The sequence below is a fragment of the Pseudomonas sp. LB1P83 genome (assembly GCF_054897885.1).
The window spans coordinates 3866832-3978222 of record NZ_CM142709.1 but is presented as its reverse complement, the minus strand read 5'-3'; the positions used below and the strand labels follow the sequence as shown (position 1 = coordinate 3978222).

At 59.7% G+C, this 111391-nt stretch carries 105 protein-coding genes, 5 tRNA genes and 3 pseudogenes (2 of these 113 only partly in view); 63 read left to right on the top strand and 50 right to left on the bottom strand.

The features are described 5' to 3' along the window. Positions 1–1500, bottom strand: the 5' portion of a protein-coding gene (locus ACYZTY_RS18390; protein WP_461954902.1) for a methyl-accepting chemotaxis protein. 648 nt of this gene lie to the left of the window's left edge; 1500 of the gene's 2148 nt are visible here — the first part of the coding sequence; its start codon is at positions 1498–1500; its stop codon lies off the left edge, out of view. A gap of 372 nt (positions 1501–1872) precedes the next feature. Between ACYZTY_RS18390 and ACYZTY_RS18385 the strand changes: the two genes are divergently transcribed. From ACYZTY_RS18385 to ACYZTY_RS18375, 3 genes and pseudogenes are all read left to right on the top strand, one after another. Further along, complete coding sequence (locus tag ACYZTY_RS18385) at positions 1873–3189, top strand: Na+/H+ antiporter family protein (protein WP_461959351.1); 1317 nt, start codon at positions 1873–1875, stop codon at positions 3187–3189. Positions 3190–3413: 224 nt separating this feature from the next. Next, a pseudogene (locus ACYZTY_RS18380) lies at positions 3414–4190 on the top strand (cache domain-containing protein); the annotation flags it as partial. 84 nt (positions 4191–4274) lie between these two features. Continuing rightward, complete coding sequence (locus ACYZTY_RS18375) at positions 4275–5096, top strand: methyl-accepting chemotaxis protein (protein WP_461959350.1); 822 nt, start codon at positions 4275–4277, stop codon at positions 5094–5096. Between the two features lie 125 nt (positions 5097–5221). Here the strand turns inward: ACYZTY_RS18375 and ACYZTY_RS18370 are convergent, their stop codons facing one another. Continuing rightward, positions 5222–6157: a LysR family transcriptional regulator gene (locus ACYZTY_RS18370; RefSeq protein WP_461954901.1), complete on the bottom strand. Its 936-nt coding sequence runs from the start codon at positions 6155–6157 to the stop codon at positions 5222–5224. A 227-nt stretch (positions 6158–6384) separates the two neighbouring features. On the opposite strand from ACYZTY_RS18370, the gene ACYZTY_RS18365 reads away from it, so the two are divergent. From ACYZTY_RS18365 to ACYZTY_RS18355, 3 genes are all read left to right on the top strand, one after another. Then, positions 6385–6870, top strand: a complete 486-nt coding sequence (locus tag ACYZTY_RS18365) for a DMT family transporter (RefSeq protein WP_461954900.1) — start codon at positions 6385–6387, stop codon at positions 6868–6870. Next, entirely contained in the window at positions 6870–7325 is a 456-nt protein-coding gene (locus ACYZTY_RS18360) for a DMT family transporter (protein ID WP_461954899.1), read from the top strand. The genes ACYZTY_RS18365 and ACYZTY_RS18360 overlap by 1 nt, the downstream gene beginning before the upstream one ends. A 238-nt stretch (positions 7326–7563) precedes the next feature. Continuing rightward, entirely contained in the window at positions 7564–7731 is a 168-nt protein-coding gene (locus ACYZTY_RS18355) for a metallothionein (RefSeq protein WP_461954898.1), read from the top strand. Between the two features lie 61 nt (positions 7732–7792). Here the strand turns inward: ACYZTY_RS18355 and ACYZTY_RS18350 are convergent, their stop codons facing one another. Continuing rightward, positions 7793–8020 (bottom strand): DUF6555 family protein, encoded by a 228-nt coding sequence (locus tag ACYZTY_RS18350; RefSeq protein WP_010458578.1) that lies wholly within the window; start codon positions 8018–8020, stop codon positions 7793–7795. Positions 8021–8165: 145 nt separating this feature from the next. Between ACYZTY_RS18350 and ACYZTY_RS18345 the strand changes: the two genes are divergently transcribed. The 3 genes from ACYZTY_RS18345 to ACYZTY_RS18335 all read left to right on the top strand — a co-directional run bounded on the left by ACYZTY_RS18345 (position 8166) and on the right by ACYZTY_RS18335 (position 10369). Further along, positions 8166–8951, top strand: coding sequence for an AraC family transcriptional regulator (locus ACYZTY_RS18345; protein ID WP_461954897.1), 786 nt, complete (start codon positions 8166–8168; stop codon positions 8949–8951). A 257-nt stretch (positions 8952–9208) separates the two neighbouring features. After that, positions 9209–9382 (top strand): DUF1427 family protein, encoded by a 174-nt coding sequence (locus ACYZTY_RS18340; protein WP_010458583.1) that lies wholly within the window; start codon positions 9209–9211, stop codon positions 9380–9382. 30 nt (positions 9383–9412) lie between these two features. Continuing rightward, the gene (locus tag ACYZTY_RS18335; protein ID WP_461954896.1) at positions 9413–10369 is read left to right on the top strand and encodes a quinone oxidoreductase family protein; all 957 of its coding nucleotides are present in this window, start codon (positions 9413–9415) and stop codon (positions 10367–10369) included. A gap of 113 nt (positions 10370–10482) precedes the next feature. Here ACYZTY_RS18335 and ACYZTY_RS18330 read toward each other — a convergent pair whose 3' ends face one another. After that, on the bottom strand, positions 10483–11469 hold the full coding sequence (locus ACYZTY_RS18330) for a purine-nucleoside phosphorylase (protein WP_461954895.1): 987 nt from the start codon (positions 11467–11469) through the stop codon (positions 10483–10485). A gap of 24 nt (positions 11470–11493) precedes the next feature. After that, on the bottom strand, positions 11494–12450 hold the full coding sequence (locus tag ACYZTY_RS18325; protein ID WP_461954894.1) for a nucleoside-specific channel-forming protein Tsx: 957 nt from the start codon (positions 12448–12450) through the stop codon (positions 11494–11496). A gap of 409 nt (positions 12451–12859) precedes the next feature. Between ACYZTY_RS18325 and selD the strand changes: the two genes are divergently transcribed. Next, positions 12860–13894: a selenide, water dikinase SelD gene (gene selD, locus ACYZTY_RS18320; RefSeq protein WP_131059893.1), complete on the top strand. Its 1035-nt coding sequence runs from the start codon at positions 12860–12862 to the stop codon at positions 13892–13894. Continuing rightward, on the top strand, positions 13894–14997 hold the full coding sequence (gene mnmH / locus ACYZTY_RS18315) for a tRNA 2-selenouridine(34) synthase MnmH (RefSeq protein WP_461954893.1): 1104 nt from the start codon (positions 13894–13896) through the stop codon (positions 14995–14997). Before selD ends, mnmH begins: the two co-directional genes overlap by 1 nt. 143 nt (positions 14998–15140) lie before the next feature. Here mnmH and ACYZTY_RS18310 read toward each other — a convergent pair whose 3' ends face one another. Further along, on the bottom strand, positions 15141–15815 hold the full coding sequence (locus ACYZTY_RS18310; protein WP_131059895.1) for a histidine phosphatase family protein: 675 nt from the start codon (positions 15813–15815) through the stop codon (positions 15141–15143). Between the two features lie 373 nt (positions 15816–16188). Here ACYZTY_RS18310 and ACYZTY_RS18305 point away from each other — a divergent pair, with 373 nt between their 5' ends. The 3 genes from ACYZTY_RS18305 (at position 16189) to hemB (ending at position 18973) form a co-directional block, all read left to right on the top strand. Further along, positions 16189–16887, top strand: coding sequence for a glutathione binding-like protein (locus tag ACYZTY_RS18305; protein WP_461954892.1), 699 nt, complete (start codon positions 16189–16191; stop codon positions 16885–16887). Between the two features lie 33 nt (positions 16888–16920). Next, entirely contained in the window at positions 16921–17763 is an 843-nt protein-coding gene (locus ACYZTY_RS18300) for a PhzF family phenazine biosynthesis protein (RefSeq protein WP_461954891.1), read from the top strand. Between the two features lie 235 nt (positions 17764–17998). Then, positions 17999–18973, top strand: coding sequence for a porphobilinogen synthase (gene hemB / locus ACYZTY_RS18295; RefSeq protein WP_461954890.1), 975 nt, complete (start codon positions 17999–18001; stop codon positions 18971–18973). A 124-nt stretch (positions 18974–19097) separates the two neighbouring features. On the opposite strand, the gene ACYZTY_RS18290 is transcribed toward hemB, so the two are convergent. Together ACYZTY_RS18290 and ACYZTY_RS18285 are read right to left on the bottom strand one after the other, a co-directional pair. Beyond that, positions 19098–20633, bottom strand: coding sequence for an FAD-dependent oxidoreductase (locus ACYZTY_RS18290; RefSeq protein ID WP_461954889.1), 1536 nt, complete (start codon positions 20631–20633; stop codon positions 19098–19100). A 126-nt stretch (positions 20634–20759) separates the two neighbouring features. Beyond that, a complete protein-coding gene (locus ACYZTY_RS18285; protein WP_461954888.1) occupies positions 20760–22982 on the bottom strand; it encodes a TonB-dependent receptor in 2223 nt (740 codons plus the stop codon). Between the two features lie 383 nt (positions 22983–23365). Here ACYZTY_RS18285 and ACYZTY_RS18280 point away from each other — a divergent pair, with 383 nt between their 5' ends. Then, the gene (locus ACYZTY_RS18280) at positions 23366–24457 is read left to right on the top strand and encodes a DUF1615 domain-containing protein (protein WP_461954887.1); all 1092 of its coding nucleotides are present in this window, start codon (positions 23366–23368) and stop codon (positions 24455–24457) included. 200 nt (positions 24458–24657) lie between these two features. On the opposite strand, the gene ACYZTY_RS18275 is transcribed toward ACYZTY_RS18280, so the two are convergent. Then, complete coding sequence (locus tag ACYZTY_RS18275; protein WP_461954886.1) at positions 24658–25020, bottom strand: hypothetical protein; 363 nt, start codon at positions 25018–25020, stop codon at positions 24658–24660. 225 nt (positions 25021–25245) lie between these two features. Between ACYZTY_RS18275 and ACYZTY_RS18270 the strand changes: the two genes are divergently transcribed. Continuing rightward, positions 25246–25866 carry a cysteine hydrolase family protein gene (locus tag ACYZTY_RS18270; protein ID WP_461954885.1) on the top strand — a complete coding sequence of 207 codons (621 nt, stop codon included), beginning with the start codon at positions 25246–25248 and terminating at the stop codon, positions 25864–25866. Between the two features lie 95 nt (positions 25867–25961). After that, entirely contained in the window at positions 25962–26585 is a 624-nt protein-coding gene (locus tag ACYZTY_RS18265) for a glutathione S-transferase N-terminal domain-containing protein (protein WP_461954884.1), read from the top strand. Between the two features lie 212 nt (positions 26586–26797). On the opposite strand, the gene ACYZTY_RS18260 is transcribed toward ACYZTY_RS18265, so the two are convergent. Continuing rightward, on the bottom strand, positions 26798–27238 hold the full coding sequence (locus ACYZTY_RS18260; protein ID WP_461954883.1) for a CBS domain-containing protein: 441 nt from the start codon (positions 27236–27238) through the stop codon (positions 26798–26800). 343 nt (positions 27239–27581) lie between these two features. Here ACYZTY_RS18260 and ACYZTY_RS18255 point away from each other — a divergent pair, with 343 nt between their 5' ends. Further along, on the top strand, positions 27582–29942 hold the full coding sequence (locus ACYZTY_RS18255) for a DNA polymerase II (RefSeq protein ID WP_461954882.1): 2361 nt from the start codon (positions 27582–27584) through the stop codon (positions 29940–29942). Here the strand turns inward: ACYZTY_RS18255 and ACYZTY_RS18250 are convergent. From ACYZTY_RS18250 to ACYZTY_RS18240, 3 genes are all read right to left on the bottom strand, one after another. Beyond that, positions 29907–30377 (bottom strand): DUF1810 domain-containing protein, encoded by a 471-nt coding sequence (locus ACYZTY_RS18250; RefSeq protein ID WP_461954881.1) that lies wholly within the window; start codon positions 30375–30377, stop codon positions 29907–29909. The two genes, ACYZTY_RS18255 and ACYZTY_RS18250, sit on opposite strands and share 36 nt — an antisense overlap. Positions 30378–30407: 30 nt before the next feature. Continuing rightward, the gene (locus tag ACYZTY_RS18245) at positions 30408–31229 is read right to left on the bottom strand and encodes an aldo/keto reductase (RefSeq protein WP_461954880.1); all 822 of its coding nucleotides are present in this window, start codon (positions 31227–31229) and stop codon (positions 30408–30410) included. 244 nt (positions 31230–31473) lie between these two features. Then, positions 31474–32622, bottom strand: coding sequence for an aldose epimerase family protein (locus tag ACYZTY_RS18240; protein WP_461954879.1), 1149 nt, complete (start codon positions 32620–32622; stop codon positions 31474–31476). A 228-nt stretch (positions 32623–32850) separates the two neighbouring features. On the opposite strand from ACYZTY_RS18240, the gene ACYZTY_RS18235 reads away from it, so the two are divergent. Further along, complete coding sequence (locus ACYZTY_RS18235) at positions 32851–33600, top strand: hypothetical protein (protein ID WP_461954878.1); 750 nt, start codon at positions 32851–32853, stop codon at positions 33598–33600. Between the two features lie 257 nt (positions 33601–33857). After that, on the top strand, positions 33858–34643 hold the full coding sequence (locus ACYZTY_RS18230) for a sulfite exporter TauE/SafE family protein (RefSeq protein WP_461954877.1): 786 nt from the start codon (positions 33858–33860) through the stop codon (positions 34641–34643). Positions 34644–34662: 19 nt separating this feature from the next. Here ACYZTY_RS18230 and ACYZTY_RS18225 read toward each other — a convergent pair whose 3' ends face one another. Beyond that, on the bottom strand, positions 34663–35031 hold the full coding sequence (locus ACYZTY_RS18225) for a VOC family protein (RefSeq protein ID WP_461954876.1): 369 nt from the start codon (positions 35029–35031) through the stop codon (positions 34663–34665). 179 nt (positions 35032–35210) lie between these two features. On the opposite strand from ACYZTY_RS18225, the gene ACYZTY_RS18220 reads away from it, so the two are divergent. Beyond that, positions 35211–35774: a DUF4174 domain-containing protein gene (locus tag ACYZTY_RS18220; protein WP_461954875.1), complete on the top strand. Its 564-nt coding sequence runs from the start codon at positions 35211–35213 to the stop codon at positions 35772–35774. A 356-nt stretch (positions 35775–36130) separates the two neighbouring features. Then, entirely contained in the window at positions 36131–36508 is a 378-nt protein-coding gene (locus ACYZTY_RS18215) for a DUF6124 family protein (protein WP_461954874.1), read from the top strand. 265 nt (positions 36509–36773) lie between these two features. Here the strand turns inward: ACYZTY_RS18215 and ampC are convergent, their stop codons facing one another. After that, entirely contained in the window at positions 36774–37940 is a 1167-nt protein-coding gene (gene ampC, locus ACYZTY_RS18210; protein WP_461954873.1) for a class C beta-lactamase, read from the bottom strand. Between the two features lie 160 nt (positions 37941–38100). Between ampC and ACYZTY_RS18205 the strand changes: the two genes are divergently transcribed. After that, positions 38101–38973 (top strand): LysR family transcriptional regulator, encoded by an 873-nt coding sequence (locus ACYZTY_RS18205; RefSeq protein ID WP_461954872.1) that lies wholly within the window; start codon positions 38101–38103, stop codon positions 38971–38973. A gap of 121 nt (positions 38974–39094) precedes the next feature. Here the strand turns inward: ACYZTY_RS18205 and gudD are convergent, their stop codons facing one another. Together gudD and ACYZTY_RS18195 are read right to left on the bottom strand one after the other, a co-directional pair. Continuing rightward, positions 39095–40438, bottom strand: a complete 1344-nt coding sequence (gene gudD / locus ACYZTY_RS18200) for a glucarate dehydratase (RefSeq protein ID WP_461954871.1) — start codon at positions 40436–40438, stop codon at positions 39095–39097. Between the two features lie 24 nt (positions 40439–40462). Then, complete coding sequence (locus ACYZTY_RS18195; protein ID WP_461954870.1) at positions 40463–41809, bottom strand: MFS transporter; 1347 nt, start codon at positions 41807–41809, stop codon at positions 40463–40465. Between the two features lie 281 nt (positions 41810–42090). Here ACYZTY_RS18195 and ACYZTY_RS18190 point away from each other — a divergent pair, with 281 nt between their 5' ends. Continuing rightward, positions 42091–42804 carry a FadR/GntR family transcriptional regulator gene (locus ACYZTY_RS18190; protein ID WP_461954869.1) on the top strand — a complete coding sequence of 238 codons (714 nt, stop codon included), beginning with the start codon at positions 42091–42093 and terminating at the stop codon, positions 42802–42804. 144 nt (positions 42805–42948) lie between these two features. Here the strand turns inward: ACYZTY_RS18190 and ACYZTY_RS18185 are convergent, their stop codons facing one another. Next, complete coding sequence (locus ACYZTY_RS18185; RefSeq protein ID WP_461954868.1) at positions 42949–44286, bottom strand: hypothetical protein; 1338 nt, start codon at positions 44284–44286, stop codon at positions 42949–42951. 191 nt (positions 44287–44477) lie between these two features. After that, positions 44478–45383, bottom strand: coding sequence for a DMT family transporter (locus ACYZTY_RS18180; protein ID WP_461954867.1), 906 nt, complete (start codon positions 45381–45383; stop codon positions 44478–44480). A gap of 96 nt (positions 45384–45479) precedes the next feature. Here ACYZTY_RS18180 and ACYZTY_RS18175 point away from each other — a divergent pair, with 96 nt between their 5' ends. Next, the gene (locus ACYZTY_RS18175; protein ID WP_461954866.1) at positions 45480–46343 is read left to right on the top strand and encodes a LysR substrate-binding domain-containing protein; all 864 of its coding nucleotides are present in this window, start codon (positions 45480–45482) and stop codon (positions 46341–46343) included. Between the two features lie 108 nt (positions 46344–46451). On the opposite strand, the gene trhP is transcribed toward ACYZTY_RS18175, so the two are convergent. Continuing rightward, positions 46452–47780 carry a prephenate-dependent tRNA uridine(34) hydroxylase TrhP gene (gene trhP / locus ACYZTY_RS18170; RefSeq protein WP_461954865.1) on the bottom strand — a complete coding sequence of 443 codons (1329 nt, stop codon included), beginning with the start codon at positions 47778–47780 and terminating at the stop codon, positions 46452–46454. Positions 47781–47955: 175 nt separating this feature from the next. Here trhP and ACYZTY_RS18165 point away from each other — a divergent pair, with 175 nt between their 5' ends. Beyond that, on the top strand, positions 47956–49017 hold the full coding sequence (locus tag ACYZTY_RS18165; protein WP_461954864.1) for an AI-2E family transporter: 1062 nt from the start codon (positions 47956–47958) through the stop codon (positions 49015–49017). On the opposite strand, the gene ACYZTY_RS18160 is transcribed toward ACYZTY_RS18165, so the two are convergent. The 3 genes from ACYZTY_RS18160 to ACYZTY_RS18150 all read right to left on the bottom strand — a co-directional run bounded on the left by ACYZTY_RS18160 (position 49014) and on the right by ACYZTY_RS18150 (position 50092). Continuing rightward, positions 49014–49196 (bottom strand): hypothetical protein, encoded by a 183-nt coding sequence (locus tag ACYZTY_RS18160; protein ID WP_461954863.1) that lies wholly within the window; start codon positions 49194–49196, stop codon positions 49014–49016. The genes ACYZTY_RS18165 and ACYZTY_RS18160 overlap by 4 nt on opposite strands. 100 nt (positions 49197–49296) lie before the next feature. Continuing rightward, positions 49297–49491 carry a hypothetical protein gene (locus tag ACYZTY_RS18155; RefSeq protein WP_003179723.1) on the bottom strand — a complete coding sequence of 65 codons (195 nt, stop codon included), beginning with the start codon at positions 49489–49491 and terminating at the stop codon, positions 49297–49299. A gap of 235 nt (positions 49492–49726) precedes the next feature. Next, a complete protein-coding gene (locus ACYZTY_RS18150; RefSeq protein WP_461954862.1) occupies positions 49727–50092 on the bottom strand; it encodes a hypothetical protein in 366 nt (121 codons plus the stop codon). Between the two features lie 246 nt (positions 50093–50338). On the opposite strand from ACYZTY_RS18150, the gene ACYZTY_RS18145 reads away from it, so the two are divergent. Next, positions 50339–51157, top strand: a complete 819-nt coding sequence (locus tag ACYZTY_RS18145; RefSeq protein WP_461954861.1) for a shikimate 5-dehydrogenase — start codon at positions 50339–50341, stop codon at positions 51155–51157. Positions 51158–51416: 259 nt separating this feature from the next. Then, positions 51417–51935, top strand: a complete 519-nt coding sequence (locus ACYZTY_RS18140; RefSeq protein ID WP_461954860.1) for a cupin domain-containing protein — start codon at positions 51417–51419, stop codon at positions 51933–51935. A gap of 172 nt (positions 51936–52107) precedes the next feature. Here ACYZTY_RS18140 and ACYZTY_RS18135 read toward each other — a convergent pair whose 3' ends face one another. After that, entirely contained in the window at positions 52108–52755 is a 648-nt protein-coding gene (locus tag ACYZTY_RS18135; protein WP_461954859.1) for a YceH family protein, read from the bottom strand. Positions 52756–52894: 139 nt separating this feature from the next. On the opposite strand from ACYZTY_RS18135, the gene ACYZTY_RS18130 reads away from it, so the two are divergent. Further along, the gene (locus tag ACYZTY_RS18130) at positions 52895–53404 is read left to right on the top strand and encodes a DUF1993 domain-containing protein (RefSeq protein ID WP_461954858.1); all 510 of its coding nucleotides are present in this window, start codon (positions 52895–52897) and stop codon (positions 53402–53404) included. A gap of 186 nt (positions 53405–53590) precedes the next feature. On the opposite strand, the gene sstT is transcribed toward ACYZTY_RS18130, so the two are convergent. Beyond that, positions 53591–54823, bottom strand: a complete 1233-nt coding sequence (sstT, locus tag ACYZTY_RS18125; RefSeq protein WP_461954857.1) for a serine/threonine transporter SstT — start codon at positions 54821–54823, stop codon at positions 53591–53593. Positions 54824–55103: 280 nt separating this feature from the next. Here sstT and ACYZTY_RS18120 point away from each other — a divergent pair, with 280 nt between their 5' ends. Next, entirely contained in the window at positions 55104–56258 is a 1155-nt protein-coding gene (locus tag ACYZTY_RS18120; RefSeq protein WP_461954856.1) for an MFS transporter, read from the top strand. A gap of 4 nt (positions 56259–56262) precedes the next feature. On the opposite strand, the gene nhaR is transcribed toward ACYZTY_RS18120, so the two are convergent. Then, positions 56263–57162 carry a transcriptional activator NhaR gene (gene nhaR / locus ACYZTY_RS18115; protein WP_461954855.1) on the bottom strand — a complete coding sequence of 300 codons (900 nt, stop codon included), beginning with the start codon at positions 57160–57162 and terminating at the stop codon, positions 56263–56265. A gap of 241 nt (positions 57163–57403) precedes the next feature. Between nhaR and ACYZTY_RS18110 the strand changes: the two genes are divergently transcribed. Both ACYZTY_RS18110 and ACYZTY_RS18105 read left to right on the top strand, forming a co-directional pair. After that, entirely contained in the window at positions 57404–57646 is a 243-nt protein-coding gene (locus ACYZTY_RS18110) for a hypothetical protein (protein WP_461954854.1), read from the top strand. A gap of 26 nt (positions 57647–57672) precedes the next feature. Beyond that, the gene (locus ACYZTY_RS18105) at positions 57673–58425 is read left to right on the top strand and encodes a TerC family protein (RefSeq protein ID WP_461954853.1); all 753 of its coding nucleotides are present in this window, start codon (positions 57673–57675) and stop codon (positions 58423–58425) included. 75 nt (positions 58426–58500) lie between these two features. Here ACYZTY_RS18105 and ACYZTY_RS18100 read toward each other — a convergent pair whose 3' ends face one another. Beyond that, positions 58501–58671 carry a hypothetical protein gene (locus ACYZTY_RS18100; protein WP_461954852.1) on the bottom strand — a complete coding sequence of 57 codons (171 nt, stop codon included), beginning with the start codon at positions 58669–58671 and terminating at the stop codon, positions 58501–58503. A 167-nt stretch (positions 58672–58838) separates the two neighbouring features. Here ACYZTY_RS18100 and ACYZTY_RS18095 point away from each other — a divergent pair. The 3 genes and pseudogenes from ACYZTY_RS18095 (at position 58839) to ACYZTY_RS18085 (ending at position 60100) form a co-directional block, all read left to right on the top strand. Then, positions 58839–59566, top strand: a pseudogene (locus tag ACYZTY_RS18095) (cysteine peptidase family C39 domain-containing protein). A 94-nt stretch (positions 59567–59660) separates the two neighbouring features. Then, complete coding sequence (locus ACYZTY_RS18090; protein ID WP_461954851.1) at positions 59661–59867, top strand: DUF6021 family protein; 207 nt, start codon at positions 59661–59663, stop codon at positions 59865–59867. Between the two features lie 17 nt (positions 59868–59884). After that, positions 59885–60100 carry a hypothetical protein gene (locus tag ACYZTY_RS18085; protein WP_461954850.1) on the top strand — a complete coding sequence of 72 codons (216 nt, stop codon included), beginning with the start codon at positions 59885–59887 and terminating at the stop codon, positions 60098–60100. A gap of 58 nt (positions 60101–60158) precedes the next feature. Here the strand turns inward: ACYZTY_RS18085 and pbpG are convergent, their stop codons facing one another. Then, the gene (gene pbpG, locus ACYZTY_RS18080) at positions 60159–61097 is read right to left on the bottom strand and encodes a D-alanyl-D-alanine endopeptidase (RefSeq protein ID WP_461954849.1); all 939 of its coding nucleotides are present in this window, start codon (positions 61095–61097) and stop codon (positions 60159–60161) included. Positions 61098–61333: 236 nt separating this feature from the next. Continuing rightward, positions 61334–62188, bottom strand: coding sequence for a bifunctional methylenetetrahydrofolate dehydrogenase/methenyltetrahydrofolate cyclohydrolase FolD (gene folD / locus ACYZTY_RS18075; protein ID WP_403104728.1), 855 nt, complete (start codon positions 62186–62188; stop codon positions 61334–61336). A 275-nt stretch (positions 62189–62463) separates the two neighbouring features. Here folD and ACYZTY_RS18070 point away from each other — a divergent pair. From ACYZTY_RS18070 to ACYZTY_RS18015, 12 genes are all read left to right on the top strand, one after another. Further along, positions 62464–62540, top strand: a tRNA-Arg gene (locus ACYZTY_RS18070). 32 nt (positions 62541–62572) lie between these two features. Further along, positions 62573–62648: transfer RNA gene (locus ACYZTY_RS18065), tRNA-His, on the top strand. 56 nt (positions 62649–62704) lie between these two features. Further along, positions 62705–62789 (top strand) — tRNA-Leu (locus tag ACYZTY_RS18060). An 80-nt stretch (positions 62790–62869) separates the two neighbouring features. Next, positions 62870–62945: transfer RNA gene (locus ACYZTY_RS18055), tRNA-His, on the top strand. A gap of 401 nt (positions 62946–63346) precedes the next feature. Further along, complete coding sequence (tig, locus tag ACYZTY_RS18050; RefSeq protein WP_461954848.1) at positions 63347–64657, top strand: trigger factor; 1311 nt, start codon at positions 63347–63349, stop codon at positions 64655–64657. Positions 64658–64751: 94 nt separating this feature from the next. Beyond that, a complete protein-coding gene (gene clpP, locus ACYZTY_RS18045) occupies positions 64752–65387 on the top strand; it encodes an ATP-dependent Clp endopeptidase proteolytic subunit ClpP (protein ID WP_046047575.1) in 636 nt (211 codons plus the stop codon). 112 nt (positions 65388–65499) lie between these two features. Continuing rightward, a complete protein-coding gene (clpX, locus tag ACYZTY_RS18040; RefSeq protein ID WP_007946893.1) occupies positions 65500–66783 on the top strand; it encodes an ATP-dependent Clp protease ATP-binding subunit ClpX in 1284 nt (427 codons plus the stop codon). Between the two features lie 162 nt (positions 66784–66945). Further along, complete coding sequence (gene lon / locus ACYZTY_RS18035; protein ID WP_010458711.1) at positions 66946–69342, top strand: endopeptidase La; 2397 nt, start codon at positions 66946–66948, stop codon at positions 69340–69342. A gap of 147 nt (positions 69343–69489) precedes the next feature. Beyond that, positions 69490–69762 (top strand): HU family DNA-binding protein, encoded by a 273-nt coding sequence (locus ACYZTY_RS18030; RefSeq protein ID WP_222587686.1) that lies wholly within the window; start codon positions 69490–69492, stop codon positions 69760–69762. Between the two features lie 53 nt (positions 69763–69815). After that, a tRNA-Leu gene (locus ACYZTY_RS18025) sits at positions 69816–69893 on the top strand. A 102-nt stretch (positions 69894–69995) separates the two neighbouring features. Further along, entirely contained in the window at positions 69996–71867 is a 1872-nt protein-coding gene (locus ACYZTY_RS18020) for a SurA N-terminal domain-containing protein (protein WP_461954847.1), read from the top strand. A 232-nt stretch (positions 71868–72099) separates the two neighbouring features. Beyond that, positions 72100–72921 (top strand): DUF2242 domain-containing protein, encoded by an 822-nt coding sequence (locus tag ACYZTY_RS18015; protein ID WP_461954846.1) that lies wholly within the window; start codon positions 72100–72102, stop codon positions 72919–72921. A gap of 345 nt (positions 72922–73266) precedes the next feature. Here ACYZTY_RS18015 and ACYZTY_RS18010 read toward each other — a convergent pair whose 3' ends face one another. Together ACYZTY_RS18010 and ACYZTY_RS18005 are read right to left on the bottom strand one after the other, a co-directional pair. Further along, positions 73267–74307 (bottom strand): AraC family transcriptional regulator, encoded by a 1041-nt coding sequence (locus ACYZTY_RS18010; protein WP_461954845.1) that lies wholly within the window; start codon positions 74305–74307, stop codon positions 73267–73269. A 3-nt stretch (positions 74308–74310) separates the two neighbouring features. Further along, positions 74311–75441 (bottom strand): carbon-nitrogen hydrolase family protein, encoded by a 1131-nt coding sequence (locus tag ACYZTY_RS18005; protein ID WP_461954844.1) that lies wholly within the window; start codon positions 75439–75441, stop codon positions 74311–74313. Positions 75442–75650: 209 nt separating this feature from the next. Here ACYZTY_RS18005 and ACYZTY_RS18000 point away from each other — a divergent pair, with 209 nt between their 5' ends. Next, on the top strand, positions 75651–77690 hold the full coding sequence (locus ACYZTY_RS18000) for an oxidoreductase (RefSeq protein ID WP_461954843.1): 2040 nt from the start codon (positions 75651–75653) through the stop codon (positions 77688–77690). A gap of 142 nt (positions 77691–77832) precedes the next feature. Next, positions 77833–78750, top strand: coding sequence for a 1-aminocyclopropane-1-carboxylate deaminase/D-cysteine desulfhydrase (locus ACYZTY_RS17995; RefSeq protein ID WP_461959349.1), 918 nt, complete (start codon positions 77833–77835; stop codon positions 78748–78750). Positions 78751–78906: 156 nt separating this feature from the next. On the opposite strand, the gene ACYZTY_RS17990 is transcribed toward ACYZTY_RS17995, so the two are convergent. The 3 genes from ACYZTY_RS17990 to ACYZTY_RS17980 all read right to left on the bottom strand — a co-directional run bounded on the left by ACYZTY_RS17990 (position 78907) and on the right by ACYZTY_RS17980 (position 81863). Next, positions 78907–79455, bottom strand: a complete 549-nt coding sequence (locus tag ACYZTY_RS17990) for a cytochrome b (RefSeq protein ID WP_461954842.1) — start codon at positions 79453–79455, stop codon at positions 78907–78909. 259 nt (positions 79456–79714) lie between these two features. Then, complete coding sequence (phnX, locus tag ACYZTY_RS17985) at positions 79715–80542, bottom strand: phosphonoacetaldehyde hydrolase (protein ID WP_461954841.1); 828 nt, start codon at positions 80540–80542, stop codon at positions 79715–79717. A gap of 211 nt (positions 80543–80753) precedes the next feature. Further along, positions 80754–81863: a 2-aminoethylphosphonate--pyruvate transaminase gene (locus ACYZTY_RS17980; protein WP_461954840.1), complete on the bottom strand. Its 1110-nt coding sequence runs from the start codon at positions 81861–81863 to the stop codon at positions 80754–80756. 115 nt (positions 81864–81978) lie between these two features. Between ACYZTY_RS17980 and ACYZTY_RS17975 the strand changes: the two genes are divergently transcribed. Both ACYZTY_RS17975 and ACYZTY_RS17970 read left to right on the top strand, forming a co-directional pair. Further along, positions 81979–82842 carry a LysR substrate-binding domain-containing protein gene (locus tag ACYZTY_RS17975; protein WP_461954839.1) on the top strand — a complete coding sequence of 288 codons (864 nt, stop codon included), beginning with the start codon at positions 81979–81981 and terminating at the stop codon, positions 82840–82842. Between the two features lie 171 nt (positions 82843–83013). Next, positions 83014–83118, top strand: a pseudogene (locus ACYZTY_RS17970) (hypothetical protein); the annotation flags it as partial. Between the two features lie 24 nt (positions 83119–83142). Here ACYZTY_RS17970 and ACYZTY_RS17965 read toward each other — a convergent pair. Next, on the bottom strand, positions 83143–84471 hold the full coding sequence (locus ACYZTY_RS17965; protein WP_461959348.1) for a type VI secretion system Vgr family protein: 1329 nt from the start codon (positions 84469–84471) through the stop codon (positions 83143–83145). 231 nt (positions 84472–84702) lie between these two features. Here ACYZTY_RS17965 and ACYZTY_RS17960 point away from each other — a divergent pair, with 231 nt between their 5' ends. Continuing rightward, the gene (locus ACYZTY_RS17960; RefSeq protein WP_007946909.1) at positions 84703–85410 is read left to right on the top strand and encodes a YebC/PmpR family DNA-binding transcriptional regulator; all 708 of its coding nucleotides are present in this window, start codon (positions 84703–84705) and stop codon (positions 85408–85410) included. 127 nt (positions 85411–85537) lie between these two features. Here ACYZTY_RS17960 and ACYZTY_RS17955 read toward each other — a convergent pair whose 3' ends face one another. Next, a complete protein-coding gene (locus tag ACYZTY_RS17955) occupies positions 85538–86842 on the bottom strand; it encodes a leucine-rich repeat-containing protein kinase family protein (protein ID WP_461954838.1) in 1305 nt (434 codons plus the stop codon). Between the two features lie 196 nt (positions 86843–87038). Next, complete coding sequence (gene zapE, locus ACYZTY_RS17950) at positions 87039–88160, bottom strand: cell division protein ZapE (RefSeq protein ID WP_461954837.1); 1122 nt, start codon at positions 88158–88160, stop codon at positions 87039–87041. Positions 88161–88443: 283 nt separating this feature from the next. On the opposite strand from zapE, the gene ACYZTY_RS17945 reads away from it, so the two are divergent. From ACYZTY_RS17945 to ACYZTY_RS17915, 7 genes are all read left to right on the top strand, one after another. Then, positions 88444–88956, top strand: a complete 513-nt coding sequence (locus ACYZTY_RS17945) for a Csu type fimbrial protein (protein ID WP_461959347.1) — start codon at positions 88444–88446, stop codon at positions 88954–88956. A 22-nt stretch (positions 88957–88978) separates the two neighbouring features. Next, the gene (locus tag ACYZTY_RS17940) at positions 88979–89512 is read left to right on the top strand and encodes a Csu type fimbrial protein (RefSeq protein WP_461954836.1); all 534 of its coding nucleotides are present in this window, start codon (positions 88979–88981) and stop codon (positions 89510–89512) included. Between the two features lie 19 nt (positions 89513–89531). Further along, entirely contained in the window at positions 89532–90068 is a 537-nt protein-coding gene (locus ACYZTY_RS17935; protein WP_461954835.1) for a Csu type fimbrial protein, read from the top strand. Positions 90069–90072: 4 nt separating this feature from the next. Continuing rightward, on the top strand, positions 90073–90576 hold the full coding sequence (locus tag ACYZTY_RS17930; protein ID WP_461954834.1) for a Csu type fimbrial protein: 504 nt from the start codon (positions 90073–90075) through the stop codon (positions 90574–90576). A gap of 28 nt (positions 90577–90604) precedes the next feature. After that, positions 90605–91393 carry a fimbrial biogenesis chaperone gene (locus ACYZTY_RS17925; protein WP_461954833.1) on the top strand — a complete coding sequence of 263 codons (789 nt, stop codon included), beginning with the start codon at positions 90605–90607 and terminating at the stop codon, positions 91391–91393. 233 nt (positions 91394–91626) lie between these two features. Further along, positions 91627–93984 (top strand): fimbria/pilus outer membrane usher protein, encoded by a 2358-nt coding sequence (locus ACYZTY_RS17920; RefSeq protein WP_461954832.1) that lies wholly within the window; start codon positions 91627–91629, stop codon positions 93982–93984. Beyond that, positions 93981–94943 (top strand): Csu type fimbrial protein, encoded by a 963-nt coding sequence (locus tag ACYZTY_RS17915; RefSeq protein WP_461959346.1) that lies wholly within the window; start codon positions 93981–93983, stop codon positions 94941–94943. Before ACYZTY_RS17920 ends, ACYZTY_RS17915 begins: the two co-directional genes overlap by 4 nt. Before the next feature lie 202 nt (positions 94944–95145). On the opposite strand, the gene ACYZTY_RS17910 is transcribed toward ACYZTY_RS17915, so the two are convergent. The 7 genes from ACYZTY_RS17910 to ACYZTY_RS17880 form a co-directional block, all read right to left on the bottom strand. Beyond that, entirely contained in the window at positions 95146–96192 is a 1047-nt protein-coding gene (locus ACYZTY_RS17910) for an ABC transporter substrate-binding protein (RefSeq protein WP_461954831.1), read from the bottom strand. Between the two features lie 18 nt (positions 96193–96210). After that, on the bottom strand, positions 96211–97326 hold the full coding sequence (locus ACYZTY_RS17905; protein WP_461954830.1) for an NAD(P)/FAD-dependent oxidoreductase: 1116 nt from the start codon (positions 97324–97326) through the stop codon (positions 96211–96213). Then, positions 97323–98678 carry an FAD/NAD(P)-dependent oxidoreductase gene (locus tag ACYZTY_RS17900; RefSeq protein ID WP_461954829.1) on the bottom strand — a complete coding sequence of 452 codons (1356 nt, stop codon included), beginning with the start codon at positions 98676–98678 and terminating at the stop codon, positions 97323–97325. Before ACYZTY_RS17900 ends, ACYZTY_RS17905 begins: the two co-directional genes overlap by 4 nt. Positions 98679–99102: 424 nt before the next feature. After that, entirely contained in the window at positions 99103–99393 is a 291-nt protein-coding gene (locus ACYZTY_RS17895) for a (2Fe-2S)-binding protein (protein WP_461954828.1), read from the bottom strand. 7 nt (positions 99394–99400) lie between these two features. Further along, positions 99401–100195, bottom strand: coding sequence for an ABC transporter permease (locus ACYZTY_RS17890; protein WP_077749753.1), 795 nt, complete (start codon positions 100193–100195; stop codon positions 99401–99403). Positions 100196–100201: 6 nt separating this feature from the next. Next, a complete protein-coding gene (locus ACYZTY_RS17885; protein WP_461954827.1) occupies positions 100202–101071 on the bottom strand; it encodes an ABC transporter permease in 870 nt (289 codons plus the stop codon). Further along, positions 101068–102087, bottom strand: a complete 1020-nt coding sequence (locus ACYZTY_RS17880; RefSeq protein WP_461954826.1) for an ABC transporter ATP-binding protein — start codon at positions 102085–102087, stop codon at positions 101068–101070. Before ACYZTY_RS17880 ends, ACYZTY_RS17885 begins: the two co-directional genes overlap by 4 nt. A gap of 243 nt (positions 102088–102330) precedes the next feature. On the opposite strand from ACYZTY_RS17880, the gene ACYZTY_RS17875 reads away from it, so the two are divergent. Next, entirely contained in the window at positions 102331–103167 is an 837-nt protein-coding gene (locus ACYZTY_RS17875) for an IclR family transcriptional regulator (RefSeq protein WP_461954825.1), read from the top strand. A gap of 136 nt (positions 103168–103303) precedes the next feature. Here ACYZTY_RS17875 and ACYZTY_RS17870 read toward each other — a convergent pair whose 3' ends face one another. Next, on the bottom strand, positions 103304–104056 hold the full coding sequence (locus ACYZTY_RS17870; RefSeq protein WP_461954824.1) for an anti-sigma factor family protein: 753 nt from the start codon (positions 104054–104056) through the stop codon (positions 103304–103306). Beyond that, on the bottom strand, positions 104053–104559 hold the full coding sequence (locus ACYZTY_RS17865) for an RNA polymerase sigma factor (RefSeq protein ID WP_461954823.1): 507 nt from the start codon (positions 104557–104559) through the stop codon (positions 104053–104055). Before ACYZTY_RS17865 ends, ACYZTY_RS17870 begins: the two co-directional genes overlap by 4 nt. Before the next feature lie 158 nt (positions 104560–104717). On the opposite strand from ACYZTY_RS17865, the gene ACYZTY_RS17860 reads away from it, so the two are divergent. Continuing rightward, the gene (locus ACYZTY_RS17860) at positions 104718–105809 is read left to right on the top strand and encodes a catalase family peroxidase (protein ID WP_461954822.1); all 1092 of its coding nucleotides are present in this window, start codon (positions 104718–104720) and stop codon (positions 105807–105809) included. Beyond that, a complete protein-coding gene (locus ACYZTY_RS17855) occupies positions 105806–106351 on the top strand; it encodes a cytochrome b (RefSeq protein WP_461954821.1) in 546 nt (181 codons plus the stop codon). Before ACYZTY_RS17860 ends, ACYZTY_RS17855 begins: the two co-directional genes overlap by 4 nt. 148 nt (positions 106352–106499) lie before the next feature. Here the strand turns inward: ACYZTY_RS17855 and ACYZTY_RS17850 are convergent, their stop codons facing one another. Beyond that, complete coding sequence (locus ACYZTY_RS17850; RefSeq protein ID WP_461954820.1) at positions 106500–107651, bottom strand: M14 family metallopeptidase; 1152 nt, start codon at positions 107649–107651, stop codon at positions 106500–106502. Between the two features lie 487 nt (positions 107652–108138). After that, positions 108139–108477 (bottom strand): DUF6124 family protein, encoded by a 339-nt coding sequence (locus ACYZTY_RS17845; RefSeq protein WP_461954819.1) that lies wholly within the window; start codon positions 108475–108477, stop codon positions 108139–108141. A 129-nt stretch (positions 108478–108606) separates the two neighbouring features. On the opposite strand from ACYZTY_RS17845, the gene ACYZTY_RS17840 reads away from it, so the two are divergent. Further along, positions 108607–109254: a LexA family protein gene (locus tag ACYZTY_RS17840; protein ID WP_461954818.1), complete on the top strand. Its 648-nt coding sequence runs from the start codon at positions 108607–108609 to the stop codon at positions 109252–109254. 39 nt (positions 109255–109293) lie between these two features. Here ACYZTY_RS17840 and ACYZTY_RS17835 read toward each other — a convergent pair whose 3' ends face one another. Both ACYZTY_RS17835 and ACYZTY_RS17830 read right to left on the bottom strand, forming a co-directional pair. Then, a complete protein-coding gene (locus ACYZTY_RS17835; RefSeq protein ID WP_461954817.1) occupies positions 109294–111249 on the bottom strand; it encodes an acetyl/propionyl/methylcrotonyl-CoA carboxylase subunit alpha in 1956 nt (651 codons plus the stop codon). Next, positions 111249–111391, bottom strand: partial view of a gamma-carboxygeranoyl-CoA hydratase gene (locus ACYZTY_RS17830; protein WP_461954816.1) — the end only. It continues 673 nt past the right edge of the window; 143 of the gene's 816 nt are visible here — the last part of the coding sequence; the start codon falls outside the window, past its right edge; it ends in the stop codon at positions 111249–111251. Before ACYZTY_RS17830 ends, ACYZTY_RS17835 begins: the two co-directional genes overlap by 1 nt.

Sequence of the window (111391 nt, the reverse complement as noted above, 5' to 3'; positions counted from 1 at the left end):
CGCGGCCTGGGCGGCTTGCGCGGCACTGCGGGCGACGTCCTGGGCGGTGGCGCTCATTTCGTGTGACGCGGTGGCGACCTGATCGACCTGACGGTATTGCTGCTCCATTCCGGCGCTGGTCTGCGTGGCGATGGCGGAGGATTGGTCCGCCGTGCTGCGGGCGTCCTGCACTGAGCGTTTCACTTCGGCGATGATCGGTTGCAGTTTATCGAGGAAACGGTTGAACCAGCCGGCCAACTGGCCCAGTTCATCCTGCTTGTCGTAAGCCAGGCGCCGGGTCAGGTCACCTTCGCCGCTGGCGATGTCTTCGAGCATGTGCGCCACGCCGAGGATCGGTTTGGTCACGCTGCGCGCCATCAGCCACACCAGCAGCAAACCGATCAACGCGGCCAGCACGCCGAGGCCAAGTTCAACCAGAGTGCCGCTTCTGTTGCTGTCATCGAGCTGGTTTTTCAGAGCTTCGGCAGGGCCGACCAGGACTTTTTCCGGCACGTCGAGCAACACGCCCCAGGATTTTCCGCCGGGAATCGGCTGGAACGGCGACAGCACTTTCAGTTGCTGATTGCTGTGCAGGCTTTCGGTCTTGCTGCTGGTCGCGAGCATGCGAATCAGCTCGGCACCGTTGGTTTTGTCGACGGCGTCGAGGCGCTGGCTGAGTTTGCTGGCGTCCGGGCTGTAACCGGCCAGCAAGCCGACCGGACTGATAATGCTGACGCTGGTCTGGCCGTCATAGAGCTTTTTGCTCGCGCCCTGACTCATGGCCTGCAGGCTGTTGAGGTTGATGTCTACCGACAGCGAGGCGATGACTTTGCCGTTGACCATCAGCGGGAACACGATGCTGGTCATCAGCACGTTCTGGCCGTCGATCACATAGAAGTATGGTTCGATCACGCACGGTTTTAGCGTGGTGCGCGGGCAGGTGAACCAGGCGTTGGCCGGTTCGCCGCTGGGTCCGGCACTGGTGTCGGCCATGTCGCTTTCCGGCAGAGCCATCGACGTCACTTTACCTGGCGTCGGTTGCGACCAGTACAGGGCAAAGCGGCCCTTGTCATTGCTGCCCAGCTCAGCCTGGCCGGCGAACAGATCGTCCTTGCCGTCCAGCGCGTTGGCTTCGAACACCAGGGACAGACCAAGCAACTCCGGGTTGGCTTGCAGCGCCGACTTGACCTGACGGGTCAGGTCCTCACGCAGGTCGAAGGCATCCAGAAAACGCTTTTCCGCCTGATCGCGGAGGAACAGCACCTGACGCGAAAAGCCGTGGCCGTATTGATAGGCGTCCATGAACTGCTGACGAATCACCAGTGCCTGGTTTTCACCCTGGGATTCGATCCGGGCCTGAGCGGCTTCGGTCAGCATCTCCATGCTTGAGGCTTTCACCATCTCGGAGCTGTGCTCCATGCGATACAACGAAAGACCCACCAGCAGGGTCACGATGCCCGCCAGGCACAGCCCGGCCAGCAGGGTGATTTTCCATTGGATGGAAAGTTGTCTGAGCGACATGGAGAGACGTCCTTATTCGATATTTATCTGAGACTTTGCACTGTAACGGCTGCGAATTGGCTTTCTTTATCCGTACGCCCAAATAAGACATCACACAAAATCTGTAGCAGCTGCCGAAGGCTGCGTTCGGCTGCGTAGCAGTCGTAATCCCGGGCTGCACGGTGTATCTGACGGACCGCATTGCCTGATTTCACGACTGCTGCGCAGCCGAACGCAGCCTTCGGCAGCTGCTACAAGGGTCGAGTTCGCTTTGACAAGGCATTGATGCTGCGGCACAGTGCGCGCCCTCTAATAAAACCCATTCTTCAATCCGCTGGCGGCTCTTCGCAGACTGCCGGCTGAGCTCATTTCGCTTGCCCTGAGGTAACGATGATTAATGCTGTAATTGCCGCGGTCGGCGTCATGCTGGTTCTCAGCCTGTCCCGCGTGCACGTAGTGATCGCGCTGATTGTCGGCGCCCTGGTCGGCGGTTTGACTGGTGGCCTGGGCATCGACGCCACCCTGAAAGCGTTTAATAGCGGCCTCGGTGGCGGGGCGACGGTCGCGTTGTCTTACGCCTTGCTCGGCGCGTTCGCCGTGGCGATTGCCAAGTCCGGCCTGGCCCATGCGCTGGCGGATAAGGCGCTGCTGATGGTTGATCGCCAACACGCCAGCGGTGGCCGTCAGGTCAAGTGGCTGCTGATCGGTTTGCTCTGGGTGGTGGCCATCGCTTCGCAGAACATACTGCCGATACATATCGCCTTTATTCCGCTGCTGGTGCCGCCGCTTTTATATGTGCTGACCAAGCTGCAACTGGATCGGCGCTTGATCGCCTGCGTCATGACCTTCGGTCTGATCACGCCGTACATGTTCTTGCCAGTGGGCTTCGGCAACATTTTCTTGAATGAAATCCTGCTGGCCAACGTTGCCCGCAGCGGCGTCGACATCAGCGGCATCAACGTCACCCATGCCATGGGCATTCCGGCGTTGGGCATGGTCGTCGGCCTCGCGGCAGCGTTTATCAGCTACCGCAAGAAACGCGTCTACGACCTGGAAAAGATCGAGAAGGTCGAACAAGTCGCCGTGGAGTACAACCCGCTCAGCCTGATGGTCGCCGGCGTGGCCATCGCGGCGGCGTTCATCATTCAGCTGCTGCTGGACTCGATGATCATTGGTGCACTGGCGGGTTTCCTGATCTTCTCGGTGTCGGGCATTGTGAAGTGGCGCGACACCGACGACCTGTTCACCGAAGGCATGAAGATGATGGCGATGATCGGCTTCATCATGATCGCCGCTTCCGGGTTCGGCGAAGTGATCAAAGCCACCGGGCAGGTGCAAACGCTGGTGGAAACCTCCGCCTCGTGGATCGGCCACAGCAAAGCCATTGGCGCGTTGTTGATGCTGTTGGTGGGCCTATTGGTGACCATGGGCATCGGCTCGTCGTTTTCCACCGTACCGATTCTGGCGGTGATTTTCGTGCCGTTGTGCGTGCAGCTGGGTTTCAGCCCGATCGCGATCGTGTGCATCGTCGGCACGGCGGGCGCTCTGGGTGACGCCGGTTCTCCGGCTTCGGATTCGACACTGGGCCCGACCTCCGGCCTGAACGTCGACGGCCAGCACCACCACATCTGGGACACCGTGGTCCCGACCTTCCTGCACTACAACCTGCCGCTGCTGGCGTTCGGCTGGGTCGCCGCGATGGTCCTGTAACCCATTTCCCCCTGTGGGAGCGAGCCTTTGTGGTGAGGGGATTTATCCCCGTTGGACTGCGCAGCAGTCCCATTTTTGGGGCCGCTTCGCAGTCCAACGGGGATAAATCCCCTCGCCACAGGCCGCCCCCACAAGGGGACTCGTTGGTCCTGCGATTCAACTTTTGAGCTGGCGTGCCGTTAAAGCCTTTAACCACGCCAACAAAATCAAAAGAGTGAACCGTCATGCGCATGAGCCTGAAGGCTAAAGTCCTGTCCCTTGCCGTCCTCCCGGTGTTGCTCTTTGCGCTGGTCATCAGCCTGACCACGCTGTTCATTCTGCAGGAGCAGGCCCGCAAGGAAGTCGAGGAAACCCGCCAGCGCCTGCTCAGCGATGCAAAGGCCACCCTGCAAAGTTACGTCGCTGTGGCCATGACCACGATCAAACCGCTCTACGAGGCGGCCGCCCCTGGCGATGACGCGGCGCGGGCGCAGGTGATCAAGCTGCTGTCGAGCATCACCTACGGCAAGGACGGCTACTTCTTCGGCTACGACTCCAACACCGTGCGCCTGTTCAAGGCCAACAGTCCCGATGGCGTGGGCCAGAGCTTCAAGGACAACCGTGACCCGAACGGCGTCTACGTCAACCGCGACCTGGTGAAAGTCGCCAAAGACGGCACCCACTACCTGCAATACAGCTCGACACTGCCCGGCAATACCCAAGTGCTGGTGCCGAAACTGGGCTACACCGAATACCTGTCGAAGTGGGACATGGCGGTCGGTACGTCGGTGAACCTCGACGGTATCGAAGCGCAAGTCGCGCTGGTCGAGGCCAAGGTGCAGGAGCGGATGGAAGGCGTGGTGCTGACCATTGCCGGCCTCGCGGTGGTGATGTTGCTGGTGATTGCGGCGGTCGGGCTGCTGCTGGCCAATACCATTCTGCGTCCTCTGAACCTGATGAAAGCCAACCTCGATGACATCGCGGCGGGCGAGGGCGACCTGACCCGTCGCCTGACCATCAACAGCCAGGACGAACTCGGCGAACTGGCCGGCTCGTTCAACCGCTTCGTCGACAAGATCCACAGCCTGGTGCGCCAGATCACCGAAATGACTTCGCAATTGACCGGCCTGGTGAATCAGGTTTCCGATCAGGCCCAGCGCTCGGATCAGGCCATGGAGCGTCAGCGTCACGAGACCGATCAGGTCGCCACGGCGATCAACGAAATGTCGGCGGCCGCTCAGGAAGTGGCGAAAAGTGCGCAAAACGCGGCGGTCGCAGCCCAGCAAACCGACGAAGAAGGCCAGGCCGCCAAGCGTGTGGTGGCCGGCAGCATCGTGAAGATTCATGCGTTGGTGGACGACATTCGCAGCAGCGGCGTGTCCCTCGACAGCCTGCAAAAAGACGTGTCGTCGATTGTCAGCGTGCTGGGGGTGATCCGTTCGATTGCCGAACAGACCAACCTGTTGGCCCTGAACGCCGCGATCGAAGCCGCGCGCGCCGGTGAAGCGGGTCGCGGTTTTGCGGTGGTGGCTGACGAAGTGCGGGCGTTGGCCAGTCGCACGCAGATCAGTACTCAGGAAATCCAGGGCATGATCGACCGCTTGCAGGCCGGGACCCAATCGGCGGTGGAAGCGATGCGCCGTTCCAGCGAGGCGGGCGATGGCACGTCGGCCCAGGCCAATGAGGCCGGTGCATCGCTGGACACCATGGCCCAGTTGATCGGCACCATCAACTCGATGAACGCGCAAATCGCCAGCGCCGCTGAAGAGCAGACAGCCGTGGCCGAAGAGATCAACCGCAGCGTGCATCAAATCGCTGTGGCGGTGGACAACGTTGCTGACGAAACCCAACTCGGCGCGCAAACCTCACGCAGCCTCGCCGACCTCGGTCAGCGCCTGGGCAAACTGGTCGGACAGTTCCGAATCTGACACCCCGCAAACCCTGTAGGAGCGAGCCTGCTCGCGATAGCGGTCTGTCAATTACACAGATGTAACCTGTACCGCCGCTATCGCGAGCAGGCTCACTCCTACAAGGATTGCGGTGTTGACAGGTATTACGGTCTATCCCAGTAAGGCACCGCACCAAAGCATTCGACGAAGAAATCAATCACCGTCCGCACCTTTACCGACAACCGTCGGCTACCCGGCCACAGCACCGCAATCTGTTGCGGCTCAAGGCTGTTGGACACCTGATACGCCCCAAGCACCGGCACCAGCGTGCCGTTGCGCACCGCCTCCCCAATCAGCCACGACGGAAACATCACCAGCCCCAGGCCTTGTTCGGCGGCTTGAGTGAGTGTGTCGGCGTGGTTGCCGGTGATCGGCCCTTTGACTGAATAGGGCGTCCAGTCCTGCGGGTCCTTGCGGAAAAACCAGCGCTGCTGCCCGGTCACACCCTTGTAAGCCAGGCATTGATGCACCGCCAGCTCTTCGGGATGTTGCGGTGTGCCATGGCGTTTGAGGTAGGCCGGGCTGGCGGCCACCTGAAACCGGTGCGGCGCCAGAATTCGCGCCTGCATGCTCGAATCGTGCAGCGGGCCGATGCGAAACAGCAAGTCGGCGCCTTCCTGCAACGGGTCGACGTAGCTGTCGGTTTGCTGGATATCCAGTTGCAGTTTCGGATAGCGCTCGCATAGCTGGCCAAGCCACGGCGTCAGATGCCGTTGCCCGAAGACCACCGGCGCGTTGATCCGGACCAGCCCGCTGGGTTCGCTTTGCTGTTCCTGCAAGGCCTGCTCGGCTTCCTCCAGTTGCACCAGCACCAGCCGCGCGTGATGGCCGAGCATGCGTCCCGCTTCGGTGGGCGTGACGGCGCGCGTGTGTCGGTAAAGCAATTGCTGGTTCAGGGCCTGTTCCATCAACTGGATTTGCCGGGAAATCGAAGAGGGCGCCAGTCCCTCGCGGCGGGCGACTTCGGAAAAACTGCCATGGTCGAGCACCGCGACAAACAGCCGAAGTGCCTTGAATCCCAGCTCGTTGAGGCCGTGCATGATCCATCCTGCTGTGCGAATTACGCAAAAGTGTTGTCCGGATGCTCCCATTTATCGCAAAGGATCGCCAGCCGATAATGCGGCATACGTCCCCTGTAGGAGCGAAGCTTGCTCGCGAAGGCGTCGTACCAGTCGACATCTTCGTCGTCTGACACGCCGCCTTCGCGAGCAAGCTTCGCTCCTACGGGGGGGGCCGTGTTTCACCTGATAAATGGCAGGTTTTCCTTATGCAATCTCCTTCAATCGACATCGCTGCAGCGCCGGCGACCAAACCAGGACTGCGGCTGTTGCTGCTGCCACTGGTGATTCTCGCCGGCATGGGTCTTTCCGTGGAGGCCGGTTTGCTCGGGCCGCTCGGGGTTCAGGTCGGGCACCTATGGGCGACGTTGAGCATCTTCGGCGTCGGCTCGGCGATTCTGTTTTTACTGCTGTTGTTCAGCGGCAAGCAACAAGGTCCGGCGTTGAACACCTTGCCGCGCTGGCAGTTGATCGGTGGCTTTCTCGGGCCGATCTACGTGGTGGTGCTGACCCTGGCCACGCCGCACATCGGGATCGCGATGACGATGATCGCGATCCTCTCCGGGCAGGTCGGCAAAAGCGTGCTGATCGACCACTTCGGCTGGTTCGGCGCTACCCGCAAAAAGGTCAACGGTGAGCGTTGGCTGGCGTTGTTGCTGATTGTCGCGGCACTTGTTCTGATTGCTCGGGGTTGATGATGAATCTGATTATTTTGTTGGCCATGGTCGTGGCTGCCGGCGCGGTGTTGAGTGTCCAGGCGGCGATCAATGGGCGTCTGGGGGAAACCGTCGGGGTGTTGCGCAGCAGTTTGCTGACCTTCGCGGTGGGCGCAGTGGTTACCGGGTTGTTGATCCTGTTTTTCGAACCGGCCCATGCCGTGAGCCTGCTGGATGTGCCGAAATGGCAGCTCAGCGGCGCCTTGTTCGGCGTGGTCTACATGATGGTCATGGTCGGCGCGGTGCCGCGGGTCGGCACGGCGGTGGCGACCGTGGCCGTGATCGTCGGGCAGTTGGGGATGGGGATGTTGATCGACAACTTCGGCTGGCTGGGCAACCCGGCGATCGAGTTGTCGAGCAGCCGGATGCTGGCGATGGTGTGCCTGGCGCTGGCATTGCTGTTCATGTATCGCAGCAGCACACGGAGCGAGTAACGAGTCCCTGACTCGCCCTTGTAGCAGCTGCCGAGCAGCGCGAGGCTGCGTCCGAGGACAAAGTCCTCGCAAATCCTGTGCACGCGGTTTGCCTGAAACACCGCGGTGCTTGATTTTACGACTGCTTCGCAGCCGGACGCAGCCTCGCTAGCTCGGCAGCTGCTACAAGGGGTCCTACACTGGTGAGTGAGGTGCGAATTTTGTCGCACGCGACGACCACACCCATGGAGTCAGACTCATGATCGACAGTGAAAGTAAATGCGAATGCCCCAAATGCTCCTGCAAACTCGGCGAACACCCGATAGCGCGCCACGGCAAACACTATTGCTGCGAAGCGTGCGCCAAGCACCACGAAAATGGCGAAGAGTGTGCGGGCAAGGGCTGCAAGTGCGCGCATGCCAAGTAGTTCATCAATAAAGTGGAGCCACTCGGGCTCCACTTTTAATGTCTGGTCCCCCCTTGAATCCTCAGCCCGCCGGCCGCCAGGTCACGTTTTCGATACCGAATTTTTCCGCCAGCGGCTTGCTGGTTTTTTGCACCTTCTCTCGGCCAAAGCGAGGGATTCGTCCGACCCCCGCATCACAACTGGCCCAGTGCCAAGCCTCCGCGTTGTCCATTTTGTCCAGGCGGATAATGAAAGACTTTGGCGCGCCATGAAGGGTGTATTCAATGACGAAAAGTTTTGCGTTGTTCATAAAGCCCGTATTCCTCCCTGTGGTAATACAAGGATCGTCGGGGTTACGGAAAATTCATTCCGATTGTCAGACGGCGGCCGCCAGTGGCGACAAGGCCCGTGCGCCGTTACCATGCAATACCTGAAAACCCCAATGATCATTGCCCATGGCCCTTGCCGCCCCTCCAGACCTGAGTGACACCGATGTGCCCGTGCAACCACTGGCGCGTACGTACCCGCGCGGCATGTACGTCGAGCCGCACGAACATGTCTGGGGCCAATTGCTGTACGCGATGAGCGGGGTCATGTGGGTTGAAACGCCCCATGAGGCGCTGGTGGTGCCGCCGCAACGGGCGGTGTGGCTGCCGCCGGGCGTGCTGCACGGCATTCGTGTGGTCTCGGACCTGCAGATGCGCAACATCTACCTGCGGCCCTCATTGGCGGCCACCCTGGATGACAGCGTCCAGGTGATCGAAGTCGGCGGGCTGCTGCGTGAGCTGATCGTCGGGCTGGTGGAGCAGGGCGACGATGGGGCGCCCGAGTATTACGACGCGTTGGTCAGCCTGGCGCTGTTGGAGCTTAGGCGAGCCCGGCGTTCGCTGTTGAAAATCCCGTTGCCGGATGATTCCGACCGACGCCTGATGAACCTGTGTCAGGCGGTCATGGCCGCGCCCTCGCTGGACATTCCCTTCGAGCAACACGCGGAAAACGCCGGTGCCAGCGTGCGCACCCTGGCGCGGCTGTTCAAGGACGGCTTGGGCATGGGCTTCGCCGAATGGCGGCGGCAGGTGCAACTGGCGACTGCGGCGGCGGAGTTGATTCAGGGTGTGCCGGTCAGCACGATTGCCCGGGAACTGGGCTATTCGCCGAGCAGCTTCAGCGACATGTTCCGCCGGGAACTGGGTGTCGCGCCTTCGCAGTTTTGCGCGAGCCAACACCCTGTCCAGCCATAACGCAGACTTGTAGCAGCTGGCGAAGCCTGCGTTCGGCTGCGAAGCAGTCGTAAAACCTGCTTGCACGGTGTTCCTGATGGACCGCGTTGTCTGATTTCACGACTGCTGCGCAGCCGAACGCAGGCTTCGCCAGCTGCTACACAGCTCGCATTGCATCGTGCATCAGCGCCTTGGCCGATATTCAGAAGCACTTGGCCGATGCCCTTCGCCACCGCTCTCTAGACTTCAGGCATACCTAATTGCCCACGGAGTCTGCCATGAGCTACCTCATCTCGCTGGTCATCGGTCTGGGCGTCGGCTTGCTCTACGGCGCACTGGATTTTCGTTCTCCCGCACCACCGGCCATTGCCCTGGTGGGCCTGCTGGGCATGCTCGCCGGCGAAAAGTTGTGGCCCATGGGCCGGCAACTGGTGGCTGGCTGGGTCTCCTGAAACCCCTTCCTTGATGCGATGGAAACTCCCATGAAAGCACTGCAATTCGACAAGACCGGCGACCTTTCGGCCTTGCGCTATGTCGATGTTCCGACCCCCGTTCCCGGCGCCGATGAAGTGCTGGTCCAGATCAAGGCGGCGGGACTTAATCCCAGCGATGTGAAGAACGTGCTGGGGCGTTTTCCCTACACCACATTGCCGCGGATTCCCGGTCGGGATTTCGCGGGTGTGGTAGTTGGAGGGCCGCAAGCGTTGATCGGTCAGGAGGTCTGGGGCACCGGCCGTGAATTGGGTTTCTTTGCCGACGGTTCCCACGCGCAGTTCGTCAAACTGCCGGCCAATGGTGTGGCGCTCAAACCCACCCATCTGAGTTTCGCCCAGGCCGCCAGCCTCGGTGTGCCGTACACCACGGCGTGGGACGCGCTGGAGCGCAGCCTGGTGACGGCCGGAACGCGGCTGTTGGTGATCGGCGGCGGGGCGGTCGGCAGTGCCGCGTTGGCGTTGGCCAAGGTGCGTGGCGCTCAAGTACTGGCGGCGGCGCGGCGGCCCGAGCAGGTCAAGGATTTGCAGGCGCAGGGGTATCAGACGCTGCAACTGGATAAACCGGACGACTTGGGTGCGCAGGTGAATGCCGTGTATGCCGGCGGCGCCGACGTGATCTTCGACACCACCGGCTTCTGGCTACCGGCCTCGGTCCCGGCGCTGGCGACGTTCGGTCGCATCGCGATCATCGCTGCACCGGTAGACGGCATGGTGCAATTGCCGGCGCTGGCGTTGTATCGCAAGGGTGGCTCGGTGGTGGGGATCAATTCGTTGTTGTATGGCGTCCAGGCGTGTGCGGCGATGCTTGATCAGTTCGGCAAGTTCTTTGATCAGGGGTTGTTGCCGTTGCCGGAAGGGTTGTTTGAATCGCCGTTGGCAGACGGGTTGGAGCGGTATGCGGAGGTGAATCAGGGGGCTGGTGACAAGGTGATTTTGTTGCCGTAATCAATATTGATGTTGGATGTTCTGGCCTCTTCGCGGGCAAGCCTCGCTCCTACAGGGATTGCGCTTAACCTGTAGGAGCGAGGCTTGCCCGCGAAGGCGTCCTCAAGCCGGACTCAAGCCTCGGGAACACCGTTCTCCCACGCCGACCAGTTCTTCAAAATCTCCTGCACCAATGGATTCCCCGTCCGGTACAGGTTCTCCAGCGCCGGCACAAACCCGCCCTGATCCGCATACTTGAGCAGGTTATCCACTTCGCTCTGGCCCGGTGCCGGTCGATCAAAATCGGAGCCCGCGCGAACCACCGCCAGACGCTGCACATCCACCAACCCCTCGCGACTCGCCCGCAGCAGGGCTTCGTAGGTGGAGTTGTCTTCCTGTTGCGTCGTGCAGTACTCGCCTTTGTCGTCGGTCAGCAGCTTGGTCCAGACCTCCGCACGCTCACTTAATCGCGTCCCGGAAAACCAGGTGTTGCCCGCCAGCGTATCGCACTGGGTCACCACCGGCGGCTGATTGGCCGGGGCCGACGGGTACTTCTTGCGCCACGCCGCCGATTCCTTGCTCTCGCTCAGTTCAACGTTGCGAGTCAGGGCAAAAGCCTTGGCCTGCAACTTCGGATTGAGCTCGAAGACTTCGGTCTTGTAATCCAGCGGCGGCTTTTCGTTCGGCCCTTTGGTGTTGATGCCGATGTACCCGGTCGGCCAATCTTTCGGCGCGTCTCGCGAATCCAGTTCCCACTGGGTGCCGAATTCCACAAGGTAGTGCGCCCACGCGGCGATCCCGGCGATCAGGAAATAGCTTCTACGCAGGTCGAATGTTGGCGACAGGGCCAGGGCCAGTGTCGAAGCCGCGGCGTTGGTCTGGCCCATGCCGGTGACCATCAGGCACACCTGCGCCGTGTTGCAGCGAATGGTCGGGTACTCGGCGGACAGGCCCGGCACTCGAACTTCCTGCTTGAGTTCCAGGCGATCGATCCAGTTCTGTGCCTCGGGGGCGAACATGGTGATCAACATCACTTTTGGCTGGATCGGCGCTTCACTCGCCCAGGCAGTGGAAGAGAGCAGGGCGAAGCAGGTTAGGGAAATACGCGTCAATGCATTCATAAAACCTCCAGGTTCAAACATGCTTTAAAACTGATAACCGATGCCGGCGTAGTAACCCCAGCCATTGGAACGGGCGCGGAAGTTGCCGTCGCCGAAATTCAACTCGCTGCCATCCTCCCAGTTGCCGCCGTTGTGGAAGTAACGGCCGACCAATGTGAAACGCAAGTGGGTGAACGAGTACAGCAACACGTTGGTGGCGACGGTGGCGTTGGCGGTGCGGGCCGGGTTCTCCTTGTGCAGGTCCGAGCCGAAATCGAAGTTGGTGAAGCCGATGTAGGTCAGTGATGCGCCGTTCTGGAAGCTGCTGATCGGCACGATGTATTTGAGCTGGGCACGGTATCCGTCCCACGAATACTCGTTGCTGGCGCCGTAGTTTTCCCACTGATAACGGCCGTAGAAGTTTGCCGACAAGTTGACTCGCGAGTGGGTGTCAATGTCGGTGCCCAGGCCGCTGTACAGCGTATTGGCGCGGTTGGCGCTGTTGCTGCCGTGGTCGTAGATCCAGTCGAACGCCACGTACCACTCTTTGAACGGCCCGATGGCCAGGCTGCGTCCGGCCAGATAGTCGATGGAGATCCGTGGTTCGTGTTCCATGAACACGGGAGAGCCGTGGTCCCACACGCCTTTGTCATGACTGTTGCCGATGTCGAAGATCTTCGGAATGTCGATGTAGCCGTACAGCTCGAACGGCCCCTTGCGCCCGAAGTACTCGTATTCCAGGTAAATATCGTCGGCCGGTTGCGGGCCAAAACTGATGTCTTTGCTGCCGATGACGGTCAGGTCCTGGTTGAACCAGTCCGACAGGTACGCGCCTTTTTTCGGCGGGCTGGCTTCGGGGCTGAGGGTTTCGCCCTGGGCGGATTCTTCGGCGGGGGCCGATTGCGCTAAAACGGTGCTGCTGAGTAATCCTGTAACGCTGGCCAGCAGCAAGGAAACAGCAACAGTGCGCGAGCAAGTCACGCGGCTGGACGTGCGGTGCATTAAAAGTCCCTTTTCGTGCGAATCAAAAGCCCGATTCTTCGGGCTTGCGCGGTTATGTCGAGAAAACGTCGGTATTGGCGACTAGCAAACGTTTGCACATCGCGTACCAATTATTTCAATTCCATGAAAAATCGACAAAATCCGGATTTTTATTGTCGTTTCGGTCAGGTGCGTGAGCTAACGCTTTTGTAGCAGCTGCCGAGCAGCGCGAGGCTGCGTTCGGCTGCGAAGCAGTCGTCAATTCAGTTACTGCGGTCTATCAGGTAAACCGCGTGCGCAGGATTTACGACTGCTTCGCAGCCGAACGCAGCCTCGCAGGCTCGGCAGCTGCTACACGGTGTGTGTTACGCCTTACATTGGTCGCCAATGCTAGACTCGCCCCCATTGTCTTTACGAGGTATTTCCCCCCATGAGCGAGCCGATTCGTCTGACCCAATACAGCCACGGTGCAGGGTGCGGCTGCAAGATTTCGCCCCAGGTGCTGGAGGTGATTCTGGCCGGCAGTGGCGCGCAGAACCTCGACCCCAAACTCTGGGTGGGTAACGCCTCGCGCGATGACGCGGCGGTGTACGCGATCGACGAAGAGCGCGGCGTGGTGTCGACCACCGACTTCTTTATGCCAATCGTCGACGACCCGTTCGATTTCGGCCGCATCGCCGCCACCAATGCGATCAGCGATATCTACGCCATGGGCGGTGATCCGTTGATGGCGATTGCGATCCTTGGCTGGCCGGTGAACGTGCTTGCCCCGGAGATTGCCCGGGAAGTGATTCGCGGCGGACGGTCGGTGTGTGACGAGGCGGGCATTCCGTTGGCCGGTGGGCATTCCATCGACGCGCCGGAGCCGATCTTCGGCCTGGCGGTGACCGGGCTGGTGGAAAAACGCCATATGAAGCGCAACGACACCGCCACCGCCGGCTGCCTGCTTTACCTCACCAAACCACTGGGCATCGGCATCCTCACCACCGCCGAGAAGAAGGGCAAGTTGCGCACGGCCGACATCGGCCTGGCCCGCGACTGGATGTGCACTCTGAACAAACCCGGCAGCCGCTTCGGCAAGCTCGACGGCGTGACGGCGATGACCGACGTCACCGGTTTCGGCTTGCTGGGGCACCTGGTGGAAATGGCCGATGGCAGCAATGTGACCGCGCGGATCGAATACAACCGTGTGCCGCGTCTGCCGGGTGTTGAGTACTACCTCGATCAGGGCTGCGTGCCGGGCGGCACCTTGCGCAATTTCGACAGCTACGCCAGCAAGGTCGGGCGCGTGCAGGAACTGCATAAACGGGTGCTGTGTGATCCGCAAACCAGTGGTGGCCTGCTGGTTGCGGTCACGCCCGAAGGCAACGAGCAGTTCCTCAAAGTGGCCGCCGAACTGGGCCTGGCCCTTGAGCCAATCGGCGAACTGGTCGAGCGACAGACCAACGCGGTCGAGGTGTTTTGATGTCAATCGACTTCACCGATTACCGCGACATCTTTCTCAACGACCGGCCGATGATGGACGCCCGCGCGCCGGTCGAATTCCACAAAGGGGCTTTCCCCAGTGTGGTCAATTTGCCGCTGATGAATGACCACGAGCGGCAACGGGTCGGCACCTGTTACAAGCAACACGGCCAGCAAGCGGCAATTACGCTGGGGCATCAATTGGTGTCCGGCGAGATCAAGGCCGAACGCATCCAGGCCTGGGCCGATTTTGCCAGGGCGCATCCTGATGGTTATTTGTATTGTTTTCGCGGCGGCTTGCGTTCGCAGATCGTCCAGCAGTGGCTCAAGGACGAGGCCGGCATTGACTATCCGCGCGTCGGTGGCGGCTACAAGGCCATGCGCAGCTTCTTGCTCGACACGGTCGATCAGGCCGTTGCCCAGTGCGATTTCGTGTTGCTGGGCGGCATGACCGGCACCGGCAAGACCGAGGTGCTCACGCAGCTACACAACGGTCTGGACCTTGAAGGTCACGCCAATCATCGCGGTTCCAGCTTCGGCAAACGTGCCACTGGCCAACCTTCCAATATCGACTTTGAAAACCGCCTGGCGGTGGACGTGCTGAAGAAGCGCGCCCATGGCATCGAGCAGTTTGTGCTGGAAGACGAGAGCCGCGCGATCGGCAGTTGCGCGTTGCCGCTGCCGCTCTATCAGGGCATGCAGCAGTTTCCGATGGTCTGGCTGGAAGACAGCCTGGAAGGACGGGTCGAACGGATCTTGCGCGATTACGTCGTGGACTTGTGTGCCGAGTTCATCAACGTGCATGGCAATGAGGGTTTTGCGCTGTTTTCCGAGCGTTTGCTGGAGAGCTTGAACAACGTACAGAAACGTCTGGGCGGTGAACGGCACCGGCGAATGTTGATCTTGATGGAGGACGCGCTGGCGGAGCAGGCGAGCAGCGGGGCGGTGGATTTACACCGAGGCTGGATCGAAGGGTTGCTGCGAGAGTATTACGATCCGATGTATGCGTTTCAGCGGGAAAAGAAGGGGGCGCGGATTGAGTTTGCGGGGGAGAAGGGTGCGGTTCTTGAGTACCTGCGTGAGCGGCAGATCAGCCGGCAGTAATGTGTTGGTTTTTCTGGCCCCATCGCGAGCAGGCTCACTCCCACATTAGATCTTCAGTGCGACACAGATCCAGTGTAGGAGCGAGCCTGCTCGCGATGAGGCCCTGACAGACACCATAAACCTTGATACCTGCAAGGTTTTCATTATGTCGGACACGTCTCCCGCCCATTATCCAGCCCTTGCTTATAACTGTGGCTCACCAGACTCGCCTTGCCGTTATGCCAGGTCAGGGTGAGCACAAACAGCGAGTCGTAATCGCTGGACTCCCAGTCTTCGGTGATCTTCTGTTTCTTGCCAACCGCATCTCCCGCGACCTTGTTGATCAGCTCAGGCAGGTATCCGTGGGACCAGGCCGTGTAGATGACCGAGTTGTGATACTTGTCGTGGAGCAATTCATCCGCCAGGTCGCTGGTGTCGTTGGCCGAAAAGTTGATGTTCACCGGCAAACCGAGCTTGATGGCGCTGGGGCTGATGGTCATCAGGGGACGGATGTAGCTGTAGGAATTGTCCAGTTCGCCTTCCTCGACATTACGCGTCGGGTTGGCGGCAAATACGTAATTGGCCTTGCCGAATTTTTCCGGCAGCAAAGTGGCCAGATCGATGGCGCGGTTCAGGCCCTGGCAGTTGAGCTGACCCAGGCCGCCTTCGGGTTTTTCCGCGTGACGCAGGAAGACCAGGGTCTGGGTGCCGTCGGCCGGTTGGGCGCGGCTTTCGCTGGACTCCAGCGACAAAAACAACGCGCTTGCCGCCAGCAGGGAGGGCAGGACGACATACGCGCGTTGCTTGAAGTGATTGACGAGTTTCAAAAGGTTCATCATTTGAATAGGTGATCTTCAGCGCATTCGGTTAAGGCTGACAAACCTTTACACCGCGAGCTCCCAGCATCGGGTGTTTTCCATGTCGTTGGGCCGGTCCGTTTCCGAAAGGGCACAGCTCAGAGTCCTCTGAAGCCCATTTGGTTCGATTCCGGCGAGTGCGCCGCAATGTACCGGTAACCTTGCATGGGTTGCAGCAGAGGTTATCGACAGCATGTTGCGGATTTATGGACACGGTACACGGGGAGGCGCCGGCGATAGACTGGAATCGTTTGATCTTGCTCATCAGCCAGATTGATAGCATCAAAAGATCTCAACCATTCGGCGGTGATCCTGGATTATGCTCAACCCCTTTCCTTGTCCATGGATGCTTGCGATGACCGATCTGTCTGCGTTCCCGATCACTCAAAAATGGCCGGCCCAATACCCTGAGTGGATCCAGCTGTACTCCTTGCCGACCCCCAACGGCGTCAAGGTTTCGATCATGCTGGAAGAGACCGGGCTGCCCTACGAGGCTCATCGCGTCGGCTTCGACACCAACGATCAGATGTCCCCCGCGTTTCTGTCGCTGAACCCCAACAACAAGATCCCGGCGATCCTCGACCCCCACGGTCCCGATGACAAACCCCTGCCGTTGTTCGAATCAGGGGCAATCCTGATTTACCTCGCCGACAAGAGTGGCCAGTTGCTGGCGCAGGAATCGGCGGCGCGTTACGAGACGATCCAGTGGTTGATGTTCCAGATGGGCGGCATCGGGCCGATGTTTGGCCAGCTCGGTTTCTTTAACAAATTCGCCGGCAAGGACTACGAGGACAAGCGTCCGCGCGATCGTTACGTCGACGAAAGCAAACGCCTGCTGAAAGTGCTGGATGGGCGACTGGAAGGGCGCGACTGGATCATGGGCGAACGCTACACCATCGCCGACATCGCGACGTTCCCGTGGGTGCGCAACCTGATCGGCTTCTATGAAGCGGGCGATCTGGTGGGCATCAAGGATTTCCCCAACGTCACTCGCGTGCTGGAGCGCTTTCTGGCGCGGCCGGCGGTGATCCGCGGGCTGGAAATTCCCAAGTAAACCTCTTCGATTTCATCAAGACCAAGGCAGGCAATGAGTTCATTCGATTTCAAGCAAGTGGATGTCTTCAGCCGGGTTGCGCTCAAGGGCAATCCGTTGGCGGTCGTGTTCGGCGCAGACAAACTCAGTGATGAACGCATGGCAGCGTTCGCGACCTGGACCAACCTCAGCGAAACCACGTTCATCCTCGAACCGCGCGACCCACGCGCGGACTATCGGGTACGGATCTTCACCACCCTCAACGAGTTGCCGTTCGCCGGTCACCCGACGCTGGGCACCTGCCACGCATGGCTTGAGGCCGGTGGCGTGCCCAAGGGCGAGGAGATCATTCAGGAGTGCGGCGTCGGTCTGGTACGGGTCCGCAGGCAAGGTGCGGAGCTGGCCTTTCTCGCGCCGCCGCTGATCAAGACAGGGCCGCTGGAAGCCGAGGTGGTCGAGCGCGTGCGTCGCGGATTGCGCTTGGAGCCTGGAGCGATTGTCCGGGCCCAGTGGGTCGATAACGGTGCCGGCTGGCTGGCGGTGATGGTCGAGGACCGCCGGCAGGTGCTGGATTTGCAACCGGATCATTCACAGATGCTTGGCCTGGCCGTGGGTGTGATCGCGCCGTGGCACCCTGAGCGTGATGGCGATGACGCGCAATTTGAAGTGCGCGCGTTCATCTCCGGCGACGGCATGCCGGAAGACCCTGCCACCGGAAGCCTGAACGCCGGGATCGCGCAGTGGTTGCTCGCCGAAGGTCTGGCGCCGGCGTCTTACGTGGTCAGCCAGGGCCTGACCATGGGCCGCGCCGGGCGCATTCAGGTGGAGCAGGTGGGGGATGAAATCTGGATTGGCGGTGCTGTGGTGACCTGCATAAGCGGCACCCTGAACATCTAAACCTGTAGGAGTGAGCCTGCTCGCGATAGCGGTGTGTCAGTCAATACATGTATCGACTGACACACCGCTATCGCGAGCAGGCTCACTCCCACAGGGTTTTGTGGTGGATGCGGGGGATTATTGCTACCTCGGTAACGCAGTCTTGAGCGATCGAGGTTTGTGCCCCGCGCCTTTCAGGGCATAAGCTTCGCCCCCTACGACTTTCGTCTCGTCCTCCGCTTTTCAGGACCCCCTCATGTCCAGTCAGTTCCCCGAAGCACGTCCACGCCGTCTGCGCCGCAATGCGAGCCTGCGCAGCCTGTTCCAGGAAACCGAGTTCAGCTTGAACGACCTGGTGCTGCCGATTTTCGTCGAGGAAGAAATCGACGACTTCGTGCCGATCAAGAGCATGCCGGGCGTGATGCGCATTCCGGAGTCGAAACTGGCCGGTGAGATTGAGCGCTACGCCCGGGCCGGGATCAAGTCGGTGATGACGTTCGGCGTGTCCCATCATCTGGACAGCAGCGGCAGCGACACCTGGAGCGACAACGGCCTGGTGTCGCGCATGTCGCGCATTGCCAAGGATGCGGTGCCGGACATGATCGTGATGTCCGACACCTGCTTCTGCGAATACACCGATCACGGCCATTGTGGCGTAATGCACAACCACGAAGTCGACAACGACCAGACCCTGATCAACCTCGGCAAACAGGCCGTGGCGGCGGCCCGGGCGGGTGCTGATGTGATTGCCCCGTCAGCCGCCATGGACGGGCAGGTCCAGGCCATTCGCCGGGCGCTCGACGAAGCCGGTTTCACCCAGACCGCGATCATGGCGTATTCGACCAAATTCGCTTCCGCGCTTTACGGCCCTTTCCGCGAAGCTGGCGGCAGCGCGCTCAAAGGCGACCGCAAAAGCTACCAGATGAACCCGATGAACCGCCGCGAAGCGGTGCGCGAATCACTGATGGACGAGCAGGAGGGCGCCGACGCGCTGATGGTCAAGCCGGCCGGCGCGTACCTGGACATCATCCGCGACATCCGCGAGGTTTCACGTTTGCCGCTGTCGGCGTATCAGGTCAGCGGCGAGTACGCGATGATCAAATTCGCCGCGCAGGCCGGGGCGATTGATGAGGATCGCGTGGTGCGCGAAAGCCTTGGCGCGATCAAGCGGGCGGGGGCGGATCTGATCTTCACTTACTTCGCGATGGACCTGGCCTTGGCCGGGATCTAACAAACACCACAGAACCCCTGTGGGAGTGAGCCTGCTCGCGATAGCGGTGACACATTCAACATCAATGTGACTGACAGACCGCCATCGCGAGCAGGCTCGCTCCTACAGTTGATTTGTGGGGTTCTCAGGGGCTGCCGAAAAACGGCCGAATCCCATGCTCCTTGAAGTACCGCTCGATCACCTTGGGATCGGCCGAGTTGTCGGCAATCGCCACATACGTATCCGGTCGCAACAGATAAAAGCCGCTATGCACCAATCCCGCCGCTTCAAACGCCGGCCGCCAATCGAATACGTGCAACGGCAGGTGATGCTCAATGCACCAGGCGATCATTTCGTCGCTGGTGTCGCCATACACATGTACCTGCCAGGACAGACACTTCAGCGATTCGAAATTGTCTCCCTCACCGTCGTGAGCCCAGGGTAGGCGGTCGCCGCCATGAACGTGCCCCGCGACACCGGTGCTCAATTCTGTCCAACGATAGTTGAGGGTGATTTGCGACACGGTACGAAACAGAAACTCGCGGGACGCCTCGAACGAGGCCATTTTGGGGATCAGGAAAGGCGCCAGTCGGGTGCGTAGCAAATCGGCCATGCGCCCTTCGGCGGTGGCGAAGCTGAACACTCGGTCGGTGGTGGCCACCAGCTTGCGGGCAAAGGCGATGCGTTCGGTTTCGTACGTGTCGAGCAGCGTGGCCGTGGCGCCGCCGCTCAAGACCGCCGCCAGTTTCCAGGCCAGGTTGATGGCATCGCCGATCCCGGTGTTCATGCCCTGGCCACCCGCCGGGCTGTGGACATGCGCGGCATCGCCCAATAGAAACGCGCGACCGCTGCGAAAGTGATCCGCCACGCGGTGATGCACGCGATACGTCGAGAACCAGTTCACCTGATCAATCTGCACCTTCAGATGTTCGATGGCCTGGCTGCTGACGTCGGCAAACCCGAGGGTTTCAGCACGGTCGGCGCGCTCGTCGCGCACGGTGCCGATCAAGCGGGCGCGGCCTTCACCGGCTAACGGAAACACGGCGAGAAAGTCCGCTTCATCGAGGTCCAGGTGCAGTTCGCCGTTGAACGTCGGCCCGCGCGCCTGCACGTCGGCCACATAGAAAATCTGCTGGTAGGTGCCACCGGGAAAACCGGTGTCCAGGGTCTTGCGCACGACTGACCGAGCCCCGTCGCAACCGGCCAGGTAACATGCCTGGCAGATTTCCTGCTGGCCATCGGGCAAGCGCAGCCTTGCGCTGATGCCATCGCCGGTTTCCTCAAAGCCTTCCAGTTCGGTGTTGCGTTCGACCTTGATGCCGAACCCTTCGAGGCGTTCTATCAGCAGCTGTTCGTGTTCGTCTTGAGGAAATATCTCGAGGAACGCGTAAGGCGTCAGCCCCTCGCCGATGCGGGTCAACGGCAAGCGCGCCACGGGCTCGCCCTTGACCCAGAAATTCGCTGCGGCCACCCGATGACCTTTCTTCACCACGGCATCGCTGAGGTCGAGTTGGCGGTAAAGCTCCAGCGTCCGCGCCTGGACGGCCAGCGCCCGCGACGTGGTGCCGGGGGCCGACGTCTTGTCGATAATCCGTACCCGAATCCCCAGTTTGCTCAGCCACAGCGCCAGTACCAGCCCGGTCGGGCCAGCGCCGACGATCAGTACGTCGCTACGGTTCATGGGCCTTTCCTCCTCGGTGTGTGGCTCAAGTATGGTCCAGCCCGGGGATATGAAAAGGCTGGCCGCCCAACGGAAAAAGGCCCCGCAACCGTGAAGTTGCAGGGCCTTTTCGTTAAGCACCGGTGATCAGAAGTCGATGGTGCCGGACAACTTCGCCACCCGTGGCTCGCCCTGGGTCAGGTAACCGCCCAGTGCCGATTCCCAGTATTTTTCGTTGGTCAGGTTGTCGACGCCCAGACGCACGGTCACATCCTTTTGCGAGACTTTGAAGGCATAACGGGCGCCGGCATCGAAGCGGTTCCAGGTCGGCAGGCTGAGGTTGTTTGCGGCGTCGGCGTATTGACCGCCGGTGCGCAGCATCCGTGCATCCAGCGCGACCCCTTGCAGGCCCGGTACATCCCAATCCACGCCGGCGTTGAACTGGAAGGTCGGCACGCCGATGGCGCGATTGCCGTCGTTCAGACCGCCTGCGGTTTTCTTCAGTTCGGTGTCCATCACGGTCAGGCCGCTGATCAGGCGCAGGCCTTCGATCGGCTCGCCGAAGACGTTCAGCTCGACGCCTTTGTTGACCTGTTCGCCTTCACGCACAAAGACTGCTGTGGTGGCATCGACGACTTGAGTAAAACCGTCGGCCGGTTGCTCGATCCGGTACACACCGAGGCTGGCGCCGTAGGTGCCCATGTCGACTTTCACACCCGCTTCGATTTGCTTCGAACGCGCTGGAGCGAAGGCTTCATTGCCATTGATGACCACACGACCACCCGCCGATGTTGGCGCCGTCGGGCCTTTCGCCAGGCCTTCGATGCGGTTGGCGTAGAGCGACACGTGGTCCCACGGTTTGAACACGATGCCGTAGACCGGCGTGGTGATCGATTCGTCATAGGACGAAGTGCGGCTGCCGGAACCGTAGTCGGCATAGCCATAGCCTTGAACCACCATCTGCTGGCGACGCACGCCAACGGTCAGCAGCAGGCGATCATCGAAGAAGCCCAGGGTGTCGGACACCGCGCCGCTGCGCACGAAGGTTTTGCCGGTGATGCCCGGGTCGTGCAGGTCGCCGCCGTCGAAACCGCCCTGTGGCGCGGGCGTTTCAACCGGGTGGTAGATGTTGTTCGGGTAGCGGGTCAGGTCGAAGTCGAAGGCGCTGCGCTGCTCGGTCCAGATCCCGGCCAGGCCGAAGTTCAGTTTGTGGCTGACAGGGCCCGTCTGGAAGCGCCCGTTCAGGCCCGCCATGACGCTTTTGTTGTCTTCGTCATGGGGAATGAACGAGCCGGTGGTGGTGGCGGTGCCGTCGTTGCCCACGAGGGTGGTCGAATTGTAGCGGCCGGTTTCACGGGTGTGCTTGGCGCCGCCAGCGGCGTAGGCAGTCCAGTTGTCGTTCAGGTCGTATTCGGCGCGCAGCATGCCGAAGGTGTCTTCGATCTCGGTGAAGCCCCATTTCGGCGCGTAGTTGGTGTCGGCCGAAGGCGCGTCCGGGATGTGCGTCGCGGTGCCGAGGAACACCGAGTTGCGGCCACCGTTGATGCGTTGCTTCTGGTACGCGAAATCGCCGGAGAGGCGCAGCGCGTCGCCGCGATAATCCAGGCCGATCGCGAACAGTTTGGAGCGCTGGTTCTCGTCGTCGACGGCGGTGTCGCCTTCGCGCTGGGCGAGGTTGATCCGGGCGCCGAAGCGGTTGTCTTCGCCGAAACGCTGGCCGATGTCCAGGTGCTCGCCGACCCGACCGTCATTGCTGATGTCGGTGGTAAAGCGGCGCAACGGCACGTCGCCAGCGCGCTTGGGTTGCAGGTTCACGCCGCCACCAATGCCGGAGCCGGTCGGGGTCACGCCGTTGATGAACGCGTTCGGGCCTTTGAACACTTCGACGCGTTCCAGCGCATCGGTGGAAATGATCTGCCGCGGCAGTACGCCGTACAGGCCGTTATAGGAAATGTCATCGCCGTTGAGCGGCAGGCCGCGAATCACGAACACCTGCGCCTGGTTGGCAAAACCGGTGGCCTGGCGCACCGATGAATCGTTGAGCAGCACGTCGCCGACGGTTTCGGCTTGCTGATCCTGAATCAGCTGCTCGGTGTAGGACGACACGCTGAACGGCACGTCCATGATGTCCTGATTACCCAACACACCCAATTGCCCGCCGCGCGCCACTTGGCCGCCGGCAAACACCGGGGGCAGGGCAGAAGGGGATGGGGCCTGGGCGTTGATGTTGACCTCGTCCAGCACCAGCGACTTGCCTTCATTTTCGGGGGCGGTGGCCGGCGTTGCGGCGTAGGCAGTCACGGACAGGGAGCAAAACAAGGCGAGGAATGTCGGGCGAAAAGGGGCGCCGAGTCGGGCTGGAGTGGTCATGTTTCATTCCTGACGGCACGCCGCCGGTGAGAAAAAAGAAAGTGACGGCGCGGGAACTCCTTGCACAAATGCGACTCCAGGCGCGAATGATAGGCTTTCTCAGTAACGGTGTGCAATCAGTTTGTCATTACACAGGATGAGGCGGGACCTGTAGCAGCTGTCGAGCAGCGCGAGGCTGCGTTCGGCTGCGAAGCAGTCGTCCATGCAAGCACTGCGGTTTATCAGGTAAACCGCGTACGCAGGATTGGCGACTGCTGCGCAGCCGAACGCAGCCTCGCAGGCTCGACAGCTGCTACGGAACGGGGCGTTTCCGCCGCAGTCATAGCCTGCGCCATGCCATTGATCGTATGGTTAACCCGGTTCAGCAGATTTGATGGAGCACCATGCAAGCCAATCGATTGATCATGAGTGTCGCGGCATTGCTGGTTCTGGCCGGTTGCGGCTCCCAGCGCACTCAGGAGTTGCCGGCCCGCAAACCCGCCGAGGTCAAGGCTGAGATCGTGCGCCTGTTGCCAGCCAAAACCGTTGACCGCCAAGGCTGGGCGACGGACATTTACGCCGCATTTGCCGCGCAGAACATCTATCCCTCCACGCAAAACCTGTGTTCGGTACTTGCGGTCACGGAGCAGGAGTCGACCTTCCAGGTCGACCCACCCGTGCCGGGCCTGGGCAAGATCGCCCGTGAAGAGATCGACCGTCGTGCCGCCAAAGTCCACATCCCCAGCCTGCTGGTGAGCGGTGCACTGCAGGTCAGTTCATCCAACGGTAAAAGCTACAGCGACCGGTTGAATGCGGCGCGCAGCGAAAAAGAACTCAGCGCGATTTTCGATGACTTCATCGGCATTGTGCCCATGGGGCGGACCTTGTTTGGAGGGCTCAACCCAGTGCACACCGGTGGGCCGATGCAGGTCAGCATCGACTTCGCCGAGCAACAGGCGCGGGATTATCCGTATCCGGTAAACGGCTCGATCCGTCGTGAGGTGTTCAGCCGTCGTGGCGGCATGTACTTCGGCATCGCCCACTTGCTCGGGTACCCGGTGAGCTACAAACAGCCGCTGTATCGCTTCGCCGATTTCAACGCCGGCTGGTACGCCAGCCGCAATGCGGCGTTTCAGAACGCGGTAAGTCGTGTTTCAGGCATTCCGTTGGCGCTGGACGGTGATCTGGTCCGCTATGACGCGATCATGCCGGGCACCACGGAGTTGGCGGTGCGCACCCTTGGCAAGCAACTGGGCATGCGCAACACGACCATTCGGGATCAACTGGAGGAGGGCAAAAACCTCCAGTTCGAGGACACCCAGCTCTATTCGCGGGTGTTTGACCTGGCCGACCAGGCGGAAGGTCGTCGGTTGCCTCGGGCGGTGTTGCCGGGGATCGTGCTGCAAAGCCCGAAAATCACCCGCAAACTCACGACAGCGTGGTTCGCCAAGCGGGTCGATGAGCGTTATCAGCGATGCATGGCCAAGGGGAATTGAAGATCAAAAGAACGCAGCCTCGTTTCACTCGACAGCTGCTACAAAGGCTTTGCATTCCCCTGTAGCAGCTGTCGAGTGAAACGAGGCTGCGTTCTTGGCGCATTAAAAGACACCGCATGAGTTTCCGATGATTGCAGGCGTAAAAAAACCCGGCTGATAAGGCCGGGTCTTTCATTGAGTACCGCGGTAAAACCATTCATTTATACAGCGCGGCTTTCGATCAGACGATCCGAACCACCTTCAGCGACGCGGTTTTCGATCAGACGATCCGAACCACCTTCAGCGACGCGATTCTCGATCAGACGATCCGAACCACCTTCAGCGACGCGGTTCTCGATCAGACGATCCGAACCACCTTCAGCGACGCGGTTTTCGATCAGACGATCCGAACCACCTTCGGCAACGCGATTCTCGATCAGACGATCCGAACCACCCTCAGCCACACGACTTTCAATCAGACGATCCGAGCCGCCTTCAGCGACAACCGGGTGAGCAGAGGTAGCGGCGAAAGCGTTAACTGCAAAGACCGAGAAAGCGATGCTGAGAAGGATTTGGCGTTTCATGAGGGTGTGCTCCGGGGTGTAGTTGTTTGGTATGGAGCCGATCTTACGCCGCGGATTTTTTATGAGAACTTCATTGAGGTGATGGTAAACATCGACGGCAATGATAGGTAGAACGATGCACCCCACGTGGGCGTGATGGTTCAGTCGTCGGATGGCCACGGTCGGGGCGATCGACGCTTCTACACTGGTTAGCTGGTGCGTGCCTTTGCCCTTGAGGAGTCGATCATGAATGCCAGTTCCTATGTTCCCGCCCACACCGGCCTGCTGTTGGTGGATCCTTACAACGACTTCCTCAGCGAGGGCGGCAAACTCCACGGCCAGGCTCAACCGGTGGCTGACAGCGTCGGCACGCTGGCCAACCTGAAGACCGTGGTGGCGGCCATTCGCAAGGCCGGCATCCAGGTTTTCTACGTTCCGCATCACCGCGCCGAACCCGATGAGCTGGCACGCTGGAAACACCCCAGCCCCTATCAACAAGGCGCCAGCCATGCGCAGGTGTTTGCTGCTGGAACCTGGGGCGGGGAATGGCACCCGGACTTCCTGCCCGAGGCCGGTGACGTGATCGTCAAGGAACACTGGGGTGGCAGCGGTTTCGCCAACACCGATCTGGACTACCTGCTCAAACAACACGGGATCGACAAGGTCGTGGTGGTGGGGATGCTCGCCAATACCTGCATCGAAAGCACCTCCAGGTTCGCCGCCGAACTGGGTTATCACGTCACGCTGGTGCGCGACGCCACGGCGGCTTTCAGTGCAGAGGCGATGCACGCTGCGCATGAGATCAACGGGCCGACCTATGCCCACTCGATTGTCACGACGGCAGAGCTGATCGCAGCACTGGGTTAGGGCGCTCAGCATCGCGATATTTGCAGTGGCACGGAACGAGGCCGGCAAGCGGCGCCTCTACTGACTATATTCTTGTCTCGCCAGGGGGGCGCATCATGTATCAGCTCTACGGACACCAGAACTCCGGCGCCGCAGCGATAGAGGCCGCACTCGAGCTCTGTGAAATCCCTTATCGCTTCATCGACGTTGAATCGTCTCCCGAGGCCGCCACAGCCCTGGAGAAGCTCAACCCGCTCAAGCAAATTCCCACGCTGCAACTGCCCGACGGCAGCATTCTGACCGAGAGCGCGGCGATCCTGATCCATCTGGGGTTTGCGTTTCCTGAGTCGAACTTGCTGTCGAGCACGCCCGCCGAGCGCGATCAGGCCATTCGCGGCCTGGTGTACATCGTCAGCAATTGCTACACGGCCATCGGCATCATCGATTACCCCGAGCGCTGGTTGATCAACGCGGATGCGGCGTCCATGGAAAACCTCATGGCCGGCGCCCGCCGACGGTTGCACTGGAGTTGGGAGGTGTTTGCCGATCAGTTCTCGGGCGAGTTGTATCTGGACGACGAGACACCCGGCGCACTGGATGTGCTGGCAGCGGTAGTGACTCGGTGGGCGGGCAGTCGCGAGCATCTGCGCAATGCCCGACCGGGTTTTTACGCATGGCTGACGCGAATCGACCACCACCCCACATTGGCCCCGGTCTTCGCCCGGCATTGGCCAACCTGAAGAACACCCCCCATCTAAATGTGGGAGCGGCTGTGGCGAGGGGATTTAGCGAACCGTCGCACCGCCCCGTTGGGCTGCGAAGCGGCCCCGAATCGAAAACTGCGGTGCATCAGATACACCGCGAACAATGGTTTTACGACTGCTTCGCAGCCGAACGGGGATAAATCCCCTCGCCACAGCCGCTCCCACAGGGGATATGTGTTGCGTCGGAATCAATCGCCGCGAATGTACTGCTCCAACTGGCGAATCAACTCAGCCTGTTCGGCGATCGCTTCCTTGACCAGGTCGCCGATCGACAGCAAACCGATCAACTGCCCGTTTTCCACCACCGGCAAGTGCCGCAGGCGTTTGTCGGACATGATGCCCATGCAGGTTTCGACGGTTTGATGGGTATCCACGGTAATGACCGGCGACACCATGATGTCTTCGACCGGCGTACCGACCGAGGAGCGGCCCTTGAGCACGAGTTTGCGTGCGTAATCACGTTCGCTGATGATGCCGACGACCTCGCCATTCTTCACGACCGGCAAGGCGCCGACGTTTTTCGCGGCCATGACCATCAACGCTTCCAGCACCATTTGATGAGGCGCGATGATGTGGACTTCATGATTCTGTTCAGCCTTTAACTTCAGCAGTTGGGCGACGGTTTTCATGGCAATTTCTCAGGTGTTGTCGTTGTTATTGAAGAATCGTAGACCCGGGCGCTGAGGGCAAGGCGCAAAGCGGCAGATAACGCTCAAAAAACGTCATTGGGCGGTTTTTCTTCCGAAAACCAGGAGTATTCCACAGTTATCCACTGATCCAGAGGCTCACTCAATCCCTGTAGGAGCGAGCCTGCTCGCGATAGCGGATTCACAGCCAACATCATTGTTGAATGTTAAACCGCTATCGCGAGCAGGCTCACTCCTACAGGGAATGCATCCACCTTGCGGTGAGGGCTATCCCCCGCAATGACGCGTAGAATTGCCGCCTGAATCAAATCTTGAGGTTGCAGTGGTGGATTTACAGCAGGGTTTCGTCCTGACCCGGCATTGGCGCGACACCCCGGCCGGTACCCAAGTCGAGTTCTGGCTGGCGACCGACACCGGTCCCCAGCGTATCCGTCTGCCTCATCAACCGTCGGTGGCGTTCATCCCGGCGGCCCAGCGCGAGCAAGCCGATGCTGTTTTGCGCGGCGAAAAAAATGTCGAACTAAAGCCCTTGGCCCTTCAGGATTTCGAGCACCGCCCGGTGCTCGGTCTGTATTGCCAGCAACACGGTCAGTTGATGCGCCTGGAAACAGCGCTACGCAAATCAGGCGTCGAAATGTTCGAAGCCGACGTGCGCCCGCCGGAACGCTACATGATGGAGCGCTTCATCACTGCGCCCGTCCTGTTCGGCGGCACGCCAGGTGCCGAAGGCCTGCTGCTCGACGCACAAATGAAACCGGCCCCCGACTACCGGCCCAACCTCAGACTGGTCTCGCTGGACATCGAAACCACCGCTCAGGGCGAGTTGTATTCCATCGCCCTGGAAGGCTGCGGCGAGCGCCAGGTCTATATGCTTGGCCCGCCGAATGGCGACGACAGCGAGGTGGATTTCCAGCTCGAATACTGCGACTCCAGAACCGTGCTGCTGAAAAAGCTCAACGAATGGTTCGCCCGCCATGACCCCGACGCGATCATCGGCTGGAACGTCGTGCAGTTCGACCTGCGCGTGTTGCATCAACACGCCCGGCAGCTGGGCGTCCCGCTGAAACTGGGGCGTGGCGGCGAAGAAATGCAGTGGCGCGAACACGGCAGCCGCAACCATTACTTCGCCTCCGCCGCCGGCCGGTTGATCATCGACGGCATCGAATCCCTGCGCTCGGCGACCTGGAGCTTCCCCTCATTCAGCCTGGAAAACGTCGCGCAAACCTTGCTCGGCGAGGGCAAGGCGATCAGCACGCCGTACCAGCGCATGGACGAAATCAACCGCATGTTCGCCGAGGACAAACCGGCGCTCGCCAAGTACAACCTCAAGGACTGCGAACTGGTGACGCGGATTTTCGCCAAAACCGAACTGCTGACCTTCCTGCTGGAACGCGCCAGCGTCACCGGTTTGCCGGCAGACCGCAGCGGCGGTTCGGTGGCCGCGTTCACGCACCTTTACATGCCGCTGATGCACCGCCAGGGCTTCGTGGCGCCGAACCTTGGGAACAAGCCCGCGCAGGCCAGCCCCGGCGGTTTTGTCATGGACTCGCAACCGGGTCTGTACGAATCGGTGCTGGTGCTCGACTACAAAAGTCTCTATCCGTCGATTATCCGCACCTTCCTGATCGACCCGGTCGGGCTGATCGAAGGCTTGCAGCATCCCGACGACAGCGAGTCCGTGCCGGGTTTCCGTGGCGCGCGTTTTTCCAGGACCCGGCATTGCCTGCCGGCGATCGTCGCCCGGGTTGCCGAAGGCCGCGAGACCGCCAAGCGCGAACACAATGCGCCGCTGTCACAAGCGCTGAAAATCATCATGAATGCCTTCTATGGCGTGCTCGGTTCCAGCGGCTGTCGCTTCTTCGATACGCGCCTGGCCTCGTCCATTACCTTGCGCGGCCACGAGATCATGCTGCGCACCCGGCAGTTGATCGAAGCCCAGGGGCACACGGTGATTTACGGCGACACCGACTCGACGTTCGTCTGGCTCCGTCGCGCCCACGGCCAGGAAGAAGCCGCGCAAATCGGCCGCGCGCTGGTGGACCACGTCAACCAGTGGTGGCGCGAGCATGTGCAGCAGGAATACGGGCTGAAAAGCGCCCTGGAATTGCAGTTCGAGACTCACTACAAACGCTTTCTGATGCCGACCATTCGCGGTGCCGAGGAGGGCAGCAAGAAGCGTTACGCCGGGCTGGTCACCCGCGCCGATGGCAGCGACGAAATGGTCTACAAGGGCCTCGAAACCGTGCGCACCGACTGGTCGCCGCTGGCCCGGCAATTTCAGCAGGAGCTGTACTCGCGGATTTTCCATCGCAAGCCGTATCAGGATTACGTGCGCGACTACGTGCGCAAAACCCTGGCCGGTGAGTTCGATGATCGCCTGATCTACCGCAAGCGCCTGCGCCGTACCCTTGATGACTATGAACGCAACGTGCCGCCCCATGTCCGTGCGGCGCGGATCGCCGATGAATACAACGACCAGCAGGGCCGCCCCCGGCAGTATCAGAACGGTGGCTGGATCAGCTACGTGATCAGCGTCGCCGGGCCCGAGCCGCTGGAGATTCGTAGTGCGCCCATCGACTACGACCATTACGTCACCCGGCAACTACAGCCGGTGGCGGATGCGATTCTGCCCTTCGTGGACGACGACTTCTCAACCTTGATTGGTGGGCAACTGGGCCTGTTTTGAGTCCAGCAACACCAGCGTCCAGTCATCCAGGATGCCGTGGAAGTACTGATCCAGTGCCTGATTGAAGAGGTTATCTGCGGGGGCCACCTGGGCGAACAACGTCATGGAGGAGTGAAACTTGAGATCGTCGGGATGGCCGAATATGCCTGCAATCGAGCGCTGTTCGATGTTCAGCACCAGTTGCGTGCAGGTGCGCAAGCGAGAACCCAGTAGCGGATGATTCAGATAAGCCAGGGCTTCCTCGACGGAGCGAATGGCAAAGTGTCGGGACATCTCGCTCCCGCCCAACCCGGCGAACTGCGGGAAGATGAACCACATCCAGTGACTGCGTTTGTGGCCAGCGCGCAGTTCTTCTTGAACCCGGTTGTACACAGGGTCTTGAGCCTGGATAAAACGCGGCAAATTAAAGGCGTCGAGCTGATCAGTGCTTCTCATGCAGAAGCCCTCTGACAGTACCGCGATGGCTCAGACCATGGCCAACCGGTGCTTGCGTTGTGGCGCGTGATACGCGTGGTCCAGCGCCTTCAGATCCTCGTCGTCGAGCCGCAATTGCGCGGCCTGCGCATTCAGTTGCACATGTTCAGGTTTGACCGCTTTGGGGATGGCGATCACGCCCGTCTGTCGCAGAATCCATGCCAGTGCTACCTGAGCCGGCGTCACCGCGTGACGGGCGGCAATCTGTTTGAGCGCCGGATGGGCCAGCATCGTTCCTCCCTGACCGATGGGACAGTATGCCATCAACGGCTGATGACGCTGTTGGCACCACGGCAGCAGATCAAATTCGATGCCGCGCTCTTCCAGGTTGTACAGCACCTGATTGGTGGCGCAGGCCGGTGAGTTCAATTCCTCCAGATCCTCGACGTCGAAGTTGGACACGCCCCAACGGCCGATCTTGCCGTCTTCACGCAGGCGTTCGAAGGCTTCGACGGTTTCTTCAAGCGGATACTGGCCGCGCCAATGCAGCAGGTATAAATCGATGTAATCGGTATTCAGACGCTGCAGGCTGCGTTCGCAGGCCTGGGGGATGCCTTTGTGGCTGGCGTTATGCGGGTAGACCTTGCTGACCAGGAAAACCTTGTCGCGCAGACCGGCGATGGCTTCACCCACCACTTGCTCCGCGCCGCCTTCGGCGTACATCTCGGCGGTGTCGATCAGGGTCATGCCCAACTCCACGCCCAGGCGCAGCGCGGCGACTTCTTTGCGGTGTTGCGAGGGATCTTCGCCCATGCGCCAGGTGCCTTGGCCGATGACTGGGACGTTGACGCCGGCCAATTCGAGGGTCCGCATGAAAACCTCCTTTTTAGAATCGATAAGTGCTCATTAGTTGGCAGCAGAATATCCCGGTGGTTCCGTAGGTGTGTAGCAGCTGCCGAGCAGCGCGAGGCTGCGTTCGGCTGCGGAGCAGTCGTAAAATCAGGCAACCGGTTCTTTCAGGAAAACCGCGTAAAGCGGGTTTACGACTGCTCCGCAGCCGAACGCAGCCTCGCGCTGCTCGGCAGCTGCTACACGGATTGTGTCGTGGCCGGGATGTTTAGTTGGCCGAAAACTTCAGCACTGTGCTCTGGGTATAGGTCTTGCCCGGGTCGAGTCGGGTGGACGGGAAGTTCGGCTGGTTCGGCGAGTCCGGGTAGTGCTGAGTCTCCAGCGTAAACGCGCCCCAATGTGGATAAACCTTGCCGCCCTTGCCCTTGACCGTGCCGTCGAGGAAGTTGCTGGTGTAAAACTGCACGCCGGGTTCGGTGGTGTAGAGCTGCAAGCGGCGCCCGGAGAGTGGGTCGCTGACATCGGCGGCGAGTTTGCCCACGTCGCCCTTGGCGTCCAGTGCCCAGTTGAAATCGAAGCCACCCTGTTTCGGCTCGGCGAATTTCAGTTGTGGGTGATCGGCCTTGATGTTTTTGCCGATAGCGGTGGGCTGCGTGAAGTCCATCGGCGTACCGGCGACCGGGGCCAGTTCGCCGGTCGGGATCAGCTTGGCGGTGACCGGTGTGTAGTGGGTCGAATGCAGCGTCACGAGCTGTTTCAGCACATCGCCATTACCTGCGCCGGCGAGGTTGAAATAGCTGTGGTTGGTCAGGTTCAGCACGGTCGGTTTATCGGTGCTGGCCTTGTACTCGATGCGCAACTCATTGTTCTCGGTGAGGCTGTAGGTGACCTCGGTTTTGAGGTTGCCGGGGAAGCCCATTTCACCGTCCGCCGACAGGTAAGTCAGGGTCACGCCCACCGAATCCTTGCCTTTGCTCGGCTGGGCTTGCCACACGTGTTTGTCAAAACCCTGCGGGCCGCCGTGCAGCGAGTTGGTCCCGTCATTGAGCGGCACCTGATAGCGTTTGCCGTCCAGTTCGAACGCGCCGTTGGCCAGGCGATTGCCGAAACGCCCGATGGTCGCGCCAAAGTACGCCGTGCCGCTCTGATAGCCCTGAACATCGTCAAAACCCAGCACCACGTCGTCGAGCTTGCCGTTTTTGTCCGGCACCTTGAGCGACTGCAAAATGCCGCCGTAAGTAATGATTGTGGCTTGCAGGCCGTGGCTGTTGCGCAAGACGTATTGCTCGACGGGTGTGCCGTCGTTGGTCTTGCCGAACGCTTTGTGTTCGCTGGACAGGCCAGCTGCTTGAGTGGGGAGGGTGGCGATCATCAGGGACAGTCCGAGGCCGGAGAGCAGGTGTCGGGATGGCAGCATGGTAAACCTTCCTTATTGTTGTTTTCATAGGACAGTAAAAGATCTAGTAGTCATACTAAATGTTCGACTGGAGAAGATTTATAGCTTGTTACTCAATAAAATCCATTAAAAGTATGACTAAATAACCCGATGATCAGTCGGCACTGCACTTTTTCAGCTTTGGCGGCTCTATCCTTGGCCAGCCTGCGGCGATCCCCACCGTCGGCCAATGCCCAAGTTCAAGCACCCATGGCTCGAGTTTTACCCGTCTTCACGTCATCAATACGTCGCCAATGCCTGCTGCTGGCCAGCCTGTCGATGCTCTTCGCCAGCGGTTGCAGCCAGCAACAGGGCAGCGACATCGTCAGCCAGTTTCGTGAAGGCACGCCCCAGGAATTCCTCCAGACCAGCGTCGATCGCATGGCGACCCTGGCGATGCGCGACAACCTCGACAGCCTCTACTTGCTGATGAACAAGCTCTACCTGCGCAACCCGGACGAGTTGAAAAAGTCCGGCTTCCTCGACGCCCGCACCGCCGGAAAGCAAGTGCGCCTGGCCATCGAACAGCAACAGCCGCTGCCCACTCTTGGTGGCAAGAAAGACCTCGCGGCACTGAGCTATGCCATGAGCCCGGAGTTTCTCGGCGACCGGGTCGGCGCTTTCATCTATGCCATCGGCAGCATGCTGGTCACCGCCCACGGCAATCGCCTCGAGTTCTACATGACCGATGCGATCAACCCGACCTTCGTCAGTAACGCCGCCCGCAACATCGAGAAAGCCACCTGGATCCTGAGTCAGCGGCAAAACAGGAACGGCGAGCCCTTGCTGTTCTCCAACGAAATTTCAGAGGAGGGCAGCAACCTGAGTTTTGCCGTGGAGTTCGGCAAGATCGTCGCGCGGCTGGATTTGCTGACGCAGATGCTGGACGAGCGTTATCGGCGGATTGGCCTGAACTATGCGCAGAGTTTGCTGTTTCTGAATTTCTTGCCGGTGCAGTAGACCAACCTCACCACACTCACTGACACAGCAAATCCCCCTGTAGGAGCGAGCCTGCTCGCGATAGCGGTGGATCAGTCGACATCAATGTTGCCTGTTAGTCCGTCATCGCGAGCAGGCTCACTCCCACAGGGGAATTGGGTACACAGGGGTGAATGGTGTGTTGAGGAATAACGATAGTTCTTATCGATATAAGTGGTTATAAGAAAAATCGCTATGCTGCGGGCCAGTTTTTTCATGTGTTTTGTGCGGGCGTGTTAATGGATTTCGTTAACTTCGGGTTGGTGGTGGCAGGATTGGTAGTAGGCTTCATCGTCGGTATGACCGGCGTGGGCGGTGGTTCGTTGATGACCCCGATTCTGCTCTGGTTTGGTATCAACCCCGCCACGGCGGTGGGCACCGACTTGCTGTACGCGGCCATTACCAAATCCAGCGGGGTGCTGGTTCATCGCAAGAACAACAACATCGACTGGGCGATTACTGGCTGGCTGACCCTCGGCAGTGTGCCGGCGGTAGCGCTGACGCTGTGGTTTCTGAGCAGTTTGCAGGCCTCACCCGATGCGATGAACGCCGTCATCAAGCAGGCGCTGGGCTTCGTACTGTTTGCCACGGCGCTGGCGATTTTCTTCAAGAAACGCCTGCTCGACTTCGCCCACAAACGGGCGGGCGGCCAGTACAACCCCAGCGGTTCGCGCCTGAATGCATTGACGGTCATCACGGGTCTGGTGCTGGGCACCATGGTCGCGCTGACCTCCATTGGTGCCGGCGCCCTCGGCACCGTGGCGTTGTTCATCCTCTATCCGCTGCTGCCGACGCGCCGCCTCGTCGGCACGGAAATCGCCCACGCCGTTCCCCTGACCCTGGTCGCCGGCCTGGGCCATGCGAGCATGGGCAACATGGATTGGCAGGTGCTGGGTTATTTGCTGATCGGTTCGCTGCCGGGGATTTACCTGGGCAGCCATTTGACCGGTCGCATCTCCGACGAAGTGCTGCGTCCGTGCCTGGCCACGATGCTGGTGCTGATCGGCTACAAACTGGCGTTCTGAACCAGCACGGCTTCCAGCCTCAGGGGCGCGTGAGAATCTCCAGCAGATGCCCGTCCGGGTCATCGAAATAAACCCGCCGGCCACCGCCGTAATCGTTGATCTCGTTGGGCCGTTGCTTGCCGGGGTCAGCCCACCAGGGCTGCTTGCGCGCTTGCAGGCGAGCAAACGCGGCATCGAAATCATCCTCACCGATCAAAAACGCATAGTGCTGGGAGGCGATCGGCGGGTCGTTGTCGTAGAAATCCAGCGACACGCCATTGTCGAGCTTGACGATCAGCATCGGTCCGAACGGCTCGGGACGAGGCAGGCCGAGGATCTCGGCGAGGTAATGGGCGGAGATCTGTTTGTCTCGGCACCAGACGATGGTGTGGTTCAGTTGAGCGCTCATGGCGGGTCCTCACGGCGGATCTGGCGGCTCGTTATGAGCGATGAGATTAGCTCAACCTGTTGCGCAATGACCGCCCTGACCTAAGCTTGGGTCAAGGCGGAACACAATTGCGGTGCGTCACCCGGAACGATCGCCGCGATGCGCAATCATTAGAGCGTGGATATCAAAAGGAGATGCGCATGCTCATCAGGTCTTTGACCCTGACTACCTTGCTGGTTTTCGCCGGCCCCTTGCTCGCCGCCGAAGACGGCTCACCTTTGGACATCGACAAGGGCAGGGCCCGGCCACTGATTGTGATTGCTCCGAACACCGCTAACCCGGTCTGGGTGGGCCTGAAAAATTCGCTGAACGATCCGGCCAACAAGGAAGGTATCGCCCAGCGCAATATCAGGGTGTACACGGTGCTGAACATGTCCGGTCAGCTCGACGGCAAGGACCTCGGTCCACAGGACACCATGGCATTGATCCGCTCGCTGAAACTCGGCGCGGGGGCGTTGCCCAAAGTCATCCTGGTGGGCAAGGACGGCGAGAAAAAGTTCGAGAGTTCGGGGGAAGAATCAAAGTCGGTCGATTTGAAAAAAATCTTCGACACCATTGACGCCCTGCCAGCGACCGAGAAAGAAGCCGCACCACCGACGGTCGTAACGCCCGTTGTCGCCGAACCGGCCGCCAACGGCGCCAAGGGTGCAAAACCGGGTAAACCGGTGAAACCCACCAAACCTCCGGAAATGCCGGACGATTGAAGATCCCCGTGCAGCTGGCGCAGTCTGCGTCCGGCTGCGCAGCAGTCGTAAAACCTGCAACTGCTTGCTTTCAGGCAAACCTCATTTGCTGAATTGCGACCGCTGCGCGCTCGAACGCAGCCTCGCGCTGCTCGACAGCTGCTACAAAAAAACCGGGAGTACCGTGGGGTGATGTACTGATTTCATTGGTCTCGGAAATTTCCTGCAAGTTCTGTCGGATTTCATGAACTGGTTTCTGTCAGAGCGCACCGTTAGCCTTTGTCAGCCACCGCAACATTCGCGGTCGGACGTGGGAGTCCGCAACACTGAGGGATCCAGGGACGAACAATACCAATGGCCAGAAAGGAGCCTCGTCTATGAAGAAGTTCGGCAAAAATGATGCGCAACCCCCAACCGATGCCAGTCATCTGAAGCTCGTTCGGCTAGGCGAAACGACCGGGCACGACACCAGCATCCGCGTGCGCAAACCCAGGCTTTCCGTCCCGATCAGCCAGATCCTGACCGTCGCCCCCGGCGTCGACACCATCACCCTCTTGCACCAGGCCAGCGAAACCCTGGCTTCCCTGAATGCAGTGATTGTGACTTTTGCCGGCAAGCTGGATGGCTCGAACCGGGTTGTGCTGGGGGCGATTCAGCAGTTGGCGGGGATTGCGGAGTTGCTGGTGAATCAGGCTCGGGACAATCTTGATCCGGGAAACGATGGGCCTCACGCCCAGCCGCCGACTCGGCATTGAGCTGACGTAATAACGAAAATGGGCGACCTCAAAGGAGGCCGCCCATTCTTATTGCCCGAACGATATTTGTAGCAGCTGTCGAGCCTGCGAGGCTGCGTTCGGCTCGGTCCGCGCTCGGGCGAAGCAGTCGTGAAATCAGGTAGTGCGGTCTAACAGGTATACCGCGTGCGCAGGATTTACGACTGCTGCGCAGCCGAACGCAGCCTCGCGCTGCTCGGCAGCTGCTACAGGGGATCGTGTTTACCGAGGAACGAGTTGCTCCGGGTTATTCAGTCAGGGCGCTCAAGATGTTGTGCGCAATCTTGATCCGCTCCGGATTCGGGTAATTTTTGTTCGCCAGGATTACGATGCCGATGTCTTTCGAAGGCACGAACGCGACATAAGCGCCGAAACCACCCGTCGACCCGGTCTTGTTGAACCATGCCGTGTCCTTTGCAGGTTGCGGCGGGTTCAGCCACTGGACCTTATGAGCCTCCATCGCCATTTCCGTCGAGTTGCCACTCAGCAACGTATCGAGGCTGGCCGGATAGTTGTAGAGCTCCCAACCCAATCCCTGTGTCATCTCGCCGACTGTGTAGTAACCGGTGTGAGTGAGGGCAATCGCCTGCGGCAATGGCTTTTCCAGCGCCGCCGGTTTGAGGTTGGCTTCAACATAACGAAGCAAATCCGCAGCGCTGGTTTTCACCCCATACGCCTCCGAATCCAGCGCCCCCGGGCTCACCCGCACCGGTTTGCCATCCTTGCCGTAACCCTGGGCGTAAAATCCCATCTGGTCCTGCGGCACCTTGAGGTAGGTGTGCTTGAGCCCAAGTTTCGGCAGCAGGGTCTTTTCCATCAACTCATCGAACGGGTGGCCCATGCTTTGGGCCGCCAGATAACCGGACAGCCCAAGGCTGGGGTTCGAATACTGGCGGTGGGTACCCGCGGCATAAACCGGTTTCCACTGTTTGAAGTAGGCGAGCATTTTGTCTGGATGATCGGACTCGTCGGGGAACTGCAGCGGCAGCCCGCCGGCGGTGTAAGTGGCGAGCTGCAACACGCTGATGGTGTCGAACGCACTGCCTTTCAACTCAGGCCAAACCTGGCTGGCCCGGTCAGACAAAGACAGTTTGCCGCTGGCCTCGGCGTAGGCCGTCAGCGTGGTGGCGAAGGTTTTACTCACTGAGCCGATTTCAAAAAGCGTGTCCTTGCTGACCGCTTTGCCGTCCTCTTTCGAGGCCACACCGTAGTTAAAGTAATGCTGCTGGCCGTTCAGGGTGATCGCGACCGCGATGCCAGGGATATTTTGTTCCTGCATCACCGGCCCGATGGCGGCTTTCACCAAGGCGTCGAGTTGATCGTCAGACTTTGTTGCGGCCATACAGTGGCTTGCGCCAAGCAACAGTGCGAAAGCGCTGAAGGACGCAAGTCTTGGCAGATTAAATTTGTACATGATTGGAACCACTCTCCATGAGTTGCCATTACTTTAACCGCTACACTCCGAACGGATCTGAAACCGGACGGCTGACGGGCGTGCCAAATCTAGGTAGTCGGGCGACAATCGACAAACGACGATATTTCGGGTTAGCCATTAGAAAAATTTGGGAGTGGGCATGATTCGTCCTCATCTGCCGCTGAATGCATTACGCGCCTTCGAGGCTTCTGCGCGCCATTTGAGCTTCACTCGGGCGGCGGTGGAGTTGTTCGTCACGCCGGCGGCGGTCAGTCATCAAGTCAAAAGCCTTGAAGCCCAGCTTAACGTGACGCTGTTCAAACGCTTGCCCCGCGGCTTGATGCTGACCAGTGAAGGCGAAACCTTGCTGCCGGTATTGCGCGAGTCCTTCGACCGGATTGCTGAAACCCTTGAGCGATTCGAGGGTGGGCATTTTCGTGAAGTGGTCACCGTGGGTGCCGTGGGGACGTTTGCGGTGGGTTGGCTGTTGCCACGACTGGCGGACTTCCAGTCGAAACATCCGTACATAGATTTGCGCCTGTCGACCAACAACAACCGGGTGGACGTGGCCGCAGAAGGGCTGGATTACGCCATCCGGTTTGGCGCCGGCGCCTGGCACGGAATCGAGGCTTTAAAGCTGATTGAAGCGCCGTTGTCGGTGCTCTGCGTTCCTCCAATAGCGGCGCAGCTGCAAGAACCCGCCGACCTGCTCAAGCAGACGCTGCTGCGATCCTACCGCACGGATGAGTGGCCCGAGTGGTTTCTGGCCGCCGGGTTGCCGGCCAATACGCCGCCGCCCAAGAGCATCGTCTTCGACTCCTCGCTCGCCATGATGGAGGCTGCGTTACAGGGCGCCGGTATTGCCTTGGCGCCGCCGTTGATGTTCGCCCGGCAATTGGCGGCGGGTGCGATCGAGCAACCATTCGACATCGGCATCACCACCGGCAGCTATTGGCTGACCCGCTTGCAGTCGCGCCCCGAAACGTCGGCGATGACGATGTTCAAGGAGTGGCTGCTGCAAGCTTCGGGCTGATACAAAACCCTGTGGGAGTGAGCCTGCTCGCGATGGCGGTGTAACATTCAACGTTGATGTTGAATGTTATGGCCTCATCGCGAGCGGGCTCACTCCTACAGAGGGTCGGTGTTGCGAGGGACTAGCGCACCAGACACGGCCGCTTGTTATCAAACGTCCACCCCGGAATCAGAAACTGCATCGCCACGCTGTCATCCCGCGCGCCCAATCCCATGCCTTTATACAACTCATGAGCCTTGGCCAACTGATCCAGATCCAGTTCAACCCCTAGCCCCGGTTTCTTCGGCACCTGCACGCAACCACCGACGATTTGCAGCGGAGCCTTGGTCAGGCGCTGGCCGTCCTGCCAGATCCAGTGCGTATCGATTGCAGTGATTTCACCCGGTGCGGCTGCCGCAACATGGGTGAACATCGCCAGGGAAATATCGAAGTGATTGTTGGAGTGCGAGCCCCAGGTCAGGCCCCATTCGTGGCACATCTGCGCCACACGAACCGAGCCTTGCATGGTCCAGAAATGCGGGTCGGCCAAGGGGATATCCACCGATTGCAACTGGATCGCGTGGCCCATTTCCCGCCAGTCGGTGGCGATCATGTTGGTCGCGGTTTTCAGGCCCGTGGCGCGTCGGAACTCAGCCATGACTTCACGGCCCGAATAACCGTTTTCCGCCCCGCACGGGTCTTCGGCGTAAGCGAGCACGTGATGCTGATCGCGGCACAGTCGAATGGCTTCCTTGAGTGACCACGCGCCATTCGGATCGAGGGTAATTCGTGCGTCAGGGAAGCGTTCAGCCAACGCGGTGACCGCTTCGATTTCTTCGTCGCCGCTGAGCACGCCGCCCTTGAGTTTGAAGTCCTTGAAGCCGTAACGGGCGTGCGCCGCCTCGGCCAGGCGCACCACGGCGTCGGCGGTCATGGCTTTCTCGTGACGTGCACGGAACCAGTCGTTATCGGCGTCTGGTTCGCTGCGATAGGCCAGATCGGTTTCATTGCGATCACCGACATAAAACAGATAACCGAGCATCTTCACTTCGTCGCGCTGCTGGCCTTCGCCGAGCAGGGCCGCGACCGGCACGTCCAGATGCTGACCGAGCAAGTCGAGGAGGGCGGCTTCCAGGCCCGTGACCGCGTGAATGGTGATGCGCAGGTCGAACGTCTGCAAACCGCGACCGCCGGCATCACGCTCGGCGAAGGTCTGGCGCACCTGGTTGAGGATCTTCTGATACGTGCCAATCGGACTGCCGACCACCAGCGAGCGTGCGTCTTCCAGCGTCTGGCGAATGCGCTCACCACCTGGTACTTCGCCGACCCCCGTGTGACCGGCGTTGTCCTTGAGGATCACAATGTTGCGGGTGAAGAACGGGCCGTGGGCGCCGCTCAGATTGAGCAGCATGCCGTCGTGACCGGCCACCGGAACCACCTGCAGGCTGGTGATGATCGGGGCTTTTGCGGTGTCTTGTGGGTTCATTTTCTTGTCCTTCAAAACAGAGGTTCAGGCGTGATTGGGCGCTGGTTTGCCCAGTGCAACGGCCGGTGCGGTTTTCGGTGTATTGCGCGCGGCGAAGACGATGATCGCGGCGATGATCGATGTCGCCGCCAGGCCATACAGGCCGCCCTGAATGGAACCGGTGTGTTCTTCGAGCAGGCCGAACGTGGTCGGTGCAACGAAGCCGCCAAGGTTGCCCACTGAGTTGATCAGAGCGATCACGCCCGCCGCGATCCGCGCATCCAGATAAGCCTGAGGGATCGGCCAGAACAGCGACGACGCGGACTTGAAACCCAGCGCCGCGAAGCAGATGGCAACGAAGGCAAAGACCGGTCCGCCAGTGGTGGACATGAACATCCCGGCCGCCGCGATCAGCAGGGCAGCGGCGACCCAGGCTTGCTGGTTTTTCCATTTGGCCGACAGCGACGCGAAGGCGTACATACCGACGATCGACAACAACCACGGGATCGAGTTGAACAGCCCGACCTGAATGTCGCTCAGATCGCCCATCTTCTTGATGATGCTCGGCAGCCAGAAGGTCGCGGCGTAAATAGTCAGCTGGATGAAGAAGTAGATCAGGCAGAACAGGATGATCTGGCGATCCTTGAGCAGCTTGCTCAATGATGGCTTGATCGGTGTCGCTGCTTCGCGGGCCAGTTGTTCGTCATCAATGGCTTTGACCAGCGCATCTTGCTCGGCGCGGGTCAGCCATTTGGCGTCGTGGGGTTTGGAGTCCAGCCAGAACCACACGAACACGCACAGCCCGACTGAAAACATCCCCTCAATGAAATACATCCATTGCCAGCCGTGCATTCCGAATCCGCTGATCTGCAACAGCAACCCGGACAGCGGGCCGGAGATCAACGAGGCAATGGCAGATCCGCTTAGGAAAATCGCAATCGCCTTGCCGCGCTCAACGCCTGGCAGCCAGCGCGTGAAGTAATAAATCACCCCGGGAAAGAACCCGGCTTCAGCCACGCCCAGCAGAAATCGCAGGATGTAGAAGTGGGTTTCGTTCTGGATGAAGGCCATGCACGCGGCGACCAGACCCCAGGTCAGCATGATGCGGGTCAGCCAGATGCGTGCGCCGACTTTTTGCAGAAGCATGTTGGAGGGGACTTCGAACAGCGCGTAACCGATAAAGAACAGGCCGGCGCCAAGGCCGTAGGCGGCCGCGCCAATCCCAAGGTCCTGCTCCATGTGGGCACGGACGAAGCCGATGTTCACGCGGTCAATGTAATTGACGATGAACATGATGACGAACAGCGGCAAGACATGGCGTTTCACTTTCGAGATGGCGGACTTCAGGACTGAATCGGCGCCATCGTGCATCCCGGATATGGATGTATTCACTTGGTTTTCTCCCACTGATTATTTTTATGCGGGGTGTGGCTGAGTGTTGCGTTGTTGATAGACATCATACAACTAGGTTTTTTAGACCTGCAAGCGTTCTCGTCCAATAAAATGGCGCTAGTTCCATGGGTTGTTATTCTTTTTACGGTTTTGTGCGATGTGAGTGACGGCCGTTTCACTGAAAATGTTGAGTGTTGTCATACAAGTAGGTCGTTGTTTTCTTGAGATTCCAACCGAGCGTGGTGCTACGATCCCGTCAGCACTGCTTTTGGATGATCGCCATGCAAGAAGACCTCGACGCGCCTCCCCGCAAGCGCACCCACAACCTGGCTCATGACCTCGTGGCCAAGCTGAGCCAGAGCATTTTGCTCGGGCAAATGTTGCCGGGAGACAAGCTGCCGTCGGAGAACACGATTGTTCAGGAGCACGGGGTCAGCCGCACGGTGGTGCGTGAGGCAATCTCGAAATTGCAGGCTTCAGGCCTGGTGGAAACCCGACACGGTATCGGCACTTTTGTGCTGGAGCGCGCACCGGAGCAGGGACTGCGATTGAATGTCGATACCGCGCTGGGGGTGCGCAGCATCCTGGAGTTGCGCATGGGCCTGGAAACCCAGGCCGCGGCGCTGGCGGCAAGTCGTCGCACCGATCATCAGTTACTGCAGATGCGCGAAGCGCTCGATGACTATCAAAGCCTGCTCGCCAACAACGACAGCTGCGTCGAGGCCGACAAGCGCTTCCATCTGCTGATTGCCGAAGCCACCGGCAACGTGTGCTTCACTGAAATCATGCAGCACCTGGGCAACGCCATGATTCCGAGGACCCGGGTCAATGCCGCCGAGCGTGGCGCGGCGGATTTGAGCAAGTTGGGGCAACTGGCCAATCTCGAGCACGAGGCGATACTCAACGCGATCAAGCGGCAAGACCCGGACGCCGCGCGCGCCGCCATGTGGCTGCACCTGACCAACAGCCGTGACCGGTTTTCGGCCGGTGGCTGACGACCGTTTGTCTTGTCGACCCTTTATCCGAGACAGGCGATAAAAAGAACCCGGGCAGATAACACATTGTGTGCGTCCACTCACTCTTTGTAATTGCGTCATCGCTTAGTTCATTGGCACTGGCCAATGTGCCGGGCATTTTATTTATTCCTCGGCCTTGATCATCGTTACAACACTCGATGTGCCCCCTCGCCCGGACGAAGACTGAAAGAAGTAAGCGTAGTCTTCAAGGTAGTAAAACTTGCTGTCGAGTTCGAGTTTCTGGCCGAGGTCAAACTGGCAGCGCAATTCTTTGGCCATGCCTTTCAACTCGCTGTTGACCTGGGCGGCGTCGAGCACACGCTGCACGGTGCAGCGCACACTTTCCAGTTTCATTTTTTCGCCGTCGATGTTGCTTCGTTCCCGCTTGTTGGCGCGCATTTCCAGCGACGCACCGACCGGCATGCGCTGCCAGTCTCCGGTGAAGCTCAATTGCTGAGTGTCGATGACTCTGGATAACGGTGGCCCGCGCTTGCTGTCTGTCTGCGGGTTGTGCGGGTATTGCTGTGCCAGAGGCAATAAGCCTCTGAAACTGACGCTGTACCAGTCCGGTGGTGCCTGTTCCCGATGCTCGCGTAATTGTCCGCTCTGCGCGTCGGTGTCGAACACCAGCGTAGTTTCCGCGCTTGATTTCGACAGATAAAGGAGCGTGAAACTGAGTTTCGAAACCGTGCGCTTGAGTGTCCGGGTGGGCGGCGCAAGCTTCAAATCGGTGATGGCTTTCAGGGCCGAAGCAGGGAAAGGTTCTATCTGATAGCTCAACGCACGTTTGTCGCGGGCGGCGTACACCGGCAGCGTCGAGCGCTGTGATGGCGCGCTGCACGCAGCGTTCAGCAAAGTCTGGGTGTCTGCGAGGCCTTGGGCGAAGGCCTGTTGTGGCGGGTCTTTGAGTACCCCGCCCATGGACACCCGATTGTTCGGGCCGTGCTGGAATGAGCTCAGCACCCGATAGGTCTTGCGTGCGCAATCGACTTCATAGCGCTCGCGAGTCTGTCCGAACAGTTGCAGGCCGGGCTTGTCGTTAAGCAGTGCAGGGTCGTCGAATCCACCCCAGAACCGGCTGACGTTGCCCTCGGTCTTCAGGCTATTGACGTCGATCATCACCCAGCGTGCTGCATCCGTGCGATGGACAACACGCCAGTCCGACGGTGCGGTGCGAGCACAGGCTTGGACAAACTCAGGCTTGCTGGCCAGCGTGGCTGCCAGTTCTTTGGGGATCGGGAGGGTCAGCGGCGTATGGTCGCGGCTGCCATGGGGTGCCATGACCGGGAAGTTGTCGAGGAACAGCAGTTTGACATCGGGCACCTTGCAGTCCGCTTGCAACTGTACAACGCTCGGTAAGCCATCGCGGGAGTAAGCGGGGGTATGAACCTGATAGCTGAGCGTATCGCCGTTACGCATCACCGAGTTTTCCAGTGGCGTTTTGTTAAACACTTCTTGCACAGTCAGAACCGGCTGCCGGTAGGGCGGTGGGGTGGGTGTCGGAGGTGGCGGGCTGGCGCAGCCGGACAATATCCCTAGCACACAGGCAGCAGCGAAACGGTTCATAAGCAATTCCAGGCGATGACGTCACGTTCATGTGAAAAGAGGACGTCGGCATCGCAGGCCAATTCTTTAGCGCGCATTGCTTGCAATCATGGCCGGGCGGGCTGCGCCGCGATGACCGCAGGGCGCCGCTCCAGATTCAACGCCAGCACACTGATCAACACCACCAGCGCACCGCCCCCTACCATCAGCGTCGGCTGCTCACCCAAGGCAAAAGCCGCAATGGCCATGGCCGTCGGCGGAATCAGATACAGCGTCATCGTCGCCCGACTCAAGTCGATGTGGGCCAGCACAAACGCCCAGGCCAGGTAGGCGAGGGCGCTGGGAAACACGCCCAATGCCAATACCGCCCATTGCACCTGCATCGGTGCACTGACGACCTTGCCGGCCAACCCCGGCAGATAAATCAGCAACAGCGCCGTGCCCGACCACACCGTGTAACAGACCAGCGTCAAACCGTCGTAGCGCCCGGAGTGATGCTTCTGTAGTGCGAAGTAAAAACTCCACGACACCGCCGCCAGCAAGATCAGCAAACCATGCGCATCGATGCTGCCCAGTCCGCGATCACCGGCCACCACAATCACCACGCCGATCAATCCCAATAAGACACAACCCCAGCGCCAGGCGCTGACCCGGTCCTTGAACACGAACCGCGCCAGCAAAGTGCTGAACAACGGCGTCGATTGCGCCAACACACTGGAAGCGCCGGCGCTGACACTTTGCTGGCCGATATTGAGTGCGACGTGGTGCAGGCTCACGGCAAAGAAGCCGAGGACGAACAGCAACGGCAGATCGCGAAGCTTCGGCAAGCTGATGCCTTTGAACGTGGCAACAAATGCCATGAACACCGACGCGATCAGAAACCGCAGCAGCGCCAAATGACCTGGGTCATAGGCCTGCAATCCGATGTGAATGCCGGTCGGCGAGTATCCCCAGCAGCCGACGACAAACGTCATGGCCAAGAGGATTTTGTAGGTGTGGGTGGAGGGCTTCATGGTCGATCACCGGTGGGTTGATGCACCGAGTATCGGAAGGCTAACCGTTCGCCACAACTGACTTATACTGCATCAACTGTTCACTTTGGGTGATGTATGGAATTGGCGCAGATTCGCATGTTCAAGACCATTGCCGACGTCGGCAGCATCGCCCGGGCGGCGGAGTTGTTGCATTGTGTGCCTTCGAACATCACGGCACGCATCAAGTCGCTGGAAGCCGAGTTGGGTGTGGCGCTGTTTCTTCGCGAGGGCCGAGGCTTGCGCATCAGCCCGGCGGGGCAAACGTTTCTGTCTTACGCCTCGAAGATTCTCGCGCTGACCGTTGAAGCCAAGCGCGCGGTGGATCCTTCGGCCGAACCGTCCGGGCCGCTGCGTATTGGCGCCATCGAGTCCTCGGCCACCGGTCGTCTGCCGCGCCTGCTGGCCAAGTTTCACAAGCGTTATCCGGGCGTTGCGCTGGAACTGACCACCGGCACCTGGAGCCAACTGCTCGATGACACCCTCAATCATCGGCTCGACGGCGCGATTGTCGCGGTGGATGTTGAGCGCTCGCAACTCAAGCGCACGCCGATGTACCGCGAAGAGCTGCTGCTGATTGCCTCGACATCGCTGGGGCCGGTGCGCGATATCACCGATTTGCAGGGCAAGACCGTGTTCATGTGGCCGCAAGGCTGTCCTTATCGGGCGGCACTGGAGCATTGGTTGTTGCGGCAAGGGCAGGCACTGCCGATTGTCAGCCTGGCGAGTTATGGGGCGATTGTCGGGTGCGTCAGCGCCGGGGCTGGGATCGCGCTGGTGCCCAAAGGGGTGTTTGACCAGTATGCGAAAGGGGCAGGGTGCGCGGGGTATGAGTTTCCTGAGCTGACGGCCATCGACAACCTTTTTTACTGGCATGAAAACGCCGGGGTTCACCCAGCGCGGGAAGCGTTTGTGGCGATGTTGCGCGAGGAGTTCGCTTAACCGATTACTGCGGGCGCGAGCTTGCTCGCGAAAGCCGCTCATAACTGAACAATGATGTTGGCTGAAAGTCTGTCATCGCGAGCAGGCTCGCTCCCACAGAATTCCTGGTTATTGCGTAACGCCCACATCCCGCATCAATAACCCGTACCGCAAGTCCACCGCATCCGGAATCGGCACATACACCGTATGCCCATCCCCTGGCGCCACGTCGATCGATTCGCCTTTGACGTTCTGCAACTGATGCAGATCGAAGTGGAAGTTCCCTTGGGGCGTCATCAGTTCCATGTGATCGCCCAGGCTGAACCGGTTCTTTACCTTCACTTGCGCCCAGCGATCACGACGTTCACCTGTCAACTCGCCAACAAACTGCTGACGCTCTGAAACCGAGCTGCCGTGCTGATAGTTCTGGTATTCGTCATGCACATGCCGACGCAGGAAACCTTCGGTGTAGCCGCGCTGAGCCAAAGACTCCAGATCCGTCATCAAGCTGCGATCAAATTCGCGACCGACCACGGCATCATCAATCGCTCGGCGATAGACCTGCGTGGTGCGTGCGCAATAGAAGTGGGATTTGGTCCGGCCTTCGATCTTCAGCGAGTGCACGCCCATCTGCGTCAGGCGCCCGACATGCTGTACGGCGCGCAGGTCCTTGGCGTTCATGATGTAGGTGCCGTGTTCGTCCTCGAAGGCCGGCATCAGTTCGTCCGGGCGATTGGCTTCCTGCAACAGGAATACCTGATCGGTCGGCGCGCCGAGGCCCAGGGTCGGCTCAGGCCGGAACTGCTGAACGATTTCGCCGAGTTGATTTTCCGTGGCTTGCGTCGCCGAATACTTCCAGCGGCAGGCGTTGGTGCAACTGCCCTGGTTGGCGTCGCGCTTGTTCATGTAACCCGATAACAGGCAGCGGCCGGAATAGGCCATGCACAGCGCGCCATGGACAAAGACCTCCAGCTCCATCGCCGGGACTTGTTGGCGAATCTCAGCGATTTCTTCCAGCGACAGTTCCCGAGAAAGGATGATCCGGCTCAGGCCCTGTTGCTGCCAGAACTCGACACTGGCCCAGTTCACCGTATTGGCCTGCACCGACAGGTGGATCGGCATCTGTGGAAAGTGCCGGCGTACCAGCATGATCAGGCCCGGATCGGACATGATGAGCGCGTCCGGGGCCATCGCAATCACCGGTGCCAGGTCGTTGAGGAAGGTCTTGAGCTTGGCGTTGTGCGGCGCAATGTTCACCACCACATAGAAACGTTTGCCTTGTGCCTGCGCTTCGCGAATGCCGAGCGCGAGATTGGCGTGATCGAATTCGTTGTTGCGCACTCGCAGGCTGTAACGCGGCTGGCCGGCGTAGACCGCATCGGCACCGTAGGCGAAGGCGTAGCGCATGTTTTTCAAGGTGCCGGCGGGAGCGAGCAGTTCTGGAGCAAGGAGCGTCATGGCAGTGTCGATCGCAAAAGCCGGGAAGGGTAATCGGCTTGTCCGCGAGGTTCATTGATCTGGATCTATGCTTGATGAACAAACGGATGGCACTCGCGCGAACCGTGGCGGACTAAGCATTAGTACGGCTCTTCAATACAAGAGCGTTACCCCTGCGCGCTGACATGGATCGAACATGAACGAAGAGACGGTACACAACAAATCGCTGGTGATCCTGCTCGGGGTGGTCACTGTCGCCTTTATCTGGATTTTGCTGCCGTTCTATGGCGCGGTGTTCTGGGCGGTGATCCTCGGGATTCTGTTCGCGCCGCTGCAACGCCGGATTCAACTGAAGTTCGGCTGGCAGCGCAACCTGACGTCGCTGCTCACCCTGAGCGTCTGCCTGGTGATCGCGATTCTGCCGGTGATCATCCTCAGTATCTTGCTGGTTCAGGAAGGGGCTTCGCTTTACAAGAGTATCGAAAGCGGCGAACTGGATATCGCGGGGTACGTGACGAACTTCAAACACAGCTTGCCGCCGTACTTCCAGCATTTGCTTGACCGGGCCGGCGTCGGTGAGCTGGACGGGCTGCGGGAGAAAATCATCAAGAGTGCGGTGACGGGCAATGAGTTTTTCGCCACGCAAGTCTTCAGTTTCGGTCAGGGCACGTTCGATTTTTTGGTGGGTTTTTTCATCATGCTCTACCTGCTGTTCTTTTTTCTGCGAGACGGCGCCGAACTGGCCCGTAAAGTTCGCTCCGCCATACCGCTGCAGGAACACCAGAAGCGCCGCTTGCAGCTCAAGTTCAACCGCGTGGTTCGGGCGACCGTAAAGGGCAACCTGCTGGTGGCGATCACACAGGGCGCATTGGGCGGTTTGATTTTCTGGTTTCTGGACATCCCGAGCGCATTGCTCTGGGCGGTATTGATGGCATTTCTATCGCTGTTGCCGGCGGTGGGGGCGGGGATTGTCTGGGCACCGGTGGCAGCGTTCTTCCTGTTCGCCGGGGCGATCTGGCAGGGTGTGGTGCTGGGGTTGTTCGGGGTGTTTGTGATCGGGCTGGTGGATAATGTGCTGCGTCCGATCCTGGTGGGCAAGGATACAAAGATGCCGGACTATCTGATCCTCATCTCGACCCTGGGCGGCCTGGCGATTTTCGGCCTGAACGGCTTTGTCATCGGGCCGCTGATCGCGGCGCTGTTCATGTCGAGCTGGGACATCTTCCTCGAGACCAAACCGAGGATTCAGCTGCCTTAAGCGCTGAGCTGACCCTGGCCGATCCGTTGCGACAGTGCCTTGGCGGCCGGCAGCGAAGTGAGCGGTCCGCTGATCGGTTCGCCGTCCTGCACCAGATACCAACAGGCGAGCAATCCGAGCTCTCTGAGCGATGCGGGAACGGCGCTGCCGATTACGGACATGATTTGAACCTGGGACATAAGTACCTCCATCAATCGATGGAGCTACCTTACGGACCTGCCACTCGAACGGACAATCAACGCTTTCGATAGTCGTCATTGACGTCAGTGAGCTTTGTGCTCAGTCGACCACCAGATCAAGCATATGAACCACTTCCTGCTCGTTGAGCAGGCCTTTGCGCACGAGGTTTTCTGCCAGCAGCGAAAGAAACTTGGCGCTGCGGTGGCCTTCCAGGTGCTTGAGCTCGGTCAAAGCGTTGTACACCTTGCTGGAGGTGCACAAGCCGACAATGCGGTGCGGGTTTTGCGTGGGCATGAGGTCGTCCTTGTTTTTATCAACCTGTTGTTTACGGACAGATCCAAGCTTGCGGACCTGCCATGACATAAATATGACCGTTTTTCCGAATACGGGGGAAGGGCGGTCGAGTCAATCTTGCCAACTTGCACCGCCAACACTGTCCCGACAGCGACCTTGACGCGATTTTTCCAGACCTTCGCCGACGAACGGTCACAAAAAAGCCCCGCTGACAAGGCGGGGCCTGATGAGTCTGTTACCAGCGACCATAGCCGTGGGGAGGGCCATAGTAACCGCGCGGTGGACCGTAATAACCACGTGGCGGGCCGTAGTAAACCGGTGGCGGCGCGTAGTAGACCGGTTGCTGCACGTAGACCGGTGCAGGCTGGTAATAAACCGGTGGCGGCTGTTGTATGTAAACCGGCTGTGGCTGGGCGTATACCGGTTGCTGTACATAGACCGGCCGGTTGCTGTTGATGATGGCCGAGCCGACGATTGCCGAACCAACGATCGCGCCAAATACCGCTGGACCCTGCCAACCGTGACCGCCGCCAGCCTCTGCCTGCCCTGTAATAGCAAGAGCACCGAGCAGCAAGGCAACTGTAGGGAGTTTACGGATCATGATAATTCCTCGGTTCTTCGACCCGGCGCTTGCGTCTGCAATAGACCCAAGGATTGTCGCAGGGATACATCTAAGACAGCGGTTTTTTGAAAATCAGCACGGCCGTTGGGTAAATTTTGTGTAAGGTCTGTACCGGCTTCTTTACGGCTCTTGCGAACCTGCGCAGGCACGCTGTCATGATCGATCAGAACGCGATGGAATGGCTAATCCCGTCCATCTGAAAGTGCTTATAGAAGGAGAAGTTTCATGCAGATGAATCCCAACAGAGACACCCAGCTGTGCATGTCGCTTTCCGGGCGTCCCGGCAATTTCGGCCTGCGGTTTCACAATCATCTGTATGAACAACTGGGCCTGAATTTCTACTACAAGGCGTTCAGCAGTCAGGATCTGCCGGGTGCGGTTGGCGGTATTCGCGCGCTGGGCATTCGTGGCTGTGGCGTGTCGATGCCGTTCAAGGAAGCCTGTATCGCGCTGGTTGATGAACTGGATGCGTCCGCTGCGGCCATTCAATCGATCAATACCATCGTCAACACCGACGGCCACCTCAAGGCCTACAACACCGATTACATCGCCATCGCCCAGCTGCTTGAAACCCATCAGGTGCCGAAGGAATCGACCTTCGCTTTGCGCGGCAGCGGTGGCATGGCCAAGGCCGTGGCGAGTGCCTTGCGCGATGGCGGCTATAAAAATGGCCTGATCTTGGCCCGTAACGAGCGCGCGGGGCGTGCGTTGGCTGAATCGCTGGGTTATCAGTGGCAAGCGGAACTGGGCACTCAGCGCCCGCAGATGTTGATCAACGTTACGCCGATTGGCATGAGCGGCGGGCCGGAGGCGGATCAACTGGCGTTCGATGCTGAAACCATTGCTGCTGCGGAAACTGTCTTCGATGTGGTGGCGATTCCCTCGGAAACACCGTTGATCGTGCGTGGTCGTGCCGAGGGTAAACGCGTCATTACCGGGCTGGAAGTGATCGCGATCCAGGCGCTGGAGCAGTTTGTCCTGTACACCGGCGTGCGGCCAACGGATGAGCAGTTTCATAAAGCGGTGGAGTTTGCCCGGAGCTGATCCCTGGGATTATTAATGGCTGTTCTGGCCTCATCGCGAGCAGGCTCACTCCTACAGGGGATTGGTGTCGTACTCAGGTTTTGTGATCGGTAAAGAACCCTGTGGGAGTGAGGGTGCGACGATTCGACCTGCTCGCGATGGGCGCAACTCGGTCCCCAGGCAAGCCCAATCAGTTGCCGCACATTTCCCTGCCTATACTCCCCGCCAGCAAGCAAAGACTTGCCCCCCCCCCAACCAACGAACCGTGATCGAGGTTTCCATGCATCCCCCCATTCTCAACCTGAATCAGGTCGAACTTGAGCCGTTGCCCGAAGCCCTGGCGCCCACCGGTGAAACCGCCGGCCGCTATCAGCAGAGAATGGCCCGCGTCGGTCAGCAGCTGGGTGCTCAGAAACTGGGTTATCGCCTTTATGTGCTGGAACCGGGCATGCGTGGCAGCCCGTTTCACAGTCATAGGGTCAACGAGGAGATGTTTTACGTCGTGGCCGGGGAAGGGGAGGTTCGCCTCGGTGCCGAGCGCTTCCCGATCCGCGCCGGTGATGTGATCGCTTGCCCGCCAGGCGGTCCCGAAGCCGCGCACCAGATCATCAACAACAGTAATGGCGAACTGCGCTATCTGGCGGTTAGCACCCAGCAATCGCCGGAGATTTGCGAATACCCCGATTCCGGTAAATATGCAGTGATGGACGACTTCAAGATCGACGCCGAAGGCAATGCCTCAGGCTTCGTCGCCATCGCCCGACCGGGCGATGGCGTGGATTACTGGGATGGCGAATAATGGAGCCGATCTTGTAGCAGCTGCCGAGCCTGCGAGGCTGCGTCCGGCTGCGCAGCAGTCGTAAAATCATGCGTTGCGGTGTGTCAGGTAAACTTTGCTTTCCGAATTTACGACTGCTGCGCAGCCGGACGCAGCCTCGCAGGCTCGACAGCTGCTACAGGGATCGTGTTGGTTATTCGAGGCGGGCCAGGCGTTCTTCGAGTGCGGCAATACGCGCTTCAAGCTCTTCGATCCGCTCAACCGACACGCCGCTGCCGGCGCCGCGGTCGGTCGGATTTTGCCGGGCCGCAAGGATGACCTCGATATCCGCCGGATCACCCAACGCATGCATATAGCGGTCTTCGCGCTGCCCGGCTTGACGTGGAATCAGCAACGCCAGACCACGAGCAATCAGCCGCTCCAGTTGATGCACCACCTGTTCGGCGTCTTCAAAGTCATGCATGCGGCCGCTACGGGTCAGCAGTTCATTGACCGTCTGCGGGCCGCGCAGAAACAGCAGTCCAGCCAGAATCACCTGGGCCGGCACCAGTTCCAGCGCCTTGTCGACCTTATGCTCCCAGCGATCGGCACGGCTGCCCATCACCAGTCTGGTAAAGCCGCGACCTTCGAGGGCGCGCAGGCTCTGGCCGACCTGACCCTGGGTGAGGTTCATCACCGGTTCGCGACTGGTTTTCTGGTTGCAGGCAATCACCAGCGCATTAAGGGTCAGCGGATACGTTTCCGGGCTGGTGGCCTGCTTCTCGATCAACGAGCCCAGAATGCGGATTTCCGTGCTGTTCAGGCGCGGCTCGTCGAAGGTCGTCTCTTGCTCAGTGCTCATCGCGCTTTTCCCTTTGCCGTGAAAGCATGCAGTCGAAGCCGCCTAGCCTAATCCTTGCTGGATAAAAGACAAGCCGCAGGAGGGTCGGGCATGGCTATAATCGGCCCACGTTTCCCTCCTGTCACCACACGAGACTGTCATGACCATTTCCCTGTATGCCGCTTCCGTTCCGGTTTTCAAACAAATGCTCAGCGCCCTGAGTGACGTTCTGAGTAAAGCCGAAGCCCACGCCACTGCCAAGAACATTGACCCAAACGCTTTCCTGCAAGCTCGCCTGTACCCGGACATGTTCCCGCTGGTGCGTCAGGTGCAGATCGCCGTTGATTTCGCCAAAGGCGTTTCCTCGCGCCTGGCCGAGATCGAAGTGCCGAAATATGACGACACCGAAACCACCTTCGCTGAACTGCAAACATTGATTGCCAAGGTTCTGGCTTACATCGGCGAGATCAATCCCGAGCAGATCGACGGCAAGGAAGGCATCGAGATCGTGACGCGTCCAGGCACGCCGAAAGAGAAGCGCTTCAGTGGCCAGGCTTACCTGTTGAGCTACGGCCTGCCGCAGTTCTTCTTCCACGTCACCACCGCTTACGCATTGCTGCGTCACAACGGTGTGGAAGTGGGCAAGCGCGATTACATGGGCGCGTTCTAAACCGCTCAGGTACAAAAAAGCCCCCGCAGCCTTGGGTTGCCGGGGCTTTTTCATGGGTGCGCATTGTTCATCTGCACCGCAGATCCTGTAGGAGTGAGCCTGCTCGCGATGGCGGACTGTCAGCCAACATAAATGTTGGATGTAAGGCCCTCATCGCGAGCAGGCTCACTCCCACAGGGGAAAGTGTCAGGCCAAGCGTTCTGCTTTCGCTTCTTCGCCGAGGCAAGCCGCGGCAGTGAACAGCACATCAGTGGACGAGTTCAGCGCAGTCTCCGCCGAATCCTGCAACACACCAATAATGAAACCGACCGCCACCACCTGCATGGCGATTTCACTCGGAATACCAAACAGGCTGCACGCCAGTGGAATCAGCAACAACGAACCGCCAGCCACGCCCGAAGCGCCGCACGCACAGATCGCCGCCACCACACTGAGCAGAATGGCGGTCGGAATATCCACGGCGATGCCCAAGGTATGCACGGCGGCCAGGGTCAGCACGGTAATGGTGATCGCCGCGCCAGCCATGTTGATGGTCGCACCCAGCGGAATCGATACCGAGTAAGTGTCTTCATGCAGGCCCAGGCGCTTGCTCAATTCCAGATTGACCGGAATGTTCGCCGCCGAACTACGGGTGAAAAACGCGGTGATGCCGCTTTCCCGCAGGCAGGTCAGCACCAGCGGGTACGGGTTGCGGCGCAGTTTCCAGAACACGATCACCGGGTTCATTACCAGCGCCACAAACAGCATGCAGCCCAGCAGCACGGCCAGCAGATGCATGTAACCGATCAGCGCGCCGAAGCCGGACGTGGCGAGGGTCGACGCGACGAGGCCAAAGATCCCCAGCGGCGCAAAACGAATCACCAGGCGCACGATCAGGGTCACGCCATTGGACAAGTCGCCGAGCACCTCGCGGGTGGTGTCACCGGCATGGCGAATCGCAACGCCCATGCCAATCGCCCACGCCAGAATACCGATGAAGTTGGCATTCATCAGCGCGCTGACCGGGTTGTCGACCACGCTCAGCAGCAGGCTTTGCAGCACTTCGCTGATACCACCCGGTGCAGTCACCGCGACGTCTTGGGTGGACAGCACCAGACTGGACGGGAACATCATGCTGGCAACGACCGCGACTACCGCAGCGGCAAAAGTACCCAGCAGGTACAAAAACAGAATCGGCCGGATGTGGGTTTCCTGGCCGTGCTTATGGTTGGCGATCGAGGCCATGACCAGCACGAACACCAGAATCGGCGCGACGGCTTTCAGTGCCGAAACGAAGACCTTGCCGATGAACGCCGTGGACTTCGCCACGTCCGGCGCAAACAGCGCCAAGGCAATCCCGGCGACCAGGCCGATGATGATTTGCGAGACCAGGCTCAAACGTTTCAAGCGTTGCAATAGCGAAGGGGATGGAGCAGTCATAAAACGGCATCTCTGATTATTAGGTGCGGGGGTGTTACGACATCAATGCCAAGGAGTGGCCGATGAACAGGGTGTACGTATCGCAGGGCGCGGACTTTATCACAGCGTGGTCTTGATCCTTCAGACCTGTGACGATCTGCCGCCCGCGTGATCAACGAGATCGGCAGGTTCGTGCAACCCTGATCGGAAACACTCTGTTAAGATTGCGCATCCTCATTTTCAAGTCATGCCAGTGAGCCCTCGGGCTATCGCTGGTGTTGTCGTTTTTCTGGAGTTCTGCATGCTGTTGCCCATCCTTCTGTTGTCGGCCGCCGGTTTTACGGTACTGACTACGGAGTTCATCATCGTCGGCCTGTTGCCGGCGATCGCCCGAGACCTGGACGTCAGCATTCCCCAGGCGGGTTTGCTGGTGACCTTGTTCGCCTTCACCGTTGCGGCGTTCGGGCCGTTCCTGACGGCGTACTTCGCCAGGTTCGAGCGGCGCAAGCTGTTCATCTCGGTGCTGATCATGTTCGGTCTGGCCAACACCCTCGCGGCGTTTGCGCCGAACATCTGGGTAATGTCCATCGCCCGGCTGATCCCCGCACTGGGGCTGCCGGTGTTCTGGGCGCTGGCCAGTGAAACCGCCGTGGACATCGTCGGGCCGGACTACGCCGGGCGGGCCATCGCCAAGATCGGTTTCGGCATCGTCTGCGCCACGGTGTTCGGCATTCCTGTCGGCACACTGATTTCCGACGCGTTCGGTTGGCGCAGTGCCTTTGGCATTCTGGCGGTGATCGCGTTTGCCAAGGCGTTGCTGCTGTTTATCTACCTGCCGAAAACCAACCTGCATCAGCATCAGGTGAGCTTCCGTTCGCAGTTCAAGATCCTGCGCAGCCCGTTGATGCTGGGCCATGTCTTGCTGTCGGTCCTGGTGTTCAGCGGCATGTTCACCGCTTACACCTACCTCGCGGATATCCTTGAACGCCTCGCCGGTTTCAACGGCACGGTGGTCGGCTGGTGCCTGATGGGCTTTGGCGCGGTCGGCTTGATCGGCAACTCACTGGGCGGTCGCGCAGTGGATCGTCATCCGCTGATGGCTTCGATGATGTTCTGCGCGTTCATGATCGCCGGCATGGTGGCCTTGGTGCCGAACATTCATTCGCCGGTGGGTCTGGCGGCGGCGATGGGGATTTGGGGTGTGACCCAGGCTGCGTTGTTCCTGGTCAGCCATGTGCGATTGATGAAGGCCGCGCCCGAGGCTCCAGCCTTTGCCGCGTCGCTGAACATTGCCGGGGCCAACCTCGGCATCGGTCTGGGCGCGATGGTCGGCGGACGGGTGATTGACAGCGTTGGCCTGGGCGGGCTGGGTTTTGCGGCGGCGGCTTTTATCCTGGTTTCGATTCTGCTGGCCATGGCGCTGATGACCATGAAGCCGCGCGAAGTCTGCGCCTGACCCTTCACAGCTCGGTGAACAGTTCGCGTCGGGCACCTTCGGTAATCGCAACGATGCCGGGGTGCTTGACCTTGCGTTCAACCGAAATGGCGTAGAACGACTCGGTCACGGCGTCGGTCTGGCCAATCAACTCCACGCCGTATTGGCGTTTCACTTCGTCGGCAATCACGCTTGGGCCGATGAAAATCCCGCTGCCCGATTGACCGAAAGCCTGCATCAGCGCGCTATCGTCGAATTCGCCGACGATGCGCGGCTGGATCTGCTGCTCGGCAAACCAGCGCTGCAAGCGACTGCGCACCACGGTTTCCGGCCCGGGAATCAACAGCGGTGCGCCGTGCAGGCTGTGGGGGAAATCCTGGCCGTACTGCATTGCCAGTTCCGCGGTGGCGAAGAAGCTGATCCCGCATTCACCGAGTTTCTGGCTGTAACCCTTGATGTCCAGGTGCGACGGCATCGGGCTGTCAGAGATCACCAGGTCCAGTCGCTGGATCGCCAGGTCGGCGAGCAAACGTTCGAGTTTGTCTTCGCGACAGGTGATGCGCAGCGGTTCACTCAATTCCATGGTCGGCGCAATCAGGCGATAGACGATGGATTTGGGCACCACATCCGCCACGCCAACCCTAAACAGGATCTGCTGTTCGTTGGGTTGCGCCCGCAGCATCAACTCCAGTTCGCCACCCAGTTGAAACATTTGCTCGGCGTAGGTCAGGGTCTGACGTCCGGCCTCCGTCAACTCAAGCTGTCGGCCGACGCGTCGGAACAACTCAATGCCATAGGTCTGTTCAAGCGAGGAAATCTGCCCGCTGATGGTCTGGGGTGTCAGGTTCAGCTGCTCGCAGGCGCGTACGATGCTGCCGGTCTTGGCCACCACCCAGAAATAGTGCAATTGCCGATAATTCAACATGTTGTTTATATCCCCTGTAGGAGCGAGGCTTGCCCGCGAAGAACGTTGACGCGGTCCTTCAGAAAGACCGCGTCAACGTTCTTCGCGGGCAAGCCTCGCTCCTACAATTAATTCTGGATTCGTAAAAACCGAAGTATAACCGCTGAAAATACGAATTTTCCTGAAGTGTTTGCCTCCCTAGAATGCCTCGCTATCAACGGGCCATCGTTTCGGCCCGTTTTGTTCTATCGAGGAAAGCATCATGAAGCTTAAAACCACGGCGCTGTTGATTACGTCTTTACTGGTACTGGCCGGTTGCGACCAGGCCGAGAAAAGCGCTCAGCAATTGATGGGCAAGGCTGCCGAGACCGCCAAGCAGGCGATCGACGACACCCACAAAGCCGCCGAACAAGCGATCAGTGATGCCACCGGCGGACTGATCAGCAAGAAAGAATCATCGGACGAAGACAAGAAGAAAACCGAATCTTCGTCCCAGGAAATCTAAACCGTTTAACGAGTCAGGACTGACCCATGGAATACCTTTTAGAACTTGCTGCAAGCCCCACCGCCTGGGTCGCCCTGGCCACTTTGATTGTCATGGAGATCGTGCTCGGCATCGATAACCTGATCTTCATCTCGATCCTGACCAACAAGCTGCCCGAGCAGCATCGGCAGAAAGCACGCCGCATCGGTATCGGCATGGCGTTGATTCTGCGACTGGGCCTGTTGAGCACCATCGCGTTCATCGTTCAGTTGACGGAGCCGGTGATCGATATTCTCGGCCACGCGTTCTCCTGGAAGGACATGATCCTGATCGCTGGTGGCCTGTTCCTGTTGTGGAAGGCGACGACCGAGATCCATCACAGCATGGACCCGGCACCGGATGATCCGATGTCGGCTACCTCGACCGTGACCCTGGGCTTTGCTGCTGCGATCGGTCAGATCCTGATGCTGGACATGGTGTTCTCCATCGACAGCATCATTACCGCTGTGGGCATGACCGAGCACTTGCCGATCATGATCATCGCCGTGGTGGTGTCGGTGCTGGTGATGTTGCTGGCGGCTGATCCTCTGGCCAAATTCATCAACGACAACCCGACGGTGGTGATGCTGGCGCTGGGCTTCCTGATCATGATCGGCATGACGCTGATCGCTGAAGGTTTCGGTGCCCACGTGCCTAAGGGTTACGTCTACGCCGCCATGGCCTTCTCGGCGACGATCGAGGGGTTGAACATGATGTCGCGTCGAGCCAAGCAGAAGAAAAAAGTAGCCGCTGAAGCTTAACCGGCGATAAACGAAACGGCCGCCTGCGCTCGAAAGAGCCCAGGCGGCCGTTTTTGTTTGTGAATTCGAAAAGGGTCAGTGCGCAGTCGCGTGACGTACCGGTGGTTTATCGGTTTTCGCCACAGGTGCCGATTGAGCGGGGTGGTGATGGTGTCGACGGGTAATCCGCAAGACGCCCCACAACATGGCGGCGGCCACGGCCAGCCAGCCGGAAATCAACATCACGATTGTCATTGTCAGGCTCATCAGTGCCTCCTCTTTGCCCTGCCGCGGGCACACACTCTCTGCAAATGACAGTCTAGTCGTTGCTGTGTTTCAGGCTATTGACCAAAGGTCGGCTGTCATCAACCAGTTCGCTCTATCGAATGCGCTCGACTGCAGGTTAAGGCTATACCGCCGTCCCGTGGCGTCCTATGATCGACGGCCAAGCCGGGAGCGTGTTGCCTGGCGTCTGAACAAGAGAGTGATGATCGTGCGGGTATTTTCTCGAATTCGAACGGCGGCGCTGATTGTCGGCTGCGTTGCAGGATTGGCAGGCTGCGCGGGAAGTGTGGCGCCGGAAATCAAGCGTCTGCCGGAACGTGTCGAACTCAGCGGCACGTTCTACCGGGGCCAGGACTTTCAAAGCGGACCTCAGGTGCTGGCCAGCATACTGTCGCAGCAGGGCATCGTGATTACACCCGGGTTACTCGAAAAACCCCTGCATGTGCCGGGCGCCGAAGCACAGTTGCAGCAGAACATGCAGAACCTTGCTCGTGAGTACGGCATGGTGGTTTATCCCCTCGACAGCAATCTGCCGGCGCTGTTGACCCAGGTCGCGGCCGGCTATCCGGTGATGGTGCGCTTCACTGAAGGCTCGGCGCTCTGGGCTGAACCGCGTTACGCCATTCTCGCCGGTTACAACCGCCAGAAGCAGACGGTGTTGCTGCGTGCGGGCATGAATCGCCGCAATTTGATGAGCTTCAGTTCTTTTGAGTCATCGTTCAAAGACGCCGGCGGCTGGGCCGTACTCATCCAGAAGCCCAATCAGATCCCGGCCAACGTCGATCAGCAACGCTGGCTGAAGGCGGCGAGCGATCTTGGCCAGGCCGGTCAGGAACAGGCCGCCGCACGGGCGAGGAAGGCGCTGACCGCGCAGTAAGTTTCCGTTCGTCATCTGCCCGGCACCGTCGGGCATGCATGGCCTCTAAAGGACAAGGCCCGGTTTCTCCGGGCCAGATCCCAGGAGGCGCCCCATGGCACATTCCAATACCCCCGACGGCCCGCATTCGTCTGAGCATTCTTCAGGCGACGAGCTGGGTTTCGACCCCGATTCGCCGGATCTCGCCGACCCTCAGGTCGATCCCATCGGGCCAGCCAAGGCGCCCTTGGATGTAAAGCCGGGCGACAATCCCAAGGCTCCGGCGAAGCCTTACGACCCACTCGCTGATCTGAAACCCTAACCCCTGGTGAGGTGCGTATGTCTACTGATTCGAGTTTCAACGACAAGCGTCCGGACAGTGTTCCCACAACGCCCGAGAAGGGGGTTGATCCGGTGATGGATCCGAACGATCCGTTAAGGGATCCTTTGGCGCGTCCGATGGTGGTCCCGACGGAGCATTCCCATGGCATGAAAGATCCAAGCGCCGGGGATGGCATTCCGGATGACGATCAGATGCCTTTACCCAACGATTAACGCCAGACGAAAAAAAGCCCCGAATGATCGGGGCTTTGTTTTGTTTGCTGTCGCTGACTTATTTCGAAGCTTCAACAACGCCGCTCTGACGATGCTTTAGATTCTTGTCCGATTTGTACTGCAAGGCTACCGATGGCACGTCTGCGCCTTTGCCGGTTTCCACCCAGCTGCGGATGCGGGCGGCATCGGCAAAATGCGTGTACTTGCCGAAGGCGTCTAGGATCACCAGCGCCACCTGGCGATTGCCCATGCTGGTCACCAACACCAGGCAGTGACCGGCTTCATTGGTGAACCCGGTCTTGGTCAGCTTGATGTCCCAGTTTGGCTTGCGGACCAAATGGTCGGTGTTACGAAAACCCAGGCTGTAGTTGGGTTTGCGGAACGTGACGGTTTTTTCCTTGGTGGTACTCAACTCGGTCAATAACGGGTACTTGTGCGCGGCGATCAGCAGTTTGCTCAGGTCGCGCGCAGTGGAGACGTTACGAGGGGAGAGTCCGGTCGGTTCGACGAAGTGGGTGCTGGTCATGCCCAGCGCCTTGGCCTTGGCGTTCATCGCGGCAATGAATGCGACGTAGCCGCCCGGATAGTGATGGGCCAGGCTCGCGGCTGCACGGTTTTCCGAGGACATCAGGGCGATCAGCAGCATTTCCCGGCGCGGCAATTCGCTTTTGAGTTTGACCCGGGAAAACACGCCTTTCATTTCTGGCGTGTCGCTGATGTTGATGTTGATGTATTCGTCCATGTTCTGCCTGGCTTCGACCACGACCAGGCCGGTCATCAATTTGCTGACAGAGGCGATAGGGACAACCACGTCGGGGTTGCTGGCATAGATGACTTTGTTGGTCTGCATATCCAGCAGCAAAGAGCTGCCGGAAGCGAGCTTGAGTTGTTTCGCTTCTCGGGGTGCTGCGGTCGTTTCCGCGGCATTGACCGTTGGCGTGATGAACGTCCCTGTAAATGCAAAAAATAGGCTCAGGATGGAAAGAGGGATTTTCACGCTGGCAGACTCATAAGGTGTTGATACGCCGTTATGTAACGGGCTATTTCTTAAAAGCGCGACATTCTGGAGTATGGCTGAATAACTGTCGATGGTTGTTCAAGGAGGAGGTGAAAGTCGGTGGAAACATGAAAAAAAAGTCATTTTCCGGCGGATGGTCGACCTTTTGCTGCGAGCAAAAAAAACCCCGCTGTTGGCGGGGTTCTTTTGTTCGTCGCTTACTTCGAAGCGAGCCCTCAGCTATGCAGAGTTTCCGCCGCGTACAACGTATTTTCCAGCAGGCAAGCGCGGGTCATCGGGCCGACACCACCTGGGACTGGCGTGATCCAGCCAGCGCGGGGCAGGGCGGTTTCGTAGATCACGTCACCGACCAGTTTGCCGTCTTCCTGGCGATTGATGCCGACGTCGATCACGATCGCGCCTTCCTTGATCCACTCACCTTTGACCAGACCCGGCTTGCCGGCGGCGACGACCACCAGATCGGCACGGCCAACGTGGCCGGCCAGATCCTTGGTGAAGCGGTGGGTGACGGTCACGGTGCAACCGGCCAGCAGCAATTCCATTGCCATCGGACGGCCAACAATGTTGGAGGCTCCGACGACCACGGCGTCCATCCCGTAAAGATCTGCACCGGTGCTTTCCAGCAGGGTCATGATGCCTTTAGGGGTGCACGGGCGCAGCAGCGGAATGCGCTGGGCCAGGCGACCGACGTTATAAGGGTGGAAACCGTCGACGTCTTTATCCGGACGAATGCGTTCCAGCAATTTGGAAGCATCCAGGTGTTCAGGTAAAGGAAGCTGAAGCAGAACGCCGTCAATTGCCGGGTCGTCGTTCAGGCGATCGATCAGATCGGTCAGTGCTTCTTGAGTGGTTTCGGAAGGCAGGTCGTAGGCTTGGGAAATGAAGCCGACCTCTTCACAGTCTTTACGCTTGTGCGAGACATAAACCTGAGAGGCGGGATCGCTGCCGACCAGGATCACCGCGAGGCCCGGTGTGCGCAGGCCTTGCTCGCGACGCTCGGTGACTCGTTTGGCGATCTGCTGGCGCAGGCTGGCGGCGATCGATTTGCCGTCGATTAGTTGTGCAGTCATTGCGCGTGATTAACCATCGAGAGGGGAAAAAAAGAGAACGCATTCTCGCATGTCATGAGGTGAGGGCAAAGGCGCTTGGTCTGCAAATTCCGCTAAGCCCTTTAATTAAATGAATTTTTTATAAAAAGGATTTGACGGCCTTCGGGGCGCTCTATACTATTCGTCGCACTTGTCGGGCACAGCCTAGCACTGGATGAGAAGGTCAAGCGGAATTACGGTTCTGTGAGGCTGGAAAGCTCTTAGTTTGTAGTCCTCCAAGAGTACAGATTAATAAGGCGCCCGTAGCTCAGCTGGATAGAGCATCCGCCTTCTAAGCGGATGGTCGCAGGTTCGAGTCCTGCCGGGTGCGCCATTAGGCAGCTTTGGCACAAGTAGCGCGATATGGTGGGCGTAGCTCAGTTGGTAGAGCACGGGATTGTGACTCCCGTTGTCGAGGGTTCGATCCCCTTCGTCCACCCCATATTTCAAAAGGCGCCAGATTAACAGTCTGGCGCCTTTGCTTTAACAGCTTCAAACGCGGATGTGGTGGAATTGGTAGACACACTGGATTTAGGTTCCAGCGCCGCAAGGTGTAAGAGTTCGAGTCTCTTCATCCGCACCAAACTAAAGCTTCACACAAGCCTGCTGGCTTGGGTGGGGCGCAGCAAGGGAGTTGTTTTGGCTTCTTTGCAAGGCAATATGGTGGGCGTAGCTCAGTTGGTAGAGCACGGGATTGTGACTCCCGTTGTCGAGGGTTCGATCCCCTTCGTCCACCCCATATTTCGAAAGGCGCCAGATTTAACAGTCTGGCGCCTTTTTTGTTTTAGCGGTTCGAGTGTTAAGCGGCTGCATGTCCTGGGTCGCAGGGGCGGGGTGTTTCGTCGTATTTATGTTTCTCGATGATGCCGCGCCACCCGCCGACCTTGCTCGCAAGATCGGCTGTCAGGGAGATGATTGGCAGTCTTTCTATATATAGAAGGATTGGTGCAGAGCCCTGGCATGACTGGCTGTATTTGCTAACAGGGCGAGGCACAACCGTTTGTCCCCGCCTATAAATTGCCTGCTGCTTTTTTACCCGTTTTCAGTAGGGTGACTTCTTGAGTTTGACCCACTAGAATGCATGCCCTTGATTCTGGGGTCGGAAACGGCCGGCTAACGTCTGTGCAACGAGGAATATCCATGCAAGTTTCTGTTGAAAATACTTCTGCTCTTGAGCGCCGCATGAGCATCACCGTGCCGGCTGAGCGCATCGAGACTCAGGTCAACAAGCGTCTGCAGCAGACTGCCCAAAAGGCCAAGATTGCTGGCTTCCGTCCAGGCAAAGTGCCAATGAGCGAAATCAAGCGCCGTTTCGGTGCTGATGCGCGTCAGGAAGCTGTAGGCGACGTGATCCAGTCTTCCTTCTACGAAGCTGTTGTCGAGCAGAAGCTGAACCCGGCTGGCGCTCCTTCGATCGAGCCTAAGTCGATCGAAGCTGGCAAAGATCTGGAATACGTTGCAGTTTTCGAAGTGTTCCCTGAGTTCACCGTTGCTGGCTTCGACGGTATCACCGTAGAGCGTCTGAGCGCTGACGTGGCTGATGCCGATCTGGACAAAATGCTGGACGTGCTGCGCAAGCAGAACACCCGTTTTGAAGTGACCGATCGCGCTGCTCAGAACGACGACCAGCTGAACATCGATTTCGTCGGCAAGGTCGACGGTGAAGTGTTCGCTGGCGGTTCCGCCAAAGGCACTCAGCTGGTTCTGGGTTCCGGCCGCATGATCCCTGGTTTCGAAGACGGTCTGGTTGGCGCTAAAGCCGGCGAAGAGCGCGTTCTGAACCTGACCTTCCCTGAGGACTATCAGAACCTCGACCTGGCCGGCAAAACTGCTGAGTTCACCGTTACCGTGAACACTGTTTCCGAGCCAAAACTGCCAGAGCTGAACGAAGAGTTCTTCGCTCAATTCGGCATCAAGGAAACGGGTCTGGAAGGCTTCCGCACTGAAGTTCGCAAGAACATGGAGCGCGAGCTGCGTCAGGCGATCAAATCCAAGGTCAAGAATCAGGTAATGGACGGTCTGCTGGCCACCAACCCGATCGAAGTGCCTAAGGCTCTGCTGTCCAATGAAGTTGACCGTCTGCGCGTGCAGGCTGTTCAGCAATTCGGCGGCAACATCAAGCCTGACCAACTGCCGGCCGAGCTGTTCGAAGAACAAGCCAAGCGCCGTGTTGTGCTGGGTCTGATCGTGGCTGAAGTGGTCAAGCAATTCGACCTCAAGCCAGACGAAGCCCGCGTTCGCGAAATGATTCAGGAAATGGCTTCGGCCTACCAAGAGCCTGAGCAGGTTGTGTCCTGGTACTACAAGAACGACCAGCAACTGAACGAAGTCCGTTCGGTTGTGCTGGAAGAACAAGTTGTGGATACTGTTCTGCAGAAGGCTAACGTGACCGACAAATCGGTCTCTTACGAAGAAGCAGTCAAGCCGGTAGAAGCTCCACAAGCCGACTGATAGCTTTTTGCGGTAAGAAGTAATCACCATAAGCCAGCCTTCGTGCTGGCTTATGCGTATTCAAGACATAACTATTTGGGAGTGACTGCAGAGCATGTTCCGTAATTCGTATATTCAGCAGAACTCTGATATCCAGGCCGCAGGCGGCCTGGTCCCGATGGTTGTCGAGCAGTCCGCTCGTGGCGAGCGCGCCTACGACATCTACTCGCGTCTTCTCAAGGAGCGAGTGATCTTTCTGGTTGGCCCGGTAGAGGACTACATGGCTAACCTGATTTGTGCGCAATTGCTGTTCCTTGAAGCGGAAAACCCGGACAAGGACATCCATCTCTATATCAACTCCCCGGGCGGTTCGGTGACAGCGGGCATGTCGATCTACGACACCATGCAGTTCATCAAACCCAACGTGTCGACCACCTGTATCGGTCAGGCGTGCAGCATGGGCGCGTTTCTGCTGACAGCCGGTGCTCCTGGCAAGCGCTACTGCCTGCCGAACTCGCGCGTGATGATTCACCAGCCACTGGGCGGTTTCCAGGGGCAGGCGTCTGATATCGAAATCCATGCCAAGGAAATCCTCTTCATTCGCGAGCGTCTCAACACGCTGATGGCCAAGCACAGCGGGCACACGCTTGAAGAGATCGAGCGTGATACCAACCGCGATAACTTCATGAGTGCAGAAGCCGCGCGTGAGTACGGGTTGATCGATGAAGTGATCAGTCAGCGCCCCGCTTAAAATAAGCAGCTCAAAATAGGGTTGGTCGGCTGGTCCGATCACCTGCGGGCTTGAAAAAGCCCGCAATAGCCTTCATCTTGTGTTGCAAGCCTATCGGATTTGGATCGAACGAATGACTGACACCCGCAACGGCGAGGACAACGGCAAGCTGCTCTATTGCTCCTTCTGTGGCAAAAGCCAGCATGAAGTGCGCAAATTGATTGCCGGCCCCTCGGTCTTTATCTGCGACGAGTGCGTCGACCTGTGCAATGACATCATCCGTGAGGAGGTGCAGGAAGCCCAGGCCGAAAGCAGCGCGCATAAATTGCCTTCGCCTAAAGAAATCAGCGGCATCCTTGATCAGTACGTGATTGGTCAGGAGCGTGCGAAAAAGGTTCTGGCCGTAGCGGTGTACAACCACTACAAGCGTCTGAACCAGCGCGACAAAAAGAATGACGACGTCGAACTCGGCAAAAGCAACATCTTGCTGATCGGCCCGACAGGCTCGGGTAAAACCCTGCTTGCTGAAACACTGGCCCGCTTGCTGAACGTTCCGTTCACCATCGCCGACGCAACCACCCTCACCGAGGCGGGTTACGTGGGTGAAGATGTCGAGAACATCATTCAGAAGCTGCTGCAGAAGTGCGATTACGATGTAGAAAAAGCCCAGATGGGCATTGTCTACATCGATGAGATCGACAAGATCTCGCGCAAGTCTGACAACCCGTCGATCACCCGGGACGTTTCCGGTGAAGGCGTGCAGCAGGCCCTGCTCAAGTTGATCGAAGGCACGGTCGCTTCCGTTCCGCCTCAAGGTGGTCGCAAGCATCCGCAGCAGGAATTCCTTCAGGTCGACACTCGTAACATCCTGTTCATCTGCGGCGGTGCATTCTCCGGTCTGGAAAAGGTTATTCAAAACCGTTCCACCAAGGGCGGCATCGGTTTCAACGCGGAAGTACGCAGCAAGGAAGAAGGCAAGAAAGTCGGTGAATCCCTGCGTGAAGTCGAGCCTGACGATTTGGTCAAGTTTGGTCTGATCCCGGAATTCGTCGGTCGTCTGCCGGTCCTTGCCACGCTGGACGAGCTTGATGAGGCTGCGTTGATGCAGATTCTCACCGAGCCGAAAAATGCTCTGACCAAGCAGTATGCCAAGCTGTTCGAGATGGAAGGCGTGGACCTGGAATTCCGGGCCGACGCGCTGAAATCGGTCGCCAAACGTGCCCTGGAACGCAAAACCGGTGCCCGTGGACTGCGTTCGATTCTCGAAGGTGTATTGCTCGACACTATGTATGAAATCCCCTCGCAATCCGAGGTGAGTAAAGTAGTGATCGACGAAAGCGTTATAGAAGGCAAGTCCAAGCCACTGTATATCTACGAAAACAGTGAGCCTGCTGCCAAGGCTGCGCCAGACGCTTAAGCGTCAGGCAGCTGGAACAAAGAAGGGGCCTTCGGGCCCCTTTTCTTTTAAACCATTTTTAACACCCTCTTTGCGCTTGTTTTTTTTCAAAGCAGCCCCCATCTTGGTTTCAAGCTTACTTCCATCTGTTTACGGCCTTATGGCCGCCGTAGAGGCGAAATCATGAAGACAACCATCGAATTGCCTCTCCTGCCATTGCGTGATGTTGTGGTTTATCCGCACATGGTTATCCCGCTGTTCGTGGGGCGCGAGAAATCCATCGAAGCCCTCGAAGCTGCGATGACGGGCGACAAGCAGATCCTTCTGCTGGCTCAGAGAAACCCTGCTGACGACGATCCCGGCGAAGATGCACTTTATCGCGTAGGTACAATTGCGACCGTTCTGCAGCTGCTCAAGCTGCCTGACGGCACGGTCAAGGTTCTGGTCGAAGGCGAGCAGCGGGGCGCTGTGGAACGCTTCAGCGAAGTGGACGGCCACTGCCGTGCCGAAGTCTCGCTGATCGACGAAGTCGACGCGCCTGAGCGCGAGTCGGAAGTGTTTGTACGAAGCCTGCTGGCTCAGTTCGAACAATATGTGCAACTGGGCAAGAAGGTTCCGGCTGAAGTCCTGTCGTCGCTAAACAGCATCGACGAGCCAGGTCGCCTGGTCGACACCATGGCCGCCCACATGGCCCTGAAGATCGAGCAGAAGCAGGAAATCCTCGAAATCATCGACTTGTCGGCCCGGGTCGAGCACGTCCTGGCGTTGCTAGATGCCGAGATCGATCTGCTGCAAGTCGAAAAACGCATTCGCGGTCGTGTCAAAAAACAAATGGAGCGCAGCCAGCGCGAGTACTACCTGAATGAGCAGATGAAGGCCATTCAGAAAGAGCTCGGCGACAGCGACGAAGGCCACAACGAAATCGAAGAGCTGAAAAAGCGCATCGATGCCGCCGGTCTGCCGAAAGATGCCTTGGCCAAAGCCCAGGGTGAGCTGAACAAGCTGAAACAAATGTCGCCAATGTCCGCGGAAGCGACCGTGGTGCGTTCATACATCGACTGGCTGGTTCAAGTGCCGTGGAAGGCTCAGAGCAAAGTGCGTCTGGACCTTGCGCGTGCAGAAGACATTCTCGATGCAGACCACTACGGTCTGGAAGAAGTCAAAGAGCGGATCCTCGAATACCTCGCCGTGCAAAAGCGTGTGAAGAAAATTCGTGGGCCGGTGTTGTGCCTGGTCGGTCCTCCGGGGGTGGGTAAAACCTCGCTGGCGGAGTCTATCGCTCACGCCACCAACCGCAAATTCGTCCGTATGGCCCTCGGTGGCGTGCGTGATGAAGCGGAAATCCGTGGTCATCGCCGGACTTACATCGGTTCGATGCCAGGAAGATTGATTCAAAAGATGACAAAAGTGGGGGTCCGCAACCCGCTGTTCCTGCTCGACGAAATCGACAAAATGGGCAGCGACATGCGTGGCGATCCGGCGTCGGCGTTGCTGGAGGTGCTCGACCCTGAGCAGAACCACAACTTCAACGATCACTATCTGGAAGTCGACTACGACCTGTCCGATGTGATGTTCCTTTGCACCTCCAACTCCATGAACATTCCGCCGGCGCTGCTCGACCGGATGGAGGTGATTCGTCTGCCGGGTTACACCGAAGACGAGAAGATCAACATCGCCGTCAAATACCTTTCGCCAAAGCAGATTACGGCTAACGGCTTGAAGAAAGGTGAGCTGGAATTCGACGCCGAAGCGATCCGCGACATCATTCGCTACTACACCCGCGAAGCCGGTGTACGTGGGCTGGAACGCCAGATTGCCAAGGTTTGCCGCAAGGCGGTCAAAGAGCATGCACTGGAAAAACGCTTCTCGGTGAAGGTCACTGCCGAGATGCTGGAACACTTCCTGGGTGTGCGCAAATTCCGCTACGGTCTGGCCGAATCGCAGGATCAGATTGGTCAGGTGACCGGGTTGGCATGGACTCAAGTGGGTGGCGAATTGCTGACCATCGAAGCCGCTGTCGTGCCGGGTAAAGGCCAGTTGATCAAGACCGGTTCGTTGGGCGATGTGATGGTCGAATCGATCACCGCCGCGCTGACCGTTGTCCGCAGCCGCGCGAAGAGCCTGGGAATTCCCCTGGACTTCCACGAGAAGCGCGACACGCACATCCACATGCCGGAAGGGGCGACCCCGAAGGACGGCCCTAGCGCCGGCGTGGGCATGTGCACGGCCCTGGTGTCGGCATTGACCGGGATCCCGGTGCGTGCGGATGTCGCGATGACAGGTGAAATCACCTTGCGTGGTCAGGTGTTGGCGATTGGCGGTTTGAAAGAAAAACTGCTGGCGGCTCACCGCGGCGGGATCAAAACGGTGATCATTCCTGAAGAGAACGTACGCGATCTGAAGGAAATTCCTGACAATATCAAGCAAGATCTGCAGATTAAACCGGTTAAATGGATTGACGAGGTCCTGCAAATTGCGCTGCAATACGCGCCGGAACCGCTGCCTGATGTGGTTCCAGAGATAGTTGCAAAGGATGAAAAACGCGAGTCTGACTCTAAGGAAAGAATTAGCACGCATTAATACGCATTTGCCTGGGTGGCTTGTTGACAGCTTTTTAGAGCCCTTGTTATAAAGCGGCTCTTAAGTGTCTGTAGGCCATTCAGCACTCGTTTTTGCTTTCACCAAAAAACTTAGAATCATACTCAAATAGATATAAGGGGACTTAGAGTGAACAAGTCGGAACTGATTGATGCTATCGCTGCATCCGCTGATATCCCGAAAGCTGCTGCTGGCCGTGCGCTGGACGCTGTAATCGAATCCGTCACTGGCGCTCTCAAGGCTGGCGACTCTGTTGTTCTGGTTGGTTTCGGTACTTTCTCCGTCACCGATCGTCCAGCTCGCATCGGTCGTAACCCACAGACCGGTAAGCAACTGGAAATCGCAGCAGCCAAAAAACCAGGTTTCAAAGCCGGTAAAGCACTGAAAGAAGCTGTCAACTAAGTTCGATTCAGGTTTTTGCCTATCCGGGTCGGGGTCATGCCTGACCTGGCAGCGGAGCGGTAGTCCAGTCGGCAAGTTGCCGGTCCGAGACACCGAGGGTCGCAAGTTCGAACCTTCGGTCCGCTCCGCCAGTTACGAGAAGGCGCATCCTCGGATGCGCCTTTCTTCTATCCGGATTCTACCCACGCTCCACGGTTGCCTAATTTTGAAGTTCAACCGTTTCTGGGGGACGCATGCTGCAGAATATCAGGGACAATTCACAAGGCTGGATTGCCAAGACCATTATCGGGGTCATCGTTGCACTGATGGCTTTGACCGGTTTCGACGCCATTTTTCAGGCCACGACCAGTCGTAATGACGCGGCCAAGGTCAACGGCGAAGAAATCAGCCAGAACGAGCTGAGCCAGGCGGTCGATATGCAACGCCGTCAGCTCATGCAACAGCTGGGCAAGGATTTCGACGCTTCCTTGCTCGACGAAAAAATGCTGCGCGAATCGGCCCTCAAAGGCTTGATCGACCGCAAACTGCTGCTGCAAGGCGCAGAAAAATCGAAATTCGCTTTCTCCGAAGCGGCTTTGGACCAAGTGATCCTGCAAACGCCTGAATTCCAGGTGGATGGCAAGTTCAGTCCAGAGCGTTTCGACCAGGTGATTCGTCAACTCGGCTATAGCCGCATGCAATTCCGCCAGATGCTGGCTCAGGAAATGCTGATCGGTCAGCTCCGTGCTGGCCTGGCGGGTAGCGGCTTCGTCACCGACGCACAGGTTCTGGCCTTCGCCCGTCTGGAAAAACAGACCCGCGATTTCGCTTCCCTGAACGTCAAGGTTGACCCGGCAGCGGTCAAGCTGACCGACGATGAGGTCAAGGCCTACTACGACGAGCACGCCAAGGAATTCATGACGCCGGATCAGGTAATCATCGATTACCTCGAATTGAAGAAGTCTTCCTTCTTTGATCAGGTCGCCGTCAAGGACGAAGACCTGCAAGCGGCGTATCAGAAAGAAATCGCCAACCTGTCCGAGCAACGCCGGGCTGCGCACATTCTGATCGAAGTGAACGATAAGGTGACCGAGGCGCAAGCCAAGGCCAAGATCGAAGACATCCAGGCACGACTGGCCAAAGGCGAGAAATTCGAGGCACTGGCCAAGGAGTTCTCCCAGGATCCAGGTTCGGCGAACAATGGCGGTGACTTGGGCTTCGCAGGCCCTGGCGTCTACGATCCAGCGTTCGAAACAGCGCTGTATGCGTTGGCCAAGGATCAGGTATCGGCACCGGTTCGCACCGACTTCGGTTTCCACTTGATCAAACTGTTGGGCGTTGAGGCACCGGAAGTTCCGACGCTGGCCAGCCTGAAAGACAAGCTGACCCGCGAGCTGAAAACCCAGCAGGTCGAGCAGCGTTTCGTCGAGGCGACCAAGCAACTGGAAGACTCCTCGTTCGAATCTTCCGATCTGTCCCAGCCGGCACAAGACCTGAAGCTGACTGTTCACACCTCCAAGCCGTTTGGCCGCGAGGGTGGCGAGGGTGTTTCGGCTAACCGTGCCGTGATCACCGCTGCGTTCAGTCCTGAAGTGCTGGATGAAGGTGCCAACAGCACCGCCATCGAGCTGGACCCGGAAACCGTGATCGTGCTGCGCGCCAAGGAGCACTTGAAGCCTGCGCAACTGCCGCTGGAAAGCGTGAATGCCAGCATTCGTGCGCAGTTGGCCAAGGAGCACGCCAGTGCTGCCGCCAAGACCAAGGCTGATGAGTTGATCGCCAGCCTGCGTGATGGCAAGACCCCGCTGAACAAGGCAATCGACGGTCAGAACTGGAAAGTGACTGAAGCCGCTACTCGCGCTCAGGAAGGGATTGACCCAACTGTGCTGCAAGCGCTGTTCCGTATGCCGAAGCCTGCCGCCAAGGACAAGCCGACCTTCAGCAGCGTGACCCTGGCTGATGGTAGCCTGGTGATCGTGCGTCTGAACGGCGTGAACGAAGCCGCAGCGCCGACCGACGAAGAGAAGGCTCAGTACCGTCGCTTCCTCGCCTCGCGCATTGGCCAGCAGGACTTTGCGGCCTACCGCAAGCAGCTCGAAGCGGAAGCGGACATCAAGCGTTTCTGATGCCTGATTGAGTTTCCCGCGACATAAAAACCCCGGCTGAAAGGCTGGGGTTTTTTGTGGGCGTGGGAAAAGTCGATACATGCTATCCGTCGCCTGGGGTTTTTACTGAGCGACTTTTTCCTGTCAAAGGCAGTCATTACACTTGTAACTGTTTCAATACACTAATCGATGCTCCGCTAAGCATCGATCTGTTGCACAATACGCCCCGGACCGTTTTTCCTCAGGATGTTCAATGTTTAAATCAATTCCCATGCGTGTTGTCGGGCTGGCGTTATTGCTGGCCGCCGCTGCCGGCTGCTCGTCGAAAAAAGCCGCCATCTATGAGCATGAGAACTTCGACGACTCCGGGACGTTTTCGCGCAACTACCCGGTGACCGATGCGCAGACCTGTGAAGCCGCCCGTCGCGCGTTGCTCAGTCAGGGCTACATCATCACCAGCAGCGATCCGAAACTGGTCAGCGGCCACAAGAGCTTCCAGCAGACCGGCGAAACCCACATGGAGATCAGTTTCAGCGTGGTCTGTGCCGATGACGGCAGCGAAGGGCACCACGCCACCATGTTTGCCAACGCGCTTCAGGATCGCTATGCACTGAAGAAGACCAACAACTCCGCCAGCCTCGGTGTGGGTGTGTTGGGCTCGGTATCGATGCCGATCGGCTCGTCCGACGATTCGATGGTCAAGGTTGCCAGCGAAACTGTTTCGTCGGCCAAGTTCTACGAGCGCTTCTTTGCGCTGGTCGAGCTGTTCCTGCCGCCGGAAGCGAAGAAGGCTGCGCACATCGTCGAGAAGCCTAAAACTGACCTGGGCGTGCCTGAGGTCAAGGCTGCTCCAGCGCCGGTACCTGCGGCGGAACCCGCACCGGCGCCTGCGGCTGAACCTGCTCCAGCACCTGCTGCCTCGGAACCAGTCGCACCACCGCCTGATACAGCGCCGATCACCCCGGTTGAAAGCCCGGAACCGGCTCCGTCGTCGGAAACCGTTACGCCACCGCCGCAATCCAGCCTGCCGCCACCGAGCGAGCCTATTTCGGCCATGCCGACCACCAGCCAGTAATCGGTATGCATTCGGGACCGTGTCAGATGACACCGTTCCCGAAATGGCTTTTAAATTGATCCGCGTCAACCCGGGCTGTAGTCCTACAGCCTCTATCGAAAAAATCCTGTGATAAATTCCTGACCGCCTGCTACGTTTTATAAGTAGCCGCTGAGCGGTGCGCCTGCGTCATTTTTCTTTCATGCGGGCACTTTATGCTCAGGGCGTTGGTCATTTATTCAGGCATTTTTAAACGAGCGGTAGAGGGATTTCACAATGGACGATTATCAAGAAGAGCTGCTCGAGTATCAGGCGTTTGAACTGGACCCCTTGGAACCGGCGGAAGACGCTACAGAGCTGTAAGCATCACGAGGATTGGCGATGACTGCGGCGAAACTCGCCGGGCGTCTGGCCGTTCCAGCGTTTGAAGGCGCGTTGGAAGGCTTCTGCTGAGGCAAAACCCAACAGGTAGGCGATTTCACCGAATGCAAGTTCAGTGTCACGAATGTAGGTCATGGCCAGGTCGCGGCGCGTGTCGTTGAGAATGGCGCGAAATTGCGTGCCTTCCTCGGCGAGTTTACGACGCAAGGTCCAGGTCGGCAGCTTCAGACGTGCCGCCACTTCTTCCAGGTCGGGTTCCCGGCCACCATTGAATAACGGCCCCAATAACTGAGTGATGCGTTCACGCAGGCTGCGGGTGCGTGTCAGTTGCTCCAGTTCCCGTTCACAGAGTTGCAGCAAGTGTCGCCAGGTACTCGGGCAGTGCTCCGGGTTGCGCTGGGCGAGGCTGGCCAGGCTCAGGCGCAGTTGATTCTGTTCGGCGCCGAACTGAATCGGACAATCACCCAGCTCGGCATACGCCTCACGATAATCCGGTTCGGCAAATTCGATCTCGATCCGCTCGGCGCGAAGCGGGGCAAGGCTCACGCTGGATAATTGTTTCAGCCACCCGGCGATGATCGAATCCACCACGAAGCGGTTGTAGGCGTTGTAAGGGCTGATGGAGTAGAACCGCAGCCAAGCACCCTGAGCGTCTTCGTGGAAACTCGACTGGCCACGGTAGTTGGAGCCATACAAGGCTTCAAAGCGGATCAGGCAGCGCGCCGCTTCTCGAACGGTGGGTGCCTGAGCGGCAGTGACCCCCGCCAGACCAGCCTGACTCAGGCGACTGAGCTGGCCCATGCGCAAACCCAGCGCCGGGTCGTCGGTCAGTTGGATGGCCCCGTGGCCCAGGCGCATGTAGCGCGGGATCGACAGTCGAGCACCCGCTTCGGCCAGGCGCGCTGCATCGAGGCCGTATTGCTCAAGCAGAGGCTGCGGATCCATGCCATGGCTGCGCACGGCGTCGGCCAGGCTATGAACAAAGCCTACCGACAGATCCCCGAGGCGCATCGGCAGCGGTTTCATGGTTTACAACCAAAGGTTCAGCAACCGCGCGCCACGGGCATTGCCGTCGGCGAACTGTTGCCCGTTGTTGCTGAGAAAACTTTGACCCGCGCTGCCCTTGTCCCAGAACTGACCGCGCAGGAACACGCTCATACCGGCAATCGCCTGGCTGCTCGGCGGTTGGCCAGTCAGTGTCAGACGATGCCAGGCCTGGCCTTCACTGAGCTCACCGGCCTTGAGACTGACCGAGCCAGGCGTCGACAATCCCTTGTAACCACGCCACGGTTTGTCCCAGGTGTCGCGGCCGGCGACATACGCGGGGACCGCCACCAGATGGGCGCCCAGGGCGTCGAGTTTTCGGTAGTTGTCCGGGTACCAGCTGTCGCTGCCGATCAGCACGCCCAGGCGTCCGGCCGGGGTGTCGACGACGTTGAGCGTATGCTCGCCATTGGCTTCGATAACGTCTTGTTCCGCAAACACCGGATGCATCTGGCGTTGCGGCTGGCCGACCGGCAGCCCGTCGCGACCGAACACCACGCTGCTGTTGTACAACGCCCCGCGGCCGACTTTCAGCGTACCGTCGATGATGCTCGGCTCGGGCAACACAATCGTGCCGGCCACCAGGGTCACGTGGAACTGTTTCGCCAGCCCCCCGAACAGCGCCTGATAGTCCTTGGCCATGCCTTTGGCCTTCATCCGCAAGTGGGCGTCGTCGAGACGACTGTCGCCCTTGGCGCTGATCAGCGCGCGGACGAACTGCACGGGATTGCTCACCGCCAGCCAGTTCATTGCTTCCTTCAGCGTGGTCGCCTGGTACAGCTCATCTTTCTCGCCGCTGACCATCAGCCAGGTGCCGATGTGTTCGGGCAGTACGACGATGGTTTTCTCGTTCAGCAAGCCTTGGTCCTGAGCCTTCTGCAGATAGGCGGCAAGCTTGCGGTGCAGGCGTTCGGGGCTTTGATAGTCGGTGGGGAACAGCTCGGGCTGGATGCCCAGCAGGTTTCCGCGATCAGCGGGTGTGCCTTGGTCGACCGCCAGATTGATCCGCAGGTCCGACAGGTAATGACCCACCGGACGGTCCGCGGCCCACATGGCGTAGGTCGTAAGGGCGGCAATCAATGCCATGGAGAAAGTCAGGTACAGAAGTTTGCGCATGGGGAAACAGTCAACAGCCGTGTGCAGGGTTCGCGACTAGGGTAGGGCGCATGCCGGCGCTTGCCAAGGGGTGCTGCACATTTGGATCAATAAGTTGTCAGTTTCGGTCATTGAGTGACAGGGGCGCGACTCTTAGTCTGTCCAGCATGACTGATGGGGGCCGAAGAGCTCCTGCATTTTTTCCGTGATCGCTCGATGTGGAGTTACAAATGGCCGCCGCTCATTACCCGCACCTGTTGGCCCCGCTGGACCTGGGCTTCACCACGCTGCGCAACCGCACCTTGATGGGTTCGATGCACACCGGTCTTGAGGAGAAGCCCGGCGGTTTCGAACGCATGGCGGCGTACTTCGCCGAACGTGCTCGCGGCGGTGTCGGTCTGATGGTCACCGGCGGCATTGGCCCGAACGATGAGGGCGGGGTGTATTCCGGCGCGGCCAAACTGACCACCGAGGAAGAAGCGCTCAAACACCAGATCGTGACCCGCGCGGTGCACGAGGCGGGCGGCAAGATCTGCATGCAGATCCTCCACGCCGGTCGTTATGCCTACAGCCCGAAACAAGTCGCGCCGAGTGCCATTCAGGCGCCGATCAACCCGTTCAAGCCTAAAGAGCTGGACGAGGAAGGCATCGAGAAACAGATCAGCGATTTCGTCACCTGTTCGACCCTGGCGCAAAAAGCCGAGTACGACGGCGTCGAGATCATGGGTTCGGAAGGTTATTTCATTAACCAGTTCCTCGCCGCCCACACCAACCACCGCACCGACCGTTGGGGCGGCAGCTACGAAAACCGTATGCGCCTGCCGGTGGAAATCGTCCGTCGTGTGCGCGAAGCCACGGGCCCGAACTTCATCATCATCTTCCGCCTGTCGATGCTCGACTTGGTGGAGGGCGGCAGCACTTGGGAAGAAATCGTGACCCTGGCCAAAGCCGTCGAGCAGGCCGGTGCGACCATCATCAACACCGGCATCGGCTGGCACGAAGCGCGGATTCCGACCATCGCCACCAAAGTGCCGCGTGCCGCGTTCAGCAAAGTCACCGCCAAGCTGCGCGGTTCGGTGAACATTCCGCTGATCACCACCAACCGTATCAACACCCCGGAAGTGGCCGAGCAGATTCTGGCCGAAGGCGATGCTGACATGGTCTCCATGGCGCGACCATTCCTCGCCGACCCGGACTTCGTCAACAAGGCGGCCGCTGGCCGTGGCGATGAAATCAACACCTGCATCGGTTGTAACCAGGCGTGCCTGGATCACACCTTCGGCGGCAAGTTGACCAGCTGCCTGGTGAACCCGCGCGCTTGCCATGAAACCGAGCTCAACTACCTGCCGGTGCAGCAGATCAAGAAAATCGCCGTGGTCGGTGCCGGTCCTGCGGGCCTGTCCGCGGCCACGGTGGCGGCCGAGCGGGGTCACGCGGTGACGCTATTTGATTCGGCCAGCGAGATTGGCGGTCAGTTCAACGTTGCCAAGCGTGTACCGGGCAAAGAAGAGTTCTTTGAAACCCTGCGTTACTTCAACCGCAAGTTGCAGACCACCAATGTCGAGGTGTGCCTGAACACCCGTGTCGACGTGGCAAAACTGGTTGAGGGCGGTTACGACGAAATCATCCTGGCCACCGGTATCGCCCCAAGAACTCCGGCGATTCCCGGCGTTGAAAACGCCAAGGTGCTGAGCTACCTGGACGTGATCCTGGAGCGTAAACCGGTCGGCAAGCGTGTGGCGGTGATTGGCGCGGGCGGTATCGGTTTCGACGTGTCGGAATTCCTCGTTCACCAAGGCGTGGCCACCAGTCTGGACCGTGAAGCGTTCTGGAAGGAATGGGGCATTGATACGCATCTTGAAGCGCGCGGCGGTGTCGCCGGGATCAAGGCTGAACCCCATGCACCGGCGCGCGAGGTGTTCTTGCTGCAACGCAAGAAATCCAAGGTCGGTGACGGCCTGGGCAAGACCACTGGCTGGATTCATCGCACCGGTCTGAAGAACAAGCAGGTGCAGATGCTCAACAGCGTTGAGTACCTGAAGATCGACGACGAAGGCCTGCACATCCGCATCGGTGAAACCGGTGAGCCGCAGGTGCTGGCGGTGGACAACATCGTGATTTGCGCCGGGCAGGATCCGTTGCGTGAATTGCAGGATGGTCTGGTGGCAGCGGGGCAGAACGTGCATCTGATCGGTGGTGCGGACGTGGCGGCGGAGCTGGATGCCAAGCGCGCGATCAATCAGGGTTCACGGTTGGCTGCTGAGTTGTAATCTGCAGGTTTAGCATGCCAATGGCCTTCGCGGGCAAGCCTCGCTCCTACAGAAAAACACGATCCCTGTAGGAGCGAGGCTTGCCCGCGAAGGCGTCCCCAAGGCTGCTAAGATGCCGGCTCGTCACCTGGAACCGGCATTGATGTTTCTCCGACCCAACAACAGGCTCCCCTCAGCCCCGCTCCAACCCTTGCACCTCGACTGGCTCACCGCAGCCAACATCGAAGTCGCCATCCTGCGCCTCGACCAGATCGACCCACTGATCAGCGGCAACAAGTGGTTCAAACTCATCGACCATCTCAAAGCCGCTGACCAAACCGGCGCCCAAGGCATCATCAGCCTCGGCGGTGCCCATTCCAATCACCTGCACGCACTGGCCGCCGCCGGCAAACGCTTCGGTTTCAAAACGGTCGGTCTGTTGCGTGGTCATCCGCAAGAAACGCCGACGGTGAAGGACCTGCAAGCGTTCGGCATGCAGTTGCACTGGTTGGGTTATGGCGGTTATCGAGCGCGACACGAACCGGGCTTCTGGCAGCCTTGGCAGGCGCAGTATCCCGACCTGCATCCGGTGCCCGAAGGTGGCGGCGGTCTGCGGGGTGCGCGGGGTTGCATGCAGTTGAAGCCAATGGTCCTCGATCAACTGGGCAGGCTCGGTTGGAGCGACTACGACGGCTGGTGGCTGGCCTGCGGAACCGGCACGACCCTGGCCGGCCTGGCGTTGGCCGAGGCGGGCGGTCGCAAGGTGTACGGTGCGCTGGCGGTGCCAGACGATCATGGCGTGGCGCCGCAGGTTGAATCGATTGTACGAGAGGCGGGTTTGCAGGAGTCGGCTTATGAACTGTTCGACGCCAGCCGTGGCGGCTTTGCCAAAGTTGATCCGCTGTTACTCGACTTCATCGACCAGACCGAACAGGCCACGGGTATTCCCCTCGAACCGCTGTACACCGGCAAAGCTCTGCTGATGCTCAAGCAGCAAGTCGAGGCTGGAAGATTCGAAAAGGGCACGCGCCTGATCTTCATCCACACCGGCGGCTTGCAGGGCCGCCGGGGATTCCGATAAGCCCGCCACCCCTGTAGCAGCTGGCGAAACCTGCGTTCGGCTGCGAAGCAGTCGTGAATCCAACCGCCTCGGTTCTCCTGATCCACCGCGTTGACTGATTTTACGACTGCTTCGCAGCCGAACGCAGGCTTCGCCAGCTGCTACAAGAGTGTGTGTTCAACCGCGCTTGGGCATCATCCGCAGCAGCGTGTTATCACCCACCACATAATGGTGATAAATCCCCGCCACCGCGTGCAGGCCGATCAGCCAGTAACCGATGGTGCCGCCCAGCACATGCCAGCCTTCGATTTGTTTGGCCAGCACCTTGTCTTCCGAGACCAGCAACGGCAGATCAAAGCCGTAAAACATCACCTGATGCCCCTTGGCGCTGGTCACCAGCCATCCGAGTATCGGCATCGCGATCATGAAGATATACAACGCCCAATGCATCAGTCTGGCCAGCACGGTCTGCCAGTGGGGCGAGGCCGGAAAGATCTGTGGTGCCGGGCCCAGGCTGCGAGCGAACAACCGCAACCAGACCAGCACGAAGACCGTCAAGCCGAGCATGAAGTGCGATTCAACGATCAGCGTCCGGCCACCGCTGCCCTTGGGAAAGACCCCGCGAAATTCGATAGAGGCGTAAACCATCGCCAGCAGGACCAGCATTAACCAATGCAGCGCGATCGACACGGTGCTGTAGCGTGAGTCGGAATTCTTCCACGGCATACGGTGTTCCTCACAGGTCGGCCACCGTTCTTGGTCGACGGTGTTCCTTAACTGTAAGCCTGATTCGAGGGGGCTGCCTGATCCTTGTCAAGGTTCAATGCTCTGGTTCAGGTAACAGACAGAAAAAAGCACCGCTGTCCCTTGTAGGAGCGAGGCTTGCCCGCGAAGGCGTCTGCACATTCAACAGGGATGTCGGCTGGTAGAGCGTCTTCGCGGGCAAGCCTCGCTCCTACAGAGGACAGCGGTGCTTTTGGGTGGATCAACTGCTTTGCGGCATCTCACCCTTGGCCAGACGCTTGTTGATGTCGGCGATCACTTGCGGCAAATCGATAATGGTGTCGATCATGTAATGCGGTCGCGAGCCTTCGAACAGTGCGTGGATGCGTTTGCGTTCACTGGTCAGTTCGTCGTCGCCGAGGGCGCGGAAGCCTTCGTAGTCCAGACCCAGCGCGTTACCGGAGCAGATCAGCGCCACGGTCCACATGCCGGCGCGACGCCCTTCGAGAATGCCCGGCACGGTGTCATCGATCTTCACGCAAGCCGCGACGTCGTCGATGCCCAGCGCAATCACGTTGGCCAGGGCCTGGGCTGGCCATGGACGGCCGTTAGGCACTTCGTCGGTGGCGACCACGTGATCGGCAACGTAACCGTTGGTGGCGGCCAGTTCGACCACCTTGTCCATGACCTGTTTCGGGTAGCCGGAGCAGGAACCGATCTTGATCCCTTGATGACGCAGGTTGGCGATGGTGTCGAGTGCGCCTGGAATCAGTGCCGAGTGCTCGGCGATTTTCTCGATTTGCAGCGGCATGAAACGTTTGTAGATCGCGGTGACGTCATCGTCAGTCGGCGTGCGGCCGAACACGGCACGATAACGCTCGGCAACTTCCGGCTGGTCGCACAGGGTACGAATGTGGTCCCACTTGCCCATGCCCATCGGCCCGCGGGCCTCTTCGATGGACACCTGGACGTCGAACTCGGCGAAGGCTTCGACAAAAATCTGCGTCGGCGCGAAAGAGCCGAAGTCGACCACGGTGCCGGCCCAGTCGAGGATGGCGGCCTGGAGTTTGGTTGGGTTTGCGTAGTTCATGGTGATCAAATCCTGTAATTGGGGAATGGTGATCCCTGTAGCAGCTGCCGAGCTGCGCGAGGCTGCGTTCGGCTGCGCAGCAGTCGTAAACCCTGACGACGCGGTCCACCTGAAACACCGAGGTGGATGGTTTTACGACTGCTGCGCCCGAGCGCGGACCGAGCCGAACGCAGCCTCGCGCAGCTCGGCAGCTGCTACAGGTCGGTGTGGTTTAGAGTTCGAGGACTTCCATCTCGCGCAGCACTTCGGCCACTGCCGCCACGGCCGCGTGCATCTCGGCCTGGTTGACGTGTCCGATGCAGCCGACGCGGAAGGTGTCGACCTGGGTCAATTTGCCGGGGTAAAGGATGAAACCCTTGGCCTTGACCCGTTCGTAGAATTCCTTGAACTGGTAACGCGGATCCTTCGGCGCGTGGAAAGTGACGATGATCGGCGCCTGGATCGCGGCAGGCAGGAAACTGCGCAAGCCGAGTTTGGCCATGTCATCGAGCAGCACCTGGCAGTTGTTGGCATAACGCTGATGCCGCGCCGGCAAACCGCCTTCTTCGTTGTATTGCAGCAGGGCTTCGTGCAGCGCCGCGACCACGTGGGTCGGGGGCGTGAAGCGCCATTGGCCGGTCTTGGCCATGTAGATGTGCTGGTCGTACAAATCCATCGCCAGCGAGTGCGAGTTGCCGGCCGCGTTGGCCAATGCGTCTTTGCGAGCGAAGACGAAACCCATGCCGGGCACACCTTCCAGGCATTTGCCCGAGGCGGCGATCAGCGCGTCGAATGGCACCTGTTGTGCGTCGATCGGCAACGCGCCGAAGGAACTCATGGCGTCGATGATCAGGCGTTTGCCGTGTTGCGCAATGACGTGGGCGATTTCCGGCAGCGGGTTGAGGATGCCGGTGCTGGTTTCGCAGTGAATCAACGCGACGTGGGTGATGCTCGCATCGGCGCGCAACAGACGGTCGACGTCGGCGGCGGTGGTTGGTTCGTCTTCGGCGGTTTCGAAGGTGCTGAAGGGGCGGCCGAGCACTTCGCAGATTTTCGCCAGGCGTTTGCCATAGGCGCCGTTGATCAGCACCAGCACTTTGCCGTCGCGGGGCACCAGGGTGCCGATTGCTGCTTCGACCGCGAAGGTGCCGCTGCCTTGCAGGGGCACGCAGTGGTGGCTGTCGCCGCCGTTGATGATCGCCAGCAATTGCTCGCACAGGCTGGCAGTCAGTTGATTGAAGCGGTCATCCCATGAACCCCAGTCGACCATCATCGCCTGACGGGTGCGAGCCGATGTGGTCAGTGGGCCGGGGGTGAGCAGGATTGGCTCGGCAGTGCTCATTCTTGTGTCCTCGCAAAAGCTCTCTGTGGGATGACGCTACGGGACATAAATTGCAATTTCGGGTGCTATCAATCAAATTGTTTGTTGTTATGCCAGCCATCAGTGAGAGTTATCCATGAACCTGTTCCAGCTTCGAGCCTTTGATGCCGTGGCCCGCGAAGGCAGCTTCACCCGCGCTGCCGAGCGACTTTTCATCAGCCAACCGGCGGTCACCGGGCACATCAAGGCCCTGGAGGAGCATTACCAGATCACCTTGCTGCGCCGCACCGCGCGACGCGTGGAGCTGACGGAGGAGGGGACCAAACTGGCGGCGATCACCCGGGCGATGTTCGGCCTGGCTGAAGAAGCGCAGGTGCTGCTGGAAGCCAATCGACAGTTGCTGACCGGGCGCCTGGAAGTGGCAGCGGACGGACCGCACATGGTGATGCCGATGCTGGCCAGTTTGCGCGCGCGGTACCCGGGAATCACCGTGAATCTGCGGTTGGGCAATGCTCAGGAAACCCTGGCGGCGTTGTTGTCCGAGCATGCCGACGTGGCGGTGTTGACCGAAGTCGAGCCGCGCAAAGGCTTGCACCTGCAAGCGTTGAATGAATCACGGATTTGCGCGCTGGTGCCTGAAAGTCATCCCTGGGCCAAGGCGTCCAAGGGCGTGAAGCTCAAGGAGCTGGATCAGGTGATCATGGTATTGCGTGAGCCGAGTTCGATTACCCGACGCACGTTCGATGAGGCTTGCGCGATGGCGTCGGTCAATCCTCGGGTGTTGCTGGAACTGGACAGTCGCGAGGCGGTGACCGAAGCCGTGGCGGCGGAGTTGGGCGTTGGGGTGGTGTCGTCGGTGGAAGTCAGTCATGACCCGAGGGTGGCGGCGGTGCCGATTCTGGGTGAAGGGTTGATCAATCGGCACATGATCGGGTGTATGGAACGGCGGCGGGATTTGCGTTTGGTTCGGGCGTTTTTTGAGTTGGCACCCTCCAGGTAAACCGAGGTGCGGCCTTCGCGGGCAAGCCTCGCTCCTACAGGTTTTGTGTCGTTCACAGAATGTGCGGCAAGCACAAATCCTGTGGGAGCGTGGCTTGCCCGCGAAGGGGCCGGCCCTGCCTACGCAAGGCTCGTCGCCACCACCCGCCGCGAACGCTGTTCGCACAAGCACAACGCGATCTGCCGCAAGGAGCGCGCAGAGCATTCACGGTACCGGCCAAGGCATCTGGACGTGCATCTAGCCAGGTTCTCGGCCGCCTCAGACAAGGCTGACAAGGCTGACAAGGCTGACAAGGGCGGATCAGTCCTGACGGTTGACCAGCCAATCCAGCAACAGACGGCCATCGCCGCGTGGCTGGCGAGCGATTCGAGGCGCTGGCGGGTTGCTCGCCGCAGCACACAGCACCGGGCGATCCGGGTCGCTGTCGAGAAAACTGATCAGCACTTCGGTGCCGCCGAGCGGCAGCCAGGATGGATCGATCAGCCCGTCCGGCGCGGCGAGGGCCACGGGTAGCCAGAGGCCGGTGGATTGATCCTTATCGGCCTGCGCAGTGGGCCACAACCGTACTTCTATCCGCCCTTGTGCATCCAGCACCGCCGGCTGCCCGAGCGGGCCCAGCACTCGCGCCGTCTGATAACCCGGAATACTGGGTCTGGCCTGCGTGAGCGCGGGCCGGAACACCGTGGACCACGGAATGGCGCTGAACTGATTGCTGTAACGCCGGGTCATGTCGAAGGTGTCCTCGGCAAGAATCGACGGCTGTTGGCCCTGATGCCGAATCTCGGTCAGCAGCCACTGATCGTTGAAGTTCGGGATCGGATGTTCCGACACTTGCACGATGCATCCACTGCGCACATCACTGTGATTGCTTTGCCCTTGTATCTGCCGGTGCCGGCAGCGCAGGCGTTCGAGTGATCGACGACTCGATTGCTCACGCTCGAGCTGTTGCGGCGCAGGCGATGCGGTGATCGGAGGCGTGGCGTGACGCTGGAATAATTCACTGATCACCGGCGCGTCGCTGCGATGGGGGGACTCGTCGTAAAACGGCATCAGCAGCGGTTCCTGGGGGAAGCTCAGGCTGTCATCCGCCAGCACCAGCACGTGGCCGTCGCGCTGATGTTCGAAGTGATAGTGGATGCCTTCTTCTTCGCAGAGCCGTTGGAGGAACGCCAGGTCGGTCTCGTCAAACTGAATGCAGAACGGTCGCACCGGGTAGCGCCCGTTTGGCAGTTCAAAACGGACGCTGTCTTCGGGGATCGCGTTTTCTGCGAGCAGCTGACGCAGGATGGCGGGCACGCCGAGTTGATGAAAGACCCGACGGCAAGGGTGCCGGTCCAGGTGTAGAAGCCAGGGCACCAATACCAAGTGGTAGCCGACTCGGAGCGGGCCACGATACTCGCGACTGGCGCTGTGCAGGATGCCATGAATGCCGGTCTCATCCCCCAGGCTCAGGAACGCCGGTTGCTGCAGCAACTGCTCGAGGTTCATGGCCGGTGCCAGGCCGATCACTTCGATCTCGAAACAATAGGGCTGGTTGAGACTTTCCCGGCCACTGAACTGCAACACCTGCAGACTCAAACCACTGTCCAGGAGGGTCAAGGTGTAGGGACTTTCCTTGTCGTTGTGCATCGAACGCGCTTCTGCCATGGAATATGGGCGCAGAGGGTACGGAACCACAGCCCTTCATAGTCACCGCAAATCGACGTTTCAGAATCGCCCTACAAGCGCTGGTGAAGATGTCGATTGGTCATGCCGGTCAACCGGGTGGAATTTTTGGTCGATTGCCAACTTTAGGCCGTATAAACTTGCGCAAAGCGTCGGCCAATAGATGTCTCGGCGCCACAGATAAGAGAGTGAGTAATGGGCGCACAGTGGAAGGTTAAACACAAAGAAGCGGCATCTAACGCCAAGGGCAAGATCTTCGGCAAACTGGTAAAAGAAATCACCATTGCTGCGCGTAACGGTGCCGATACTGCCACCAACGCACACCTGCGCCTGGTGGTCGAGCAGGCCAAGAAAGCCTCGATGCCCAAGGAAACCCTGGACCGCGCGATCAAGAAAGGCGCGGGCCTGTTGGGCGAAACCGTGCAGTACCATCGCGTGACCTACGAAGGCTTCGCTCCGCATCAGGTGCCGCTGATCGTTGAATGCGTGACCGACAACATCAACCGCACCGTCGCTGAAATCCGCGTGGCATTCCGCAAGGGCCAATTGGGCGCTTCCGGTTCGGTGGCGTGGGACTTCAACCATGTGGGCATGATCGAAGCGTCCCCGGACAGCCCTGACGCCGATCCGGAAATGGCCGCGATTGAAGCCGGTGCCCAGGATTTCGAGCCAGGTGAAGAAGAGGGCACGACCCTGTTCCTGACCGAGCCTGCGGACCTGGACGCCGTTCAGAAGGCGCTGCCTGAGCAAGGTTTTACCGTGTTGTCGGCCAAGCTGGGTTATCAGCCGAAAAACCCGGTGACCGGTTTGAGTGACGAGCAGATGGCTGAAGTCGAGGCGTTCCTGGAAGGCCTCGATAACCATGATGATGTGCAGGATATGTTTGTAGGTTTGGCCGGTTAAGCCTCTTTGCGATGACTTGTGGCGAGGGAGCTTGCTCCCGCTCGGGTGCGCAGCAGCCGTCGCTTTGGGGACGGCTCCGCCATCCAGCGGGAGCAAGCTCCCTCGCCACAGGTTTTGTATTTAGCTGTCAGTACGCGGCTAACTCCCGAACAATCTCACTGAACCCCGGCCGCGCCAGCACATCCGGCTGACAGCAACACCGTTCCAGTTCCTCCAGCTGCAAGCGCCTTTCATCGCTCAACCCCGAGTCGATCCGCTCCAGCAATTCCCCCAACAAAACCCCAAACGCCCGCACTTCGATCCGTTGCAGCGCACGGCTTTCAAGGCTGTCAGACGTCGCATGGAAAGATGCCGCGCCAAAATCTCCCAACAGGCAATCACCGTGCTCGTTCCACAAAATATTGTGGCCGTAGAGATCACCATGGGTGATGCCTTGGCGGTGCAAATGCTCGGCCACCGAGGCGATGCCGCGAGCCATGCACAGCGCCACATCGGCACTGAAACGGGTGTCATCGGCATAAACGTCGCGGGTACAGGACGCCAGGCTCGGCAATCCGGCCAGATTACGGTAACTCGGGTCGATCAGTTGCATCACCAGCCCGGCCTGCTGTTCAGGATGCCCGACGATCCGGCCTTCGACCCGGATCAGATTGGGATGAATGCCGGCGGTGATGCAGGCGTTCATTTCGTGCAACGGTGAACCATCGCTGGTCATTTCGCCTTTGTAGAGTTTGACCGCAACCTGAGTCGCCAGTCGTTCCCACCGCGCCCGATGAATCACCCCCGAAGCGCCTTCGCCCAGTTGTTGCTCCAGGCGCAGCTCGGCCCACGCAATACTCGCCGTGGCATCGAGTGCCGCCGCATCGGCTTCGGTTTCCAGCGGGTTACCAGCGTAGGCCAGCCAGGTCAGGCTCGGCAGGGTCAGCAGCCACTCGGGCAGTTCGGTCAGTTGATTGGCGGCGATGCGCATCAGTTCGAGTCGATGGCAATGGCGCAGGCTCTCGGGCAGGCGCTGCAGTCGGTTGCCGGCGAGCATGAGTTTTTGCAGGTGCGGGCGTTGACCCAGCTCGGCGGGCAGTTCACGCAGGCGGTTATCGGTCAGGATCAGCCAGCGCAACAACGGAGGCAGTGCAGCGGCGGGGACCGTTTCGATGGCATTGGCCTTGAAGCCGATCATCGTCAACGCGGCGCATTGACCGAGGCTCGCGGGCAGTTCGGTGAACAGGTTGTCCGAGCAAAACAGCACGCGCAAACGGGTCAGGCGATGCAGGTCATCCGGCAGGCTGCTCAAGGCGTTGCCGCTGAGGTTGAGCACTTCCAGCGAGTCCGCCAGGTCGAAGACTTCTCGCGGAAATTCGGTCAGGCCGCAGGCCAGATCCAGACGGGTGATGCCCGACAATTGGCCGGCGCGCAGTTGGGCGAGGGTATCCATAAACGGGTTCGCTATTGATCGAGTGGAGGGCGCGGGGGCCTGGAAATGGGCGACATGATAGCGGGAAAGGTATGTTGCCTGTGAGGCCGCCTTCGCGAGCAGGCTCGCTCCTACAGTTGACCGAGTTGCCCGGGCGGACGCGAACTAATGTGGGAGCGAGCCTGCTCGCGATGAGGCCGGTGCTGCAACACAAAAACTACGGCTCCCTGACCTCGACCAACTGCCCCAACCGACTACGCGTGCGCGCAAGGTCAATCGCATCGCCACCCAAACTTTCGCGCAACGACTGCCCACCGAGCAACGTCAGGTGCTTGTCCTGATCGTACAAAACGTCGATCAAATTAATGAAACGCTGCTGCGCCGCCATCGAACAATCGGCAAGGTCGGGCAGTTCGTCGATGATCCAGTAATCGAAACGCCGGCACAGCTCCAGGTAATCCATGACCGCCGTGGGGTGTTCGCACAGATCGCCAAAGGTAAAACCGATGGTGCGTTCTTCACAGCGTCGCGCTTGAAGGTGCCGTGCGCCGACCGGCAGTTGCAGGGGCGGTGCGCCGCGTTCGGGCAGGTCCAGCGCCTGACGTTGCGCCACGGTGCCCGGCCAGACGTAGCGGCCATGGGTAAATACCTGATGCGCATGCGTTCTCATCTGGCTGCGATAGTCATGGGGCCCGCCAACCTCCATGACCTGCATGCGCGCATGGATCAAGTCGATCACCGGTTTGAAGCGCGCGTGATAGAGCGGGTTGGGCAATAAACCTTCGGGCGGATAATTGGAGGTCACCAGCAACAGAATGCCCCGTTGGAACAACGCCTTGAACAGCTGCGTGATGAGCATCGCATCGCCGATGTCATGGACGTGAAATTCGTCGAAACACAACACACGGCAGTCGCTGAGCAACTCATCGAGGGTGACGACCAGCGCATCGGGCTGATCACGGTGAGTGAACATGCCCTGGTGCAGTCGGGCAAAGAACTGATGAAAGTGCAGGCGCTGTTTTTCCGCGATAGGGATGGCCTGGAAAAATCCGTCGAGCAGCCAGCTCTTGCCGCGACCGACCGCACCATGCAAGTAAAGGCCGGGGAGTGCTTTTGCCGAATTACCGAGCAGTGCCGTGGCGTGTTGCGCCATGCAATCGATCACGCGCTGTTGGCTGTGGCTGAGGGTGTAACCCTGAGCGTGAGCGTGGTGACGAAAGTAATCATGGATCACTCGACCGGACGCACTGGCGGGTGCAGCCGATGCCTTGCCGAACAAGCGGCGAAGCGTCGGCCAGCGCGGTGTGAGTCGCGAACGGTTGGGCGGTCGAACGGCCACTGTGATGTCATCCCGTAATCGTCAGGCAGGCTTCCCGAGCTGCGGCGGCGTAGTGTAACCAAAGGGTGAATTTACCTTCCAGTGATGTCGACCCTATCTCGACAGGACTCTGCGGTTTGTAGAGATTTTCAGGCCGTTATATCAGTGTTTTTCAGCCAAATCCTGGTAAAAAACGCCCGTTGAACGGATTCATCGACGCTGAGCGGCTGGCGAAATTCCGTTGCGTAGCTACCCTGATGTCTAGTCGCCACCACACGCAAGGAATGGGGCCGTGAATGGAATTATGGTATTGGCAGTCACAGGTGTGACGCTCAGCGCGCAGGTATTGGCAGCAGAACTTCAGGTTGACGTACGCGTCGACGTACAGCGCGGCTGTCAGTTGGTCGGGCAACAACGTCAGGCAGGGATCGAGCAACTGGGCGTGCTCGACTTCGGCAGTACCGCACGGCTGGATGACCCGGCCGGACCGCTGGGCGCGGCGCTGATGAATGAGCGACTGCCAAGGCTCGAATGCAACCCCGACACCCCTTATCAATTCCGCGTTGACGGCGGCCAACACGGTGGCGTCGGTGAAGTGCGTTACATGGCGGATTCCGCCGGCAGCAAGCCCATCCCTTATAGGCTCTACCAGGACCCTGCGCGGTTGATCCCGCTGGCGGTGAATGTGCCGGTGAGTGGCCGAGTACCGGATTCCGGTTCAGTGGATTTGCCCCTGTATGCGCGTATCGAACGGCTGGCGGAGATTCCCCGTGCCAGCCGCTATTCAGATGTGCTGAAAGTGACGGTCACCTGGTAGTGAGGAGCGGGGGGTTGGCGCCATGACAAGCAGGCACTGGAGGGTTATCGCCGTGAGCACACTGGTTCTGCTGGCCGAAAACGCGCAAGCGGCGGTCAGCGGGCAGATACATGCGCGGCTGACCATTACCGCCGGTTGTGAAGTCACCAATGATGCCGCCCCTGGCACTCTGGCCAGCGATTTCGGCACGCTTGATTTCGGCCAGCAAGGCCCGACCTGGAATCGCCCGATCAACGCCAGCCTGGATGGCGGCGGCAACGGTAGGCTGAACGTCGTCTGCAACCCTTCGGTCACCGGGTTCACCGTCACCATCGATGGCGGTGCCCATGGCGACGGCACGACCCGACGCCTGAGCAACGGCAGTCAGACCATCCCTTATCAATTGTTCCTCGATGCTTCCGCAAATCAGCGCTACAGCATCGGCCAACAACACAATTTCGCTGTCACCAGCGGGGCCCGGATACCGATCCCGGTATTTGGCTCGGTGGTGGCGAATACCCGTGCGTTACCGCGCGGTGTCTATACCGACACCCTGACGGTGACGCTGGATTGGTAACCTGTAGAGGACGGACACCATGCACGTGCTTGCATCAAGGATAGGTTTGTCATTGCTCGGCCTGACGCTGGCGTCCAGTGCCCATGCCGCCACCACGGTCACCGGCCAGATCACGTCCAGTCTGATTCTGATCAGCAGCTGTCAGGTCAACGGTGCCGGCGGTTCCAGCGGCCTGAACTTCGGTGCGTTGAATTTCGGCACCGAAAACAGCCTGTTCACCACCGCCAATGCGCAAGTGCTGGGTGGTGGTGGCGGGGCGTTGTCGATTCTGTGTTCCAGCGGCACCACGCCGGCCGTGAAGGTCCGGGCGGGTGCCCATGACGGCTTGTCTGCCGGCGGCACCCGAGCCCTGGCAGACGGCAGCGGCAACTATGTGCCGTATGACCTGTACACCGACGTCGGGCATTCGCAGATTCTGGCCATCGACGGGGTGATCAACCTCACAACCAGCACCGGTGTGGCGCAAACCGTGAACCTCTACGGTAAAGCCGTGGGCAAGGCCGGGCTACCGGCCGGCACCTACACCGACACCGTTGCCGTCGAACTGACGTTCTAGAACGATGACACCAAAGCACGGCTATGCGGCGCTGTTCCTGCTGTGTGCGGGGAGCATGCCGTTGCCGCTGGCGGCGGTGACCAGCCAGAGTTTTCAGGTCAGCGCCACGGTTACCGCCGGGTGCCTGGTGGTGGGCGGCGTATCGAATTACGGCAGCCTCGACTTTGGCAGCCAGTCAGCCTTGGCCACCAGCACGGTGCAAGTGGCGTTGAGCGCCGGGGTGCAGTTGCAATGCACACCGGGGGTGACGATGAACATGAGTGTCGATGGCGGCCAGCACAACAGCGGCGGGCGGCATATGCAGCTCACCACCGGCAGCAATCAGGTGGCGTACCAGCTGTTTCGCGATGCGGCGTTTAGCCAGAGCCTGGGGATCGGCCAGAGTGTCGCCGTGGCCTACACCGATGCCAATAACATCAGCCTGCCGATCTATGGACGGGTGCAATTACCGGGCGATCAGCCTGGGGGGACGTACAGCGATGTGCTGCAAGTGCAGCTGTCGTGGTAATGCGTCGTTTTGAATAAGGAGCAGGCTTATGAGTTCACCTTCGCTGCGGCATTCGATCATGCGTTGTGCGGTGTTGGCGATGTTGTCGCTGGGGACGGTTGAGGCGCAGGCCGCCAGTTCGGTGCTGATCTGGCCGATCGACCCGGTGCTGGAGGCCGATCAACAGGCCAGTGCCTTGTGGCTGGAAAACCGTGGCAATGAGACCGCCAATCTGCAGATCCGGGTGTTTGCCTGGAGCCAGAGCGGCTTCAACGATCAGTATCAGAATCAGCGCGATGTAATCGGCAGTCCGCCCGTGGCGAAGATTGAGCCCGGTCAGAAACAACTCGTGCGCCTGACCCGCACCCGGGAGATTCCACCGGGGCAGGAACTGGCTTACCGCATCATCATCGATGAAATTCCCTCGGCTAAAACCCCCGCTTCCGACGACGGCAAGACCGCTGCGGCGATTCGTTTTCAGATGCGTTATTCGGTGCCGTTGTTCGCCTATGGCGCCGGTCTCTGGAGCAAGGAAGACACCACCCGAAAACGTGATCCCAAAGGCGTCGGCTTGCCGGATCTGAGCTGGCGCACGGTGGCGGTGGACGGTCGGCCCTATGTCGAAGTGCGCAATCAGGGCGCGGTGCATGCGCGGCTGACCGATGTGGCGCTCAAGCAAGGCAGCCAGACCCAACCGCTGGTGGAAGGCCTATTGGGTTACGTGCTGCCTGGCGCAATCATGCGCTGGCCGGCACCGGGACCGATGGCCGCCAATCCGGCGTTGCAGGTACGGGTCAATGGTGCGCCGCAGGTTCAGAGCATTACCCCAACACGTTAATCACAACCCCTGTAGCAGCTGCCGAACTGTGGCGAGGGGATTTATCCCCGTTCGGCTGCGAAGCAGTCGTAAATCTGAACACACGGTCTATCTGGCACACCGAGTTGTCTGATTTCACGACGACTTCGTCGCCGAACGGGGATAAATCCCCTCGCCACAGTTCGCCAGTTGCTACGGGGATTGTGTGAGTTGTGACAAAGAGGAGTCTGTCCATAGACGGACCTAATGCGCGAATGAGCCAAGGCCTGGCTCGCAGTTTCCAGCGGCCGTTGTGGGCAGTGAGCTGCGCGTACTGGCTGGTGTTCGCCCCTCAAACAGGGGCCGGTGATCTGCCGCCACCGCCCAGCGGCATGGAGGCTGTGGCCGATGCACAGTTGTTTCTGGAATTGGTGGTCAATCAAATGAATACCGGACGAGTCGTGGCGGTGGAGCAGAGGGGCGGGCGGCTCTTTCTGCCGGCCAGCGCGATGCGCGACACCGGCATCAAGCTGCCCGAAAATACCGGCGCCGAAATCGACCTCGACAGCGTCCCGGGCCTGCATAGCGAGTACGACAGTGGCGCTCAACGATTGCTGCTGGAGGTGCCGCCAGACTGGCTGCCGGAGCAGTTCGTCGGCAACCGCCAAGCCTATCCGCGAACCCCGGCCCTGAGCAGTTTCGGTGCCTTGCTCAACTACGACCTGTACCTCAACGACACCGATGACGCCGGCACTTACCTCGCGGCATGGAACGAAGTGCGGCTGTTCGACAGCTGGGGCACGCTGTCCAACACAGGGCAATACCGCCGCACATTGTCGGGGGAGGCGGTGAGTACGCTGAGTAATGGTTACCTGCGCTACGACACCACCTGGCGTTACTCCGATGACGAGCGATTGCTGACTTATGAGGCCGGCGACCTGGTCAGCGGCGCGCTACCGTGGAGCAGTTCTGTGCGCCTGGGCGGGGTGCAAGTGTCCCGTGACTTCGGCGTGCGCCCGGATCTGGTGACCTATCCCTTGCCGCAGTTCGCCGGCGAAGCGGCCGTGCCGTCCTCGGTGGACCTGTTCATCAACGGCTACAAATCCAGCAGCGCCGAGCTGCAACCCGGTCCTTACACACTGACCAACATCCCGTTCATCAACGGCGCCGGTGAAGCGGTCGTGGTGACGACGGATGCGCTGGGCCGCCAAGTCTCGACCACAGTACCGTTCTACGTCACCAGCAGCTTGCTGCAAAAAGGCTTGAGTGATTTTTCCGTGGCGGCGGGCACCTTGCGCCGAGACTACGGCCTCCGCGATTTCAGCTACGGCCCCGGTGTCACGTCCGGTAGCCTGCGTTACGGTTTGAGCGATAACCTCACCCTGGAAAGCCATGCCGAAGCCTCGGATTCCCTGAGCCTCGGTGGCGTGGGCGGCAACCTGCGACTGGGCAATTTCGGGGTGCTCAACACCGCGCTCAGCCAAAGCCGCTTCGACGGCGAAAGCGGTCAGCAGTTGAGCCTCGGCTATCAGTACAGCAGCCAGCGCTACAGCTTCTCCTGGCAACGCCTGCAACGTCGCGATCAGTACGCCGACCTGACCGTGGTCGACAGCCCTTACACCACCCTGAGCACACGCAGCGAACAAGCGACCCTGAGCCTCAACCTCGACACGTGGGGCAGCCTCGGCGTCGGTTATTTTGACGTGCGTGCGGCGGATGATTCGCGCACCCGGCTGCTCAACCTGACCTGGAGCAAGCCCTTGTGGCGCAACACCAGTTTCTACTTATCGGCCAACCGCGAAATCGGTGACAGCAACTGGTCGGTGCAGGCGCAACTGGTGATCCCGTTCGATCTGCGCGGCAGCCTGGCCATCAGCAGCGAGCGCAGCAAGACCGGGCAACACCAGCAGCGGGTCAACTACAGTCGCGCGGTGCCCAGCGAAGGCGGGGTGGGTTTCAACCTCGGTTACGCCCATGGCGATGGCCCGGATTATCGGCAGGCTGACCTGACCTGGCGCCTGCAATCGGTGCAGTTGCAGGCGGGTGTCTATGGCAACAGCGACGCCGAAACCCGTTGGGCCGACGCCAGTGGCTCGCTGGTCTGGATGGACCGTCAGGTATTCGCGGCCAACCGTATCGACGATGCTTTTGTGGTGGTCAGCACTGAGGGTTATGCGGGCATTCCCGTGCGCTACGAAAACCAGCAGGTGGGTCAGACGGATCGCAACGGTCACTTGCTGGTGCCCTGGAGCAGCGCCTACTACCGTGGCAAATACGAGATCGATCCGCTGAATTTACCGGCCAATGTACGCAGTCCTAATGTAGAGCAGCGGATCGCGGTACGTCGGGGCAGCGGTTATCTGCTGGAGTTTCCACTCACCAAGGTGATCGCTGCGAGCATCGTGCTGGTGGATGCGCAGCAACAGGAATTGCCCTTGGGCAGCAACGTTGTGCACGAGCAGAGCGGCGCACAAACCGTGGTCGGCTGGGACGGCCTGGTGTACCTGGAAAACCTCCAAAAGCACAACAGCTTGCGAGTGGACCTGGCGGATGGAAAGACCTGCCAGGTGCAGTTCGCCGTGGACTTGAATCAGGATCAGGTCCCGCTGATCGGGCCGTTGGTGTGCCAATGAAATGGCTGGTGTTGTTGGCGCTATGGATGCCGGGGTGCGCCTGGGCGCTGTGCTCCGTGGTCAGCACCACAGCGGCGGCCTTCGGTTCGCAGAGTTCGATTGCGGTGCGCACCACGGCTCAAACCAGCTCCACCCCCAATGCGGGGTTGAGTTGCACCGGTTCACTGTTGTCTTTGCTGACCAACAATGACCACTTCTACGCCACCGTCTCGTCGCCTCAATCCGGCTTGCTCGGGCCGACCGGGGACGTTATCGGCTATACGTTGTATGCCGACAACAGCACCAGCTATCCGATCACCCGTGGCGTGGCTTTCGATTTCGCCCGCAATGGCATCATCGATGCGCTCGGCCTGCTGGGCAGTGTGATACCGAAAACCGCGCCCGTTTATTTGCGAACGACCATCGGCAGCAACGTGGCGGCGGGCGTCTACAGCGAGACCCTGAGTATTTTCTGGAACTGGAATTATTGCGCGGGCATCGGTGCCGGCGCCATCTGCCTGGGGCGCGACATCGGCAGTGGCACTGCGACGGTAACCGTCAATATGACCGTGGCCAACGACTGCACCATCACCGCGCCGAACATCAGTTTTGGCAGTGCGCCGGTGGTCAGCGGATTCACTGCAGTCACCGGCCAGACCATCAACCTGGCCTGCACCAAGGGCAGCGCCTACACCGTAGGGCTGGACGACGGCCAGCATGCGGCCGGTATTGGTGGGCGCCGACGGATGATCTCTGGGGCCAATTACCTGGCCTACGATATCTTCAAAAGTGCCGGTACCACCCGCTGGGGCAGTGTCGGCAGTGCGCGTCGGGCCAGCTCAGACGCGGAGGTGAACCCTGGCAATGGCTTGGGGACGGGCAGCCAGGTGTTTAACTACAACGCAAAAATCTACACCGACCAGACCACACCGCCGGCCGGGACTTATCTGGACAGCGTGATCCTTGATGTGGGGTTCTAACTAAGCACTCCGACCTGTAGCAGCTGCCGAGCCTGCGAGGCTGCGTTCGGCTGCGCAGCAGTCGTAAAATCAGGCAACCGGTTCTTTCAGGAAAACCGCGTAAACCGTGTTTACGACTGCTTCGCAGCCGAACGCAGCCTCGCAGGCTCGGCAGCTGCTACAGGGGGCGCGTTTCAGCCGAGCGTTATGGGGTGTGGATCGGCTACCGCTCGATACTGCGATTCCACCGTGCATTCCACGCCGGGCGCTGTTCGTTGACCTGATCCCAGTCAATCGCAATCGCGGTGGTCAGATACTGCTTCATCGCCTCGACCTGGCCGCGCGTCTTGTCGGTGGTCGGCGTGTTCGGGTTGGACGGGATCTGGTCGCCGTCCTCAAGTGCGGCGGCCTGGGCTTCAGGTGTCAGTAAAAACGCAGCGAGTTTCTGCGCCAGTTCCGGCTGGGTGTTGTTGGCGATGGTGCACTCGGCCACGTTGAGCACCACGGAGCCTTCCTTGGGCTGCGCATATTCCACCGGCATGCCTTTGAGTTTCAGCGCGGTGACTTGGGTCGGGGTCAGCGGAAACAGCGCCGCTTCATCGGTCTGGAGCATTTCGGAAATCTTCGCCGAGCTTGGAATGTACTCCAACACGTTGCGTCCGACGGTGTTCGGCCAGGCCTTGAAACCCGGCTCGACGTCGGTTTCGCTGCCGCCCTGAATCCGGTTGAACATCAGGAAGCCATGCAGGCCGAAAGTCGAGGAGGCCATCGACTGGAACACCAGTTTGTCCTTGAAGCGCGGGTCGGCCATGTCCATCCACGAGGTCGGCGCGGCCCAGCCTTTTTCCTTGAACAGCCGCGTGTTGTACGCCAGCCCGGTCACGCCAAGGCTGACCGCCACCGCTTGATCCTTGATGCGGCCCTTGGCCGGAATCTGCGCCAGCGGTGCGCTGTCTTCGAGTTTGTCGCACAACCCCATGGCGATGGCGCGGTACATGATGCCGTCGTCGAGGAACATCACGTGCATCTGCGGGTTGCCTTTGCTGGCCTGGACCTTGGCCAGGATATCGGCGGAAGTCCCCGGCACGATCACCACTTTGACGTTGTTGGCTTTCTCGAAAACCGGCAGCACCTTGTCGGCGTAGAGCCGCTCCATGGTCCCGCCGTTCATGCCCAGGTATAGCGTCGGTTCAGCCTGTGCCTGGGTGGCGGCGAGCAGGGCGCCCAAGCAGGAGAAACCGAGCAGTGCAGTGCGTTTGACGTTATTCATTGGCGCGACCTTCCTCTATCAAGCAACGGAGATGGAGTGAAACCGGGTGATGGAAAACGCATCCAGTGGCGTCTTTGAGGCGCCGCTGCAGATGATTTCGGTGAGCGCCTGGCCCACCGCCGGACCAATCTGGAAACCCGCGCCGGCAAAGCCGAATGCGTGCAACAGACCGGGCTGAGTGCTGCTATGACCGATTACCGGTTGGCGATCAGGCAGATAACCTTCGGTGCCGCTCCAGGTACGAATGGCCTGGGCGCCTTCAAGAAACGGGTAGAGCTCGACGGCCTGGCGCAGGATCTCGATCACCGCGTGTTGGCCGGGGCGGGCGCGCGCGTCATCGAGGGCGAAACCCTGACCGCCGCCCAATACACAATTGCCGCGCGCAACCTGGCGTGCATAGATGCCACCGCCCTCGACCCCGGTGCTGGCGTTCATCACCAGCGGCAACGGCTCGGTGACCAGCATCGCCGGATGGCCCGCGTGCATGGGCACCGCTTCGCCAAATTGCGCGGCCAGGTTTCCGGCCCAGGCCCCGGCGCAGTTCAGCAGCCAGGGCGCGTGCAATTCGAGGCCGGTTTGAGTGCTGACACGAAAGCGCTGACCGTCGTGTTCCACTGCGGTCACGGCACATTGTTCATGGACCTGCGCGCCATGCCGACGGGCTGTTTGAGCGAAGGCGGGGGACACCAGGCGCGGGTTGGCGTGGCCGTCGTCCGGGCAAAACGATGCGCCCGCCGCGACGTCGCCGACCCACGGAAAACGCGTGCGCAATTCACGCCGATCGAGCACCTGCAAATCGAGGCCAAAACCCTGACTGCTGACGGCATAGTGCTGCAAGGCGTGCAGATCGCTGAGGCTGCGGGCCAGTTTCAGGTGACCGCTGCGCTGATATTCGCCATCGATGCCGATCAGTTGCGGCAGCTGTCCCCAGATCTCGTGGGCCCGTTGCGACAACGGTAACTGCGACAGTGGACGGCCCTGACGCCGCACGCCGCCGTAGTTCACGCCGCTGGAATGCGAGCCGCAAAAGTCTCGCTCAAGCAGCGCAACACGCCGTCCGGCCTTGCTTAGAAACAGTGCGGCCGAGGCCCCGACGATACCACCGCCAATGATCACCGCATCGACTTCGATCATGGCTCGACCTCCAGGCCAAACGGCAGCGGTTTGATCGGCGCCTGCGCCCGCAATCGACCGATTTGCGACACCGGGCGCCGGCTTTCGCAGGCAATGATTTCCGCCGCTGCGGCGCCGCACATCCGCCCCTGACAGCGGCCCATGCCAATGCGGCAGTGCGCCTTGACCCGATTGATTTCCCAGTGACCTTCACGCACCACCTGGCGGATGTCGCCGGCGCGCACTTCTTCGCAGCGGCAGACGATTACGTCATCGGCAGTTTCGCTGGCCCAGTGCTCGGGGAATGCGAAGGCGCGCTCCAGTCCGTTACGGAATTCGCCGATGCGTTGCAGTGAGTGTTCGAGGCTGTCAGGGTGTTGCGCTGGAATCAGGTAACCGATGTCTTCGAGCATCGCCAACGCCGCGCGTTCGCCTGCCATTTCAGCGGCGTCGGCGCCCATGATGCCGGCACCGTCACCGGCCAGATAAACCTCGGCGACACTGCTGCGACCGGCTTGGTCACGTTGAGGCAGCCAGGCGCGGTTGAGTGGGTTCCAGGCGAATTCACAGCCGAGCAGATCGGCGAGTTGGGTTTCACTGCGCAGGCCATGGGCGAAGGCAACGGCGTCGCAATCGAGTGGCTGTTCACCTTTGGCGTTGGACCACTCCAGCGAGTGCACGCGTTGTTCGCCATTCACGCGTTTCAGGGTTGCGCCCTGATGCACCGGGATGCCGTGGACGGTCAGCCAGCTGCGGTAATAGAGGCCTTTGGCGAGCGTGGACGGTTGCGACAGCAGGCCGGGGAGGGCGCGGGCCTGAGCGCTGAAGGGCGAGCTGTCGAGCACCGCGACCACCTTCGCGCCCGCCTTGGCGTATTGATACGCCACCAGGTACAGCAACGGGCCGCTGCCGGCGAACACCACGCGTTCACCGATGGCGCAGCCCTGGAATTTGAGCGCGATCTGCGCCGCACCGAGGCTGTAGACGCCTGGCAACGTCCAGCCCGACACCGGCAGAATCCGGTCAGTGGCACCTGTGGCGACGATCACGCGGGAGAATTCCAGTCGCGCGGCACGGCCCTCATGCAAGGTGTCCAGCGCACCGTCTTCGGCGTTCCACACCAGCGTCTCTGGACGGTAGTCGAGTTGTTCGCGCAGTGCGTCGATCGTCTGATGCAGCGCACTGGCCTTACTTGCTTCGAAGCCATACAGCTTGACCGCCGAGCGCTTGAAATTCGCCGGCTGACGCCGATAAATCTGCCCGCCACCGCGCGCTGCTTCATCCAGCAGCACAGGACGAACCCCATGCGCCACCAACGTCTGCGCCGCACGAATCCCCGCCGGACCTGCGCCGATAATGACCACAGCCTTCATACCCACCTCATCCGTGACCACCGCAGAACCCCTGTGGGAGCGAGCTTGCTCGCGATGACGGTTGCACATCCAACATGGGTGGTAGCTGACAGATTGCTATCGCGAGCAGGCTCACTCCTACATTGGATAGGGGTTGTCCTCAAGTTTTGTGACCGCCACAGAACCCCTGTGGGAGTGAGCCTGCTCGCGATGGCGGCCGCACATTCAACATGAGTGGTGACTGACAGATTGCTATCGCGAGCAGGCTCACTCCTACATTGGATAGGGGTTGTCTTCAAGTTTTGTGACCGCCACAGAACCCCTGTGGGAGTGAGCCTGCTCGCGATGGCGGCGGCACATTCAACATGGGTGGTGACTGACAGATTGCTATCGCGAGCAGGCTCGCTCCCACAGGGGATTTCGGTTCTGCGGGTGGGAAATGTGTTCATAGGGTGCGCCCCGGTTCGCGGCTGATTTTTTGGCCGGCTTCAAGCAGTGTCGAGCAGGCGCGTACGCGGCGGCCATCGCCCAGGCGAACCCAGCAGTCCTGGCAGGCACCCATCAGGCAGAAGCCGGCGCGGGGTTCGGCGCTGAAGTCGCTGCCGCGCAGGTGTTCGCTGCAGGTCAGCACCGCGGTCAGCAGCGTGTCACCGAGCAGGCCGCTGGCCGGTTCACCGTCCAGGGTAAAGTCCAAGGCCGGGCGGTCGCCTTCGGCCAGTCGTTTCAGCAGAGCCATGGCGCCCTCATTGTTTACCCACCAGCACCCGATCCAGGCCATACACCCGATCGAGCAGAATCATGGTCAGCGCGGTCAGCCCGATCACCAGTGCCGACACCGCCGCCATCATCGGGTCGATGGATTCGGTGGCGTACACGTACATGCGCACCGGCAGGGTTTGTGTGGCCGGCGAGGTGACGAAGATCGACAGCGTGACCTCGTCAAAACTGTTGATGAACGCCAGCAGCCAGCCACCGGCGACCCCCGGCAGAATCATCGGCAAGGTGATTTCCCGGAACAGCGTGAAGCGCCCGGCACCCAACGATTGCGCGGCATGCTCGGCACTGCGATCCAGGCCAATGGCCGACGCCAGCACCAACCGCAACACATACGGTGTGATCACCAGCACATGGGCGAAGATCAGCCACGCGAAGCTGCCGTTGACGCCCATCAGCGCAAACAACCGCAGTAACGCGACGCCGAGTACCAGGTGCGGAATGATGATCGGCGACAGAAACAGACCGTTGAGAAAGTCCCGTCCAGGGAACTCGAAACGCGTGATCGCCAGCGCTGCCGGCACCGCAATCAGCGTGGCAATACTGGCCGCGCAGAACGCAAGAATCAGGCTGTTGTAGAACGCATCGACAAAGTCGGCACGCTCGAACACCGCGCGAAACCAGCGCAGGGAAAACTCGGTAGTTGGCAGGCTCAGGGTGTTTTCCGGGGTGAAGGCCACGAGGCACACCACCACCAGCGGCGCGAGCATGAACAGCACCACCAGGGCATGGAACAGCAGGGCGAAAGGACCGTTCTTGGACATGACGAGTTATCCCAATGACTTCTTGTAGCGGCCTTCGATCATCCGGTTCCACGACAGCATGATCAGCAGGTTGAGCAACAGCAGTGCGACCGCGATGGCCGCGCCCATCGGCCAGTTGAGCTCCGACAGGTACTGGTCGTAGATCAGCGTCGCGACCATTTTCAGGCGACGCCCGCCGAGCAGACCGGGAATGGCGAACGAGCTGGCCGCGAGGCCGAACACAATCAACGTGCCTGACAGCACACCGGGCATGATCTGGGGCAACACCACCTGGCGCATGACGGTGAAGTGACTGGCGCCCAGCGACAGCGCGGCCTGTTCGGCGGCGGGGTCGAGTTTCTGCAGCGATGTCCAGACCGGAATGATCATGAACGGCAGCATCACGTGGACCAGCGCGATCACCACTGCGAACGGCGTGTACAGCAACTTCATCGGCGAGCCACCGAAGGCTTGCAGGGTCTGATTGACCAGCCCGTCAGCACCGAGCAGCAGGCTCCAGCCGAAGGCGCGCACCACCACCGAAATCAGCAGCGGTGTGAGGATCAGAATCAGGAAAATCGAGCGCCAGGGCGCGCCCATGCGGCTGAGAATGTATGCCTCGGGCACGCCGATCACCACGCAGAGCAGGGTGGTCAGGGCGCTGATCCACATCGTGCGCAGGAAGATTTCATAGAAGTACGGGTCACCCAGCAAGCTGCTGTAGTGGTCGAGGGTGAAGGCGTCGCCGTTGATCCCCGAGCTGTAGTCGAAGACGTTGAACGATAGCACCAAGGTCAGCAGCAGCGGGATGATCAGCAGCCCGAGGTACAACGCCAGGGCGGGTGCCGACAGCCAATATCCCTGGCGTCCCTGGCGAATGGCGGCCAGCGTATTCATGCCGGCACCTCATCGACACTCAACACCCGCAGCAACGTCGCTTCCCAATCGAGGCCGACCGCCGTGCCTTCGGTCAAGGGCGCCGAACCGTCGTTGCGGCGCACCACGCTGAGTTCGCCCAAGGGGGTCGAAACGCCGTACAACCATTGGCTGCCGAGGAAGAACCGGCTGACGATTTTGCCTTGCAGACGGCCCTGGCCTTTGTCCCGCAGATCGATTTTTTCTGGACGCAGGCTCAGAGTGAGTTCTCCGCCACTGCGCACCTGAACCACGCCCGCTCCATCACGCTCACCCGGCAGCAGATTGGCTTTGCCGACGAAACCGGAAATGAACTCGGTGCGCGGGTGTTCGTAAAGGGTGTAGGGCGCGTCGATCTGAGTGATGCGCCCGGCCTGCATCACCACCACGCGGTCGCTGATGGACAGCGCTTCGGACTGGTCGTGGGTGACCATCAGCGTGGTGATCCCGACTTCACGCTGGATGCGGCGAATTTCGAACTGCATCTCTTCGCGCAGGTTGGCGTCGAGGTTGGACAGCGGCTCATCGAGCAGCAGTACGGGCGGCTCGATCACCAGGGCCCGGGCGAGTGCGACACGCTGGCGCTGGCCACCGGAGAGTTCTCGCGGGTAGCGCTCGGCGTGCTGATTCAGACGCACCAGTTTCAGCACCCGATCGACCCGTTTTTGCAACTCGGCGGCGGGCACTTTGCGCATCCGCAGGCCGAAGGCGACGTTGTCTTTGACGGTCATGTGCGGGAACAGCGCGTAACTCTGAAACACCACACCCAAGCCGCGACTGGCGGGTTTGGCGTGGGTGATGTCGCGACCGTCCAGCAGGATGCGTCCGCTGCTGACTTCAACGAAGCCGGCGATCATTTGCAGGGTGGTGGTTTTGCCGCATCCGGACGGGCCTAGCAGGGACACGAACTCACCTTTCTCGACCGAGAGGTGGGTGGCGACGACGGCATCAATCTCACCATAACGTTTGCCGAGTCCTTCAAGTTGCACAAAAGCCATAACTGCGCTCCACCTGAGATTGTTATGCGTCACCCGAAGGCGCGCTTTTTTGTATGGGCAGATACGAAAGATGTTGCTGGGTGCGTTGGCGCTCGACTTCAGTCGGCTGCCGCTGTTGTTCGAATCGCCCCTGTCTGGACGCAGAGTAGGACGAAGACTAGGATGGGCTCAATGGCCTATTTCACTGAAGCGATGACTATTTTCAGTTTCATTCAGTGAGTAAATTTATTGTCGAGAAATCACATGCCTGATTCCATTGAGCGGAATGAAAACAAAAATGAAGTCGGTGTCGGGGCTGTCTCCAGATTGTTTGCGGTGTTGCGCAGCCTGGGCGACACGGTCGAGGGCGGGGAGCGTGTGACACAACTGGCGCAGCGCATCGGTCTGTCGCAACCGACCACGCACCGCTTGCTACGCAGCTTGATGGACGAAGGCATGGTCGAGCAGGACGCTCGCAGTAAACGCTATCGCCTGAGCCTGGAATTTTTCGCGCTGGCGGCGCGCGCCGGCAACACCGGAAATCTGCGCGAACTGGTGCGGCCGTCGTTGTTGCGGCTGTCGGCCTCGTTGGGGGATTCGTTGTTTTTACTGGCGCGCAGCGGGTTTGATGCGATCTGCCTGGACCGCAGTGAAGGGCCGTTTCCGATTCGCACCTTTACCGGCGATATCGGCGGGCGGGTGGCGCTGGGTGTGGGGCAGGGCAGCCTGGCGATTCTGGCGTTTCTGCCGGAAGAGGAGCGCGATACGGTGATCCATTACAACCTGCCGCGGCTCAAGGATTTTCACCTGTACGACGAGGTGTTCCTGCGCTCGGAAGTCGAGAATGTGCGCACGCTGGGGTATGCCGGGCGTAACACTGGCGTGCTGCAAGGCATGGCCGGTGTGGCGGTGCCGATTCTGGATCGTGAAGGACGGGCCGTGGCGGCGTTGAGCGTGGCCACGGTGAGTGATCGCCTGGGGCCGGATCGTTTGCCGACGGTGGTGGACATGCTCAAGCGCGAAGCAGCGCTGATTGGGCCGCGGATTAATCCGTTCGATCCGCTGCTGCGCCGGCCTTCGCAAGTATTCGGGCAGGGCTAAACACACTCTCCAATAAGCGTCGCCCCCCCTGTAGGAGTGAGCCTGCTCGCGATAGCGGACTGTCAGGCAACCTCTTTGCTGACTGACAGTCCGCTATCGCGAGCAGGCTCACTCCTACAGGGGGATTGTGGTGTGGTTAGAACTGGGTGGTCTGCTTGAGCATCTGCGCCGCCGGCGTATCGCTCGGGCTGACCATCGCATAGTTGTAGCCGGCACCGGACCAATACTCGGCCTGCAACTCGCCATCGCTGCGACTGCCGCGGGGCAGCAGGTTGTTTTTCGGCCCTGGCGGTCGCACGTAGAAGCTGATCTTGTGCCCGCCCTGGTCCTCGTAAACCACCATCGCCGCCGGCCCTTGCTCGGTGCTGAGCAAACGGCCGCTGACCGGTTTGTAACCTGAACTCGCCAGGTCCGGCAGACGGTTGGCGTGGCTGAAATAACGGTCGAGCCAGCCCTGCATATCGCCATCGTCGCTGACCTTGTAGTCGGCCGGCAGGATGCCTTGCTGGGCGATCAAGCGGTAAGCCTGCATCGCATCGGTCATCGGTGGTGACGCGCTGACGAGGGTCATTTCCCGCGCCTGCCAACCGCTCAATCCACCCACGCTGACCGCAATCAACAGCACCGCAGCGCTGGCCAGATGACGGCGGGACTGGCGTTTGAGGCGTTGGCGAATCAGCGTCGGGTCGAGGTCCGGGTTGGCCGTATAGTGCAACGCGCCGCTCATGGCCGCGCGCAGTTGTTGGGCGTCCTGCTGCCAGTCGCGTACTTGCGCGGCGGTTTCAGGATTGCTGGCCAGGTAAGTCTCGACCAGGCGTCGGTCGGCGTCATTGAGTTGATGATCGACGTAGGCGTGCAGGTCGCGTTCGCTCGGGGGAATGCTGATCATTTGAGTATCCGCAGAGAAGGGCTGGTGATTTCGCCGTCGCTGAGTTGGCGCAAGGCCTGACGGGCGCGGGACAGGCGGGACATCACGGTGCCAGTGGGGACGTCGAGAATCTCGGCGACCTCTTTATAACTCAAACCTTCCACCGACACCCAGAGCAGCAGCGCGCGCTGTTCAGTGGTGAGCCGGTCGAAGGCTTGCAGGGTTGATTGGGCAATCACGGTGCGTTCAACCGACGGCTGAGCATCGTCGCGGCCGGTAAAGAATTCGAGCATCCGCGCATAACGCCGTGAGCGTCGGTGAGCGTCGAGAAACTGTCGATAAAGTATCGAAAACAACCAGGCGCGCAAGTCGCCTTCGGGGCGTTTGTCGCCCCAACTGGAGAGGGCTCGCTCCAGGCTCGACTGCACCAGATCGTCCGCGCTGCTGGGATTGCGTGTCAACGACACGGCAAATCGCCGCAATCTGGGAATGATTTCTCTGAGTTGTTCGTCGATATCGTTCATGAAGTTCTGACTAGTCACTACGCTTGGGACTAGGAAGACGCCCGGCACTTGAGGTTATTCCACGCCTGAAGAAATAAATACCGGGCGATGGAATAAAGCGTTGTGGCGTACGTCTGCTTGATTCTTCTCACTTGTGGCCGATGGCCCTGGAGTCATTCATGGTAGATCGTTCATCACCGCCCACCCGGCCACCGCTGAGTACCGCAAGCCTGACATTGCGCCTGGCCGGCATCGCTGTGGTGGTTGCTGCGTTGGCCGGGGCTTTTGCCTACGTCAACGGCACCTTTGACCCACAGCGTCTGACGCCGAAAAAACTGATCAACGTGCTGGAAACCAACAATGGCGTGCACCCGGGGTTCCGGCGTAATCACTCCAAAGGGGTGTGCGTGATCGGGCATTTCGAGAGCAGCGGCGAGGCGCGCACTTATTCCAGTGCGCAGGTGTTCAATGAGGCGCAGACACCGGTGGTGGGGCGTTTCGCGTTACCCGCGGGCAATCCTTATGCGCCTGACAGCAGCGTGCCGATCCGCAGCATGGCGCTGCGTTTCACTCAGGCTAACGGCCAGCAATGGCGCACCGGGATGAACAGCATGCCGGTGTTCCCCGTGGGCACGCCGGAAGCGTTCTATCAATTGCAGCAGGCTCAGTCGCCGGACCCGGCCACGGGTAAACCGAATCCTGCTGCGGTTCCGGCGTTTTTTGGTGCTCATCCGGAAGCAGCGCCGTTTCTGGCCTGGATCAAGACGGCCAAGCCGTCGGCCAGTTACGCGACGGAGACGTACAACAGCGTCAACGCGTTTTATCTGGTCAATGCGTCCGGTCAGCGGCAAGCGGTGCGCTGGAGCATGACGCCGATTGCACAGGATGCTGCCGGTGCCACGGCGCCTGAAGGGGCTGACTTCCTGGAAAAAGACCTGGTTCAGCGTATATCCGCCGGGCCGCTGCGTTGGCAGTTGAACATCACTCTGGCGAACCCCGGTGACCCGGTCAACGACGCCAGCAAAGCCTGGCCTGACGGCCGCAAAGTAGTCAACGCCGGCACCTTGGTGCTTGAACGCACTCAACCGCAACTCGATGGCGAGTGCCGCGACATCAACTACGACCCGCTCGTATTGCCGGCCGGTATCGAAGGTTCCGACGACCCATTGCTTGCCGCACGTTCAGCAGGTTACGCCAGTTCCTACCTGCGCCGCACCAGTGAAGTCAGCCAGTTGCCTGCCGCCAACGCTAAACAGGAGGTTCAACAATGAGCGCTCAACCGAACCATTTCGCGCCGTTGGCGCGGCTGCTGCATTGGCTGATGGCGCTGATGATCATTGCGATGCTGTTTATCGGCGCGGGGATGGTGGCCTCGGTGTCCGAGCGGCATGAGTGGCTGATCCATCTGCACAAACCGTTGGGCGTTGCTATTTTGCTGCTGGTGATCGTGCGTCTGGTCGTACGCTTTTCCACTCAACAACCCCCATTGCCGGCGGATTTGCCCGGTTGGCAGGCGCTGGCGGCGAAGGCCTCGCATGTCTTGCTGTACGCCTTGATGTTGATTTTGCCGCTGCTGGGTTGGGCGATGATTTCGGCGGCGGGGGACCCGGTGATGCTCAGCAATTCGATTCAGTTGCCGTCGATCCTGCCGGCCAATGCGCAGATGTTTGCGTTTTTGCGCAAGGCTCATGGGTATCTGGCGTATTTGCTGTTTCTGACCGTGCTGCTGCATCTGGCGGCAGCGTTGTTTCACGGTTGGGTGCGGCGCGATGATGTGCTGGACAGCATGTTGCGAGGGAAGGATCGCGGCTGATCTTCTGTAGCAGCTGGCGCAGCCTGCGTTCGGCTGCGCAGCAGTCGTAAATCAAACACCGCGGTCTTTCATATCAACCGAGGTGTCCGAATTACGACTGCTTCGCAGCCGAACGCAGCCTTCGGCAGCTGCTACAGGGGGCGCTTTATCAGCGCAGGGTATCGATCATATCGGCAACGGTCGTCAGCACGTCCTTGCCCAATTGCTTCGAGCGTTTGCCCGACCAACCGGTCAGTGCGTTGGGCGCGTCGTTGTTGTCCTTGAAGGGCATCTCCAGGGTCAGCGACAGGCAGTCGTATTTCTGACCGACACTGTTGCAGGCCAGCGTCATGTTGGCTTTGCCCGGTTCGTCGCGGGTGTAACCGTGCTTGGTCTGGAAGTCCTTGGTCAGGTGTTTCAGATGGCTGCGGAAATGCTCTTCGAGTTTTTCGATCCGCGGCGTATAGCCCGGGTTGCCTTCGCAACCGGCGGTGAACACGTAGGGGATTTCTTCATCGCCGTGGATGTCGAGAAACAAGTCGACGCCGTACGCTTCCATTTGCTGCTGAACGAACAGCACTTCCGGGCTGACTTCCTGGCTGGCGCTCTGCCAGGCGCGGTTAAGGTCCTGACCCATGGCGTTGGTGCGCAGGTGACCGTGGAAGGCGCCGTCCGGGTTCATGTTCGGCACCAGGTACAGGTCGGCGCTGGCCAGCAGTTTGTTCAGTACCGGGTCGTCGTGCTTTTCCAGGCGTTCGATCACGCCTTCCATGAACCACTCGGCCATGTGTTCGCCGGGGTGCTGCTGGGCAATCATCCAGACCTTGCGCTGACTTTCGGCGCCGGTGCCTTTACGCAGCAACTGGATGTCACGGCCTTCGGCGCTTTTGCCGGTGGCCAGCAATTGAGTCCCGGCCTTGGTCAGCGCCTGCTCGATCAACCAGTCGTGACGGCCACGGCTGTAGGGCTCGAAATACGCAAACCAGGCGTGAGTGGCGGTGGCTTCAAGGCTGAAACGCAGGCAGTCGCCTTCGAAGATGGTCGGTACGCGGAACCAGTTGACGTGGTCGTAGGACGCCACTGCCTGATAACCGTCCCAGGCCTTGTTGTATGAAGACTTGCTGGCATTGTTCAGACGAAACCAGTGCTCCTGACCGACGTGCAGACCGCTGGCCTTGAAGTGGAACCATTGGAAATGCTGGCTGCGGGTGTCTGGTTTGATGGCCAGCAGCGCTTGAAGCGGATTGCTGATGTCCAGCACTTCAATGTTGCCGCTGTCAAAATTTGCGCTGATGTCGAAAGAGGATTTAGCCACGGTCATAGTCGATTCCTGAATATGATTTTATGGCTGCTACTTTACACGCTGGGAAGGGAAAAACCGGGGGAAATTGCGGGGTGAAAGTGGGGGCGTCCTCCTTGACGCAGACGCAGCTTAGAGACTGTGCAATTGATTCTCAAGTGCTATTTTTCATTAGTTTGGGCCAATGATGCCGGGCTTCTCTTGCCAATCGATATTCTTTTGATATCATCCGCGCCAATCGAATTCGCAACACCCGAAGACTTCATTAGCCTGAAGCCAAAGCCAGAATAACTGGCAAAAAAAAGACCCGGCAAAAAGCCGGGTCAAAAACCGTGATTAGCCTGATGAGGAGATAGTCCAGGAGACCGACCTAAGGTCTCTTGGTCCATCGACTGATCTCGCGACCAGCTGCATGCAATAATAATCATTCTCGTTTGCAAGTCAAATGATTTTATCTGCGCGATTGGAAAATTCTTTCCTTTCCTCCCCTCCAAAAAGCACGTCCGACTCAGACGCTCTGTCCCTGTAAAGAACGATCAATCATCGCCTTTGCCATGTCGATCATATGCACCGTCGAAAAGGCCAGGTCCCGACTCGCGCCGTGCAGGTTGCTGGCCGACTCGTAGGCAGTCGCTGCGGCACAACGCAACAGGTCCGACGCATGCACCAGCGCCTCTTCACCGCTGACGGCAGGGTTTACATCAAAAAATCGCTCCTCGACCACCGCCTCTGACACAGTTGGTTTCAAGTAATAGTCCAAGGCTTTTTGCGCGGCGGCGTTGCCTTTGGGCGAGGTGAGGGTGGTGTCCATTTGCATATCCGACAGGTCATTGCTGGGTAACGTCATGGCGAGGGCAAACTCCGTGATAGATTCAGATCCGTGAACCAATCCTAGTACGAACTGTATTTGTGACGAGAATTTAAATACTACAATTTGTGTTTTGTTGCTCGGAGAACGCCACGTATCGTGCCGCCCATGGATAAATGGATTGAGTTGGTCAAAGCCAAGATGAGTGAGCTCAAAGTCACTCAGGAAGTACTCGCCGATCGCCTCGGGATGTCCCAGGGCGGCGTGGGTCACTGGCTGAATAAACGCCGTCAGCCGAGCATCGAAGACATGAATCGTGTCTTGCGGGCGCTCGGGATGGATTTTCTGGAAGTGGCGATGGTGATTCGGGAGCCTTTAGTGCTGCAGGACGACGAGATGTCCCTGACGCAAAAGTACAACCCCTACTTCCGTTACCCGGTCAGTGACTGGCGCGTGCCTGCCGAGGTGCGTGACGGTGAGCTGTCGGTCTACGGCAAGCCGCGTTTCGAACTGACCGATTACCACGCTCAGGGCGCGGCATTCTGGCTCGAGGTGGTCGGCGACGCGATGACCGCACCCAGCGGTATCAGCATTGCCGAGGGCATGATGATCCTGGTGGACCCAGCCATCGTGCCGGAACCCGGGAAGCTGGTGATCGCGCAATGGGCGGACAGCATCGAAGCGATCTTTCGCAAGCTGATCGAAGAGGGCGGGCAGCGTTACCTGGTCCCGCTCAATCCGACGTATCCGAAAGCCCTTTTCACCGAAGAGTGCCGAATTCTCGGTGTAGTGGTTCAGGCAACGGCCAAGTTCTAGTCAGATCGGTCCGCGCGATGCGTAGGACCGATCTTCATTTCACGCTTCTTCCAGCTCGACCAACGCACTGCCTTCGCTGACCATCTCGCCTTCCTGGCAATACAACGCCTTGATCACCCCGGCGTGAGGCGCGCGAATGCTGTGCTCCATCTTCATCGCTTCCAGCACCACCAGTTGCGCCCCGGCTTCGACCGTTTGCCCGGCCTCGACCAGCACACGCACGATGCTACCGTTCATGGGGGCGGTGAGCCCACCCTGATGACTGTGACTGGCTTCGACGGCGCTGATCGGGTCGTAGGACTCAATGCGGCGCAATTCACCTTCCCATTGCAGGTACACAACCTCGCCACGACGGATTGCCCGGTGCTGGCGACGCACACCGTTGTGTTCGGTCAGCAGCTGTTCGCCCTTGAGTTGTGCGGTGTGGGCATCAGCGTTACCTAATGTGAGCGCCCGGTCTTGTCCTTCGCAGCTCAAGTGAAGGGTGATTTCCCTCGGCAATCCGGCCCGGAAACCATTGCCCACACCCCAAGGCGAACTCGGGTCATCAGCACGCGGAGAGCTCACTCGGCTCTGGGCAACCGCCTGAGCGGCGGCTTGCCAGAAATCTTCACTAAGGTCCGCAGGCTCTGGCAGCAATTGCTCCTGATAACGCGGAATAAACCCGGTATCCAGTTCCGCCGCCGCAAACGCCGGATGGCCGACGATCCGGCGCAGGAAGTTGATGTTGGTCTTGAGCCCGCCGATCGCAAACTCATCGAGCATGCTCAACAAGCGCAGCCGCGCTTGTTCACGGTCTTCGCCCCAGGCAATCAACTTGCCTAGCATCGGGTCGTAGAACGGCGAGATCTCATCGCCTTCTTCAACACCGCTGTCGACCCGACGGCCCGGTCCTTCAGCCGATTCGCGATACAACGCAAGGCGCCCGGTAGCCGGGAGGAAATCATGGCTCGGGTCCTCGGCATACAGTCGCACTTCAATCGCATGGCCGATCAGCGGAACCTGCTCTTGAGTCATCGGCAGCGCTTCACCGCGTGCCACGCGAATCTGCCAGGCCACCAGATCAAGGCCGGTGATCGCTTCGGTCACCGGGTGCTCGACCTGCAGACGAGTGTTCATCTCCATGAAGAAAAACTCGCCACGCGAATCCAGCAAAAACTCCACGGTGCCGGCACCGACATAGCCGATGGCCTGTGCCGAGCGCACGGCGGCTTCGCCCATGGCGCGACGCAGTTCCGGGCTCAGGCCTGGAGCGGGCGCTTCTTCGACGACTTTCTGGTGGCGACGTTGAATCGAGCAGTCACGTTCGTTGAGGTACAGGCAGTTACCGTGCTGATCGGCGAACACCTGGATTTCCACGTGACGCGGTTTGAGCAGGTATTTCTCCACCAGCATCCGCGAATCGCCAAACGAGGATTTCGCCTCGCGTTGCGCCGAGGCCAGGGCTTCAGCCAATTGGCTAACGTCCTCAACCACTTTCATGCCTTTACCGCCGCCGCCCGCCGTGGCCTTGAGCAGTACCGGATAACCGATGCGTTCGCAGGCGTCGCGGAAGGTGTCGAAGTCCTGCGCTTCGCCGTGATAGCCGGGCACCAGGGGCACACCGGCGGTTTCCATCAAGGCTTTAGCGGCGGACTTGCTGCCCATCGCGTCAATCGCTGAGGCGGGCGGGCCGAGGAAGATCAGGCCAGCGTCTTCAATGGCTCGGGCGAACCCGGCGTTCTCGGACAAAAAGCCATAACCGGGGTGAATCGCCTGAGCGCCGCTGGCCTTGGCCGCAGCGATCAATTTATCGATTTGCAGATAGCTGTCAGCGGCTTTGCTGCCGCCGAGGTCGACGCGGATATCCGCTTCGCGACTGTGTCGGGCTTCACGGTCAGTGGCGCTGTGCACGGCCACGGTGGTCAGGCCCAACGCCTTGGCGGTGCGCATCACCCGGCAGGCGATTTCGCCACGGTTGGCCACCAGCAGGGTGGTGAGAACAGGTGCGCTCATCAACGCGGCTCCTTGGTGGTGGTCGTTGCTTGCCAGCTCGGCGGACGCTTTTGCAGAAAGGCGCGCAGGCCCTCCTGGCCTTCGGGGCTGACGCGGATGCGGGCGATGGCATTCTCGGTGTAACGGCGCAGGGCCGGGGTCA

Bases quoted from the DNA above. Each gene is read 5' to 3' on its own strand.
- ACYZTY_RS18105 (WP_461954853.1), top strand. From the start codon at position 57,673: ATGGAATACCTTTTAGAACTTGCTGCAAGCCCCACCGCCTGGGTCGCC.
- ACYZTY_RS17900 (WP_461954829.1), bottom strand. From the start codon at position 98,678: ATGAAGGCTGTGGTCATTATCGGCGCAGGTCCGGCGGGGATTCGTGCG.
- hemB (WP_461954890.1), top strand. From the start codon at position 17,999: ATGTCCAGTCAGTTCCCCGAAGCACGTCCACGCCGTCTGCGCCGCAAT.
- ACYZTY_RS17920 (WP_461954832.1), top strand. From the start codon at position 91,627: ATGAGCCAAGGCCTGGCTCGCAGTTTCCAGCGGCCGTTGTGGGCAGTG.
- ACYZTY_RS18090 (WP_461954851.1), top strand. From the start codon at position 59,661: ATGGCACATTCCAATACCCCCGACGGCCCGCATTCGTCTGAGCATTCT.
- ACYZTY_RS18250 (WP_461954881.1), bottom strand. From the start codon at position 30,377: ATGAGAAGCACTGATCAGCTCGACGCCTTTAATTTGCCGCGTTTTATC.
- ACYZTY_RS17980 (WP_461954840.1), bottom strand. From the start codon at position 81,863: ATGAGCACTGCCGAGCCAATCCTGCTCACCCCCGGCCCACTGACCACA.
- nhaR (WP_461954855.1), bottom strand. From the start codon at position 57,162: ATGTTGAATTATCGGCAATTGCACTATTTCTGGGTGGTGGCCAAGACC.
- ACYZTY_RS18240 (WP_461954879.1), bottom strand. From the start codon at position 32,622: ATGCTGCCATCCCGACACCTGCTCTCCGGCCTCGGACTGTCCCTGATG.
- ACYZTY_RS17850 (WP_461954820.1), bottom strand. From the start codon at position 107,651: ATGACCGTGGCTAAATCCTCTTTCGACATCAGCGCAAATTTTGACAGC.
- ACYZTY_RS18120 (WP_461954856.1), top strand. From the start codon at position 55,104: ATGCTGTTGCCCATCCTTCTGTTGTCGGCCGCCGGTTTTACGGTACTG.
- ACYZTY_RS17935 (WP_461954835.1), top strand. From the start codon at position 89,532: ATGCACGTGCTTGCATCAAGGATAGGTTTGTCATTGCTCGGCCTGACG.
- ACYZTY_RS18130 (WP_461954858.1), top strand. From the start codon at position 52,895: ATGACCATTTCCCTGTATGCCGCTTCCGTTCCGGTTTTCAAACAAATG.
- ACYZTY_RS18245 (WP_461954880.1), bottom strand. From the start codon at position 31,229: ATGCGGACCCTCGAATTGGCCGGCGTCAACGTCCCAGTCATCGGCCAA.
- ACYZTY_RS18265 (WP_461954884.1), top strand. From the start codon at position 25,962: ATGTATCAGCTCTACGGACACCAGAACTCCGGCGCCGCAGCGATAGAG.
- sstT (WP_461954857.1), bottom strand. From the start codon at position 54,823: ATGACTGCTCCATCCCCTTCGCTATTGCAACGCTTGAAACGTTTGAGC.
- ACYZTY_RS18225 (WP_461954876.1), bottom strand. From the start codon at position 35,031: ATGAGCGCTCAACTGAACCACACCATCGTCTGGTGCCGAGACAAACAG.
- ACYZTY_RS17840 (WP_461954818.1), top strand. From the start codon at position 108,607: ATGGATAAATGGATTGAGTTGGTCAAAGCCAAGATGAGTGAGCTCAAA.
- ACYZTY_RS18160 (WP_461954863.1), bottom strand. From the start codon at position 49,196: ATGTCCCAGGTTCAAATCATGTCCGTAATCGGCAGCGCCGTTCCCGCA.
- ACYZTY_RS18015 (WP_461954846.1), top strand. From the start codon at position 72,100: ATGTTTAAATCAATTCCCATGCGTGTTGTCGGGCTGGCGTTATTGCTG.
- ACYZTY_RS18085 (WP_461954850.1), top strand. From the start codon at position 59,885: ATGTCTACTGATTCGAGTTTCAACGACAAGCGTCCGGACAGTGTTCCC.
- ACYZTY_RS17960 (WP_007946909.1), top strand. From the start codon at position 84,703: ATGGGCGCACAGTGGAAGGTTAAACACAAAGAAGCGGCATCTAACGCC.
- ACYZTY_RS17995 (WP_461959349.1), top strand. From the start codon at position 77,833: ATGTTTCTCCGACCCAACAACAGGCTCCCCTCAGCCCCGCTCCAACCC.
- ACYZTY_RS18375 (WP_461959350.1), top strand. From the start codon at position 4,275: ATGACTTCGCAATTGACCGGCCTGGTGAATCAGGTTTCCGATCAGGCC.
- ACYZTY_RS18005 (WP_461954844.1), bottom strand. From the start codon at position 75,441: ATGCGCAAACTTCTGTACCTGACTTTCTCCATGGCATTGATTGCCGCC.
- ACYZTY_RS17965 (WP_461959348.1), bottom strand. From the start codon at position 84,471: ATGCACAACGACAAGGAAAGTCCCTACACCTTGACCCTCCTGGACAGT.
- ACYZTY_RS17905 (WP_461954830.1), bottom strand. From the start codon at position 97,326: ATGATCGAAGTCGATGCGGTGATCATTGGCGGTGGTATCGTCGGGGCC.
- ACYZTY_RS18165 (WP_461954864.1), top strand. From the start codon at position 47,956: ATGAACGAAGAGACGGTACACAACAAATCGCTGGTGATCCTGCTCGGG.
- ACYZTY_RS18285 (WP_461954888.1), bottom strand. From the start codon at position 22,982: ATGACCACTCCAGCCCGACTCGGCGCCCCTTTTCGCCCGACATTCCTC.
- ACYZTY_RS18325 (WP_461954894.1), bottom strand. From the start codon at position 12,450: ATGCACCGCACGTCCAGCCGCGTGACTTGCTCGCGCACTGTTGCTGTT.
- ACYZTY_RS17910 (WP_461954831.1), bottom strand. From the start codon at position 96,192: ATGAATAACGTCAAACGCACTGCACTGCTCGGTTTCTCCTGCTTGGGC.
- ACYZTY_RS18135 (WP_461954859.1), bottom strand. From the start codon at position 52,755: ATGAGCACTGAGCAAGAGACGACCTTCGACGAGCCGCGCCTGAACAGC.
- ACYZTY_RS17860 (WP_461954822.1), top strand. From the start codon at position 104,718: ATGGTAGATCGTTCATCACCGCCCACCCGGCCACCGCTGAGTACCGCA.
- ACYZTY_RS18260 (WP_461954883.1), bottom strand. From the start codon at position 27,238: ATGAAAACCGTCGCCCAACTGCTGAAGTTAAAGGCTGAACAGAATCAT.
- phnX (WP_461954841.1), bottom strand. From the start codon at position 80,542: ATGAACTACGCAAACCCAACCAAACTCCAGGCCGCCATCCTCGACTGG.
- ACYZTY_RS18110 (WP_461954854.1), top strand. From the start codon at position 57,404: ATGAAGCTTAAAACCACGGCGCTGTTGATTACGTCTTTACTGGTACTG.
- ACYZTY_RS17915 (WP_461959346.1), top strand. From the start codon at position 93,981: ATGAAATGGCTGGTGTTGTTGGCGCTATGGATGCCGGGGTGCGCCTGG.
- clpX (WP_007946893.1), top strand. From the start codon at position 65,500: ATGACTGACACCCGCAACGGCGAGGACAACGGCAAGCTGCTCTATTGC.
- ACYZTY_RS18145 (WP_461954861.1), top strand. From the start codon at position 50,339: ATGCAGATGAATCCCAACAGAGACACCCAGCTGTGCATGTCGCTTTCC.
- ampC (WP_461954873.1), bottom strand. From the start codon at position 37,940: ATGTACAAATTTAATCTGCCAAGACTTGCGTCCTTCAGCGCTTTCGCA.
- ACYZTY_RS18300 (WP_461954891.1), top strand. From the start codon at position 16,921: ATGAGTTCATTCGATTTCAAGCAAGTGGATGTCTTCAGCCGGGTTGCG.
- ACYZTY_RS18100 (WP_461954852.1), bottom strand. From the start codon at position 58,671: ATGAGCCTGACAATGACAATCGTGATGTTGATTTCCGGCTGGCTGGCC.
- ACYZTY_RS18230 (WP_461954877.1), top strand. From the start codon at position 33,858: ATGGATTTCGTTAACTTCGGGTTGGTGGTGGCAGGATTGGTAGTAGGC.
- ACYZTY_RS18020 (WP_461954847.1), top strand. From the start codon at position 69,996: ATGCTGCAGAATATCAGGGACAATTCACAAGGCTGGATTGCCAAGACC.
- ACYZTY_RS18330 (WP_461954895.1), bottom strand. From the start codon at position 11,469: ATGAATGCATTGACGCGTATTTCCCTAACCTGCTTCGCCCTGCTCTCT.
- ACYZTY_RS17940 (WP_461954836.1), top strand. From the start codon at position 88,979: ATGACAAGCAGGCACTGGAGGGTTATCGCCGTGAGCACACTGGTTCTG.
- ACYZTY_RS17990 (WP_461954842.1), bottom strand. From the start codon at position 79,455: ATGCCGTGGAAGAATTCCGACTCACGCTACAGCACCGTGTCGATCGCG.
- trhP (WP_461954865.1), bottom strand. From the start codon at position 47,780: ATGACGCTCCTTGCTCCAGAACTGCTCGCTCCCGCCGGCACCTTGAAA.
- ACYZTY_RS18310 (WP_131059895.1), bottom strand. From the start codon at position 15,815: ATGATGAACCTTTTGAAACTCGTCAATCACTTCAAGCAACGCGCGTAT.
- ACYZTY_RS17945 (WP_461959347.1), top strand. From the start codon at position 88,444: ATGGTATTGGCAGTCACAGGTGTGACGCTCAGCGCGCAGGTATTGGCA.
- ACYZTY_RS17890 (WP_077749753.1), bottom strand. From the start codon at position 100,195: ATGTCCAAGAACGGTCCTTTCGCCCTGCTGTTCCATGCCCTGGTGGTG.
- ACYZTY_RS18205 (WP_461954872.1), top strand. From the start codon at position 38,101: ATGATTCGTCCTCATCTGCCGCTGAATGCATTACGCGCCTTCGAGGCT.
- ACYZTY_RS17845 (WP_461954819.1), bottom strand. From the start codon at position 108,477: ATGACGTTACCCAGCAATGACCTGTCGGATATGCAAATGGACACCACC.
- ACYZTY_RS18000 (WP_461954843.1), top strand. From the start codon at position 75,651: ATGGCCGCCGCTCATTACCCGCACCTGTTGGCCCCGCTGGACCTGGGC.
- ACYZTY_RS17895 (WP_461954828.1), bottom strand. From the start codon at position 99,393: ATGGCTCTGCTGAAACGACTGGCCGAAGGCGACCGCCCGGCCTTGGAC.
- tig (WP_461954848.1), top strand. From the start codon at position 63,347: ATGCAAGTTTCTGTTGAAAATACTTCTGCTCTTGAGCGCCGCATGAGC.
- ACYZTY_RS18345 (WP_461954897.1), top strand. From the start codon at position 8,166: ATGGCCCTTGCCGCCCCTCCAGACCTGAGTGACACCGATGTGCCCGTG.
- ACYZTY_RS18335 (WP_461954896.1), top strand. From the start codon at position 9,413: ATGAAAGCACTGCAATTCGACAAGACCGGCGACCTTTCGGCCTTGCGC.
- selD (WP_131059893.1), top strand. From the start codon at position 12,860: ATGAGCGAGCCGATTCGTCTGACCCAATACAGCCACGGTGCAGGGTGC.
- ACYZTY_RS17925 (WP_461954833.1), top strand. From the start codon at position 90,605: ATGAGTTCACCTTCGCTGCGGCATTCGATCATGCGTTGTGCGGTGTTG.
- ACYZTY_RS18290 (WP_461954889.1), bottom strand. From the start codon at position 20,633: ATGAACCGTAGCGACGTACTGATCGTCGGCGCTGGCCCGACCGGGCTG.
- ACYZTY_RS18305 (WP_461954892.1), top strand. From the start codon at position 16,189: ATGACCGATCTGTCTGCGTTCCCGATCACTCAAAAATGGCCGGCCCAA.
- mnmH (WP_461954893.1), top strand. From the start codon at position 13,894: ATGTCAATCGACTTCACCGATTACCGCGACATCTTTCTCAACGACCGG.
- ACYZTY_RS17875 (WP_461954825.1), top strand. From the start codon at position 102,331: ATGCCTGATTCCATTGAGCGGAATGAAAACAAAAATGAAGTCGGTGTC.
- ACYZTY_RS17870 (WP_461954824.1), bottom strand. From the start codon at position 104,056: ATGATCAGCATTCCCCCGAGCGAACGCGACCTGCACGCCTACGTCGAT.
- ACYZTY_RS18360 (WP_461954899.1), top strand. From the start codon at position 6,870: ATGATGAATCTGATTATTTTGTTGGCCATGGTCGTGGCTGCCGGCGCG.
- lon (WP_010458711.1), top strand. From the start codon at position 66,946: ATGAAGACAACCATCGAATTGCCTCTCCTGCCATTGCGTGATGTTGTG.
- ACYZTY_RS17930 (WP_461954834.1), top strand. From the start codon at position 90,073: ATGACACCAAAGCACGGCTATGCGGCGCTGTTCCTGCTGTGTGCGGGG.
- ACYZTY_RS17865 (WP_461954823.1), bottom strand. From the start codon at position 104,559: ATGAACGATATCGACGAACAACTCAGAGAAATCATTCCCAGATTGCGG.
- clpP (WP_046047575.1), top strand. From the start codon at position 64,752: ATGTTCCGTAATTCGTATATTCAGCAGAACTCTGATATCCAGGCCGCA.
- ACYZTY_RS18215 (WP_461954874.1), top strand. From the start codon at position 36,131: ATGAAGAAGTTCGGCAAAAATGATGCGCAACCCCCAACCGATGCCAGT.
- ACYZTY_RS18155 (WP_003179723.1), bottom strand. From the start codon at position 49,491: ATGCCCACGCAAAACCCGCACCGCATTGTCGGCTTGTGCACCTCCAGC.
- ACYZTY_RS17880 (WP_461954826.1), bottom strand. From the start codon at position 102,087: ATGGCTTTTGTGCAACTTGAAGGACTCGGCAAACGTTATGGTGAGATT.
- ACYZTY_RS18355 (WP_461954898.1), top strand. From the start codon at position 7,564: ATGATCGACAGTGAAAGTAAATGCGAATGCCCCAAATGCTCCTGCAAA.
- ACYZTY_RS18370 (WP_461954901.1), bottom strand. From the start codon at position 6,157: ATGCACGGCCTCAACGAGCTGGGATTCAAGGCACTTCGGCTGTTTGTC.
- ACYZTY_RS18190 (WP_461954869.1), top strand. From the start codon at position 42,091: ATGCAAGAAGACCTCGACGCGCCTCCCCGCAAGCGCACCCACAACCTG.
- ACYZTY_RS17835 (WP_461954817.1), bottom strand. From the start codon at position 111,249: ATGAGCGCACCTGTTCTCACCACCCTGCTGGTGGCCAACCGTGGCGAA.
- ACYZTY_RS18340 (WP_010458583.1), top strand. From the start codon at position 9,209: ATGAGCTACCTCATCTCGCTGGTCATCGGTCTGGGCGTCGGCTTGCTC.
- ACYZTY_RS18220 (WP_461954875.1), top strand. From the start codon at position 35,211: ATGCTCATCAGGTCTTTGACCCTGACTACCTTGCTGGTTTTCGCCGGC.
- gudD (WP_461954871.1), bottom strand. From the start codon at position 40,438: ATGAACCCACAAGACACCGCAAAAGCCCCGATCATCACCAGCCTGCAG.
- ACYZTY_RS18235 (WP_461954878.1), top strand. From the start codon at position 32,851: ATGGCTCGAGTTTTACCCGTCTTCACGTCATCAATACGTCGCCAATGC.
- ACYZTY_RS18180 (WP_461954867.1), bottom strand. From the start codon at position 45,383: ATGAAGCCCTCCACCCACACCTACAAAATCCTCTTGGCCATGACGTTT.
- ACYZTY_RS18010 (WP_461954845.1), bottom strand. From the start codon at position 74,307: ATGAAACCGCTGCCGATGCGCCTCGGGGATCTGTCGGTAGGCTTTGTT.
- ACYZTY_RS18350 (WP_010458578.1), bottom strand. From the start codon at position 8,020: ATGAACAACGCAAAACTTTTCGTCATTGAATACACCCTTCATGGCGCG.
- folD (WP_403104728.1), bottom strand. From the start codon at position 62,188: ATGACTGCACAACTAATCGACGGCAAATCGATCGCCGCCAGCCTGCGC.
- ACYZTY_RS18140 (WP_461954860.1), top strand. From the start codon at position 51,417: ATGCATCCCCCCATTCTCAACCTGAATCAGGTCGAACTTGAGCCGTTG.
- ACYZTY_RS17955 (WP_461954838.1), bottom strand. From the start codon at position 86,842: ATGGATACCCTCGCCCAACTGCGCGCCGGCCAATTGTCGGGCATCACC.
- ACYZTY_RS17885 (WP_461954827.1), bottom strand. From the start codon at position 101,071: ATGAATACGCTGGCCGCCATTCGCCAGGGACGCCAGGGATATTGGCTG.
- ACYZTY_RS18175 (WP_461954866.1), top strand. From the start codon at position 45,480: ATGGAATTGGCGCAGATTCGCATGTTCAAGACCATTGCCGACGTCGGC.
- ACYZTY_RS17975 (WP_461954839.1), top strand. From the start codon at position 81,979: ATGAACCTGTTCCAGCTTCGAGCCTTTGATGCCGTGGCCCGCGAAGGC.
- ACYZTY_RS18270 (WP_461954885.1), top strand. From the start codon at position 25,246: ATGAATGCCAGTTCCTATGTTCCCGCCCACACCGGCCTGCTGTTGGTG.
- ACYZTY_RS18280 (WP_461954887.1), top strand. From the start codon at position 23,366: ATGCAAGCCAATCGATTGATCATGAGTGTCGCGGCATTGCTGGTTCTG.
- ACYZTY_RS18150 (WP_461954862.1), bottom strand. From the start codon at position 50,092: ATGATCCGTAAACTCCCTACAGTTGCCTTGCTGCTCGGTGCTCTTGCT.
- ACYZTY_RS18275 (WP_461954886.1), bottom strand. From the start codon at position 25,020: ATGAAACGCCAAATCCTTCTCAGCATCGCTTTCTCGGTCTTTGCAGTT.
- ACYZTY_RS18365 (WP_461954900.1), top strand. From the start codon at position 6,385: ATGCAATCTCCTTCAATCGACATCGCTGCAGCGCCGGCGACCAAACCA.
- ACYZTY_RS17855 (WP_461954821.1), top strand. From the start codon at position 105,806: ATGAGCGCTCAACCGAACCATTTCGCGCCGTTGGCGCGGCTGCTGCAT.